This is a genomic window from Mycobacterium sp. NPDC050551 (genome assembly GCF_040674075.1).
Lineage (GTDB): Bacteria > Actinomycetota > Actinomycetes > Mycobacteriales > Mycobacteriaceae > Mycobacterium.
Map to the genome: position 1 here is coordinate 1 of NZ_JBFARC010000008.1, position 113,838 is coordinate 113,838.

General features: G+C 69.3%; 108 protein-coding genes, 1 tRNA gene and 1 rRNA gene (1 of these 110 only partly in view). 70 read left to right on the forward strand and 40 right to left on the reverse strand.

Going from position 1 to position 113,838, the window contains the following annotated elements; translation table 11 throughout:
• Positions 1–93: ribosomal RNA gene (gene rrf / locus AB0K11_RS26145) — 5S ribosomal RNA — on the forward strand; the annotation flags it as partial.
• Positions 94–197: 104 nt separating this feature from the next.
• On the opposite strand, the gene AB0K11_RS26150 is transcribed toward rrf, so the two are convergent.
• The 9 genes from AB0K11_RS26150 to AB0K11_RS26190 all read right to left on the reverse strand — a co-directional run bounded on the left by AB0K11_RS26150 (position 198) and on the right by AB0K11_RS26190 (position 11,515).
• Complete coding sequence (locus tag AB0K11_RS26150; RefSeq protein WP_364984233.1) at positions 198–692, reverse strand: methylated-DNA--[protein]-cysteine S-methyltransferase; 495 nt, start codon at positions 690–692, stop codon at positions 198–200.
• Positions 689–2,179: a DNA-3-methyladenine glycosylase 2 family protein gene (locus tag AB0K11_RS26155; protein WP_364984236.1), complete on the reverse strand. Its 1,491-nt coding sequence runs from the start codon at positions 2,177–2,179 to the stop codon at positions 689–691. Before AB0K11_RS26155 ends, AB0K11_RS26150 begins: the two co-directional genes overlap by 4 nt.
• Positions 2,180–2,326: 147 nt before the next feature.
• On the reverse strand, positions 2,327–4,336 hold the full coding sequence (locus AB0K11_RS26160) for a fatty acid desaturase (RefSeq protein ID WP_364984239.1): 2,010 nt from the start codon (positions 4,334–4,336) through the stop codon (positions 2,327–2,329).
• Positions 4,337–4,458: 122 nt separating this feature from the next.
• Positions 4,459–5,709: a helix-turn-helix domain-containing protein gene (locus AB0K11_RS26165; protein ID WP_364984242.1), complete on the reverse strand. Its 1,251-nt coding sequence runs from the start codon at positions 5,707–5,709 to the stop codon at positions 4,459–4,461.
• 61 nt (positions 5,710–5,770) lie between these two features.
• Complete coding sequence (locus AB0K11_RS26170) at positions 5,771–6,079, reverse strand: hypothetical protein (RefSeq protein ID WP_364984245.1); 309 nt, start codon at positions 6,077–6,079, stop codon at positions 5,771–5,773.
• Between the two features lie 2 nt (positions 6,080–6,081).
• Entirely contained in the window at positions 6,082–6,738 is a 657-nt protein-coding gene (locus AB0K11_RS26175) for a DJ-1/PfpI family protein (protein ID WP_364984248.1), read from the reverse strand.
• Between the two features lie 136 nt (positions 6,739–6,874).
• On the reverse strand, positions 6,875–7,936 hold the full coding sequence (locus AB0K11_RS26180; RefSeq protein WP_364984251.1) for a M48 family metallopeptidase: 1,062 nt from the start codon (positions 7,934–7,936) through the stop codon (positions 6,875–6,877).
• 90 nt (positions 7,937–8,026) lie between these two features.
• On the reverse strand, positions 8,027–9,850 hold the full coding sequence (locus AB0K11_RS26185) for a fatty acyl-AMP ligase (protein WP_364984254.1): 1,824 nt from the start codon (positions 9,848–9,850) through the stop codon (positions 8,027–8,029).
• A 60-nt stretch (positions 9,851–9,910) separates the two neighbouring features.
• Complete coding sequence (locus tag AB0K11_RS26190; protein ID WP_364984257.1) at positions 9,911–11,515, reverse strand: adenylate/guanylate cyclase domain-containing protein; 1,605 nt, start codon at positions 11,513–11,515, stop codon at positions 9,911–9,913.
• 49 nt (positions 11,516–11,564) lie between these two features.
• Here AB0K11_RS26190 and nucS point away from each other — a divergent pair, with 49 nt between their 5' ends.
• Both nucS and AB0K11_RS26200 read left to right on the forward strand, forming a co-directional pair.
• Positions 11,565–12,236 carry an endonuclease NucS gene (nucS, locus tag AB0K11_RS26195; RefSeq protein ID WP_364984259.1) on the forward strand — a complete coding sequence of 224 codons (672 nt, stop codon included), beginning with the start codon at positions 11,565–11,567 and terminating at the stop codon, positions 12,234–12,236.
• Positions 12,237–12,254: 18 nt separating this feature from the next.
• Entirely contained in the window at positions 12,255–12,551 is a 297-nt protein-coding gene (locus AB0K11_RS26200; RefSeq protein WP_364984261.1) for a hypothetical protein, read from the forward strand.
• Between the two features lie 6 nt (positions 12,552–12,557).
• Here the strand turns inward: AB0K11_RS26200 and mce are convergent, their stop codons facing one another.
• Positions 12,558–13,034, reverse strand: a complete 477-nt coding sequence (gene mce, locus AB0K11_RS26205; protein ID WP_364984264.1) for a methylmalonyl-CoA epimerase — start codon at positions 13,032–13,034, stop codon at positions 12,558–12,560.
• A gap of 92 nt (positions 13,035–13,126) precedes the next feature.
• On the opposite strand from mce, the gene AB0K11_RS26210 reads away from it, so the two are divergent.
• From AB0K11_RS26210 to AB0K11_RS26220, 3 genes are all read left to right on the forward strand, one after another.
• Positions 13,127–14,305, forward strand: a complete 1,179-nt coding sequence (locus AB0K11_RS26210; RefSeq protein WP_364984267.1) for an acetyl-CoA C-acetyltransferase — start codon at positions 13,127–13,129, stop codon at positions 14,303–14,305.
• Between the two features lie 68 nt (positions 14,306–14,373).
• Positions 14,374–14,769, forward strand: a complete 396-nt coding sequence (locus tag AB0K11_RS26215; protein ID WP_364984270.1) for a DUF3817 domain-containing protein — start codon at positions 14,374–14,376, stop codon at positions 14,767–14,769.
• Between the two features lie 13 nt (positions 14,770–14,782).
• Positions 14,783–15,688: a tetratricopeptide repeat protein gene (locus AB0K11_RS26220; RefSeq protein ID WP_364984272.1), complete on the forward strand. Its 906-nt coding sequence runs from the start codon at positions 14,783–14,785 to the stop codon at positions 15,686–15,688.
• Here the strand turns inward: AB0K11_RS26220 and glgB are convergent.
• Together glgB and AB0K11_RS26230 are read right to left on the reverse strand one after the other, a co-directional pair.
• On the reverse strand, positions 15,682–17,931 hold the full coding sequence (gene glgB, locus AB0K11_RS26225; RefSeq protein ID WP_364984274.1) for a 1,4-alpha-glucan branching protein GlgB: 2,250 nt from the start codon (positions 17,929–17,931) through the stop codon (positions 15,682–15,684). The genes AB0K11_RS26220 and glgB overlap by 7 nt on opposite strands.
• An 8-nt stretch (positions 17,932–17,939) precedes the next feature.
• On the reverse strand, positions 17,940–20,027 hold the full coding sequence (locus tag AB0K11_RS26230; RefSeq protein ID WP_364984276.1) for an alpha-1,4-glucan--maltose-1-phosphate maltosyltransferase: 2,088 nt from the start codon (positions 20,025–20,027) through the stop codon (positions 17,940–17,942).
• Between the two features lie 215 nt (positions 20,028–20,242).
• Here AB0K11_RS26230 and AB0K11_RS26235 point away from each other — a divergent pair, with 215 nt between their 5' ends.
• The 4 genes from AB0K11_RS26235 (at position 20,243) to AB0K11_RS26250 (ending at position 25,286) form a co-directional block, all read left to right on the forward strand.
• Positions 20,243–22,852 carry a glycosyltransferase family 1 protein gene (locus AB0K11_RS26235; protein ID WP_364984278.1) on the forward strand — a complete coding sequence of 870 codons (2,610 nt, stop codon included), beginning with the start codon at positions 20,243–20,245 and terminating at the stop codon, positions 22,850–22,852.
• A complete protein-coding gene (locus AB0K11_RS26240; RefSeq protein WP_364984279.1) occupies positions 22,849–23,709 on the forward strand; it encodes a virginiamycin B lyase in 861 nt (286 codons plus the stop codon). Before AB0K11_RS26235 ends, AB0K11_RS26240 begins: the two co-directional genes overlap by 4 nt.
• A gap of 132 nt (positions 23,710–23,841) precedes the next feature.
• Entirely contained in the window at positions 23,842–24,537 is a 696-nt protein-coding gene (locus AB0K11_RS26245; protein ID WP_364984804.1) for an MspA family porin, read from the forward strand.
• Between the two features lie 62 nt (positions 24,538–24,599).
• Complete coding sequence (locus AB0K11_RS26250; RefSeq protein WP_364984281.1) at positions 24,600–25,286, forward strand: class I SAM-dependent methyltransferase; 687 nt, start codon at positions 24,600–24,602, stop codon at positions 25,284–25,286.
• On the opposite strand, the gene AB0K11_RS26255 is transcribed toward AB0K11_RS26250, so the two are convergent.
• Positions 25,277–27,274, reverse strand: coding sequence for an ATP-dependent DNA helicase (locus AB0K11_RS26255; protein ID WP_364984806.1), 1,998 nt, complete (start codon positions 27,272–27,274; stop codon positions 25,277–25,279). The genes AB0K11_RS26250 and AB0K11_RS26255 overlap by 10 nt on opposite strands.
• A 62-nt stretch (positions 27,275–27,336) precedes the next feature.
• Positions 27,337–28,632, reverse strand: a complete 1,296-nt coding sequence (locus AB0K11_RS26260; protein ID WP_364984283.1) for a nicotinate phosphoribosyltransferase — start codon at positions 28,630–28,632, stop codon at positions 27,337–27,339.
• A 47-nt stretch (positions 28,633–28,679) separates the two neighbouring features.
• Here AB0K11_RS26260 and clpS point away from each other — a divergent pair, with 47 nt between their 5' ends.
• From clpS to AB0K11_RS26330, 14 genes are all read left to right on the forward strand, one after another.
• On the forward strand, positions 28,680–28,982 hold the full coding sequence (clpS, locus tag AB0K11_RS26265; RefSeq protein WP_364984285.1) for an ATP-dependent Clp protease adapter ClpS: 303 nt from the start codon (positions 28,680–28,682) through the stop codon (positions 28,980–28,982).
• 6 nt (positions 28,983–28,988) lie between these two features.
• A complete protein-coding gene (locus AB0K11_RS26270) occupies positions 28,989–29,573 on the forward strand; it encodes a DUF2017 domain-containing protein (protein WP_364984287.1) in 585 nt (194 codons plus the stop codon).
• On the forward strand, positions 29,570–30,592 hold the full coding sequence (locus AB0K11_RS26275; protein WP_364984289.1) for a P1 family peptidase: 1,023 nt from the start codon (positions 29,570–29,572) through the stop codon (positions 30,590–30,592). The genes AB0K11_RS26270 and AB0K11_RS26275 overlap by 4 nt, the downstream gene beginning before the upstream one ends.
• A 25-nt stretch (positions 30,593–30,617) precedes the next feature.
• The gene (locus AB0K11_RS26280; protein ID WP_364984291.1) at positions 30,618–31,031 is read left to right on the forward strand and encodes a M67 family metallopeptidase; all 414 of its coding nucleotides are present in this window, start codon (positions 30,618–30,620) and stop codon (positions 31,029–31,031) included.
• A gap of 15 nt (positions 31,032–31,046) precedes the next feature.
• Complete coding sequence (locus tag AB0K11_RS26285) at positions 31,047–31,328, forward strand: MoaD/ThiS family protein (protein ID WP_364984292.1); 282 nt, start codon at positions 31,047–31,049, stop codon at positions 31,326–31,328.
• The gene (locus AB0K11_RS26290; RefSeq protein ID WP_364984294.1) at positions 31,325–32,293 is read left to right on the forward strand and encodes a cysteine synthase; all 969 of its coding nucleotides are present in this window, start codon (positions 31,325–31,327) and stop codon (positions 32,291–32,293) included. Before AB0K11_RS26285 ends, AB0K11_RS26290 begins: the two co-directional genes overlap by 4 nt.
• A complete protein-coding gene (locus AB0K11_RS26295) occupies positions 32,284–32,982 on the forward strand; it encodes a rhomboid family intramembrane serine protease (protein ID WP_364984296.1) in 699 nt (232 codons plus the stop codon). Before AB0K11_RS26290 ends, AB0K11_RS26295 begins: the two co-directional genes overlap by 10 nt.
• Positions 32,979–33,815, forward strand: coding sequence for a glutamate racemase (gene murI / locus AB0K11_RS26300; protein WP_364984298.1), 837 nt, complete (start codon positions 32,979–32,981; stop codon positions 33,813–33,815). The genes AB0K11_RS26295 and murI overlap by 4 nt, the downstream gene beginning before the upstream one ends.
• Before the next feature lie 68 nt (positions 33,816–33,883).
• A complete protein-coding gene (locus AB0K11_RS26305) occupies positions 33,884–34,657 on the forward strand; it encodes a cyclic nucleotide-degrading phosphodiesterase (RefSeq protein ID WP_364984300.1) in 774 nt (257 codons plus the stop codon).
• A gap of 30 nt (positions 34,658–34,687) precedes the next feature.
• The gene (gene rph / locus AB0K11_RS26310; RefSeq protein ID WP_364984302.1) at positions 34,688–35,470 is read left to right on the forward strand and encodes a ribonuclease PH; all 783 of its coding nucleotides are present in this window, start codon (positions 34,688–34,690) and stop codon (positions 35,468–35,470) included.
• Positions 35,471–35,475: 5 nt separating this feature from the next.
• Positions 35,476–36,090 (forward strand): RdgB/HAM1 family non-canonical purine NTP pyrophosphatase, encoded by a 615-nt coding sequence (gene rdgB / locus AB0K11_RS26315; protein WP_364984304.1) that lies wholly within the window; start codon positions 35,476–35,478, stop codon positions 36,088–36,090.
• A gap of 70 nt (positions 36,091–36,160) precedes the next feature.
• Positions 36,161–38,209, forward strand: a complete 2,049-nt coding sequence (locus tag AB0K11_RS26320; protein ID WP_364984306.1) for a TRAP transporter fused permease subunit — start codon at positions 36,161–36,163, stop codon at positions 38,207–38,209.
• Complete coding sequence (locus tag AB0K11_RS26325; RefSeq protein WP_364984308.1) at positions 38,206–39,216, forward strand: TAXI family TRAP transporter solute-binding subunit; 1,011 nt, start codon at positions 38,206–38,208, stop codon at positions 39,214–39,216. Before AB0K11_RS26320 ends, AB0K11_RS26325 begins: the two co-directional genes overlap by 4 nt.
• A gap of 52 nt (positions 39,217–39,268) precedes the next feature.
• Positions 39,269–40,702, forward strand: a complete 1,434-nt coding sequence (locus tag AB0K11_RS26330; protein WP_364984310.1) for an MFS transporter — start codon at positions 39,269–39,271, stop codon at positions 40,700–40,702.
• Here the strand turns inward: AB0K11_RS26330 and AB0K11_RS26335 are convergent.
• Positions 40,680–41,036 carry a DUF3817 domain-containing protein gene (locus AB0K11_RS26335; RefSeq protein WP_364984312.1) on the reverse strand — a complete coding sequence of 119 codons (357 nt, stop codon included), beginning with the start codon at positions 41,034–41,036 and terminating at the stop codon, positions 40,680–40,682. The genes AB0K11_RS26330 and AB0K11_RS26335 overlap by 23 nt on opposite strands.
• Positions 41,033–41,410: a hypothetical protein gene (locus AB0K11_RS26340; RefSeq protein ID WP_364984314.1), complete on the reverse strand. Its 378-nt coding sequence runs from the start codon at positions 41,408–41,410 to the stop codon at positions 41,033–41,035. Before AB0K11_RS26340 ends, AB0K11_RS26335 begins: the two co-directional genes overlap by 4 nt.
• 63 nt (positions 41,411–41,473) lie before the next feature.
• On the opposite strand from AB0K11_RS26340, the gene AB0K11_RS26345 reads away from it, so the two are divergent.
• A tRNA-Leu gene (locus AB0K11_RS26345) sits at positions 41,474–41,557 on the forward strand.
• A gap of 112 nt (positions 41,558–41,669) precedes the next feature.
• Here AB0K11_RS26345 and AB0K11_RS26350 read toward each other — a convergent pair.
• From AB0K11_RS26350 to AB0K11_RS26360, 3 genes are all read right to left on the reverse strand, one after another.
• Entirely contained in the window at positions 41,670–43,259 is a 1,590-nt protein-coding gene (locus AB0K11_RS26350) for a sulfite reductase flavoprotein subunit alpha (RefSeq protein WP_364984316.1), read from the reverse strand.
• Between the two features lie 96 nt (positions 43,260–43,355).
• Positions 43,356–44,492: a TDT family transporter gene (locus AB0K11_RS26355; protein ID WP_364984318.1), complete on the reverse strand. Its 1,137-nt coding sequence runs from the start codon at positions 44,490–44,492 to the stop codon at positions 43,356–43,358.
• Positions 44,489–45,658 (reverse strand): zinc-binding dehydrogenase, encoded by a 1,170-nt coding sequence (locus AB0K11_RS26360; protein ID WP_364984320.1) that lies wholly within the window; start codon positions 45,656–45,658, stop codon positions 44,489–44,491. Before AB0K11_RS26360 ends, AB0K11_RS26355 begins: the two co-directional genes overlap by 4 nt.
• Before the next feature lie 194 nt (positions 45,659–45,852).
• Between AB0K11_RS26360 and AB0K11_RS26365 the strand changes: the two genes are divergently transcribed.
• From AB0K11_RS26365 to AB0K11_RS26385, 5 genes are all read left to right on the forward strand, one after another.
• Positions 45,853–45,981, forward strand: a complete 129-nt coding sequence (locus AB0K11_RS26365; RefSeq protein ID WP_364984322.1) for a hypothetical protein — start codon at positions 45,853–45,855, stop codon at positions 45,979–45,981.
• Between the two features lie 68 nt (positions 45,982–46,049).
• Entirely contained in the window at positions 46,050–47,381 is a 1,332-nt protein-coding gene (locus AB0K11_RS26370; RefSeq protein WP_364984324.1) for an MFS transporter, read from the forward strand.
• A 17-nt stretch (positions 47,382–47,398) separates the two neighbouring features.
• Positions 47,399–48,388 carry a LacI family DNA-binding transcriptional regulator gene (locus AB0K11_RS26375; RefSeq protein ID WP_364984326.1) on the forward strand — a complete coding sequence of 330 codons (990 nt, stop codon included), beginning with the start codon at positions 47,399–47,401 and terminating at the stop codon, positions 48,386–48,388.
• 88 nt (positions 48,389–48,476) lie between these two features.
• Positions 48,477–49,679 (forward strand): cytochrome P450, encoded by a 1,203-nt coding sequence (locus AB0K11_RS26380; protein ID WP_364984328.1) that lies wholly within the window; start codon positions 48,477–48,479, stop codon positions 49,677–49,679.
• Positions 49,676–50,746 carry a phosphotransferase gene (locus tag AB0K11_RS26385; protein WP_364984330.1) on the forward strand — a complete coding sequence of 357 codons (1,071 nt, stop codon included), beginning with the start codon at positions 49,676–49,678 and terminating at the stop codon, positions 50,744–50,746. The genes AB0K11_RS26380 and AB0K11_RS26385 overlap by 4 nt, the downstream gene beginning before the upstream one ends.
• A gap of 7 nt (positions 50,747–50,753) precedes the next feature.
• Here AB0K11_RS26385 and AB0K11_RS26390 read toward each other — a convergent pair whose 3' ends face one another.
• From AB0K11_RS26390 to AB0K11_RS26415, 6 genes are all read right to left on the reverse strand, one after another.
• On the reverse strand, positions 50,754–52,049 hold the full coding sequence (locus AB0K11_RS26390) for an MFS transporter (RefSeq protein ID WP_364984332.1): 1,296 nt from the start codon (positions 52,047–52,049) through the stop codon (positions 50,754–50,756).
• Positions 52,050–52,085: 36 nt separating this feature from the next.
• Complete coding sequence (locus AB0K11_RS26395; protein WP_364984334.1) at positions 52,086–53,387, reverse strand: MFS transporter; 1,302 nt, start codon at positions 53,385–53,387, stop codon at positions 52,086–52,088.
• A 51-nt stretch (positions 53,388–53,438) separates the two neighbouring features.
• Entirely contained in the window at positions 53,439–54,857 is a 1,419-nt protein-coding gene (locus tag AB0K11_RS26400) for an adenylate/guanylate cyclase domain-containing protein (RefSeq protein WP_364984808.1), read from the reverse strand.
• 83 nt (positions 54,858–54,940) lie between these two features.
• Positions 54,941–55,243, reverse strand: coding sequence for a hypothetical protein (locus AB0K11_RS26405; protein ID WP_364984336.1), 303 nt, complete (start codon positions 55,241–55,243; stop codon positions 54,941–54,943).
• Positions 55,240–56,742 carry a long-chain fatty acid--CoA ligase gene (locus AB0K11_RS26410; RefSeq protein ID WP_364984338.1) on the reverse strand — a complete coding sequence of 501 codons (1,503 nt, stop codon included), beginning with the start codon at positions 56,740–56,742 and terminating at the stop codon, positions 55,240–55,242. Before AB0K11_RS26410 ends, AB0K11_RS26405 begins: the two co-directional genes overlap by 4 nt.
• The gene (locus AB0K11_RS26415; RefSeq protein ID WP_364984340.1) at positions 56,739–57,575 is read right to left on the reverse strand and encodes an NAD(P)-dependent oxidoreductase; all 837 of its coding nucleotides are present in this window, start codon (positions 57,573–57,575) and stop codon (positions 56,739–56,741) included. Before AB0K11_RS26415 ends, AB0K11_RS26410 begins: the two co-directional genes overlap by 4 nt.
• A gap of 212 nt (positions 57,576–57,787) precedes the next feature.
• Between AB0K11_RS26415 and AB0K11_RS26420 the strand changes: the two genes are divergently transcribed.
• The 4 genes from AB0K11_RS26420 (at position 57,788) to AB0K11_RS26435 (ending at position 61,860) form a co-directional block, all read left to right on the forward strand.
• Positions 57,788–59,365 carry a methylmalonyl-CoA mutase family protein gene (locus tag AB0K11_RS26420; protein ID WP_364984342.1) on the forward strand — a complete coding sequence of 526 codons (1,578 nt, stop codon included), beginning with the start codon at positions 57,788–57,790 and terminating at the stop codon, positions 59,363–59,365.
• Positions 59,366–59,776 carry a cobalamin B12-binding domain-containing protein gene (locus AB0K11_RS26425; protein WP_364984344.1) on the forward strand — a complete coding sequence of 137 codons (411 nt, stop codon included), beginning with the start codon at positions 59,366–59,368 and terminating at the stop codon, positions 59,774–59,776.
• A 75-nt stretch (positions 59,777–59,851) separates the two neighbouring features.
• Positions 59,852–60,808: an LLM class F420-dependent oxidoreductase gene (locus AB0K11_RS26430; protein WP_364984346.1), complete on the forward strand. Its 957-nt coding sequence runs from the start codon at positions 59,852–59,854 to the stop codon at positions 60,806–60,808.
• Positions 60,805–61,860, forward strand: coding sequence for a CoA transferase (locus tag AB0K11_RS26435; protein ID WP_364984348.1), 1,056 nt, complete (start codon positions 60,805–60,807; stop codon positions 61,858–61,860). The genes AB0K11_RS26430 and AB0K11_RS26435 overlap by 4 nt, the downstream gene beginning before the upstream one ends.
• Here the strand turns inward: AB0K11_RS26435 and AB0K11_RS26440 are convergent.
• Positions 61,845–62,159 carry a 2Fe-2S iron-sulfur cluster-binding protein gene (locus tag AB0K11_RS26440; RefSeq protein ID WP_364984350.1) on the reverse strand — a complete coding sequence of 105 codons (315 nt, stop codon included), beginning with the start codon at positions 62,157–62,159 and terminating at the stop codon, positions 61,845–61,847. The two genes, AB0K11_RS26435 and AB0K11_RS26440, sit on opposite strands and share 16 nt — an antisense overlap.
• Positions 62,160–62,300: 141 nt before the next feature.
• Between AB0K11_RS26440 and AB0K11_RS26445 the strand changes: the two genes are divergently transcribed.
• From AB0K11_RS26445 to AB0K11_RS26490, 10 genes are all read left to right on the forward strand, one after another.
• A complete protein-coding gene (locus AB0K11_RS26445; protein ID WP_364984352.1) occupies positions 62,301–63,704 on the forward strand; it encodes an AMP-binding protein in 1,404 nt (467 codons plus the stop codon).
• Positions 63,682–64,497, forward strand: a complete 816-nt coding sequence (locus tag AB0K11_RS26450) for an acyl-CoA dehydrogenase family protein (RefSeq protein ID WP_364984354.1) — start codon at positions 63,682–63,684, stop codon at positions 64,495–64,497. Before AB0K11_RS26445 ends, AB0K11_RS26450 begins: the two co-directional genes overlap by 23 nt.
• Positions 64,484–65,566 (forward strand): acyl-CoA dehydrogenase family protein, encoded by a 1,083-nt coding sequence (locus AB0K11_RS26455; protein WP_364984356.1) that lies wholly within the window; start codon positions 64,484–64,486, stop codon positions 65,564–65,566. The genes AB0K11_RS26450 and AB0K11_RS26455 overlap by 14 nt, the downstream gene beginning before the upstream one ends.
• 15 nt (positions 65,567–65,581) lie before the next feature.
• A complete protein-coding gene (locus tag AB0K11_RS26460; protein ID WP_364984357.1) occupies positions 65,582–66,349 on the forward strand; it encodes an enoyl-CoA hydratase/isomerase family protein in 768 nt (255 codons plus the stop codon).
• A gap of 202 nt (positions 66,350–66,551) precedes the next feature.
• Positions 66,552–67,439 carry a DUF559 domain-containing protein gene (locus AB0K11_RS26465; protein WP_364984359.1) on the forward strand — a complete coding sequence of 296 codons (888 nt, stop codon included), beginning with the start codon at positions 66,552–66,554 and terminating at the stop codon, positions 67,437–67,439.
• A gap of 180 nt (positions 67,440–67,619) precedes the next feature.
• The gene (locus AB0K11_RS26470; RefSeq protein ID WP_364984361.1) at positions 67,620–68,558 is read left to right on the forward strand and encodes a TauD/TfdA family dioxygenase; all 939 of its coding nucleotides are present in this window, start codon (positions 67,620–67,622) and stop codon (positions 68,556–68,558) included.
• A 1-nt stretch (position 68,559) separates the two neighbouring features.
• Positions 68,560–69,417 carry an ABC transporter permease gene (locus tag AB0K11_RS26475; protein ID WP_364984810.1) on the forward strand — a complete coding sequence of 286 codons (858 nt, stop codon included), beginning with the start codon at positions 68,560–68,562 and terminating at the stop codon, positions 69,415–69,417.
• 4 nt (positions 69,418–69,421) lie between these two features.
• A complete protein-coding gene (locus tag AB0K11_RS26480) occupies positions 69,422–70,129 on the forward strand; it encodes an ABC transporter ATP-binding protein (RefSeq protein WP_364984812.1) in 708 nt (235 codons plus the stop codon).
• 28 nt (positions 70,130–70,157) lie between these two features.
• Positions 70,158–71,219 carry a PhnD/SsuA/transferrin family substrate-binding protein gene (locus AB0K11_RS26485; RefSeq protein WP_364984363.1) on the forward strand — a complete coding sequence of 354 codons (1,062 nt, stop codon included), beginning with the start codon at positions 70,158–70,160 and terminating at the stop codon, positions 71,217–71,219.
• A gap of 52 nt (positions 71,220–71,271) precedes the next feature.
• On the forward strand, positions 71,272–72,189 hold the full coding sequence (locus tag AB0K11_RS26490; RefSeq protein ID WP_364984365.1) for a TauD/TfdA family dioxygenase: 918 nt from the start codon (positions 71,272–71,274) through the stop codon (positions 72,187–72,189).
• Here AB0K11_RS26490 and AB0K11_RS26495 read toward each other — a convergent pair.
• Positions 72,099–72,932 (reverse strand): SDR family NAD(P)-dependent oxidoreductase, encoded by an 834-nt coding sequence (locus AB0K11_RS26495; protein ID WP_364984367.1) that lies wholly within the window; start codon positions 72,930–72,932, stop codon positions 72,099–72,101. The genes AB0K11_RS26490 and AB0K11_RS26495 overlap by 91 nt on opposite strands.
• Positions 72,929–73,693 (reverse strand): SDR family NAD(P)-dependent oxidoreductase, encoded by a 765-nt coding sequence (locus AB0K11_RS26500; protein ID WP_364984369.1) that lies wholly within the window; start codon positions 73,691–73,693, stop codon positions 72,929–72,931. The genes AB0K11_RS26495 and AB0K11_RS26500 overlap by 4 nt, the downstream gene beginning before the upstream one ends.
• A gap of 75 nt (positions 73,694–73,768) precedes the next feature.
• On the opposite strand from AB0K11_RS26500, the gene AB0K11_RS26505 reads away from it, so the two are divergent.
• Both AB0K11_RS26505 and meaB read left to right on the forward strand, forming a co-directional pair.
• On the forward strand, positions 73,769–74,920 hold the full coding sequence (locus AB0K11_RS26505) for a thiolase family protein (protein ID WP_364984371.1): 1,152 nt from the start codon (positions 73,769–73,771) through the stop codon (positions 74,918–74,920).
• Between the two features lie 36 nt (positions 74,921–74,956).
• Positions 74,957–75,835, forward strand: a complete 879-nt coding sequence (gene meaB / locus AB0K11_RS26510; protein WP_364984814.1) for a methylmalonyl Co-A mutase-associated GTPase MeaB — start codon at positions 74,957–74,959, stop codon at positions 75,833–75,835.
• On the opposite strand, the gene AB0K11_RS26515 is transcribed toward meaB, so the two are convergent.
• The 3 genes from AB0K11_RS26515 to AB0K11_RS26525 are packed head-to-tail and all read right to left on the reverse strand — an operon-like array spanning position 75,824 to position 78,796.
• Positions 75,824–76,411, reverse strand: a complete 588-nt coding sequence (locus AB0K11_RS26515; RefSeq protein WP_364984373.1) for a helix-turn-helix domain-containing protein — start codon at positions 76,409–76,411, stop codon at positions 75,824–75,826. The two genes, meaB and AB0K11_RS26515, sit on opposite strands and share 12 nt — an antisense overlap.
• A gap of 32 nt (positions 76,412–76,443) precedes the next feature.
• On the reverse strand, positions 76,444–78,057 hold the full coding sequence (locus tag AB0K11_RS26520; RefSeq protein WP_364984375.1) for an FAD-dependent oxidoreductase: 1,614 nt from the start codon (positions 78,055–78,057) through the stop codon (positions 76,444–76,446).
• 28 nt (positions 78,058–78,085) lie between these two features.
• On the reverse strand, positions 78,086–78,796 hold the full coding sequence (locus tag AB0K11_RS26525; RefSeq protein ID WP_364984377.1) for a helix-turn-helix domain-containing protein: 711 nt from the start codon (positions 78,794–78,796) through the stop codon (positions 78,086–78,088).
• Positions 78,797–78,915: 119 nt separating this feature from the next.
• Here AB0K11_RS26525 and AB0K11_RS26530 point away from each other — a divergent pair, with 119 nt between their 5' ends.
• From AB0K11_RS26530 to AB0K11_RS26625, 20 genes are all read left to right on the forward strand, one after another.
• Positions 78,916–79,782 carry an alpha/beta hydrolase gene (locus AB0K11_RS26530; protein ID WP_364984379.1) on the forward strand — a complete coding sequence of 289 codons (867 nt, stop codon included), beginning with the start codon at positions 78,916–78,918 and terminating at the stop codon, positions 79,780–79,782.
• Positions 79,782–81,485: a bifunctional 3-(3-hydroxy-phenyl)propionate/3-hydroxycinnamic acid hydroxylase gene (locus tag AB0K11_RS26535; RefSeq protein ID WP_364984381.1), complete on the forward strand. Its 1,704-nt coding sequence runs from the start codon at positions 79,782–79,784 to the stop codon at positions 81,483–81,485. The genes AB0K11_RS26530 and AB0K11_RS26535 overlap by 1 nt, the downstream gene beginning before the upstream one ends.
• Positions 81,433–82,353, forward strand: a complete 921-nt coding sequence (locus tag AB0K11_RS26540) for a 3-carboxyethylcatechol 2,3-dioxygenase (RefSeq protein ID WP_364984383.1) — start codon at positions 81,433–81,435, stop codon at positions 82,351–82,353. Before AB0K11_RS26535 ends, AB0K11_RS26540 begins: the two co-directional genes overlap by 53 nt.
• Positions 82,350–84,122 (forward strand): FAD-binding protein, encoded by a 1,773-nt coding sequence (locus tag AB0K11_RS26545; RefSeq protein WP_364984385.1) that lies wholly within the window; start codon positions 82,350–82,352, stop codon positions 84,120–84,122. The genes AB0K11_RS26540 and AB0K11_RS26545 overlap by 4 nt, the downstream gene beginning before the upstream one ends.
• Before the next feature lie 2 nt (positions 84,123–84,124).
• Positions 84,125–85,435, forward strand: a complete 1,311-nt coding sequence (locus AB0K11_RS26550; RefSeq protein ID WP_364984387.1) for an LLM class flavin-dependent oxidoreductase — start codon at positions 84,125–84,127, stop codon at positions 85,433–85,435.
• Between the two features lie 5 nt (positions 85,436–85,440).
• Positions 85,441–86,280 (forward strand): coniferyl-alcohol dehydrogenase, encoded by an 840-nt coding sequence (locus AB0K11_RS26555; protein ID WP_364984389.1) that lies wholly within the window; start codon positions 85,441–85,443, stop codon positions 86,278–86,280.
• Between the two features lie 4 nt (positions 86,281–86,284).
• Positions 86,285–87,274 carry a cyclase family protein gene (locus AB0K11_RS26560; protein ID WP_364984391.1) on the forward strand — a complete coding sequence of 330 codons (990 nt, stop codon included), beginning with the start codon at positions 86,285–86,287 and terminating at the stop codon, positions 87,272–87,274.
• Positions 87,275–87,284: 10 nt separating this feature from the next.
• Entirely contained in the window at positions 87,285–87,893 is a 609-nt protein-coding gene (locus tag AB0K11_RS26565) for an NAD(P)H-dependent oxidoreductase (RefSeq protein ID WP_364984393.1), read from the forward strand.
• The gene (locus AB0K11_RS26570) at positions 87,890–88,735 is read left to right on the forward strand and encodes an alpha/beta fold hydrolase (RefSeq protein WP_364984395.1); all 846 of its coding nucleotides are present in this window, start codon (positions 87,890–87,892) and stop codon (positions 88,733–88,735) included. Before AB0K11_RS26565 ends, AB0K11_RS26570 begins: the two co-directional genes overlap by 4 nt.
• A complete protein-coding gene (locus tag AB0K11_RS26575) occupies positions 88,732–89,550 on the forward strand; it encodes an SDR family oxidoreductase (RefSeq protein WP_364984397.1) in 819 nt (272 codons plus the stop codon). The genes AB0K11_RS26570 and AB0K11_RS26575 overlap by 4 nt, the downstream gene beginning before the upstream one ends.
• 54 nt (positions 89,551–89,604) lie before the next feature.
• Positions 89,605–90,264 carry a helix-turn-helix domain-containing protein gene (locus AB0K11_RS26580; protein ID WP_364984816.1) on the forward strand — a complete coding sequence of 220 codons (660 nt, stop codon included), beginning with the start codon at positions 89,605–89,607 and terminating at the stop codon, positions 90,262–90,264.
• Positions 90,264–90,458 (forward strand): ferredoxin, encoded by a 195-nt coding sequence (locus AB0K11_RS26585; RefSeq protein ID WP_269893559.1) that lies wholly within the window; start codon positions 90,264–90,266, stop codon positions 90,456–90,458. The genes AB0K11_RS26580 and AB0K11_RS26585 overlap by 1 nt, the downstream gene beginning before the upstream one ends.
• Positions 90,459–90,468: 10 nt before the next feature.
• Positions 90,469–91,710 (forward strand): cytochrome P450, encoded by a 1,242-nt coding sequence (locus AB0K11_RS26590; RefSeq protein WP_364984400.1) that lies wholly within the window; start codon positions 90,469–90,471, stop codon positions 91,708–91,710.
• A gap of 43 nt (positions 91,711–91,753) precedes the next feature.
• Positions 91,754–92,932 (forward strand): amidohydrolase family protein, encoded by a 1,179-nt coding sequence (locus AB0K11_RS26595; RefSeq protein ID WP_364984402.1) that lies wholly within the window; start codon positions 91,754–91,756, stop codon positions 92,930–92,932.
• The gene (locus tag AB0K11_RS26600; protein WP_364984404.1) at positions 92,932–94,179 is read left to right on the forward strand and encodes a Xaa-Pro peptidase family protein; all 1,248 of its coding nucleotides are present in this window, start codon (positions 92,932–92,934) and stop codon (positions 94,177–94,179) included. Before AB0K11_RS26595 ends, AB0K11_RS26600 begins: the two co-directional genes overlap by 1 nt.
• The gene (locus tag AB0K11_RS26605; RefSeq protein ID WP_364984406.1) at positions 94,179–95,321 is read left to right on the forward strand and encodes a M24 family metallopeptidase; all 1,143 of its coding nucleotides are present in this window, start codon (positions 94,179–94,181) and stop codon (positions 95,319–95,321) included. Before AB0K11_RS26600 ends, AB0K11_RS26605 begins: the two co-directional genes overlap by 1 nt.
• Entirely contained in the window at positions 95,314–96,273 is a 960-nt protein-coding gene (locus AB0K11_RS26610; RefSeq protein WP_364984408.1) for an enoyl-CoA hydratase/isomerase family protein, read from the forward strand. Before AB0K11_RS26605 ends, AB0K11_RS26610 begins: the two co-directional genes overlap by 8 nt.
• A 2-nt stretch (positions 96,274–96,275) precedes the next feature.
• Positions 96,276–98,690 carry a CoA transferase gene (locus tag AB0K11_RS26615; RefSeq protein ID WP_364984410.1) on the forward strand — a complete coding sequence of 805 codons (2,415 nt, stop codon included), beginning with the start codon at positions 96,276–96,278 and terminating at the stop codon, positions 98,688–98,690.
• A gap of 22 nt (positions 98,691–98,712) precedes the next feature.
• Positions 98,713–99,519, forward strand: a complete 807-nt coding sequence (locus tag AB0K11_RS26620; RefSeq protein WP_364984412.1) for an SDR family oxidoreductase — start codon at positions 98,713–98,715, stop codon at positions 99,517–99,519.
• A 117-nt stretch (positions 99,520–99,636) separates the two neighbouring features.
• Positions 99,637–100,911: an HNH endonuclease signature motif containing protein gene (locus AB0K11_RS26625; protein WP_364984413.1), complete on the forward strand. Its 1,275-nt coding sequence runs from the start codon at positions 99,637–99,639 to the stop codon at positions 100,909–100,911.
• Positions 100,912–100,963: 52 nt separating this feature from the next.
• Here AB0K11_RS26625 and AB0K11_RS26630 read toward each other — a convergent pair whose 3' ends face one another.
• Positions 100,964–102,028 (reverse strand): NAD(P)-dependent oxidoreductase, encoded by a 1,065-nt coding sequence (locus AB0K11_RS26630; protein WP_364984415.1) that lies wholly within the window; start codon positions 102,026–102,028, stop codon positions 100,964–100,966.
• A 108-nt stretch (positions 102,029–102,136) separates the two neighbouring features.
• Between AB0K11_RS26630 and AB0K11_RS26635 the strand changes: the two genes are divergently transcribed.
• Positions 102,137–102,952: a lysophospholipid acyltransferase family protein gene (locus tag AB0K11_RS26635; protein WP_364984417.1), complete on the forward strand. Its 816-nt coding sequence runs from the start codon at positions 102,137–102,139 to the stop codon at positions 102,950–102,952.
• 43 nt (positions 102,953–102,995) lie between these two features.
• Entirely contained in the window at positions 102,996–104,618 is a 1,623-nt protein-coding gene (gene fadD12 / locus AB0K11_RS26640) for an acyl-CoA ligase FadD12 (RefSeq protein WP_364984419.1), read from the forward strand.
• Here the strand turns inward: fadD12 and AB0K11_RS26645 are convergent.
• The 3 genes from AB0K11_RS26645 to AB0K11_RS26655 form a co-directional block, all read right to left on the reverse strand.
• On the reverse strand, positions 104,615–106,072 hold the full coding sequence (locus tag AB0K11_RS26645; protein WP_364984421.1) for a wax ester/triacylglycerol synthase family O-acyltransferase: 1,458 nt from the start codon (positions 106,070–106,072) through the stop codon (positions 104,615–104,617). The two genes, fadD12 and AB0K11_RS26645, sit on opposite strands and share 4 nt — an antisense overlap.
• 167 nt (positions 106,073–106,239) lie before the next feature.
• Positions 106,240–107,076, reverse strand: coding sequence for a mycofactocin-coupled SDR family oxidoreductase (locus tag AB0K11_RS26650; RefSeq protein WP_264013272.1), 837 nt, complete (start codon positions 107,074–107,076; stop codon positions 106,240–106,242).
• A gap of 270 nt (positions 107,077–107,346) precedes the next feature.
• Entirely contained in the window at positions 107,347–108,000 is a 654-nt protein-coding gene (locus AB0K11_RS26655) for a TetR/AcrR family transcriptional regulator (RefSeq protein WP_364984423.1), read from the reverse strand.
• A gap of 189 nt (positions 108,001–108,189) precedes the next feature.
• Between AB0K11_RS26655 and AB0K11_RS26660 the strand changes: the two genes are divergently transcribed.
• Positions 108,190–109,377 (forward strand): acyl-CoA dehydrogenase family protein, encoded by a 1,188-nt coding sequence (locus AB0K11_RS26660; protein WP_364984425.1) that lies wholly within the window; start codon positions 108,190–108,192, stop codon positions 109,375–109,377.
• A gap of 27 nt (positions 109,378–109,404) precedes the next feature.
• Positions 109,405–110,187 carry an enoyl-CoA hydratase gene (locus AB0K11_RS26665; protein ID WP_364984427.1) on the forward strand — a complete coding sequence of 261 codons (783 nt, stop codon included), beginning with the start codon at positions 109,405–109,407 and terminating at the stop codon, positions 110,185–110,187.
• 9 nt (positions 110,188–110,196) lie between these two features.
• Here the strand turns inward: AB0K11_RS26665 and AB0K11_RS26670 are convergent, their stop codons facing one another.
• The 5 genes in view from AB0K11_RS26670 to AB0K11_RS26690 are tightly spaced (at most 2 nt apart) and all read right to left on the reverse strand, a layout consistent with a single transcriptional unit that may run on beyond the window.
• Positions 110,197–111,009 (reverse strand): acyl-CoA dehydrogenase family protein, encoded by an 813-nt coding sequence (locus tag AB0K11_RS26670; protein ID WP_364984429.1) that lies wholly within the window; start codon positions 111,007–111,009, stop codon positions 110,197–110,199.
• A 2-nt stretch (positions 111,010–111,011) separates the two neighbouring features.
• Positions 111,012–112,148 carry an acyl-CoA dehydrogenase family protein gene (locus AB0K11_RS26675; protein ID WP_364984431.1) on the reverse strand — a complete coding sequence of 379 codons (1,137 nt, stop codon included), beginning with the start codon at positions 112,146–112,148 and terminating at the stop codon, positions 111,012–111,014.
• Positions 112,145–112,585 (reverse strand): nuclear transport factor 2 family protein, encoded by a 441-nt coding sequence (locus AB0K11_RS26680; RefSeq protein WP_364984433.1) that lies wholly within the window; start codon positions 112,583–112,585, stop codon positions 112,145–112,147. The genes AB0K11_RS26675 and AB0K11_RS26680 overlap by 4 nt, the downstream gene beginning before the upstream one ends.
• Entirely contained in the window at positions 112,569–113,789 is a 1,221-nt protein-coding gene (locus AB0K11_RS26685; RefSeq protein WP_364984435.1) for an amidohydrolase family protein, read from the reverse strand. Before AB0K11_RS26685 ends, AB0K11_RS26680 begins: the two co-directional genes overlap by 17 nt.
• Positions 113,790–113,791: 2 nt before the next feature.
• A protein-coding gene (locus AB0K11_RS26690) for a hypothetical protein (RefSeq protein WP_364984437.1) crosses the window boundary here: on the reverse strand, positions 113,792–113,838 show its final stretch. Its footprint extends 283 nt past the window's final position; only the last 47 of its 330 coding nucleotides appear in the window; its start codon lies beyond the right edge, outside the window; the stop codon is at positions 113,792–113,794.

Sequence of the window (113,838 nt, forward strand, 5' to 3'; positions counted from 1 at the left end):
GGAAACGCCCGGACCCATCCCGAACCCGGAAGCTAAGCCAGCCAGCGCCGATGATACTACCCATACGGGTGGAAAAGTAGGACACCGCCGAACACACATTAAGTCCCCGGCCCTCCGATTTCGATCGGAGGGCCGGGGCATTTGTATTTGTCGACGTTGAGAGCTGATCGGCAATTGCTTTCGCAATTGCCGCCGCGTTATTCGAACAATGCCGGCACGGCGCGACGCTTCTCCAAATCGAGTAGTGCCCTCTTCTTGGCCAGCCCGCCGCCATATCCGGTGAGGTTTCCATTTGATCCGATGACTCGGTGACAGGGCACGATGATGCCGATCGGATTGTGCCCGTTGGCCAGGCCTACCGCCCTGAATGCACCGGGCGAGCCGATCTCGCGTGCGATCTCTCCGTAGGTCCTGGTCTCGCCATACGGAATGGTCAGCAGCGCTTCCCAGACCCGCCTCTGAAAGGCGGTTCCGAGCAGATCGAGTTCGAGGTCGAAATCGATGCGGTCGCCGGCGAAGTACGCCTCCAGTTGGCCGACCGCATCGGGAAAGGCACCGTCGTCGGGTTCCCAGCCGTTGCGGTCGGGTTCGTAGGTCTGATCGACCATGCGCAAGTGCTGGAGTCGTCCGTTCACGCCGGCCAGGGTGAGCAGGCCGACGGGACTGTCCACGGTGCGGAACAGGACGGTCATGATGCCTTCTCCTTCGGTGGCCATTGATTGACGGCGTGGTCGAGTGACGTCCACAGATGCTGGGTGGCGTACGCCCGCCACGGTCGCCAGCGGCTGCTGTACTCGGTGAGGCGCTTCGGGTCCCCGGGCAGAGCGAGCTTCTCGGCAGCCAGCCGGACACCGAGGTCGCTGGCGGGGAAGGCATCGGGGTCCCCGAGGCCGCGCATGGCGATCACCTCGGCGGTCCACGGGCCGATCCCCGGGAGGGCGAGCAGTTCCTTACGGGCCCGGATCCAGTCACAGCCTGCGTCGAGTGTGACGGCGCCATCGGCGAGGGCGTTGACCATTCCGACCAGCGACCGGCGGCGTGCGGTCGGGAACGCCATGTGCGCCGGGTCGAGGTCGGCCAGTTGATCGACACCGGGGAAGACGTGGGTCAGGCCGCCGCCCGGGTCGTCCACCGTCGCCCCGTGTCTGACGACGATGCGGGCGGCGTGCGTGCGCGCGGCCTTCACCGACACCTGCTGACCGAGCACCACCCGGATCGCCAGCTCCACCTCGTCCACGGTGCGGGGTATGCGCTGTCCGGGCGCCTTCGCGACGAGGGCGCGGAGCCGATCGTCGGCGCTCAACGCGTCGATCACCGCTTCAGGATCGGCGTCGAGGTCGAGCAGTCGCCTGCAGCGGGCGATCGCCGTGGCCAGGTCGCGCAGGTCGTCGAGCACGAGGTCGCAACGGACGTGGTCGGGATGTGGTGTGAGCGCGACGATTCCGCAGCCCGATGGCAACCGCAGGGTGCGACGATAGACGCCGTTGCGCACCTCCTCGACACCCGGGATCGCGCTGGCCGCCAGATGCCCGAACAGGCCCTCGAAGGCGAACGGCGTGCGCACCGGCAGCCGCAGGGACATCGCGCCGGGCGCCGCGGGCGATTGACCGAATCGTGCGCCTGCCCGTGAGCGCAGCGCCGTGGGTGTGAGGTCACAGACGGCGCGGACGGTGTCGTTGAACTGCCGGATGCTGGAGAAGCCGGCGGCGAAGGCCACGTCGCTGAACGGCAGGTCCGTGGTCTCGATCAGGATTCGGGCGGTCTGGGCCCGCTGCGCTCGGGCAAGGGCCAGCGGGTTGGCCCCGACCTCGGCCTGCAGGATGCGTTGCAACTGACGGGTGGTGTAACCGAGCCGTGCGGCAAGCCCGGTGACACCGTCACGGTCGACGGTGCCGTCGGCGATCAGCCGCATCGCCCGTGCCACCACGTCGCCGCGGATGTTCCACTCCGGTGACCCCGGTGAGGCGTCCGGGCGGCACCGCTTGCAGGCGCGGAAGCCGGCGGCCTGCGCGGCGGCCGCGGTGGGGTAGAACCGCATGTTGCGGGCGAACGGCGGACGCACAGGACAGCTCGGCCGGCAGTAGATCCCGGTGGTCAGCACGGCGGTCACGAACCAGCCGTCGAAGCGGGCATCCTTGGACTGCACCGCCCTCAGACACCGCTCGAAATCCTCGTGCACACCTCGACTCTTACACGTCGCCTCCGACATCACTGGCGGAAAACCGACATGGTCGTGGTGAGCCGCTGAGCCGCCAGGAGTCGTCGAACACTGCCCTGCTCATGGTCAGCCACCGTATGGCAGCTGCGGCGTATCGGCGGAACTCGCTCAGCCGTCGTAGTCGACCGCGACCGTCGGGGTGGTGGGACGGGACTGACATGTCAGGACGAAGCCGGCCTCGACCTCGGTGGTGTTGAGTGCGAAGTTCTGCTCCATCGACACTTCCCCGGCCGTCACCCTCGCCTTGCACGTGCCGCACGCGCCGCCAAGACAGGCATACGGCGCTTCGATGTCGTTCTTCAGTGCGGACTCGAGCACGGTCTCACCCGGGGCCAATTCGACGGTGTGATCCGCGCCGGACAACGTGATGGTCACCTCGGATCGGGCATAGTCATCGATGCGGGTGGGCCGCCCTGTGCCGCGGAACAATTCGAGGTGCATCCGCTCGGCCGGCACACCCTCTGCGGCGAGACGATCGCGCAGTGTCGTGACCAGATCACCAGGGCCGCACAGGAACCACCGGTCGATCGACGTGACCTCACCGGCGAGCAGCCGTCGCACCATCGCCAGGTCGATGCGGCCGCGAAGTGCGGCGGAGTGGTGCGCATCGGCCGAGCGGACGTGGAAGACGCGCAACCGGTCGGCGTATCGGGCCTCCAGCTCATCGAGTTCGGCGGCGAACATGGTCGATTCGGCGGTTCGGTTGCCGTAGAAGAGGGTGAAGCGACTCTCGGTCTCGATCTCCATCGTGGTGCGCACGATCGACAGGATCGGTGTGATGCCGCTGCCCGCCGCGATTGCGACATTCTCACGCCGAGCAAGCGGATCGAGGGGTGCGCCGAAGCTACCCGTGGGCGTCATCAGCTCCACGACGTCACCAGGGCGCAGTGATTCGTTCGCGAACGTCGAGAACATCCCGCCGTCGATCTGGCGGACACCGATCGCCAGTTCGCCTGAGGTAGCCGAGGTGCAGATCGAGTAATTTCGCCGGACCTCTTCTCCGGCGATGCGGTGTTTGATCGTCAGGTGTTGGCCCGCCTGAAACCGGAATTGGTCGCGGAGGTGGTCGGGGACGTCGAAGGTGACTTCGACGCTGTCCGGCGTCAACGGCTCGACGCTTCTGACTGCGATCGGGTGCGTGCCGGCATGGCGTGCCGCGGAGGGCCGCGGCATCCGGACCGGCAGCAGCGCGGCCAGTTTGCCGTTGAGGCGTTTCCACTCCTGGTATTGCGCGGCGTCGAGCTGCTGTCCGAATGCGGTGCTGATCGCCGAGTCGCGCTCGAGGTACGCCGCCTCGTTGCGGCGCCAGGCCGCGACGTAGCGGTAGAAGGGGATGGAGGGGTGCAGGTGGTGGACCAGGTGATAGTTCTGCGACAGGAGCAGGGGAGTCAGGATCCACTCCGAGCCGACGCGGTTGCGCGTCGCGCGATAGCGGTTCTCGCGTTGGGTGTCTTCCAGGTCGTGGTGGGGTAGCCAGTCGAACCACCACGCCAGCACGAACATCGCCACCCGCTCGGGGATCAGGTAGATCACCGCGAGCGTCCAGAGCTCCCCGGCGAAGGCGGCCGCCACAATCACCGCCACCGAGAAGGCCATCAGGGCAACGGTTTCGACGATCTCAGCGCGTGGCCGCCTGCGCAGGTTGCGTATCAGGAAGCCGATGTAGGGCAGGTCCATCGCCGGGAAGCGGATGGGCAGCTGCCACCAGGGCGCGGCGCTGACGAAGTGATCGGGGTCGGACGCGCCGTCGTTGGTGTTGCGGTGGTGCTCGATGTGGATGAACGCGAACGACCTGAAGGAGATCAGCGGCGAGACGAAGAACATCGCCACCCGGCCGAACACGACGTTGACCCATCGGTGCGAGCTGATCGAGTAGTGCGAGGCGTCGTGCAGCACGGTGAACAGGACGAAGATCGCCACGGCGCTCGCTGCGATGGTGGCGACCGCGGGCAGGGCGTCGGTGACGGCAGCCCAGGTCGACGCACCGAAGAGTGCAATCGCGAAGGTGAAGATGCCGACGATCGGCCAGGACAGCGTCGGAACCTGCTCGCCTGGATTCGGCAAGGGGTGCTGCGAGGCCGCCGCCGGGGTTCGGGGGTGTTGAGCCGTGGTCATCATCGGAGTCCTTCCCCGCTTCGGGATGAGATGCCTCGAAAGCTACAAACCGCGGGCGTCGGGCAACAAGGCCCCCGCAGCCCTCTCCGGTGTGCTGCGAGCACATCCTGCGGCCTCAGATCCGGTCAGTTGGGCTGCGATTCCCGCAGTACCGAGGCCCCCAGCACGTCGCAGACCACCAGAGCCGCGTGCAGTTCGGCGATCTTCACCGTCGCGGGTCTGCCCCTGCGTTCTTCGGCGCGACGCACCCGTTGCAGGACCGTATTCCGGTGGATTCCAAGCCTGCTCGCCGCGGTCACCAGGCTTCCTTGCGCGTCGAGAACCGCCAGGAGCGCGGCCCGCTCGCCGCGCTCCTTGGCGCCGTCCCGTGCGAGATCCCCGAGCTGATCGGCGACGAAGGACCTGGCCGCGTCCAGGTCGCGCGAGATGGCATCCACCAGCGCGACCCCGCTGAACTCCGTGATCGACGGTGCCGCGCGCCCCGACAGCTCGACGACTCGGCGAGTGCGCAGGGCCTCGAGATGGGAAGCGCGAAAGCCGCCAGCGCCCGGATGGGGCGAGCCCACCGCGATGTGCACGTTCCCGCCTCCGCGGGGTAGTTCCTTCGCCACGTCTGCCGGCGACGTCCTCGCGCTGCCGGCGATCGACACCCATCCCCACACTGCGAGCGGGCCGTCCGCCACGACGAGTGAGTGGGCCGCGCCGAGTGACCGGCCGACCTGCCTGGCGAGCCCCTCGAGGTCGACGCCACGGTCGTCGACCCAGCACACGAAACCGATCTGCCGACCCGTGAGCCGGTGGCCGAGAACGCGTTCGGCTCGAGCACTGTCGACTCGTTCTCCGGCGAGCAGCGCCCGCACGACATCCGCGCGCTCGGCTCTCACCTGATTCTCGCGCCGGTCGAGCTCGGCGACGTACTCGGCGGCCACCAGACTGGAGATGCGGTCGATGTATCCGAATGCGAACCGCTCGAGATCGACGAATGTCCTCAGCGCAGCAGCGGGGTCGTCGATCGCGCCGGGAAGCGATTCGGCGAGCTTTTCGGTGAAGTACTCGTGGCCCAATCGGTAGAACCGCAACATCACATCCACGCTGTGCCCGCGTGATGCCATGGCTCGCGCGTGTTCCAGCGCGGTCACCGGCGCTTCGGCGGCGGTCACGTCGATGCCATGACGGAACATCGACAGCGCCGCTTCGAGATTCGACGAGCACGAGCCCAGGGTCAGGCCGCGGAGCTCGGCATCCCCGCCGACCTGGGGTATCCGCTCGACCAGGTACGCGAGCATGTCGTCGGCCAGGTTGGACACATTCCCCAGCAGGTACACAGCGATACCGCGTCCCGCGTTCGCGCCGCGGACCGGCTCCAGCGCGTCCATGTCTGCACACTAACGCCGACCGAACTCCGACAGCCGGCCGTTCACGATCGGCGCAGCCCCCTCAGCGGCGGCGTACGCCGGACACCGCCGAGCGAGGTAACCGGCCTGCGCGCGAATGCCCGGTGAATCGGTCGGCGTCGACCGAGACCTCGAAGGCGAGGTTGAGTCGCATCGGTCTGGTGACCGTCTGCCGCCAGCTGACCTGCCGGCCGCCGTCGCCGTCGACGACGATGTCGGTCAGCTCGACGGTCTCGTGCTTGCCTGCGGCGCTGCCGGTGAGCACGCCGTCCCGATCGGCGAAGCTGTACACGACCTGCAGCGATCCCACCGGCGTCTTGATGGTGACGTCCCAGTCGCCCACGATGCCCACGCTCAGAAGGCCTTCGGTTCGCGGCCGGTGTCGGTCCACACTGTGCCTCGGCGCTCATAGGCGAACATCTGCTCCACCGCCAGTGCGATGCGGGGTCCGTAACCGCGATCGAGCAGGTGCAGCGCCAGGTCCAGACCAGAGGTCACCCCGCCCGCGGTGACGAGGTCACCGTCGTCGACGACGCGGGCCTGCACCGGTATCGCGCCGGTGGCCTCGAGCACGTCGACACCGAGATGGTGGGTGTTGGCGTGGCGGCCGTCGATCAGGCCGGCCATGGCGAGTGCGAGCGATCCGCCGCAGACCGTCGCGACGGTGATGTCGGGATTGGCCATCGCCTGTCGCATCAACGGCACGGCTGCGGTCTCGCCGAACCGGGCGAGGAGGACGGGAATCGTCTCGGCGCCCTCGTCGGGATCGCCTTCCAGCGGTCCCGACGCGCCGGGCACGATCACATAGCCGGGCTTGGCGGGATCGAGCTGGGCGGTGGCCTGCAACGTCAGGCCGCGCGAACCGCTGACAACCGGCCGCGGCCCCTCGGCGGACACCAGTACGACGTCCAGATCCCCACCGGCATAGTCGCTTCCAGCCACCAGCACCTCGTAGGGCGCGATGGCATCGAGGGGGTCGAATCCGTCGAACAACACGATCTGTGCATGCATGCAGTCATGGTCGAGGAGTACAGAACACCCGGAAAGGGACCGCGAGGCCACGACGCGCCGGGATATTGCCAGTGGCCGGCGATGCCGTGGCGCGATCGGATTGCGCAACGACGTCATCGGTCACTGTGCGCCGCAGCTAGTTCTCGGCGGGCCCGCCGTTCGCCCGGCGCCACTCGGAGACCTTGCGGCCGAACGAATCCGCGGCGTTGGTGGCGACCCGCCCCACCCCGTCGACGACGCCGGACAGCCCGTCGCGAAGGCCACGGACGAGCGGATCGTCGGACTGGTCGAACCCGTCCCGGTAGGTGCGCGCCGCGGCCCCGAGATCGCCGCTCCACGAGGCCGACTCGTCATCGGAGCGCAGCGGGTAGTCACCGCCGAGCACTGCGCCGTAGCCGCCGGAATCCACCCACTGGGTCAACGCCGCCGCCCGCAGCACCGAGAAGGGATGGGTCTGCAACTCCAGGTTGAGCAACTTGAGCAGGCCGTCGCGCATGTCGCCGGTGCGGTCGTATTCGCGGGCCTGGGCGAGGAACGCCTGCGAATCCATCCGGTCCAGCCGGCCGCCGCCGGCCAGCTTCAACTGGACCCGGATGGCGGCATCGAAATCCTGGCTGCACAGCAGGCCTGCCCGGTCGCCCGACAACTCCGACTTGCGCTGCCACTCCAGGAGTGCCGCCACGATCGCCCGCAATGCCCAGCCGCCGATCGGGATGAACCCGAACGACGACGCCAGCCGCATCAGGTGCATCAGCATGGTGCGGTAGACGGCGTGCCCGCTCAGTGCGTGGCCGAGCTCATGGCCGATGACGAAGCGCATCTCCTCGGCGCTCATCAGCTCGTACATCCCCGAGGTGATCACGATGAACGGCTGATCCATGCCGATCGTGTAGGCGTTCACCGTCGGGGACTGCAGCACGAAGAGTTCCGGTTCGACCGGTGCGTCCAGCACGGCGACGCAGTCCTCGAGCAGCGCGTCGAGGTCGGCGAACTGACGGGGACCCACCCGGGCGGCGCTGGCCAGGTACAGCAGCCGGTGCTGGCGCTCACGAAGCATGCCCGACAACAACTTCAGGACCTGGTCGAAACCCTTGAGCCGGCGCAGCGCGGTGAGTGCGATCCGGTCTGCGGGGTGTTCCCAGGCGCGCGAGCTGATGCCCGGGAAGGGGCGCCGCGTCAGCGCAGGTGTCTCGGTCATCAGCCGCCTTCCTCGTCCGTCAGTTCACGCTAGGACATCCGGCGAAGGGTTCGGCGCACCAAATTCCGCGCACGATAGGCGCACTCGCGCTCAGCCGGTGGACCTGGTGGTGAAGCCACCCGAGAGGTACTCGCCGCGGCAGGCGCGGCGGGCCAGCTTTCCGCTCGTGGTGCGGGGGATGACGCCGGCCTGCACGAATCGCACGTCGGCGACAGGCAGTCCGTGGCGGCGCGCGACCGCGTCGCCGATCGCGGCGATCTCCGGCGCCGGGTCGGCACGCCGGGTGCCCGACGCGCGTTCGGCGACGATCACCAGCCGGTCACCAGGCGCGCGGAATGCCGCGGCGTAACCCCGTCGCACCATGGAAGATGCCTCTGCGGCGGTGTGTTCGAGGTCCTGCGGGTAGTGCTGCCTGCCGTCGATGACGATCAGGTCGGCCAGCCGACCGGTGACGTACAACTCCCCGTCGAGGTGCACCCCGAGATCCCCGGTGCGCAGCCATCCGGCCTCGGCCGGGACACCGTCGGCATGGCTGCCGGATCCGAGCCGTGACGCCAGCGTCGCGCCGAAGGCGTGGCTGGACTCCTCCGGGCGTTTCCAGTAGCGCCGGGCGATGTTGTGGCCGTGCAGCCATATCTCGCCGACGTGCCCGTCGGCCAGTTCGGCACCCGTGCGGGGATCGGCGATCACCGCCCATTGGCTGCGCGCCACCTGGCCGCAGGACACCTGCGGGACAGTGGCATCGGCGTCGGTGTCGGCGTCCACCGCCGTGCGCACCGCCCTGCCCTCGGCCAGCAGCTTGCGGTCGAAGTGCACGACCTCGGCGCGCGCCGACGGTGCGATGGTCGACACGAACAGCGTCGCCTCGGCGATGCCGTACGACGGCTTGATCGCCTGCGGCGGTAACCCGTACGGCGCGAAGGCCGCCTCGAAGGCACGGATCGCCTCGATGCTCACCGGCTCGGAGCCGATGATCATCACGACGTTGCTCAGGTCGACGTCCTCGCCGGCGTCGGGCAGGCCGCGCTGCGCGGTGTACTCGTAGGCGATGTTGTGCGCGGCGGTGACGACCCGGCCGCGCCGCGATCCGTCCGAAAGTGCCCGGATCCACCGCTGCGGCCTGCGGATGAAGGCGGTGGGTGACAGCAGTGTCGAGTGGCCGCCGTACACGGCCGGGAAGCCGATCATCGACAGACCCATGTCGTGGTACAGCGGCAGCCAGCTGACCCCGTGGGTGTTGCGGTCCAGCAGGTCGATGGACAGGATCATCTGCAGCAGGTTGGTGCCGACATTGCGGTGGGTGATCTCGATGCCGACGGGGGACCGCGTCGATCCGGAGCTGTACTGCAGGTGAGACACGTCGTCGACGTCGAGCGTGACCGGGGTGAAGGCGGTGCCCGCGGAATCGGGTACCTCGTCGACGACCACGATTTCCACCGGCCGGCCGAAGTCCCGTTGCGCGAGATAGTCGCGAACACCTGCGGCGGCGCGGGCTGTGGTGAGCGCCACCGAGGGGCGGGCGTCGCGCATGGCGACGTCGAGACGCTCGGCGTGACCCTGCAACTCCGGGGCGAACAGCGGCACCGCGATCATCCCGGCCTTGACCGCGGCGAAGAAGCCGGCGATGTAGTCGAGGCCCTGCGGGGCGAGCACCGCCACCCGGTCGCCGCGCGCGGCGATGCGCTGCAGGGTGGCGCCGATCGCCCGCAGCCTGTTGCCGAGTTGCGACCACGTCAGCTCCACGGCGTGCCCGTCGGCCGCGCCGGTGTGGTCGAGGTAGCGGTACGCGACGTCGTCGCCCACGTTGGCGATGTTGCGGTCGATCAGCGAGATCAGATTCACCCCGGGTGGCAGCGCGATGCGGCCTTCAGCGTCCAGGCAGTCCTCGATCTGCAGCAGCCCCTCGGTCGTCATGCCACCGAGTCTAGTAAGCGTTACGCGCAGTATCACTAACCTGCGGGACGGTGTGACGGATCAGACGGGCATGGCCAGCCGGGTGGGCTCGTCGTGGCCGCGCAGGGTCACCGTGTCGCCCAGCGACCAGTGCTCCCGTTCGTCGTCGGTGGCGTTGGACACCGCGTCCGAGGACGCCACCAGGCGGGCGTCGGTGTCCTTCGCGAGCTCACACAAGCGTGCGGCCTCATTCACCGGTTCGCCGATCACGGTGTACTCGAAGCGCTCCTTGGCTCCGACATTGCCTGCCACCACCTCGCCCGCCGCCACGCCGATCCCTGCTTGGCATTCCGGCACCTCGTCACACAGCCGCCGCGCGATCGCGCGCGCGGCGGCCAGCGCCTCGTCCTCCGCGTTCTCGAGGGCGACCGGGACGCCGAACACCGCGAGCGCCGCGTCGCCCTCGAACTTGTTGACGAAGCCGTGGTGGCGGTCCACCTCTTCGACGATCACCGCGAAGAACCGGTTGAGCAGTTCGACGACCTCGACGGCCGGCCGGGCGGTGACCAGTTGCGTCGAGCCGATGATGTCGACGAACACGACTGCGGCATGGCGTTCTTCACCGCCCAGCTTGATCTTCTGTTGCTCGGCGGCCAGCGCCACCTCACGGCCGACGTGCCTGCCGAACAGGTCGCGCACCCGTTCGCGCTCGCGCAACCCGTGCACCATCGAGTTGAAACCGCGCTGCAGTTCGCCGAGCTCGGTGCCGTCGAACACCACCAGCTCACAGTCGTAGTCGCCTTCTTCGACGTGTTTGAGCGCCGAGCGCACCACCCGCACCGGCGTCGCCGTCAGCCATGCCAGCAGCCACATCAGGATCCAGCCGAACACCAACGCGAAGACGGCGAGGATCATCACCGCGACCGCGAACTGCGTCGGCGTGAGGTTCTGCATCGACAGCGTGATCATCGCCGAAAGCAGAATGCCGAGCACCGGTACGCCGGAACCGACGGCCCAGACCATCATGGTGCGGCCCACGAGGCCGTGTGCCAGCCGCCGCGGTGGCCGGCCCGCTGCCAGCGCCTGGGCCGCCACGGGGCGCAACGCGAACTCGGTGAACAGATAACAGCTCGCCGACACCACAGCACCCGGAAAGCTGATGCCGAGGACGACCTTCGGTATGTAGCTGGTGTCCACGAGGCCGTACAGCGTGGTGAGCAACACGGTGCCCCCGCCCCACAGCACCAACAGCACGCGCGTCAGGCGCCACGGAGCGAAGAACGTGTTGCGCTGATCATCCCGGGTGGGCGGCCGTTCCTCGATGGCCCACCGCACGTTGTTGATCACCCGCCACGTCGCCCAGAAGACGCCTACGACCAGCGCCGCGGCGATGTAGGCCGGGGCGACGATCGCGGTGATCCAGAGGACCTTCGAGTCGAAGACGCTCGGCGCCGGGAACGTGACGGTCTGCACGAGGACGGCGATCCCGATGCCGATCAGGTTCGCCACCACCACGAACGCGGTGAGAATGGTCTGGATGCGCAGACGCCTGCGGTGCTGACTGTCCGACACCTTGCCCAGGAGCCAGGACCCGTAATCGGGGGTGTTGGTGATCCGCCCGCTCTGCCGGGTGACCGCTTCCAGCACCCTGCCCATCCGCTGTGGCACGCTCATCTTGGTGCTCATCGTCAGGTCAGACTAATTCGCGCCCGCCCGAGACCCTAAGGTTGTCGACGTGCGACTCGTGATCGCCCAGTGCACCGTCGACTACGTCGGCCGTCTCACCGCCCACTTACCGTCGGCCCGCCGGCTGCTGCTGGTCAAAGCCGACGGTTCGGTGAGCGTGCATGCCGACGACCGGGCATACAAACCGTTGAACTGGATGAGCCCGCCCTGCCGGCTCGTCGAGGACACCGACGGACCGCTGCCGGTGTGGGTGGTGGAGAACAAGGCGGGCGAGCAACTGCGCATCACCCTCGAGGCGGTGGAGCACGACTCCAGCCACGACCTCGGCATCGACCCCGGATTGGTCAAGGACGGGGTGGAGGCGCACCTGCAGAAGCTGCTGGCCGAGCACGTCGAACTGCTCGGCGTGGGCTACACCCTGGTGCGCCGCGAGTACATGACCGCCATCGGCCCGGTCGACCTGCTGTGCCGCGACGAGACCGGCCGCTCGGTCGCCGTCGAGATCAAACGGCGCGGCGAGATCGACGGCGTCGAGCAGCTCACCCGCTACCTCGACCTGCTGAACCGCGACTCGCTGCTGGCACCGGTCAGCGGGGTGTTCGCCGCCCAGCAGATCAAGCCGCAGGCCCGGACGCTCGCCGTTGACCGCGGAATCCGCTGTGTGACATTGGATTACGACCAGATGCGCGGAATGGACAGCAACGAGTTCCGGCTGTTCTGAGCCCGTAGACTCGGCGGCATGCCCAGGCGCAGGACTCCGCCGAGGCGGCCGCGTCCGCTGCCGCCGTCGCTCGCCGCAAGGCGGATCGAGACGGGCACGGACGGCCTGGACTACGAGGTGCGGCCGATCGCGGGATCACGCGCCACCAAGGTCTACCGGTGTCCCGGCTGTGATCACGAGATCAGGGTCGGCACAGCGCACCTGGTGGTGTGGCCGGCGGACGCGGGCGAGTCGGCGGTCGATGACCGTAGGCACTGGCACACGCCATGCTGGACGAATCGGTCCCGGAGGGGCCCGACGCGACGTTGGTCGTGACCGACGTCAGTGCGTGGTGTCCGCCGCGGGCTCGACGAGCTCGATCAGCACCCCGCCGCCGTCCTTGGGGTGGATGAAGTTGATGCGGGAGTTCGACGTGCCCCGGCGCGGGGTGTCGTACAGCAACCGCACGCCCTGCTCGCTCAACCGCTCGGTCAGCGCGTCGATGTCGCTCACGCGGTAGGCGAACTGCTGCAGGCCCGGGCCGCGCTTGTCGAGGAACTTGGCGATGGTCGACGACTCGTCGAGCGGGGCCATCAACTGGATCTGGGTGCTGCCGACCGGGGCGCCGCGCACCGACAGCATCGCCTCGCGGATTCCCTGCTCCTCGTTGACCTCTTCGTGCAGCACGATCATGCCGAGATGGTCGTGGTACCACTTGATTGCGGCGTCCAGGTCCGGCACCGCGATGCCCACGTGGTCGATAGCCGTGACCAGGGCCGTGGCGAGGACGGGACGGGCGTCAACTTGATCGGCGGTCATAACGCAAAGGTAACCTAAGGGCCTCGGTTTCGATACTGACGGTCTAGTGGATAGCCTCGTCGGAGCCGCTCTAAACCGTGATGGAGGTTGGTATGACGACGTCGGTGATCGTTGCTGGAGCCCGCACACCGGTGGGCAAGCTGATGGGTTCGCTGAAGGACTTCTCGGGCAGTGATCTGGGGGCCGTCGCCATCAAGGCCGCCCTCGAGAAGGCGGGCGTCGCCCCGTCGGCCGTCGAGTACGTGATCATGGGCCAGGTGCTGACCGCAGGCGCCGGTCAGATGCCGGCCCGTCAGGCCGCGGTGGCGGCCGGTATCCCCTGGGACGTGCCTGCGCTGACGATCAACAAGATGTGCCTGTCGGGCATCGACGCGATCGCGCTGGCCGACCAGCTGATCCGCGCGGGGGAGTTCGACGTGGTGGTGGCCGGCGGCCAGGAGTCGATGAGCCAGGCGCCGCACCTCTTGGTGAACAGCCGCGCGGGATACAAGTACGGCGACGTCACCGCGGTCGACCACATGGCCTACGACGGCCTGCACGACGTGTTCACCGATCAGCCCATGGGCGCGCTCACTGAGCAGCGCAACGACGTCGACCAGTTCACCCGCGCCCAGCAGGACGAGTACGCGGCGCAGTCTCATCAGCGGGCGGCCGCGGCGTGGAAGGACGGGGTGTACGCCGACGAGGTGGTGCCGGTGTCGATCCCGCAGCGCAAGGGCGACCCGCTCGAGTTCACCGAGGACGAGGGCATCCGGGCCAACACCACCGCCGAGTCCCTGGCCGGGCTCAAGCCGGCGTTCCGCAAGGACGGCACCATCACCGCGGGGTCGGCGTCGCAGATCTCCGACGGCGCCTGCGCCGTCGTCGTGATGAACAAGGCCAAGGCCGAGGAGCTTGGCCTGACCTGGCTCGCCGAGATCGGCGCCCACGGCGTGGTCGCCGGCCCCGACTCCACATTGCAGAGCCAGCCGGCCAACGCCGTCAAGAAGGCGATCGCCAAGGAGGGCATCACCGCCGACCAACTCGACGTGATCGAACTGAACGAGGCATTCGCGGCAGTCGCGCTGGCCTCCACCCAGGAGCTCGGCGTCGACCAGGAGAAGGTGAACACCAACGGTGGCGCGATCGCGATCGGCCATCCGATCGGGATGTCCGGCGCCCGCATCACCCTGCATGCCGCGCTGGAACTGCAGCGCACCGGCGGGAAGTATGCGGTGGCCGCGCTGTGCGGTGCGGGCGGTCAGGGTGACGCCCTGATTCTGCGCCGCTGAGGTTGCGCGGTCGCTCGGCGGCACCGCGCTACGACGGGGTGTAGTAGCTGACTCCCCGATCGGGCACAATGGCGGCCATGACACGTGCTCTCGATCTGCGCTCGGTGGCCGGATGGCTGCGTCTGGTGGGTCTGCTGGAGGCGGTGAGTTGGGTCGGTCTGCTGGTCGGGATGTACTTCAAGTACGTCGGCAGCCCGAGCACCGAGATCGGCGTGAAGATCTTCGGGCCCATCCACGGCGGCATCTTCATCGGGTTCGTCGTGGCGGCGGTGGCGGCGGGCGTGACGTTCCGCTGGGGTGTCACGACGTGGTTGCTGGCGTTGCTGGCCAGCGTCGTGCCGCTGGCCACTGTGATCTTCCTCATATGGGCCGATCGCACCGGCCGGATGGGGCCCGTCACCGCGTCCGCGGTGGGGTCGGCGCCGATCCCGCAACCGGGCCGGACGGCGTCGGAAACGACGTGACAGACTTGGACACGTGACTCGTCCACGACCTTCCGTCGGGCCCGCACTGGCCGGTGCGGTTGACCTTTCGGCGCTCAAGCAGCGCGCCGCCGCACCCACCGAAGCCGCCTCGTCCGGCGGCCCCGGTGGCGCACACGTCTCCGAGGTCACCGAGGCCAACCTCGAAGCCGAGGTGCTGGTCCGGTCCGGCCAGGTGCCCGTGGTGGTGCTGCTGTGGACGCCGCGCAGCGACGCCAGCGTCGCGCTCGGCGAGGCCCTCGCGGCGCTCGCGGCCGACGACGGCGGCACGTGGTCGCTGGCCCTGGTGAACGTCGACACCACACCGCGGGTGGCGCAGATGTTCGGTGTGCAGGCGGTGCCCACGGTCGTCGCACTGGCAGGCGGGCAGCCGATCTCGAGCTTCCAGGGTGCTCAGCCCGCAGAGCAGTTGCGCGGCTGGATCGACTCGCTGCTCGAGGCGACCACGGGAAAACTCTCCGGCACAGGCGATCCCGATCAGCCCGAACAGGTCGACCCCGCGGTCGCGCAGGCCCGCGAGCACCTCGACGCCGGTGACTTCGACGCCGCCCTTTCGGCGTACCAGGCGATCCTGGCCGCCACCCCGAATCACCCGGAGGCCAAGGGCGCGGTGCGCCAGATCGTGTTCCTGCAGCGCGCCACCGCCCACGATCCCGACGCGGTCACAACGGCCGACGCCGCCCCCGACGACATCGACGCGGCATTCGCCGCGGCCGACGTTCAGATCATGCAGCAGCAGGTCGAGCCCGCGTTCGACCGGCTGATCGCGCTGGTCAAGCGCACCGCCGGCGACGACCGCACCAAGGTCCGCACACGGCTGATCGAACTGTTCGACCTGTTCGACGCCGCCGACCCCGAGGTCATCGCCGGCCGGCGCAAGCTGGCCAACGCGCTCTACTGAACGTCGCCGGACCCGAGTTCGGGTTGCTCGTATTCGAACCACAGCGCGGCCAGAGGCGGCAGCACCATCACCGCGGATGCCGGGCGGCCGTGCCAGGGATCGTCGGTGGCCTCCACCGCGCCGAAGTTGCCGATGCCTGAGCCGTGGTACACGTCGGCGTCGGTGTTGAGCACCTCGCGCCAGGTCCCGGTCTGCGGCAGGCCGAGGCGGTACCTCGAGTGCTCGGCGCCGGAGAAGTTGAACACGCAGGCCATCACCGAGCCGTCATCGCCGTAGCGCAGGAAGCTCAGCACGTTGTTGGCCGAGTCGTTGGCGTCGATCCAGGAGTAGCCCTCCGGCGTGGTGTCGCGCGACCACAGCGCCCGGCGGCTGCCGTAGATGCCGTTCATGTCGCGCATCATCCGCAGGATGCCGTCGGAGAAGCCCTGCTCGTCGAGCTGCCACCAGTCAACGCCGCGCTCTTCGGACCACTCGGCACGCTGGCCGAACTCCTGACCCATGAACAGCAACTGCTTACCCGGGTGCGCCCACTGGTAGGCCAGCAGGCCGCGGATCCCCGCCGCCTTGGCGTGGTCGTCGCCCGGCATCCGGCCCCACAGCGTCCCCTTGCCGTGCACCACTTCGTCGTGGCTGATCGGCAGGACGAAGTTCTCGCTGAACGCGTAGATCATCGAGAAGGTGATCTCGTGGTGGTGGTAGCTGCGGTGGATCGGGTCGCGGCTGATGAACGCCAGCGTGTCGTTCATCCAGCCCATGTTCCACTTCATCGAGAAGCCGAGGCCGCCGAGATTCGTCGGCCGCGTGACGCCGGGCCATGAGGTGGACTCCTCGGCGATCGTGACGATGCCGGGCGCGACCTTGTGCACCGTGGCGTTCATCTCCTGCAGGAACTGCACCGCCTCGAGGTTCTCCCGGCCGCCGTAGATGTTGGGCGTCCAGCCGCCTTCGGGGCGCGAGTAGTCCAGGTAGAGCATCGACGCCACGGCGTCGACCCGCAGCCCGTCGATGTGATACTCCTGCAGCCAGTACAGCGCGTTGGCCACCAGGAAGTTGCGCACCTCGGACCGGCCGAAGTCGAAAACGTAAGTGCCCCAGTCCAACTGCTCACCACGGCGCGGGTCGGCATGTTCGTAGAGCGCGGTGCCGTCGAACCGGCCGAGCGCCCACGCGTCCTTCGGGAAGTGGGCGGGCACCCAGTCCACGATCACGCCGATCCCGGCCCGGTGCAGCGAGTCGACCAGGTGCCGGAACTCGTCGGGACTGCCGAACCGCGACGACGGCGCGTAGTACGACGTGACCTGATAACCCCAGGAGCCGCCGAACGGATGCTCGGCGACCGGCAGCATCTCGACGTGGGTGAAGCCCTGCTCGACGACGTACTGCGTGAGCTGGTCGGCGAGTTCGGTGTAACTGAGGCCCGGCCGCCACGAGCCGAGGTGCACCTCGTAGGTGCTCATCGGCTCGAACACCGGATTGCGCAGCGCGCGACGCGCCATCCAGTCCTCGTCGGCCCACGTGTAATGGCTCTGCGTGACACGCGAAGCCCGCTGCGGAGGCACCTCGGTGGCGAAGGCCATCGGGTCGGCCCGCTCGGTGACCACGCCGTCGGCGCCGTGCACCCGGAACTTGTACAGCCCGTCGGCGGGAAAGTCGGGCCAGAACAGCTCCCACACGCCCGTCGAACCCAGCACCCGCAGCTGCGCCTCGGTGCCGTTCCAGTGGTTGAAATCGCCGATCAGGCTGACGCCCTTGGCATTCGGCGCCCACACCGCGAACGAGACACCCTCGACCACGCCGTCGGCCGTGGTGAAGCTGCGCGGATGCGCGCCGAGCACCTCCCACAGCCGCTCGTGGCGGCCCTCGGAGAACAGGTGCAGATCCACCTCGCCGAGGGTCGGCAGGAACCGGTAGGCGTCGGCCGTGTGGTGCACGTGCGGGGTTTCGCCGCCGTGGTCGTAGCTGACCTCGAGCCGGTAGTCGACCAGTCCGGTGAAGGGCAGCGCCACCGCGAACAGGCCGGCCTCGATGTGGGTGAACGCGTGCCGTTCGCCGCCGACGATCGCGACCACCTCGAGGGCGTGCGGCCGGAAGGCGCGCAGCACCGTGTGATCGTCGTACTCGTGCGCGCCGAGCACCGAGTGCGGGTCGTGGTGTTCGCCGGACAGCAGGCGGTTCAGGTCCGCGGTGTGGGGCCGCAGATGCGGACTGGTGACCTCGTTGGTCACGTCGGGGGCCTTAGCCATGGTGTCGATCACTCCCTACGAAGCAGGTTGAGTCGTTGTTCGGCCGGTATCTGGGGCATGTTGAACACGTGTGCCACCGCCTTGGCGGGATCGAGCCGCACGTAGTTCGACTGACCCCACTGGTACTCCTCGCCGCTGATCTCGTCGCGCACCCAGAAGCGGTCGTAAGGTTGCATTCCCAATGCGGCCATGTCCAACCACACGGTGGCCTCCTCGGGCCCGAACGGGTTGAGCGTCACCACCACCAGCACCTGGTCACCGGTGACCGGGTCGAACTTGCTGTAGGCCATGACCGCGTCGTTGTCCGGGTAGTGGAACGCGATGGTGCGCAGCTCGTGCAGCGCCGGGTGCACACGGCGGATCTCGTTGAGCCGGGTGATGAACGGCTCCAGCGACTCGCCGTCGGCGAGGGCCGCCTCGAAGTCGCGGGGCCGCAGCTCGTACTTCTCCGAGTTCAGGTACTCCTCGCTGCCCTCCCGGACCGCGCGGTGTTCGAAGAGCTCGAAGCCCGAATACACGCCCCAGGTGGAGCTCATCGTCGCCGCCAGCACAGCGCGGATGGCGAACATGCCTGGCCCGCCGTGCTGCAGGCTCTCGTGCAGGATGTCGGGTGTGTTCACCCACAGGCTCTGCCTGCAGTAGTCGGCGTGCTCGGCGATCTGCCGGCCGAACTCGGTGAGCTCCCATTTCGCGGTGCGCCAGGTGAAGTACGTGTAGGACTGCGTGAAGCCCAGCTTGGCCAGGCCGAGCAGCCGCGCCGGCCGGGTGAACGCCTCCGCGAGGAACAGCACGTCGGGATCCTCGCGCTTGACCTCGCCGATCAGCCACGCCCAGAAGTTCGGCGGCTTGGTGTGCGGGTTGTCGACGCGGAACACCTTGACGCCGTGCGACACCCAGTACCGCACCACCCGGAGCACTTCCTCGTAGAGCCCGGCCGGGTCGTTGTCGAAGTTCAGCGGATAGATGTCCTGGTACTTCTTCGGCGGGTTCTCCGCGTACGCGATGGTTCCGTCGGGCAGCACGGTGAACCACTCCGGGTGGTCGCGGGCCCAGGGGTGGTCGGGGGCGCACTGCAGGGCGAGGTCGAGTGCCACCTCGAGGCCCTCGTCGCGCGCGGCGGCGACGAACCCGTCGAAGTCCTCGATCGTGCCGAGGTCCGGATGCACGGCGTCGTGGCCGCCCTCGTCGCTGCCGATCGCCCACGGCGAGCCCACGTCATCGGGGGCCGCCGTCACGCTGTTGTTGCGGCCCTTGCGGTGCACCTTGCCGATCGGGTGGATGGGCGGCAGGTAGACGATGTCGAAGCCCATCCTGGCCACCCGGGGAAGTGCCTTGGTGGCGGTGGCGAACGTCCCGTGCACCGGATGGCCCTGGTTGTCCCAGCCGCCGGTGGACCGCGGGAACAACTCGTACCAGGAGCTGAACCGGGCCAGCGGCCGGTCCACCCACACGCCGTATTGCTCACCGCGGGTGACCAATTCGCGCAGCGGGTATTCCGCGAGCATCTCCATCAGGTCCGGGGCGAGGGCCGCGCCCGCACGGGTGAACGGATCACCCGGCTCGCGCAGCCGGGCCGCCGCCTCGGCCAGCGGGAACCGGTCCTGGCGCGGCACACCCGTGGCCGCGCGGTCCAGCAGCTTGGCGCCGATCAGCAGATCGTTGTCCAGCTCGGCTTCGCTCTGGCCGGCGTCGAGCTTGGCGGTGACCGCTTTTCGCCACGTCGCGATCGGGTCGCCCCAGCCGTCCACCCGGTATGTCCACAACCCCACCCGGTCGGGCACGAACTGTCCGTGGAAGACGTCGGGTGTGCGCCCCGGCGCCATCGGCAGGGCCTGTGGCCGCACCTTCGCCTGCGGGTTGACGACCTCCTGGATCGGCACGGGTTCGCTCGGGCTGACCCGGACCGCCGGTGCCTCGGCGAGGTCGGGGTAGTTGGTGCCGTGATAGCGCACCACCAGGGTCGCCGCCACCGCGTCGTGGCCCTCGCGCCACACCGTGGCCCGGACCGGAACCACCTCGCCGACGACCGCCTTGGCCGGATACCTGCCGTTTGACACGACGGGCGCGACGTCATCGATACCGATACGACCGGCCACCCACCTGCTCCTCACACTGGCGCGGCCACCGGGACCGCGGATGTTCGAGATCGAGGTACGAGAAAGCTCGTACGAACGCCGCGGTGGTCTGATGCCGACACCGCGAAGTCCCTGAGCGCCCTATACCCACCGTAGTGTCCGGCCCAATCAAACGAACACGATCGGATGTGGGCAGCGGACTGCGCCGCCCGGATTTGTCAGTAAGGTTGAGTCACGTGAAAGCCCTGAGAAGGTTCACTGTCCGCGCCCATCTCCCGGATCGGTTGTCGGCGCTGGAACGGCTGTCCATCAACCTGCGCTGGTCCTGGGACAAGCCCACGCAGGACCTGTTCGAGGCCATCGACCCGGACCTGTGGCGGCAGCTCGGCTGCGATCCGGTGGCGCTGCTCGGCGGGGTCAGCCCGAAACGTCTCGACGCCCTCGCCGTCGACGAATCCTTCCTGCGCCGGCTCGACGGGCTGGCCGCCGATCTGGACGACTACCTGACCCGCCCGCTGTGGTACCAGCAGCAGGTCTCCGAGGGCACCGCGCTGCCCAACGGCATCGCGTACTTCTCGATGGAGTTCGGTGTCGCCGAGGTGCTGCCGAACTACTCCGGCGGCCTGGGCATCCTCGCCGGCGATCACCTCAAGTCGGCGTCCGACCTCGGCCTGCCGCTCATCGCGGTCGGCCTGTACTACCGGTCCGGCTACTTCCGGCAGTCGCTGACCGCCGACGGGTGGCAGCGCGAGAACTATCCGTCGCTGGACCCGCAGGGCCTGCCGCTGCGGCTGCTCACCGACGCGGCGGGCAACCCGGTGCTGGTGGAGCTGGCGCTGCCCGACGACAACCCGCTGCGGGCCCGGGTGTGGATCGCGCAGGTCGGCCGGATCCCGTTGCTGCTGCTCGATTCCGACATCCCGGAGAACGACCACGACCTGCGTGGCACCACCGACCGGCTCTACGGCGGCGACCAGGAACACCGCATCAAGCAGGAGATACTGGCCGGCATCGGCGGGGTGCGGGCGATCCGGGCGTACACCGAGGTCGAAGGGCTGCCCTCGCCGGAGGTCTTCCACATGAACGAAGGCCACGCGGGATTCCTCGGCGTCGAACGCATCCGCGAGTTGATCGACGCCGGGCTGGACTTCGACACCGCGCTCACCGTGGTGCGCTCCTCCACCGTGTTCACCACCCACACGCCGGTGCCCGCGGGCATCGACCGGTTCCCCGTCGAGATGGTCAAGCGCTACTTCGGCAGCGCGCCGGGCACCCCGGCGGGCGCGAACTCCCGGCTGCTGCCAGGGGTTCCGCTGGACCGGGTGATCGCGTTCGGGGAAGAGGACGACCCGGCGAAGTTCAACATGGCCCACATGGGGTTGCGGCTTGCCCAGCGCGCCAACGGGGTGTCGCTGCTGCACGGACGGGTCAGCCGCGAGATGTTCAACGAGCTGTGGCCGGGCTTCGACCCGAACGAGGTCCCCATCGGATCGATCACCAACGGTGTGCACGCGCCGACCTGGGCGGCGCCCGAGTGGATCGAACTGGGTCGGGAGATGCTCGGCGCGGACAACCTCGACTCGCTGCGCGAGCCCGACACCTGGCAGCGGTTGCAGGAGGTCGACTCCAGCCACCTGTGGTGGATCCGGTCGAAGCTGCGACGGGCTCTGGTCGAGGACGTCCGGGCGCGGGTGCGCCGCTCGTGGCTGGAGCGCGGTGCCTCCGATGCCGAACTCGGCTGGATTGCCACGGCTTTCGATCCGGATGCGCTCACCATCGGGTTCGCTCGCCGGGTGCCGACCTACAAGCGGCTGACGTTGATGCTGCGTGACTCGGACCGGCTCGAGCGGCTGCTGCTCGACACCGAGCGGCCGATCCAGCTGATCGTGGCGGGCAAGTCGCACCCCGCCGACGACGGCGGCAAGGCGCTGATCCAGCAGATCGTCAAGTTCGCCGACCGGCCCGAGGTGCGGCACCGCATCGCGTTCCTGCCCGACTACGACATGTCGATGGCACGGCAGCTGTACTGGGGCTGCGACGTCTGGCTGAACAATCCGCTGCGGCCGCTGGAGGCGTGCGGCACGTCGGGGATGAAGAGTGCGCTCAACGGCGGACTCAACCTGTCGATCCGCGACGGGTGGTGGGACGAGTGGTATGACGGCGAGAACGGTTGGGAGATCCCGACTGCCGACGGGCTGGCCGACGAGACCCGCCGGGACGACCTCGAGGCCGCCGCCCTCTACGACCTGCTCGAGAAGTCGGTGACACGGAAGTTCTACGACCGCGACGAGCACGGGGTGCCGACCAGGTGGGTGGAGATGGTCCGGCACACCCTGCAGGCGCTGGGGCCGAAGGTGCTCGCGTCGCGGATGGTGCGCGACTACACCGAGAAGTACTACGCGCCCGCGGCCCGGTCGCTGCGCAAGACCGTCGAGCCGGTGAACGGGACGGCCTTCGGTGCGGCCGGGGAGCTGGCCGACTACCGGCGGCGTGCCGCCCAAGCATGGCCGAAGATCCAGATCACCGACGTGGACAGCTACGGCCTGCCGGACACACCGCTGCTGGGCTCCGAGCTCACGCTGACCGCCAACGTCCAGCTGGCCGGCCTGCGACCCGACGAGGTCACCGTGCAGGCGGTGCTGGGTCGCGTCGACGACAGCGATGCGCTGAAGGACCCGGCGACGGTGGCGATGGCGCACACCGGAACCGCCGACGGCGGCACCGAGGTGTTCTCCACCACCACCCCGCTGCCGGTGGCGGGGCCGGTGGGCTACACGGTGCGGGTGCTGCCGCACCACCCGCTGCTGGCCGCGGACAACGAACTCGGCCTCGTCACGCTGGCGTGAGCCGAGCACTGAAGGTCGCACTCGAGGGCGGGCCGTACGCCCTGGCAGCCGGTCCGGACCGGGCGATCTGGGTGACGCTCGTACACGGCGGCGCCGTCGCCCGGATCGGCGGGGACGGCCGGCCGGACGACGACGTGACGGTGTATCCCGTCGGGCCCGGGTCCAGACCGTCGCTGATCACCGCGGGCCCGGACGGCGCGATGTGGTTCACCCGCACCGGAGACGACCGGATCGGGCGGATCACCACCGACGGGGAGCAGACCTCCTACCCGGTGGCCGACGACAGCGGACCGTACGGCATCACCGCGGGCCCCGACGGTGCGCTGTGGTTCACCGGGACCACATCCGGGGAGATCGGCCGCATCTCCACCGACGGCCAGGTCACCCGCGAGGCCGGGCTCGGCGGCTTCCCCGCGATGATCACCGCCGGTCCGGACGGTGCGCTGTGGTTCACGCTCAACCAGGGCAACGCCGTCGGCCGGCTCGAACCGGCGGGTGACCTGACGGTGCGCGAGGTGCCGACCAGCGGCGCAGGTCCGGTCGGCATCGCCGCCACCCACGACGACGCGGTGTGGTTCACCGAGATCCTCGCCGAGAAACTGGGCCGCATCCCGATGGACGGGCCGATCGAGGAACTCGAGCTGCCCGGCAAGCCGCACGCGGTGATCGCCGACCCCTCCGACGGGGTGTGGGTGAGCCTGTGGGGATCCAGCCAGATCGCCAGGGTGAGCGGCGACGGCGAGGTGGTCACCATCGATCTGCCGCCCGGCAGCGAGCCGCACGGGCTCGCGATCGGTCCGGACGGGGCGCCGTGGATTGCGCTGGAGACCGGGTTCGTGCTGCGGCTGCCGATCTGACGTTGCGGACGATCTGGCGGCTATCCGTAAACCCGTGACGTCGGTCGCGGTAGGTTCGGCGCTGTGACGGATCGGGGACGGTGGTGGCGGGCACTCACAGCGGTGGCCGCGGCGGGATGTGTGTGCGCGACGCTGGGCGGGCTGACGCCGACGGCGGCCGCCGAACCCGAACCGCAGCCGGTCGCCGCCGACGCCCCGCCTGCGGAGGGTGCGCCGCCCCCCGAGGGTGCGCCGCCGCCCGATCCGGGTCGCATCGAGTCGACGCCGCCGGCCACCGTCACCACCCCCGACGACTGGGTGCTGACACTGTCGGCGCGCGACGAGACGCAGGCGATCATTCCGCCGCTCACCACGGCGCTGTCCTCGCGCGAGTACGTCGTGGGCGGCACCTATGACGGCGAGCTGTCCGGACCCGACGACGGTGAACCGCCGCACGGCACCCTCGAGGTGGGCTACGAGATCGGCTGCGGCATCGACATGAGCACCTCCAACGGCGTCTCGCTGACCGCGACGGCGGGCATCAACCCGTCGATCGGCGTGATCGGCACCGACTTCATCTCGCCGATCCCGGACGGCATCGTCCCCGGGCTGGGCGGCAACCTGGGCGGCGGTGTCACGGTCGGTCTCAAGCCCGGCATCATCAACATCGTGCCGGTCACCAAGAAGGAGTTCACCGGCGCCGACCCGTGGGTCATGATCAGCAACTTCCGGGTGAAGATCGACGGTTGCGTCGGTGAGTCGTTCATCCGTTCCTACGCCTTCCTGACCCGCTCGACCGATCAGTCCGACGCGGTGCTGGCCTGGTACGGCACCACCAAGAAGGTCTGACGGCGTTTGCCTGAACGGCAACTCTCGTTGCCGTGCTGACGGTTCCTGCCGAGACTGGCCGGATGAGCGACGACACGAGCGTGTTCCACCAGTTGCAGTTCGCCGACGACTACGCCGACAACCCGCCGCGATTCGTGCCGGGGTACCGGGAGATCCACCGCCTGGCGGCGATCCTCATCTCCGAACGGGCGCCCGAGCGGGCGCGGGTGCTGGTGCTCGGAGCGGGCGGCGGCCTGGAGATCAAGGCGTTGGCCGAGGCGCGGCCGGGGTGGACCTTCGACGGTGTCGACCCGGCGCGGCCGATGCTCGACCTGGCCGAGAAGACCCTGGGGCCGTTGGCGTCCCGCGCCCGGCTGCACGAGGGCTACATCGACGACGCACCGAACGGGCCCTTCGACGCCGCGACGAGCTTCCTGACGCTGCACTTCCTGGGGCCCGACGAACGCCGCCGCACCGCCGCGGAGGTGCGCCGCCGGCTGGCTCCCGGGGCGCCCTTCGTCGTGGCTCACATGAGCCTTCCGCAGCGCAACGCCGACGAACGCGCGATGTGGTTGTCCCGCTACGCCGAATATGCACACGACTCGGGCATCAGCCGGGAGATCACCGAACGCGCCCGCGCCACAGTCGAATCCGACGTTCCGATACTGACGCCGGAGCAGGACGAGGCCATTCTGCGGGACGCGGGCTTCACCGACGTCGTGCAGTTCTACTCGGCGTTCACCTTTCGCGGCTGGGTCGGCTACGCCTGATCCCGCAGCCGTTCCAGCGCACCGCGCACCCGTGCGCTGTCGGTGGTGGCCCAGAACGGCGGCAGCGACGCCCGCAGGTAGCCGCTGTAGCGTGCCGTCGCCATCCGGGAGTCCAGCACCGCCACCACGCCGCGGTCCTCGGTACCGCGCAGCAACCGGCCGGCGCCCTGGGCCAGCAGCAGGGCGGCGTGGCTGGCCGAGACCGCCATGAACCCGTTGCCGCCGTGGGCGGTGACGGCGCGCTGGCGCGCGGTCAGCAGGGGGTCGTCGGGCCGTGGGAACGGGATGCGGTCGATGAGCACCAGTGACAGCGAGGGCCCGGGCACGTCGACGCCCTGCCACAGTGACAGCGTGCCGAACAGTGACGTGGCCGCGTCCGCCGCGAAGCGCTCCACCAGCGCCGACGTGGTGTCCTCGCCCTGGCACAACACCGGTGTGTCGAGCCGGTCGCGCATGATCTCCGCCGCGGCGCGGGCGGCACGCATCGACGAGAACAGCCCGAGGGTGCGCCCGCCCGCCGCGGTGATCAGTCCCGCGATCTCGTCGAGCTGTTCGGCCGAGCCGGTGCCGTCGCGGCCCGGTGCGGGCAGATGCGCTGCGACGTAAAGGATCCCGGTCTTGGCGTGTTGGAACGGTGATCCGACGTCGATGCCGCGCCAGGCCGGTGGGCTGGAGCGTAGCGACTCGGGGGAGGCGGAGGCATCTTTTTCGCCGCCCTTGAGTCCCCATGCGCCTGCCATGGCCTCGAAGTTGCCACCGACGGTCAGCGTGGCCGACGTCAGCACGGCCGTCGAGTGCTCGAACAGCCTCAGGCGCAGCAGGCCGGCGACCGACAGCGGGGCCACCCGCAGCACCGCGCGCACGTTGCCGCGGTTGTCCTCATGGTCGAGCCACACCACGTCGGTGCGGTCGGGGATCGCCGGGCCGAAGGAGTCCAGGATGCGTGACGCGGTGTCGCCGACGTCGGTCAGTGCGGTCGCCGCCTCGGATCGCGCCGCCGCCGCCTTCGGGTCGGCGGGGGAGGTGTCGATCGCCGAGCGGGCGCGGTGTGCGGCGTCACGCAGCGCGGTGAGATGAGTGGCCAGTTCGTCGTCGAGCCGGTCCATCCGGCCCGGCGAGGTGTCGTGGATGACCGAGGCAAAGGTGGTGGCCGCGGCCTCCAGGCGTTGTGCGAGTTCGGCGTCGATCAACCGCGCGGCCCGCCGGTGGGCGATGCCCAGCGACGTCGCGGACAGCTCCGCGGTCGCCACCGACGTCACCCTGTCCACCAGGTCGTGGGCCTCGTCGACGATCAACAGCCGGTGCTCGGGCAGCACCGCCGCGTCGGAGATGGCGTCGATGGCCAGCAGCGCATGGTTGGTGACCACCACATCGGAGTGTCCGGCCTTGTCGCGGGCCCGTTCGGCGAAGCAGTCGGTGCCGAACGGGCACCGCGCGACCCCGATGCACTCGCGCGCAGAGACGCTGACCTGGCTCCACGAGCGGTCCGGTACACCGGGTTTCAGCTCGTCGCGATCACCGGTCTCGGTGTCCGACGACCATGCGGTGAGCCGCTTGACGTCACGGCCCAGTGCGGTGGCGGCGACGGCGTCGAACAGCTCGTCCTGCGGCCGGTCCTCCGGTTCGGTCGAACCCGTCGACCCGTTGTGGATCTTGTTCAGGCACAGATAGTTTCCCCGCCCCTTGAGGAGTGCGAACGTGGGCCTGCGGGGGAGTGCGCCCGCGAGTGCGTCCGCCAGCCGGGGCAGGTCGCGGTCCACCAGCTGGCGCTGCAGCGCGATCGTCGCGGTCGACACGACCACCGGCTCCTCCGCCGCGACCGCCCTGGCGATCGCCGGCACCAGGTAGGCCAGCGACTTGCCGGTACCGGTACCCGCCTGCACGGCAAGGTGCTCGCCCGTCTCGAAGGCCCGCGCCACGGCCTGCGCCATCTCGACCTGCCCGTCGCGGCGTGCGCCGCCCACGGCGGCCACCGCGGCGTCCAGCAGAGCCGTGACGTCGTCGACGGCCCGTGTGCCGGTGGCGTGTGCGTCGGCGCCCGTGATTCCTCCTAGGCCATGCGGGTCGGGATCGCGGGCTCGCCCCGGGAGAGCTTGAGACCGTCCCACGGCAGGCTGCCCAGACCGGCGGCCACCAGGCTGCGGCCGGCATCCAGCCCGGGGTCGCCGACGGGCTGCCCGGCGCGCACCAGCTCGACGGTCAGCGGGCTGGACTCCAGGCCGTCGTGATCCGCGGGCGGCCTGCCCGCCGGGTGCACCACTTCCTCGACGATGGTGCCCGACGGCTTGGCGAGCCGTAGCGCCTGCTTGCGTCCGCCGTGGGACTCCTTGTGGCTGCTGCGTTTCGCCACCGGCAGACCGTCGACCTCGACGAGCTTGTAGACCATGCCGGCCGTGGGTGCGCCCGACCCCGTCACCACCGACGTGCCGACGCCGTAGCTGTCGACCGGCTCGGCGCGCAGCGCGGCGATGGCGAATTCGTCGAGGTCGCTGGAGACCACGATCCTGGTTCCGGTGGCGCCGAGTCCGTCGAGCTGCTCGCGGACCTGGCGCACCAGCACGCCGAGCTCGCCGGAGTCGATGCGCACCCCGCCCAGCGCCGTGCCGGCCACCTCTACGGCGGTGGCCACCCCGGCGGTGATGTCGTAGGTGTCGACCAGCAGCGTGGTGTCCACGCCGAGGGCGTCGACCTGCGCCCGGAAGGCGGCCGCCTCGTCGGGCCCGTCCGCGGTGGTGTGCAGCAGGGTGAAGGCGTGTGCGCTGGTGCCGAGGGCGGGCACACCGTGGCGGCGCTGCGCCTCCAGGTTCGACGTGCCACTGAAGCCGGCGAGGTACGCGGCGCGCGCCGCGGCGACCGCCGCCTGCTCGTGGGTGCGCCGCGAACCCATCTCGATCAGCGGGCGGCCCTCGGCGGCGCTGACCATCCGGGCCGCGGCTGAGGCGATGGCGCTGTCGTGGTTGAACACGGAGAGCGCCAGCGTCTCGAGGATCACGCACTCGGCGAAGGTGCCGTGCACCGACAGCACAGGAGAACCGGGGAAGTACAACTCACCCTCGGCATAGCCCTCGACGTCGCCGCCGAAGCGGTAGGACGACAGATAGGACAGCGTGTCGGCGTCGAGGAACTCCGACACCGACTCCAACGCCGCATCGTCGAAGGTGAACTGCGCCAGCAATTCCACGAACCGCGCGGTGCCGGCCACCACCCCGTAGCGGCGGCCTTCGGGCAGCCTCCGGGCGAAGACCTCGAACGTGGTGCGCCGGTGGGCGGTGCCGTCGCGCAGCGCGGCGGCCAGCATCGTCAACTCGTACTTGTCGGTCAGCAGCGCGGCCGTCACAGCTGCCACGGTAGTGGTCGGCGAGGCGGATCCACCACATCGGTATCCTTGCGGGCATGGTGACGCCGGCGAAGGCCCGACCGGGAACTCGCGAGGAGCGTGACGTCGCGACCGGAGCGGCCACCGACACCCCGTGGGTGACCATCGTGTGGGACGACCCCGTCAACCTGATGACGTACGTGACCTACGTTCTGCAGAAGCTGTTCGGCTACGACGAGCCGCACGCCACCAAGCTGATGCTGCAGGTGCACAACGAGGGCAAGGCGGTGGTGTCGGCGGGCAGTCGCGAGTCGATGGAGGTCGACGTGTCCAAACTCCACGCCGCGGGCCTGTGGGCCACGATGCAGCAGGACCGCTGATCCGCGGTGCGCAAATGGAAGCGGATCGACGGCGCAGGCGGCCCGCGGTTCCGGTCGGCGCTCGCCGAGCACGAGGCGGCGCTGCTGCAGAACCTGGTGACGTCCCTGCTGGGGATGCTCGAGGAGCGTGAATCCTCCTCACCCGCAGATGAACTCGAGGCGATCACCGGTATGCGCACCGGCAACTCCCAGCCGCCGCAGGACGAGACGATGAAGCGGCTGCTGCCCGACTTCTTCAAGCCGCACAACGACCACCCGGCGGGCTCCGGCACGGCCGAGAGCCTCAACAGTGCGCTGCGCAGCCTGCACGAGCCGACCATCCTCGACGCGAAAAAACAAGCGGGACAACGTCTGCTGGACACGCTGCCGGGTGGTGGCGGCAAGTTCGAACTGTCCGAGGACGACGCCGAGTCCTGGGTCGCGGCCGTCAACGACGTGCGCCTCGCGTTGGGCACCATGCTCGACATCGGTGCCGGCGGGCCCGACGAACTGCCGCCGGACCACCCCATGGCCGGCCACCTCGACGTGTACCAGTGGCTCACGGTGCTGCAGGAGTACCTGGTGCTGGCGCTGATCGGCAAGGCCAGATGAGCGGTTCGATCACCGACGTCGGCGGGATCCTGGTCGGCCATCACCACCGCATCGACGACGACGCCACGTTGGGCTCCGGCTGGGCCACCGGCACCACCGTCGTGCTCACCCCGCCCGGCACCGTCGGCGCGGTCGACGGCAGGGGCGGCGCACCCGGCACGCGGGAGACCGACCTCCTGGACCCGATGAACTCGGTGCGTCACGTGGACGCGGTGGTGCTCACCGGTGGCAGCGCCTTCGGACTCGCCGCCGCCGACGGCGTGATGACGTGGCTGGAGCAGCAGGGCCGCGGGGTGGCGCTCGACGGCGGCGTGGTGCCCATCGTGCCCGGCGCGGTCATCTTCGATCTGCCGGTCGGCGGGTGGGGCTGCAGGCCGACCGCCGACTTCGGCCACGCCGCCGCGGCCGCCGCGGGCACCGAGGTGGCGCTCGGCACCGTCGGCGCGGGCGTCGGCGCCCGCGTGGGGGTGCTCAAGGGCGGCGTCGGCACCGCGTCGACGATGCTCGATTCCGGTGTCACCGTCGGGGCGCTGGTGGTGGTCAACGCCGCAGGCGACGCCGTCGACACCGCGACGGGGCTGCCGTGGACGGCGTACCTGATCGAGGAGTTCGGGCTGCGCAGACCGCCGGCCGAGCAGATCCGTGCGTACCTGGACCGGCACGCCGAGCACAGTCCGCTCAACACCACCATCGCGGTCGTGGCCACCGACGCCGCGCTGAGCCCGGCCGGCTGCCGCCGCGTCGCCCTCGCCGCCCACGACGGGCTGGCCCGCACCCTGCGCCCGTCCCACACCCCGCACGACGGCGATACCGTGTTCGCGTTGGCCACCGGCGCCATCGAGGTCGCCCCGCCGCCGGACACCCCGGCATCGATGACGCCCGAGATGGCGTTGATCACCAGTGTCGGCGCCGCGGCGGCCGACTGCCTGGCCCGGGCTGTGCTGGTCGGTGTGCTGGCCGCCGAACCGGTGGCCGGAATACCGACATACCGGAACCTGTTGCCGGGAGCGTTCGGATGAGCAGGAGTGCGACGAGGAGGGTCCCGTGCTGACGATTCGCGCCGACCTGGTCGACGCCATGGTGGCCCACGCCCGCGCCGACCATCCCGACGAGGCGTGCGGCATCATCGCGGGCGCCGAGGGCTCGGACCGTCCGGAACGATTCGTCGCGATGCTCAACGCCGAGCGCTCGCCGACCTTCTACCGGTTCGACTCCCAGGAGCAACTGCGGGTGTGGCGGGCATTAGAAGAGGCAGGCGACGCTCCGATCGTCATCTACCACTCGCACACCGCCACCGAGGCCTACCCGAGCCGCACCGACATCTCGTACGCGTCCGAGCCGGACGCGCACTACGTGCTGGTGTCCACCCGCGACCCCGACGAACACGAGCTGCGCAGTTACCGCATCGTGGACGGCGTCGTCACCGAGGAACCCGTCACCGTCGTCGAGCAGTACTGAGAGAAAGAAACCCCGATGTCTGTCACCGTCTCGATTCCCACGATCCTGCGCACGCACACCGGCGGCGAGAAGCGCGTCACCGCGTCCGGCGCCACGCTGGCCGCCGTGATCAGCGACCTGGAGTCGAACTACTCCGGGATCTCCGACCGGCTCATCGACCCCGACAAGCCGGGCAAGCTGCACCGCTTCGTCAACATCTACGTCAACGACGAGGACGTGCGGTTCTCCGGCGGACTCGACACCAGTGTCGCCGACGGCGACTCGGTCACGATCCTGCCCGCGGTGGCAGGCGGGTGAGATACGACTCCCCGCTGGAGGCGCTCGGCAACACGCCTCTGGTCGGTCTGCAACGGCTGTCGCCGCGGTGGCACGACGACGACCAGGCCCCGCACGTGCGGCTGTGGGCCAAGCTCGAGGACCGCAATCCCACCGGCTCGATCAAGGACCGCCCTGCGCTGCGGATGATCGAGCAGGCCGAACGCGACGGCCTGCTCGCCCCCGGCGCCACCATCCTGGAACCCACCAGCGGCAACACCGGCATCTCGCTGGCGATGGCGGCGCTGCTCAAGGGCTACACGATGATCTGCGTGATGCCGGAGAACACCTCGATCGAGCGCAGGCAGCTGCTCGAGCTGTACGGCGCCCGCATCATCGACTCACCGGCCGAAGGCGGCTCGAACACCGCCGTCGCGCACGCCAAGGAGCTGGCCGCCCAGAACCCGGACTGGGTGATGCTCTACCAGTACGGCAACCCGGCGAACTCGGCCGCGCACTACGAGGGCACCGGCCCGGAGCTGCTGGCCGACCTGCCCGAGATCACCCACTTCGTGGCGGGGCTCGGCACCACCGGCACGCTCATGGGCACCGGCCGCTACCTGCGCGAGCAGGTGCCCGACATCGCCATCGTGGCCGCCGAACCCCGTTACGGCGAGGGCGTGTACGCGCTGCGCAACATCGACGAGGGCTTCATCCCCGAGCTCTACGACCCTGATGTGCTCACCAGCCGGTTCTCCGTCGGGTCCTTCGACGCGATCCGGCGGACCCGCGAGCTGGTGCAGATCGAGGGCATCTTCGCCGGCATCTCGACCGGGGCGATCCTGCACGCCGCCCTGGGGGTGGCGGCCAAGGCGGTGGCCGCCGGACAGCGCGCCGACATCGCGTTCGTGGTGTGCGATGCCGGCTGGAAGTATCTGTCCACCGGCGCATACGCCGGTAGCCTGGATGACGCCGAGGACGCGCTGGAAGGGCAGCTATGGGCATGAGCGGGTACGGCGGTGGCAGGGGATACGCCGCCGGGCAACCGCCGAAGCCGAAGAAGCGGCCTGCCTGGCTCGTCGGCGGCGTCACGGTGCTCAGCTTCGTGGCGCTGCTCTACGTCATCGAGATCTGGGACAACATCACCGGGCACCGCCTGGACGACAACGGGATCCGGCCGCTCGAGTCCGACGGGCTCTGGGGCATCGTGTTCGCGCCGATGCTGCACTCGAACTGGGACCACCTGATCGCCAACACCATTCCGGCGCTCGTGCTCGGTTTCCTGATGACGCTCGCCGGGCTGTCGCGGTTCATCTACGCGACGGCGATCGTGTGGATCCTCGGCGGCTTCGGCACCTGGCTGATCGGCAACATCGGCGCGCACTGCCCGTACGTCGGCGTGCGCTGCGAGACCAATCACATCGGCGCGTCCGGCCTGATTTTCGGGTGGCTGGCGTTCCTCATCGTGTTCGGCTTCTTCACCCGCAAGGTGTGGGAGATCGTGGTCGGCGTCGTCGTGCTGTTCGTCTACGGCGGCGTGTTGCTCGGGGTGCTGCCCGGCACCCCGGGAGTCTCGTGGCAGGGCCATCTGTGCGGCGCCGTGGCAGGCGTCGTCGCGGCGTACCTGCTGTCGAAACCGGAACGCGCGGCGCGCGAGCGTCGCAAGACCCCGGCGAACCCCTACCTCACCTCGTGACGGATGTCAGCGCTCCCGTCGGCATCTTCGACTCCGGCGTCGGCGGTCTCACCGTCGCGCGGGCGATCATCGACCAGCTGCCCGACGAGAACATCGTCTACGTCGGCGACACCGGCAACGGTCCCTACGGCCCGCTGACCGTTCCCGAGATCCGGGCGCACGCGCTCGCCATCGGCGACGACCTCGTCGCCCGCGGCGTCAAGGCGCTCGTGATCGCCTGCAACACCGCGTCGTCGGCGTGCCTGGCCGACGCCCGCGAACGCTACGCACCCGTGCCCGTCGTCGAGGTGATCCGGCCCGCGGTGCGGCGTGCGGCGGCCGCGACCCGCAACGGCCACATCGGGGTGATCGGCACCGCGGCGACCGTCGCCTCCGGCGCCTACCAGGACGCGTTCGCCGCCGCCCGCGACACCGTCGTCACCGCCGTCGCCTGCCCCCGGTTCGTCGACTTCGTCGAGCGCGGGGTGACCAGTGGCCGACAGGTGCTCGGCCTGGCCGAGGGATACCTCGAGCCGCTGCAGCGCGCCGGGGTGGACACCCTGGTGCTGGGCTGCACGCACTACCCGATGCTGTCCGGGCTCATCCAGCTCGCGATGGGCGACGAGGTCACGCTGGTGTCCAGCGCCGAGGAGACCGCCAAGGATCTGCTGCGCGTGCTCACCGAACGCGATCTGCTGCGCCCGCACCCCGACGATCCCGTCGCCGAACCGCCGGTGCGCAGCTTCGAGGCGACTGGGGATCCCGACGCGTTCACCGCCCTCGCGGCCCGTTTTCTGGGGCCCGGACTCGACGGTGTGCGGCCCGTTCGTCGTCACGCCGACGTGAGGATGTGACGGATGATGATCGGCCGGAGCGAAAGCGGTGATGTTTTCGTCCTCGGCGCATCGGGCATGGCAAGCTAGTGGGCGTGCGAATCACCGTGCTCGGTTGCTCCGGTAGCGTTACCGGGCCTGATTCGCCGGCGTCCGGGTACCTGCTCACCGCGCCCGACACCCCGCCACTGGTGATCGACTTCGGCGGTGGCGTGCTGGGCGCCCTGCAGCGCTACGCCGACCCCAACGACGTTCAGGTGTTGCTGTCGCACCTGCACGCCGACCACTGTCTCGACCTGCCCGGGCTGTTCGTCTGGCGCCGGTACGGCCCGACGCCCGCCCCCGCCCGCGGGGTGATGTACGGCCCGGCCAACACCTGGGCCCGGCTCGGCGCCGCGTCGTCTCCCGAGGGCGGCGAGATCGACGACTTCTCCGACATCTTCGACGTCCGCCCCTGGGTCGACGGCCAGGCCGTGAACATCGGCTCCCTGAACGTCCTGCCCCGGCTGGTGTGCCACCCGACGGAGTCCTACGGCATGCGGTTCACCGACCCGTCCGGCGCCTCGTTCGTCTACAGCGGGGACACCGGCGTGTGTGATGCGCTCGTCGATCTGGCGCGCGGCGCGGACGTGTTCCTGTGCGAGGCGTCCTGGACACATTCGCCCGACCGGCCACCGAAACTGCACCTGTCCGGAACCGAGGCCGGTCAGATGGCGGCCGCGGCCGGAGTGTCGGAACTGCTGCTCACCCACATCCCGCCGTGGACCTCGCGCGAAGACGTGATCAGCGAAGCCAAGGCCGAGTTCGACGGCCCGGTGCACGCGGTGGTCTGCGGCGAGACGTTCGACGTCCCGCGCCGCTGAATCGCCCCGCCCACCGGTTAGGGTTGGCGCGTGTCCAGACGAGAAGACGGCCGCCTCGACGACGAACTGCGGCCCGTCGTGATCACCCGCGGTTTCACCACCCATCCGGCGGGCTCGGTACTGGTGGAGTTCGGCCAGACCCGGGTCATGTGCACCGCCAGCGTCACCGAGGGCGTGCCGCGGTGGCGCAAGGGCTCCGGCCAGGGCTGGCTCACCGCCGAGTACGCGATGCTGCCCGCCGCCACCCATGACCGCTCGGATCGCGAGTCGGTCAAGGGCCGGGTCGGCGGACGAACGCAGGAGATCAGCAGGCTCATCGGCCGGTCGCTGCGGGCCTGCATCGACCTCAACGCCCTCGGCGAGAACACCATCGCCATCGATTGCGACGTGCTGCAGGCCGACGGCGGCACCCGCACGGCGGCGATCACCGGCGCCTACGTCGCGCTCGCGGATGCGGTGACCTACCTCGCGGCCGCCGACAAACTCTCCGACCCGCGCCCGCTGTCGTGCGCGATCGCCGCGGTCAGCGTCGGCGTCGTCGACGGCCGGGTGCGCGTCGACCTGCCCTACACCGAGGACTCCCGCGCCGAGGTGGACATGAACGTCGTCGCCACCGACACCGGCACGCTGGTCGAGGTCCAGGGCACGGGGGAGGGCGCGACCTTCCCGCGCTCGACGCTGGACAAGCTCCTCGACGTCGCGCTCGCCGCCTGCGAGCAGTTGTTCGTCGTGCAGCGCGAGGCGCTCGAGCTGCCCTACCCGGGCGTGCTGCCGGAGCCGGCGTCGCCGCCGAAGAAGGCGTTCGGCAGCTGATCGCCGTGGTCGACGTCCTGGTCGCCACGCGCAACCCCAAGAAGCTGGCCGAACTCCGTCGCGTCCTCGACACCGCAGGGGTGTCGGGGCTGGAGCTGCGCTCACTCGACGACGTGGCGCCCTTCGACGAGGCGCCCGAGACTGGCGCCACGTTCGAGGAGAACGCCGTCGCCAAGGCCCGCGACGCGTGGCGGGCCAGCGGACTGCCCGCGGTCGCCGACGATTCCGGCCTGGCGGTGGACGCGCTGAACGGCATGCCCGGGGTGTTGTCGGCACGCTGGTCCGGCACCCACGGCGAGGACGACGAGAACACCGCGCTGCTGCTGGCCCAGATGCACGACGTACCCGACGAGCGGCGCGGCGCGGCATTCGTGTCGGCGTGCGCGCTGGTCGTCGGCCCGGACCGGGAGCACACCACCGTCGTGCGCGGTGAGTGGCGGGGTCACATCGTCCGGGCGCCGCGCGGTGGCGGCGGATTCGGCTACGACCCGGTGTTCCTCCCAGACGGAAACGACCGCACCGCAGCAGAACTCAGCCCCGCCGAGAAGGATGCGGCCTCGCACCGCGGCCGCGCTCTGGCGCAGCTGATCCCGGCGCTACGGGCGCTCACCGGGGGCTGACCCCGAACAATCGCGCGGACTCACCGCAATCAGCCACGAACGCAGGCGCTGCGGCATAACGTCTCTCTCGATGGAGAGGTCAACGCCGCCAGAGCCCGGCCCCTCGACGTCGGTTGCCACGGCGCCGTCGACCGCACCGCCGTCGGCGGCCCTCACCGACATCCCGCAGACCGACGACCAGGAGCGCCCGGGTCGTCAGCTCAGCGGCTGGGTGGACCGCGCGGTCACCGTGGTCGCCTTCGCGGTGGCGATCCTGACGATCTGGCAGGTGTTCCGTCCGCTGCCCCAGGGCAGCCAGTACTACCTGATCATCTTCCTGGCCGGCACCCTGCCGCTGGTGTATCTGGTCTACCGGTCGGGGCTGCCCCGCATCGATCCCGAGGACCGGCCCGGTGCCCTCGACTGGGTGCTGGCCCTGCTCACCCTGCTCGTGTGTCTCTACCCGGTGCTGCCGATGGCGCTGGGCTCGGGCGGTGGCGGATACAACGCGTTTCTGGACCGGCAGGGCCTGCTCGAACCCACCGATGTGGTGATGGGCGCGCTGCTCCTGGTGCTCATCCTCGAGGCCTGCAGGCGCACCACGGGGTGGGCGTTGCCGATCGTGTGCGCGGTGTTCCTCGCCTACGGGTACTACGGCGGACTGCTGCCGCAGGGCTGGGACATCGCGCACGCCGGACTGGATTTCGATCAGATCATCGACGCGCTGTACAACTCGGGCAGCGGATTCTTCGGCACCCCGCTGGACGTGGCCGCCACCTACATCGTGCTGTTCACCATCTACGGCGCGGTGCTCGAACGGTCCGGTGCGGCGCGGTTCTTCGTCGACCTGTCGGTGGCCGCGTTCCGCCGCTCGCGCAGCGCGGCCGGCCGCACGACCGTGGCGTCGGGCTTCCTGCTCGGCACGGTCTCCGGGTCGGGCACCGCGACGGCCGTCAGCACCGGTGCGGTCACCTGGCCCATCATGAAGCAGGCCGGTTACACCCCCGAGCGCGCGGGCGGCGTGCTCGCGGCGGCCGGCGTCGGAGCGCTGCTGTCGCCGCCGACTCTGGGCGCGGCGGCGTTCATCGTCGCCGAGTATCTCGAGGTCTCCTACCTCACGGTGCTGGGCTGGGCCACCATCCCGACGCTGCTGTACTACCTCGGCATCCTGCTGGCCGTCGAGATGGACGCCCGCCGGTTCGGCGTGCGGCCCGCCGAGTTCGAAGCGCAGTCGGCGTGGAAGTTGTTGCTGCGCTTCGGCTATCACTTCTCGTCCCTGATCGCGATCGTCGTGCTGCTGGCGTTGGGGGTGAGCGCCACCCGGGCCGTGGTGTACGCCACGCTGCTGGCCTTCGCACTGTCGTTCCTCGACCGCAGACACCGTCTGACGCCGCACCGGACGTTCGACGCGCTGGCGTCCGGCGTGCGCGGTGTGCTGCCCGTCGTCGCGGTCTGCGCGGCGGCCGGGGTCATCACCGCGATGACGACCAAGACCGGACTCGGCGCCCAGTTCTCGTCTGTGCTGGTGCGCGGTGTCGACGCGATCACCGACAACCGCACCCTGATGCTCGCGTTGACGGCGGTCTTCGCCGCGGTCGCGCTGGCCGTACTGGGCCTGGCGATCCCGGTGACGGCGTCGTTCGTGATCGGCTGGGTGATCATCGGGCCCGCGCTGCTCGAACTCGACGTGCCCGCGCCCGCGGCGGCGATGTTCGTCTTCTACTACTCGGTGCTCTCGGAGATCACCCCGCCCACGGCCCTTGCGGCGGTGGGCGCGTCGGCGGTGACGGGCGGGAAGGCCATCCCGACGATGTGGCACACGCTGCGCTACGGCCTGCCTGCGTTCCTGGTGCCGATCGCGTTCGTGGTCACCGGTCCGGGTGAACACCTGCTGGGTCGCGGTTCGGTCATCGGTGTGGTGTGGGTGACCGCGGCGGCGTGCGCCGGCATCGCGGCGCTGTCGATCGCCGTCGGCGGGTGGGTGTTCGGCGTCGGGGAGGCCAACCGCGTCTCCCGGGTGTTCGCCGCCGTATCGGCCCTGCTCTTGCTGTTCCTCGATCCCGTCACCATCGTGGCGGGACTGGCGTGCCTGCTCGTGGCGGTCGCGCTGGCCATCATCGACAAGAGGAGACGAGAATGAGACGTGCGATCGCGGTGGGCGCGGGACTGCTCATGGTCGGTGCGGCGATCACCGGATGTGGTGGTCGCCAGGACAAACCGGCCGCCGACACCGGCGGTGAGGTGACCTGCGAGGTCTCCGGCGACACCCGGATCGCGATCGCGACCGGTAACGCCACCGGCGTCTACTTCTCGCTGGGAAACGCCTATGCAGAACAGATCTCGTCGGCCACCGACGGCAAGGTCAAGGCCACCGCGGCTGAGACCGGCGCCTCGGTGCAGAACATCCAGCAGCTCGTCGGCGGCGCGTACCAGGTGGCGTTCTCTCTGGCCGACACCGCATCGGACGCCGTCGAGGGCAAGGGCGGCTTCGACGGCGAGAAGCAACCCATCCAGGCGATCTCACGGCTCTACCCGAACTACACGCAGGTGGTGGTCCGGTCCGATGCGGGCATCAAGTCGATCGCCGACATGCGCGGCAAGCGCGTCTCGACGGGCTCGCCCGGTTCGGGCACCGAGGTGATCGCCAACAGGCTGATCGAGTCGGCCGGGCTGAATCCGCAGAGTGACGTCGCCGCGCAACGACTCGACCTGACCAAGACGGTCGACGGCATGAAGGACGGTTCGATCGACGCGATGTTCTGGTCGGGCGGACTGCCGACGCCGGGCATCACCGACCTGTTCACCACGCGGCGCGACGCCGTGACGTTCCTCGACATCACCCCGCAGCTGTCCAAGATGCAGGAGATCAGCCCGGTCTACGAGGAGGGCGTCATCCCCTCGGCGACCTACGGCACCCCGGCCGATGCGAAGACCATCGTGGTGCCCAACCTGCTGCTGGTGCGCGACGACATCGACGCCAACCTCGCGTGCGTGCTGACCAAGACGCTGTTCGACCGCAAGCCGCAGCTGGAGCAGGCGGTCGGCGCGGCGAAGGGCATCAAGGTCGAGTCGGCACGTGACACGAGCCCGGTGCCGTTGAACCGCGGAGCGGAGAAGGCGCTGGGGGAGCTCGCGCCGTCGCAATGAGACGGACACCGCCGGGGTTTGCATAGACGACCTAAGGGGTAGCATCCCCGGCGTGCGTCGTCATCCCGGGATCATCGTCGCGGTGCTGGCGGCCGCGGGCATCAGCGTGTCGCTGATGCAGACACTCGTGATCCCGTTGATCCCCGAACTGCCCACGCTGCTGGACACCAGCGCGTCCAACGCGTCGTGGGCGATCACCGCCACCCTGCTGACGGCGGCGGTCGCCACCCCGGTGTTCGGCCGGCTCGGCGACATGCACGGGCCCAAGCCGATTCTCATCATCTGCACGGTGCTGCTGACCATCGGCTCGCTGATCGCCGCCCTGAGCAGTTCGCTGCTGCTGATGGTGGTGGGCCGCGCCCTGCAGGGCTTCGGCATGCCCATCATCCCGCTGGGCATCAGCGTGCTGCGGGCGTCGGTGCCCGCGCACCGCGTCGGCACCGCCATGGGATTGATGAGCGCCTCGCTGGGCGTCGGCGGCGCCCTGGGGTTGCCGCTGTCGGCCGTCATCGCCGACAGCTTCGACTGGCACGCGTTGTTCTGGTTCGCCGCGGCGCTGGGCACTCTGTCCGGGCTGCTGTTCGCGGCGCTGGTGCCGCGCATCCCGTCGGCGTCGGCCGACCGCTTCGACGGACCCGGCGCGGTGGGACTGGCGGCCGGCCTGGTGCTGCTGCTGCTCGGCATCTCCAAGGGCGGCGGCTGGGGGTGGACGAGCGTGACGACGCTGGGCATGTTCGCCGGGTCGGCGGTGGTGCTCGCGGTGTTCGGCTGGTGGCAGTTGCGCACCCCGATGCCGCTCGTGGACCTGCGGACCACGGTGCGCAGGCCGGTGCTGACCACCAATCTGGCGTCGGTCGCGGTGGGGTTCGCGCTGTTCGCCATGTCACTGATCGGGCCGCAGGTGCTCGAACTGCCCGCGTCGACCGGCTACGGCCTCGGCCAGAGCATGCTGCACACCGGATTGTGGTTGGCGCCAGGCGGTCTGGCGATGATGGTGTCGGCGCCCGTCGCCGCGCGGATCGCGGCGGTGCGCGGCCCCAGGTTCACCCTGGTGATCGGCGGAGCGGTGGTGTCGGCGTCGTACCTGTCCGGGCTCGCGCTGATCCAGAGTCCATGGCAGGTCATGGTGTTCAACGTGCTGGTCAGTATCGGGGTGGGACTGGCGTTCGCGAGCCTGCCCGCGTTGATCAACGCCGCGGTGCCGATGTCGGAGACCGCGGCGGCCAACGGCATCAACGCCTTGGCCCGCGCGCTCGGCACGTCGATCTCGAGCGCCGTGATCGGCGCGATCCTCGCCGGGATGTCGGTGACGGTCGGCGGTGCGGTCTTCCCGACGCTGAACGCGTTGCGGATCGCGCTGGTGGTGGCCGCGGGTGCGGCGGCCCTGGCGACGGTGATGGCGCTGCTGATCCCGGCGCGCGAGGACGTCGTCGCGGACGACGCCGAGACGGCGCCCGCCGGGGCTACAGCCCGAACCGCGCCTTGATGTCGCGGGTCTGGAAGTGCTCGACGACGATGCCGAGCAGGGGAATGGTGCCTGCCAGCAGCACGCCGATGGTCTTGCCGATCGGCCAGCGCACCTTGACCGCGAGGTTGGCGGCGAACAGCAGGTAGACGAAGTACACCCAGCCGTGCACGACGGCGATCCAGCTCAGCGAGTCGTTGTCGAACGCGTACTTCATCACCATCTCGTAGCAGAGCGCGATCAGCCAGATGCCGGTCGTCCAGGCCAGCACGCGGTAGCCGAGCAGCGCCTTGCGGATCGTCTCGGTGCTCACGCCGACGGGCGTGGGGGCCTGCGGTGTCTCGGGCGCGGTCATGGCTTGGTCCTGCCTTCGTTGTCGTTCTGGGCGAGTTCGGCCAGATAGGCGTTGTACTCGCGCAGCGTCGGATCGTCGTCGTCGGGGGCGGCGGCCGCCGCGGGCCGTTCGGGGAGCAGGCCGGCGGGAATCTCGGTGACGTCGTCGCTGCGGGCCGGTTCGGGTGGCGCGTCCTCGTAGCGGACGAACTTGTAGTACGCGTAGACGCAGAAGCCGGCGAACATCGGCCACTGCAGCGCATAGCCGAGGTTCTGGAACGAACCGGATGCCGACTCGTAGCGGGTCCACTGCCACCACGCCAGGGCGAGGCAGCCTGCGGCGCCGAGGATCACCAGCGCGACGAGCGCCGGTCTCCTACGCCGTGTAGTGGACATGGGTCAACGGTACCGCGCGGCCGTCGCCGAACCGAGTCGCCGTCCGACTACGATTGACGAGTCGCGGGCGTGGCGCAATTGGCTGACGCGCCGGCTTTAGGTGCCGGTGTTCGAGAGAACGTGTGGGTTCGAGTCCCACCGCCCGCACTCATATCTCTGCAGCAGTACACGGGTGGCACCACCATCCCCGCGCGTCAACATAAGTTGACGCGAGCAGGTGCTTACACGCCCGAGGCAGCGCAACCGACACCGCCCGCACTCAGTACACGTCACGTACGTAGCGGTGGCTGCGGATCAGTTCGTTGACATAGGCGTGGGCGTCGTCGGCCGACTTGCCGCCCGCGGTCGCGACGACGTCGTGCAGTGCGCGGTCGACGTCGCGGGCCATGTGGTCGGCGTCGCCGCAGACGTAGAAGTACGCGCCGTCCTCCAGCCACGCGTACAGCTCCGCGGCGCCGGCCAGCATGTGGTGCTGCACATAATCCTTGGCGCGGCCTTCGTCGCCTCCGTCCCGGGAGAACGCCAGATCCAGCCGGCTCAGCACGCCCGCATCGAGGAAGCCCTGCAACTCGTCGCCGTAGAGGAAATCGGTCGCGCGCCTGCGGTCACCGAAGAACAGCCACGACTTCCCGTCCGCCCCGGTGGCCCGGCGCTCCTGCAGGAAGGCGCGGAACGGCGCGATGCCGGTGCCCGGCCCGACCATGATGATCGGCACGTCCGGGGCGGGCAGCCGGAAGTGGTGATTGGGCCGCGGGTGCACCCGGACGGTGTGGCACCGGTCGGCCAGGTAGGTCGACGCGACGCCGCCGCGGCGACGGTCGCGTACCGCGTGCCGCACGGTGGCCACCGTGAGGTGCACCCGGTTCGGGTGCTCCAGCGGACTGGACGCGATCGAATAGTCGCGGAACTGCAACGGCCGCAACGTGTCCAGCACCTCGTCGACGTCCAGGTCCGCCATGTCGATCAGGTCGAGCACGTCGACGTCGGCCGGCGTGTCCCCGATGCGGGACGCGACGAGATCGCGCAGTGCCCGCGACGGTGTCCGGATCTCGAAGTGCTCGCCGAGCAGTTCGTCGAGTGTCAGGTCGTGGCCGTCGACCTCGTGATCCACCCCGACTCCGAGCCGGCTGAGCATCGCCTGCACCAGCGCCGGATCGTTGACGGGATGTACGGCGATCGAATCGCCTGCCGCGTAGGTGATCCCGGAGTCGCCGAGGTCGATCTCGAAGTGGCACACCTCCTTGTCCGACGCGGCGGCGTTGAGCCTGCGGTTGACGACCAGTCGGGCGGCATACGGGTTGTGGTGGGTCCACGGGCACGGTGCGGGCGCGTCGGCCTCCTGCGTCGCGACGGCGACGACGCTCGGCGCGACGTCTCCGGTCCCCGCACGGGCCGCCTCCAGCAGCTTGACCATGTCCGGGATCCACGCCTCGGACTCCGACTCGTAGTAGCCGTCGCAGTCGACACGGTCGGCGACGCGAGTCGCACCCAGTTCGGCCAGCCGCTCGTCGATAATCTTGCCTGCGTTGCAGAACAGGTCGTAACCGCTGTCGCCGAGGGCGAACACCGCGAAGTCGAGGTGGTCGAGCCGGGCGGCGTCCTGCGCGCTCAGCATCTCCCAGAACAGGGTGCCGTTGTCCGGCAACTCGCCGTCACCCCATGTCGATGCGACGACGATGAAATGAGTGGCGCCGCGCAGGTCGTCGTAGCCGATGTCGTTCAGCTCGGTCTCGGTCACGTCGATGCCGACCTCTTTGAGCGCCGTGGCGAGCTGGTAGGCGACGTACTCGGCCGACCCCATGTCACTGGCGTAGCCGATCACCAGTGAGAACTCCGACTGGTCGGACACCGGTTGTCTCCCCTCGCTTCCCCGCAGCGCACGCGGGCGATCCAAATTAGGGTCACCTTACTTGGCTTCGAGGATCTGTTGGGACGGCCCCGTCGCTCAGCGGGCGGGATCCTTGCGGGCTCGTATCGGGCCGGGGTTCAGTGGCGGGTGCAGCAGGTCGCCGCGTGCGCTGCCCAGCGCGGTCCGCACCGCCACCAGCAGCCAGGTGCACAGCAGGCCCGCATAGGCGAGCGCCGCCGCGACGCGCAGCGCCGGCAGGCCCGTGTGCAGGGCCAGCTGCGAGGTGCCGGTGACGAAGGTGCCGACCGGGAACGTCAGGCTCCACCACGTCAGGGCGAACGGCATCCCGCGCCGCAGTGTCCGCAGCGTCAGGGACGTGGCCAGGGCCACCCACAGCAGCCCGAACCCCCACATTGGCACGCCGAACAGGATCGCGAGCACGTTGAACGCCTGCGCGATCGGCGCGTCCACCGCGAGGTGGGCCTGCGCGCCGAGCGTGCCTGCCGCGGTGATGGACTGGCCGACCGGGCCGAGCACGATCCACAGCGTCGGCACCCGTGTGGTGCCCGACGTGCCGTAGTGGGTCAGCCTGCTCCAGATCATCGTGATGATGATCAGCGCGGCCACCAGCGACATGCCGAACATCGCGTAGCAGGCGTAGAGCATGCTGGCCCGTCCGGCGCCGGGCGCCATGTGCGGGATGAGCAGCGCACCGGTCGCCGCCGACACCATCGGCGGGACCACCGGCATCAGCCACCCGCCGAATGCGGCGTCCGGTTCCACCTCGTGCTGAGTGAACATCAGGAACGGGATCGTGACGGCGGTGTACAGCCCGCCCGCGGTGCCGACGGACCACAGCAGCCAGTCGATGTCGACGGCCAGGTCCGTGCCGATCAGATCGGCGCCGACGAGCAGGGTGCCTGCGCCCACGGTGAGGAAGGCCATCGGTGCGGCGCCGTAGAAGTGGATCATCTGCGGGTTGCGGGCATGACCGCGCGCGACGGTCGGGTGCCGCGCCCAGTTCAGCGTCACCGCGACCACGAGCACCAGCAGCAGCGCGGCGGCGAACACCCAGACGCCCTGGGCGAAAACGCGCAGTCCGGGGAGATGCACGGGCAGCGTCGCCGCGGCCGTCGCGACGATGCCGGTGCCCATCACCGACGCGAACCAATTCGGGCCGAGGCTGCCGACCACCTCGCCGGCGACCCCGGTGGGTGCCGGCGTGCCGGTCACGCCGTGGCCACCGGCGCCGTCGCGCTGCTGGCGGGGTCGATGAGGATCTTGGCGTGCGCCTCGGGATCACCGAGTGCGTCGAACGCGGCGGCCACGCCGTCGAGACCCACGGTGCCGGTCACCAGGGCCGACGCGTCGACCTTGCCGTCGGCGAGCAGGTGCAGGGTGTCGCGGAACTCCAGCGGGGTGTAACCGAACACGAAGCGCAGGTCGATCTCCTTGGCGATGCCCATCGACGGCCGCAGCGTGTCCTCGCCCATGCACACGCCGACGACGATGACCCGCGACTGCAGCGGCGCGCCGGCAAGAGCGCCGTCGATCATGCCGGGGACGCCGACACATTCGAAGACGACCGGCCTCTTCGGGCCCGCGGCGCCCAGCGCGTCGGCCGCTCGGTAGAGGTGCGACCAGCCCGGGAGCCGTCGCAGCTTCTCCATCGACGACATCCCGAGTTCGTACAGGGCGGGCGCCTCGGTGATCGCGCCCTTCTGCGAGGCGGCGGAGTACGGCGAATCGACCGCGGGGTCCACCACCACGTCGGCGCCACAGCGGGTGGCCAGCGCCCGGCGACCGGGGGAGAAGTCGCTGGCGACGATCTTGGATACGCCGAGTGCTTTGAGATGGCAGACGACCGCGAGCCCGACCGGCCCGCAGCCCAGCACGATGGCGGTGTCGCGCTTGCCGATCTCACTGCGTCGCACGGCGTGCAGGGCCACCGCCATCGGCTCGGTCAACGCGGCGATGTCGGGCGCGAGCCCGTTCGGCACGATGAAGCTCATCGCCGCCTCGACCACCACCTGTTCGGCGTAGCCGCCCGGCGCCTTCGGCGAAAGGCCGGTGAGGTGGACGCCGCCGTGGGTGCGGAGCAACGGGAACGACACCACGGTGGCGCCCGCCTTGAACTCCTTCGCGGTGCGGCGGCCGCGTTCGGCGACGGTGCCGCAGAACTCGTGGCCCATCACCACGGGAGTGTCGCTGCGCATGAAGTCCCGGTAGCCGACCTCGTTCATCACCCCGACCAGCTCGTCGGCGTGGTGGCGGGCATGCAGATCGGAACCGCAGATGCCGCAGCGCGTGACGTCGAGCACCAACTGGCCGTCGGCGGGCCGCGGGTCGGTCAACTCGACGACCTCCAGCGCGCCGGCCCGACAACTCACGGCTTTCATCGCACACCTGACATGTGAGCAGTATGCAACCCGGCGGGCCCGATGTGACGCGATCGTGTGGCCTGCCTCCAGATCGGTTGCCGCAGTGCGCAACGTCACCGCTGCCGTGACCGACCTCACCGCGTTCCGCGACGTCAGCGCAGGTGCGGCGACGTTGGATGGAGTGGACAAGCAACGGCAGACAGGGAGAGGCGATGAAGCGGCAACTGATGCGACTGCGGTCGTACGCGGAGATGGTGTCCGACGTGAAGGCGATCAGCGAGGCCCTGGACAAGCGCCGGATCACGGCATCCGAGGCGTCGGAGGCGATCAGCCGGCTCTGACCGGTGCGGTACGTCGGGCCTGAACCACGACTTATGCGGGTAAGTGCGGTGTAGGCTCCCGTCTCGCCATGGACAGCCAGCCCGCCCCCGTCCGCCAGGCCGACGCCGCCGCGGTGCGCAAGGCCGTCACCGGCGCGTCGATCGGCAATGCCGTCGAGTGGTTCGACTTCGCGATCTACGGCTTCCTGGCGACGTTCATCGCGGCGAACTTCTTCCCGTCCGGCGACGACACCGCCGCCCTGCTGAAGACGTTCGCGATCTTCGCGGCGGCGTTCTTCATGCGGCCGCTCGGCGGATTCGTGTTCGGGCCTCTGGGGGACCGTCTCGGCAGGCAACGCGTGCTGGCCCTGGTGATCCTGTTGATGTCGGCCGCCACACTGGGGATCGGTCTGCTGCCCACCTATTCGACGATCGGCGTGGCGGCCCCGGTGCTGCTCCTGGTTCTGCGCTGTCTGCAGGGCTTCTCCGCCGGCGGCGAATACGGCGGTGGCGCAGTCTATCTCGCCGAATACGCCCAAGATCGCCGGCGCGGGCTGACCGTGACGTTCATCGCCTGGTCCGGCGTGCTGGGCTTCCTGCTCGGCTCGATCACCGTCACCGTCCTGCAGGCGACGCTGTCCACCGCGGCGATGGAGAGCTACGGCTGGCGCATCCCGTTCCTGATCGCCGCACCACTCGGCCTGGTCGGCCTGTACATCCGGCTCAAGCTGGACGACACCCCGCAGTTCGAGGCGCTCAGCGCATCCGACGACGTCGCCGCCTCACCTCTTCGCGAGGCCGCCACCACGGCGTTGCGGCCCATCCTGCAGGTGATCGGGCTGTTCGTCGTCTTCAACATCGGCTACTACGTAGTGTTCACGGTCCTGCCGACCTACATGATCAGCACCCTGCAGCTCAGCAGGACCGTGTCGTTCGTCTCGGTCACGCTCGCCAGCCTGGTCGCGCTGGTGCTGATCCTGCCGCTGGCCGCGCTGTCGGACCGGATCGGCCGCAGGCCGCTGCTGATCGCAGGCGCGGTGGCGTTCGCGGTGGGGGCGTATCCGCTGTTCCTGCTGCTGAACTCGGGCTCGGTGGTCGCCGCCGTCGTGGCGCACTGCCTGCTCGCGGCGATCGAGTCGGTCTACGTCGCCGCGGCGGTGACCGCGGGGGTCGAACTGTTCGCGACGCGGGTCCGCTACAGCGGCTTCTCGATCGGCTACAACATCTCGGTCGCCGTGTTCGGCGGCACCACGCCCTACGTCGTCACCTGGCTGATCAGTGAGACCGGGAACAACCTCACCCCGGCGGTCTACCTGGTCGTCGCGGCCGTGGTGTCGGTGGCGACCCTGTTCACGCTGCGTGAGTCCGCCGGCCGCCCACTGGCCGGCGGCCTGCCCGAGGCCCGTCCGTCCGCGGCCTGACGTGCGACGATGACGCGGTGGCAGTGAGGGGGGCGGCGAGGCCGACCAAGGCCGACGTGGCGCGGCTCGCGAACGTCTCGACGGCCACGGTCAGCTACGTGCTCAACAACGTGGAGGGTCAGCGGATCTCGCCGCAGACCCGGGCCGCCGTCCGCGACGCGGCCGACCGGCTCGGCTACCGGCCCAATCTGGCAGCCCGCAACCTCGCCGTCGGTGGCAGCGGTGTGGTGCTCTACATCGTCCCGCGCATCGCGCTGGGCGAACTGCCCATGGAGGTCGGCAGCCGGTTGACCACCGCGTTGGCGCGGCACGGCATCGTGTTGTCACTGCAGTTCGAGACCGACGACGACCACAACGTGATCGACGCCGTCAACGATCTCAATCCTGCTGCCGTCACCAGCGTGTTCCCGCTCACCGGTGCGGCGCTGGCGACGGTCAGCGCCCGCGGCATACCCCAGATCCACCTCGGCAGCGCCCAACTGCGCGCGATGGGCGCGCTGCACCTGTCCATCGGCGAGCTGCGGATCAGCCACCTCACCGAACGCGGGCACCGCCGGATCGCCTTCGCCTACTCCGACATCGACCGCCTGCGTCCGCTGGGGGACTACTGGCTGGAGGGGTTGCGCGTCGCGGCCCGTGCCCGAGCCGTGCCCGAGCTCGAGGTCGCCACCTTCGCCACCGACGGCTCCGGCGCGGCCGAGCTGGTGCGCACGCTGGTCGACGACGGAGTGACCGCGGTCTGCGCCCAGAGCGACGAGACGGCCTTCGTGGTGCTGCACGGGCTGCGCCAGGCCGGCCTGCGCTGCCCCGAGGACCTGGCCGTGATGGGCGTCGACGCCCGCCCGCTCGGCGCGGTGAGCGGACCGCCGCTGACCTCGGTGGGTTTCGACGCCCGGGTGATCGTCGAGGTGTCCGTCGCCGCGATGATGGCCGAGCTCGGCTACCCCACCGAACACGACCCGGGCATCGAGCACGTGGCCACGCTGATCCAACGCGAATCGACCTGATCACTAAGCCGACCGCTTAACACATCGGGGGTTACGTGTAACACTTACGCGTGTAAGCTCCCTCTCGCGTAAAGAGAGGCGGATTTCCGTGACCGTGAGTGCCAGCCCCGGCGTCTACTTCGACCCCTACGACGTCGAACTGAACGCCGACCCGTATCCCATGTTCAAGCGCCTCCGTGACGAGGCGCCGCTCTACTACAACGCCCAGCACGACTTCTACGCGGTGAGCCGGTTCGAGGACGTCTGCAAGTCGCTCGTCGACCACGGCACGTTCAGCTCCGCCCGCGGCGCCATCGTCGAACTCATCAAGGCCAACATCGACATCCCGCCGGGCACGGTGATCTTCGAGGACCCGCCGATCCACGACATCCATCGCAAGCTGCTCGCGAGGATGTTCACCCCGCGCAAGGTCAACGCGCTGGAACCCAAGATCCGCGAATTCTGCGCCCAGAGTCTCGACCCGGCGATGGAGTCGGGACGGTTCGACTTCATCACCGACTTCGGCGCCATCATGCCGATGCGGGTGATCAGCGCGCTGCTCGGCATTCCCGAGGAAGACCAGGAGAAGATCCGCGACCACGGCAACGCGCAGCTTCGCACCGAGGCGGGCAAGCCGATGGCGGCCGCGCAGGACGGTCTGGTGGACGGTTCGATCTTCGAGGCCTACATCGACTGGCGCACGGAGAACCCCTCCGACGACATCATGACCGAACTGCTCAATGTCGAGTTCACCGACGAGCACGGGGTCAAGCGTCACCTCACCCGCGAGGAACTGCTGATCTACATCAACGTCGTCGCCGGCGCGGGGAACGAGACCACCACCCGGCTCATCGGCTGGGCGGCCAAGGTGCTCGCCGAACACCCCGACCAGCGCCGCGAACTCGTGGACAACCCGGCGCTCATCCCGCAGGCGATCGAGGAGCTGCTGCGTTTCGAGCCGCCTGCGCCACACGTGGCGCGCTACGTCACCCGGGACGTGGAGATCCACGGCCAGACCGTGCCGGAAGGCAGCGTGATGATGATGCTGATCGGCGCGGCGGTACGCGATCACCGGCAGTACCCGCCCGACGGCGACGTGTTCGACATCCACCGCGAACCGCGCCAGCACCTCGCATTCAGTGTCGGCACCCACTACTGCCTCGGCTCGGCACTGGCCCGACTGGAGGGCCGCATCGCGCTCGAGGAGATCCTCAAGCGCTTCCCGGAATGGGACGTCGACATGGCCAACGCCGCCCTGTCGCCGACATCGACTGTGCGCGGCTGGGATTCGATGCCCGCCATCGTCCGATGACCAGTGTCGAACTGACGGTCCCCAACGACTGGGAAGACATCACCCCGGTCTGGATGACCGCGGCGCTCGGTGATCGCCATCCCGACGCGGTGGTCGGCTCGGTCAGCGTCGACCTGCGCGACGATGGCACCAACCGGCGGGCCCGGCTGCGGCTCGGCTACACCTCGGGTTCGGGTCCGGAGACGGTGTTCGTCAAGGCGGTCGACCCCGGCCACCGGGATCTGGTGCGGCTCACCAGTGGGCTCTTCCACGAGCCCCGGTTGTTCAACTCGGGCGTCGACCTGCCGCTGGAGCATCCGACCGTGTACGCGGCCGTGATCGACGAGCCCCGCGAGGATTTCATCCTGGTCATGGAGGACCTGACCGTGCGCGGGGCCGACCCGCGCGACGCCACCCGGCCGCTGACGGTGGAGCAGGCGGCGACGGGGGTGCGGGGCCTGGCCCGGATGCACGGAAAGTACTGGGGCGCAAGGTCGCAGATACCCGAGTTGGAATGGCTGGAACCGTTCGTGCCATGGGAGGGCATGGGCGCGGCGCCGCTGCAGGCCGCGCTCGACCGATTGGGTGACGACGCGCCGGACGAGGTGATGGCACTCACCATCGGCGAACTCATCGACGACATCTGGGCGCCCTACATCCGCAGTCTCACGAAGTCGCCGCAGACACTGCTGCACGGCGATCCGCACATCGGCAACACCTACCTGCTGCCCACCGGCGAGATCGGATTCCTGGACTGGCAGGTCGCCCGGCGCGGCAACTGGTCGCTGGATCTGGGGTACTTCCTGCAGGGCGCGCTGACCACAGAGGACCGCCGCAGCAGCGAACGGGATCTCCTCGAGGAGTACCGCGGCGCCCTCGGGCTGCCCGCCGACGAGTCACCGTCGCCCGACGAAATCTGGCTGCGCTACCGGGCTTCGGTGGCACACGGTCTGACGCTGTGGCTGTGCACCGCCAGCGCGGGCGAGCTGTGGCAGCGCCCCGACATCGCTCTGGCTCTGGCGCAACGCTATTCGTTCGCTTACGCCGACCTGCGCACCGCCGAGGCGATCGCCGAGATCGACACCTGACGCGCGGTCACGTCGCCGGATTGCCCCGCCAGGGGCCGGGCATCAGACTCACCGCGACCGCCGAGACCACCGACACCCCGATCAGGTACGCCGCGATCGAATCGCTGGTCCCGGTGGCGGCGTAGAGAGCGGTGGCGATGGTCGGTGCGAACGCCGAACCGACCACCTGCGAGAGGGTGTAGCCGACCGACACCCCGCTGTAGCGCACATCGGGATCGAACACCAGGCTGAACAGCGACCCGGTCACGCCTGCCGCAGGCGCCATAGCGATGCCGAACACCAGCACGAGGGCGAGTGAGAACAACCCGGGATCGCCGGTGTCGATGAGTGCGAACACCGGCAGCACGGCCACGCCCATCGCGACGACGCCGGCCAGGAACACCGGCTTGCGCCCCACCCGGTCCGACAGCGCGCCGAACATCGGATAGAGCACCACCGCAACCAGTGCGGCGACGAATACGCCGAAAAGCGCCTGCGCCCGGGTGATCCCGGCGACCGTGGTGCCGTACGACACCAGGTACGCCACGCAGATGTAGGCGAACACCCCCTGAGACAGGTACGCGCCTGCCACCAGCAGGATCTCGCGCCAGTGCCTGCGGAACGCCGCGACGATCGGCATCCGCACCACGGCGGCACGCTCGCGCACCGCGGCGAAATCCGGACTCTCGGCGATGGACAACCGGATCACCAGCCCGATGACGATCAACAGCGCGCTGGCCAGGAACGGAATGCGCCAGCCCCAGGCCAGGAACCGGTCGTCGGGCAGCAGCGACACCGCGTAGAAGGCGAGGGTGGCCGTCGCGGTGCCCGCCGGTGCACCCATCTGTGGAAAGGCGCCGTAGAGGCCCTTTCTGGCCGAAGGCGCGTGTTCGACCGCCATCAGTGTCGCGCCACCCCACTCGCCCCCGACCGCGAAACCCTGTATCAGCCGCAGCAGTGTCAGCAGGAGCGGCGCGACCCACCCGATCTGCGCGTAGGTCGGCAGCAGCCCCATCAGCACCGTCGACAGGCCCATCAGCAGCAGCGAGTACACCAGCATCCGCTTGCGCCCGACGCGATCGCCAAAGTGCCCGAACACCATTCCGCCCAGTGGCCGGGCGAAGAACCCGACTCCGAAGGTCGCGAACGACAGCAGCAGCCCCATCGCCGGAGAGGCATCGGGGAAGAACAGCTTCGGGAACACCAGCGCGGCCGCGGTGCCGTAGATCAGGAAGTCGTAGTACTCGACGGTGGTGCCGATGAAGCTGGCCAGCGCGACCCGCGGACCCGAGGTGCGCGGCGGCACGCCCGCGGGGTTGGCCATGGGTCACACTAGCGCGTGATCGCCCGTCCGGCAGAGCTATTCGACGGTTTGGCGCAGCGGCCGGCCCGCCGACTCGCGCATCGTCATGATGGTGGCGAGCGTGATGACGGCGGCGACGATGAGATAGATCGCGGGGGCGAGTTCGTTGCCGGTCCGGTCGGTGAGCCAGGTGGCGATGTACGGGGTGGTGCCGCCGAACAGGGCGACCGACGTGTTGTAGCCGATCGAGTAGCCACTGGAGCGCACCTTGGTGGCGAAGAGCTCGGCGCCCGCGGCCAGCGAGGCCGAGACGAACACCGCCTCCAGCGCGGCCAGGCCGGCGTGGGCGGCGACGGCCGCCGCCAGCGATCCGGAGTTCAGCAGCCAGAACAGCGGATAACTGAACACCGCGAACCCGACCGCTCCGGCGATCAGCAGCGGCTTGCGGCCGATCCGGTCCGACAGCGCGCCCAACGGGAGGATCAGCACGAGCGCCACGATGCTCGCCACCGTGATCGAGACGAACGCGTCGGTCTTGGTGAACCCCAGCGTCTCGGTGAAGTAGCTCGGCAGAAAGGTGAACACCACGTAGAAGCCCACGTTGTGGATGATCACCAGTCCGACGATCTGCAGGATGGGCCGCCACGACGTCGTGACCGCCTCGCGCAGCGGCGATTCGGAGACCTCCCCGGACTCCCTGAGTCGCTCGAATTCCGGTGTGTCGCCCAGGCGGAGCCGGATGTAGAGGCCGACGGCGCCGAGCACTCCGGCGATCAGGAACGGGATCCGCCACCCGTAGCTCTCCATCGCCTGCTCGCTCAGCGCGGCCTCGAGCACGGTGACGGTGATGGACCCGAGCAGGAAGCCGATCACCACCGACCAGACGAGGAACGCCACCACGAAACCGCGATGACGGTCCGGCGCGTACTCGGCGAGGAAGCAGGCGCCGCTGCCGTATTCACCGCCGGCGGAGAAGCCCTGCAGGCACCGCAACAGGAGCAGCAGCACCGGCGCGAAGACGCCGATCGAGTCGTAGCTCGGAACGAGGCCGATGGCGAACGTCGATGCCGACATGAGCAGGATCACCAGGGCGAGCACGCGTTGACGGCCGATCCGGTCCGCCAGGGGACCGAAGAACAGTCCGCCGAGTGGTCGCATGAAGAACGCGGCGGCGAAGATCGCGAACGTGTTGAGCAGGGCGGCGGTCTCGTCGCCGGGCGGGAAGAACTTCGCGGCGATGTAGGTGGCGAGGAAGCCGTAGACGGCGAAGTCGAACCACTCGACGGTGTTGCCGATCGCCGCACCGCGTACGGCCTGGCGCACCGCCGCCGGTTCGGCGGCCCTGACATCTGAGGTCATGTCCGGGGGTTCCCGGTGATGTTCGGGATGTAACCTGCCGATCGCGCCGGGTCAGCGCGGTGCGGTCGGCGCCCACATGTCGGTGGGATCGGACCGGCCGCGCAGCACCTCACGGCTGTGCTCGGCCCACCGCACGCGTTCAGCGTCGTCTGCTTCGCGCAGTGCGCTGCCCGAGCACAGCACCCGGGCCTCGACGCCCTTGGCGCGGTCGGCCAGCCGTGCGGCCTCGTTGACGGCGTCGCCGACGACGGTGTACTCGTAGCGGTTCTCTGCGCCGATGTTGCCTGCGAACACCGGTCCTGCGGACACGCCGATGCCGAAGTCCACTGACAGACGCGACAACTGGATGCTGAGGGTTCTCGCCGTGGTCAGCGCGGCGGTCGCCGGCCGGTCGATGGGCAGCGGCGCGCCGAACACCGCGAGCGCGGCGTCGCCCTGGAACTTGTTGACCAGGCCGTGGTTGTCGTCGACGGCGGCGACCACGATGCGGAAGAACTCGTTGAGGATGTCGGCGACCTGCTGGGGTTCGCGGTGGGTGGCCAGTTCGGTGGACCCGACGAGGTCGATGAACAGCACCGCGGCGGCGCGCACGTCCCCGGCGACGGCTTCGGTGCCCTCGATCGCACGGCGGACCACCTCGGGGCCGACGTGGCGGCCGAACAGGTCGCGCAACCGGTCACGCTCACGCAGCCCGATCACCATCCGGTTGAAGCCGCTCTGCAACCGGCCGATCTCGGACCGTTCGTAGACATCGACGAGGCGGCCGATGTCGCCGCGCTCCACCTCGGCCATCGCCGCCACCACGTCGCGCACCGGATCGGAGATGGACCGCGAGACGACGATCATCGCCCGCAGGCCGAGCATGACCGCGACGATGGCGAGCACCAGCACCGGGACCTCCACCGACGCGTCCTGCGAGATCAGCCAGCCGTTGCGGCGCAGCATGGTCAGGGCGACGATGCCGGCGCCGGGCAGGGCGGTGCACACGGTCCACATCAGGATCAGCCGCGCGCGGACACCCGGGACGGCCTCGGCGTGCGCGAGGTCCCCGGCCGTCACGGTCATCACCGGCCGCAGTGTGCGCTGGGTGAACAGGAACGCGGTGGCCACCGTCGCGGTCGTCCCGAACATCACCGCGAAGGCGATCACCGCCAAGACGCCGCCGCCCTTGTCGGCGTTGAGGGTGACCATCACCGCGGCGGCGACGACCCACGGCGTCAACAGGATCGCCGACTGCCAGTGGGTCAGGTTGCGGACCGTCCGCAGGCTGCCAAGATCCCGATCGCCGCTCTCCAGCAGGCGGACGGCCGGTTCGATCAGCAGGACGCCGCCGACCGAGACGGCTGCGGTGCCGACGGCGACCAGCGCCACGGTGGCGATCAGATTCTGCCTGCTGAGCAGGGCCTGGGCGTCGGTCACGCTCTGCGCGCTCAGCGAGACGGCGATCGCGACCACCTCGGCGGCAGTCATCAGGTAGGCCAGCGCGAGTCCGGCGCCGTATCGGGCGCGCAGTCGGCCGGGCGGCGGCACGGCCCCCTCGCCCCAGACCCTCGTCAGTCGCTGGCGGGCAGCGGCTTGGCCTCCTTGAGGCTGAGCGGTGTGTCGCCGACGGCCAGGGTGCCCTGGCCGGCCTTGGTCACCAGCACCTCGGCGCCGTTGTCGTCGACATAGCGCTTGCCCATCACATTGCCGTCGGACAGCGCCGGGTCGAGGGTGGCGTCGGCAGACTTCTCACCGTCCAGCGGGACCATCGGTGCGCCGCCTGCCCGCAGGTCGTCGAGGCTGTCGGCGCTGCGCACCACGATCACCTGGGTGTCGCAGACCTGGCTCTGCAGGCGGGTGCCGTTCTTGATCATGCTGGCTCCTTCGTGGCCGTCTGGAATTCGTGGATCAGCTCGCGGCGCAGCACCTTGCCGGTGGCGTTGGTGGGTAGTTCGGCGCGGAAGATCACGCGGTCGGGGGTGCGCGAGCCGCGCAGGTGGCTGCGGACGTGTTCGCGCAGCAGGTCCGGGTCGGGGTCGGCACCCGCGGCGGGGACGACGACCGCGACGATGATCTGGCCCCACTGCGGGTCCTCGGGCCCGATCACCGCGACGTCGTGAACGTCGGGGTGTTCGACCAGCACGTCCTCGATCTCGGCGGGTGCGATGTTCTCGCCGCCGCGGATGATGGTGTCGTCGGACCGGCCGCCGATGAACAGGTAGCCCTGCTCGTCGAGCATCGCGACATCTTTGGTGGGGAACCAGCCTTCGGCGTCGAGCACTGAACCGATCTCGGCGTAGCGGCCGGACACCTGGTCGCCGCGCACGTGGAGCTCACCGGTCTCACCAGGGCCGAGCACCGTGCCGTCGTCGGCGCGGATCTGCACCTCGATGCCGGGCACCACCTGTCCGACCGAGCCGAGACGCCGCGCCGCGACCGGATCGTCGGCGCCGAAGGCCGCGCGGTGGTCGTCGGGTCCGAGCACCGCGATCGTGGAGCTGGTCTCGGTGAGGCCGTAGGCGTTGACGAAGCCGACGTCGGGCAGCAGTTCGAGCGCGGTGCGCACCAGCGGCAGCGCCACCTTCGACCCGCCGTACGCGAGGTTGCGCAGTGTCGGCAACTCGACCGGCTCGCTCTGCAGCGCCGTCACGATGCGGTCGAGCATGGTGGGCACCACGGTCGCGGTGGTGACGTGCTCGTCGCGGATCAGCCGGATCCATTCGCGGGCGTCGAAGACGGGCAGGTACACCATCTTCCGGCCGGCGTACAGGTTGGACATCGCCGCGCCGACCCCGGCGATGTGGTACGGCGGCACGCAGATCAGCGAGGCGTCTTCTTCTGCGGCGGAACCGAACTCGACGGTGCCGGTGACGTAACTCGTCAGGTTGTTGTGGGTGAGCTCGACGGCCTTCGGCCGCGACGTGGTGCCGGAGGTGAAGAGCACCACCGCGACGGCATCGGGGTCGGCGAACTCGGCGACCGGTTCGGCGGTGCGGGCGGCCGCCAGGAAGTCGTCGGAGGTGACCGTCTGCCTGCCGGCGTCACCGACGGCGTCGCGGTAGTCGGCGTCGGCGATCACCAGCGCGCCGGGGAGCCGCTCGATCAGCTCGCGCAACCCGTCGCGGCTGAGCCGGTAGTTCAGCGGGGTGAACGGCACGGCGGCGCGCGCCGACGCGAACAGCAGCAGCGGCAACATCGCCCCGCCGGTGCCCACATAGGCGACGTGCGAGGCGCCGGAGGCGGTGATGACGCCCGCGCCGCCGTCGGCCAGGGCGCTGAGCTCGCCCGCACTCAGCCGCAGATCGTTGGAGACCACGGCGGTGCGGTCTGGATCGCTGGACGAGGCCATCTCCAACAGCAGCGAGATGCTCATGGCCGGTCCGCCTCGTCGACGAAGATGTCCAGGGTGGGGTTGTCTCCGCCACCGTAGCGGGTCAGGTCGGTGATTCCCGCCGAAGCCAGCACCTCGGAGTCGATGTAGCAGTTGCCGGTGGCTTCGCGTGCCGGGCGGGACAGCACCTCGACGGCGGCGTCGGCCATGATCTCCGGGCTGCGGGCTGATTCGAGCGCCTTCTCACCGATGTGCGCGACCGCGGCGGTGGCGATGTAGGTCTGCGGCCACAGGCAGTTGAACGCGATGCCGGCGTCCGCGTACTCGGCGGCCCAGCCCTGCGACAGCAGGGTCATCCCGTACTTCGAGAGCGTGTACGACGGGTGGGCGCCCAGCCAGTGTGGGCTGAGGTTCAGCGGTGGCGCGAGCGTGAGCACGTGGGCGTTGGCCGAACGGCGCAGGTGCGGCAGCGCCGCCTTGGTCAGCAGGAACGTGCCGCGCAGGTTGATGTCCATCATCAGGTCGAACTTCTTGGCGGCCAGCGCCTCGGTCGGCTCGGTGGCGATCGCGCTGGCGTTGTTCACCACGATGTCGATCCCGCCGAAGTGCTCGACGGCGGCCTCGACCGCGCGCGCGACGTCCTCTTCCTTGCGCACGTCGCCCACCACGGGCACGGCCTTACCGCCCGCGGCCTCGATGTCGGCGACCGCGGTGTGCACGGTGCCGGGCAGCTTGGGGTGCGGTTCGGCGGTCTTCGCCAGCAGCACGACGTTGGCCCCGTGCCGGGCGGCGCCGATCGCGATCGCCAGGCCGATGCCCCGGCTGCCGCCGGAGACCACCATGGTGCGGTCGGTGAACGCTTGCTCGCTGGACATGGGCCTCCTCGGACTTGCCCTCGATGGTATTGGCATTCTCTTTTGACGCAAGTGCCGTAATCATCGATTGTCTCTCACGACCCGCCGAGGTCGGCGCGGGGGTGCCCGGTGTGGACAGGTGGTCCTCACGCACCGGTGAGGCGTGGACGCCGGCGCTCATTTCCGGCAAGTGGTATTGGCATTCTCATTTTTTGCAAGTACGTTATCCATCGATGACAGACTCCGTGCAGACCTCCTCGGGCATCCCGCTCGAGCCCGTCTACGGGCCCGCCGACCGGGATGCCGACCCGCCGCCGCCCGGCGGCTATCCCTTCACCCGGGGCAACTTCGCGTCCGGGTATCGCGGGAAGCTGTGGACGTTCCGGCAGTATTCCGGATTCGGCACCGCCGAGGAGTCGAACCGCCGCTACCGGTACCTGCTCGACCAGGGCGGCACCGGGCTGTCCGTGGCGCTGGACCTGCCCACGCAGTGCGGCTACGACTCCGACGATCCCGAGTACGGCGAGGAGGTGGGCCGCGTAGGCGTCGCGGTCGACACCCTCGCCGACGCGGAGATCCTGTTCGACTCGATCCCGCTGGACAAGATCAGCACCAGCTTCACGATCAACGGCACCGCGGCGATCCTGCTCGCCTTCTACGTGGCGGCGGCGGAGAAGGCCGGCGTGCCTCGCGAGAAGCTCACCGGCACGATCCAGAACGACATCCTCAAGGAGTACGCGTCGCGCGGGACGTGGATCTGGCCGCCCGAGCCGTCGTTGCGGCTGATCGCCGACACCATCGAGTTCTGCGCCGCCGAGGTACCGCGGTTCAACGCGATCTCGGTGGCCGGTGCGCACTTCCGCGACGCTGGCGCCAACGCCGTGCAGGAGATGGCGTTCACCCTGGCCGACGGCGTGACCTACTGCGACACCGTCGTCGAGCGCGGCCGGATGAGCATCGACAAGTTCGCGCCGCAGATCTCGTTCTTCTTCTACACCCACGGCGACTTCTTCGAGGAGATCGCCAAATACCGTGCCGGCCGGCGGCGCTGGGCCACCATCGTGCGCGAGCGCTACGGCTCGACCAGTGACAAGGCGTCGATGTTCCGGTTCGGCTGCGTGTCCGGCGGCGCGTCGCTGTACGCCCCGCAGGCGCAGAACAACGTGGTGCGCATCGCCTACGAGGCGATGGCCTCGGTGCTGGGCGGCGTGCAGTCGATGTTCACCGCCGCATGGGACGAGCCGTTCGCGCTGCCCAGCGAGGAGTCGGCGACGCTCGCGCTGCGTACCCAGCAGATACTGGCCTACGAGACCGGGGTGACCCGGGTGGCCGACCCGCTGGGCGGGTCGTACTTCGTCGAGGCGCTCACCGACGCCACCGAAGAGAAGATCGTCGAGATCATGCACGATCTCGAGGCGCACGGCGGGATGGTGCGCTGCATCGAGGACGGCTACCTGCAGGGCCTGATCGCCGACGAGGCCTACAAGATCCACAAGGAGGTCGAGTCGGGGGAGCGGCCGGTGGTGGGCGTCAACAAGTTCGTCACCGCCGAACCGCCGCCGGACATCGACACCTACGAACTCGACGCCCAGGGGCGTGACCTGCAGCTCAAGCGGCTGGCGAAGGTCAAGGCCGAGCGGGACAACGTCGCGGTCAAGGAAGCACTGGCCGCGCTCGCGCGGTCGGCCGAGGGAGACGACAACCTGATGCACAAGCTGGTCGACTGCGCCAATGCGTACTGCACGGTCGGCGAGATGGTGTCCACACTCAAGTCGGTGTGGGGCGAGTTCCAGCAGCCGGTGGTGTTCTAGATGACCGCGTCGACTCCCGCGCGCGTGCTCGTCGCCAAACCCGGTCTCGACGGACACGATCGCGGCGCCAAGATCGTCGCGCGCACCCTGCGCGACGCCGGGTTCGAGGTCATCTACACCGGCATCCGCCAGCGCATCGAGGACATCGTGTCGATCGCGCTACAGGAGGACGTCTCGCTGGTCGGACTGTCGATCCTGTCCGGGGCGCACGTGGCGCTCACCGCGCGCACCGTCGATGCGCTGAGGGCCGCCGATGCGGGGGACATCGCCGTCGTGGTCGGTGGCACGATCCCGCAGAGCGACGTGCCGAAGCTATTGGAAGCCGGTGCGGCCGCGGTCTTCCCGACCGGTACCTCGCTGGAGGACCTGGTGCGTGACGTACGGGCGCTGACCGACAAGGCGACTCAGTGACGAGTGTGAAATGTCGGCGGTTTTCGGCCCTGAATCCCGCCGAGGATTCACACTCGGCGAAGGAAGTGCGGTGACATGAGACTCGGTGTGATGATCGGGGCCGAGCGCGGCGACATGGCCCGCAAGGTCAAGAAGCTGGTGTCCGACATCGAGTGGGCTGAGGCCGCGGGCCTGGACACCGCGTGGATGCCGCAGGTCCCCGACGACTTCGACTGCCTGTCGATGGTCGCGCTGATGGCCGCGCACACCTCGCGCATCGAACTGGGCACCGCAGTGGTGCCGCTGCAGGCGCAGCATCCGATCGCCCTTGCGCGTCAGGCTCTTTCGGTGCACGCCATGGCCGGGGGGCGGCTCGCGCTGGGTGTCGGTCCGTCGCACCACTGGATCGTCCGCGACATGCTGGGCCTGCCGTACGAGAAGCCGGCCGGCTACACCCGCGACTACCTCGAGGTGCTGAGCGCAGCGGTGTCCGGTCCCGGCCCGGTGGACGTGGAGAACGGCAACTTCACCGTGCACAACCCGACCGCACTGGCCGCGGAGACACCGCTGCCGGTGCTGGTCGCCGCGCTCGGTCCGGTGATGCTGCAGCTCGCGGGTGAGCACGCCGACGGCACCGTGCTCTGGATGGCCGACGAGAAGGCCATCGGTGACCACATCGCACCGAAGATCACCAAGGCCGCCGCCGACGCGGGCAGGCCCGCGCCGCGCATCGTCGCGGGTATCCCGGTGTGCCTGTGTGCGAACTCCGAGATCGACGCCGCCAAGGAACGGGCGAATCGCATTCTCTCCGAGGCCGAGACGTCGCCGAACTACCAGAAGCTGCTCGACCGCGGCGACGCCCGCAGCGTCGGCGACCTCTGCGCGGCGGGAGACGAGGACTCGATCCTGGCGCGGTTCAAGCAGTTCGCCGACGCCGGGGTGACCGACCTGTCGGTGCGGCTGCTGCCGATCGGCGACACCCGCGACGAGCTGATCGCGTCGAAGTACCGCACGCGTGAGGTGATCGCGGAGCTCGCCAAGGTGGTGCGATGAGCGCTCCGGCTCCGGGGCCACTCGCGGGCATCCGCGTCCTCGAGGTCGGCGTGATGCTGGCCGGCCCCTACGCCACGATGATGCTGGCCGACCTCGGCGCGGAGGTCCTCAAGATCGAGCCGCCCGGCGGCGAGATCTCCCGGCAGGTCAGCGACAGCTATTTCGCGAGCCTGAACCGCAACAAGGCCAACATCTGCCTGGACCTGCAATCGCCCGACGGGCAGCGCCGGCTCGGCGAGCTGGTCGCAGAATCCCATGCCCTACTGGTCAACATGAAGCCCTCGGTGATCCGCAAGCTCGGCCTCACCTACGAGGATCTGCGGCGCTACAACGAGAAGATCGTGTGCGTCGCGATGACGGGCTTCGGCCTCGACGGCGGCGACGACCCGGCGTTCGACTACGTGATCCAGGCCGCCACCGGCGTCGCGGCGATGACCGGCGACCCGGACGGACCGCCGACGCTGCCGGGGTATTCCTCGGCGGACAACTCGACCGGGCTGACCGCGGCTCTCGGCCTGCTGGCGATGATCGTGTCGGGTCGCGGCGGTCAGGTGGACGTCTCACTGCGCGACGTGATGCTCTCTCAACTCAACTATCGCGCGGCGGCCTACCTCAACGACGGCGTCGAGCCGCGCCGCTTCCCGAACGGCGCACACTCGTACTACGTTCCCGCGCAGCTGTTTCCCACCGCAGCAGGGTTCCTCGCGTTGTTCATCACCCATGACGGGTTCTGGCGGCTGTTCGCGGCGGAGGCAGGCATCGACGGGTTCCCGACGATGGCCGAGCGTGCGGCCCGCCGCGAGGAGGTGCTGGCGGTCGTCACGGCGGCGCTGCGCACCGACACCGCCGACGGGTGGGAGGCGCGGTTGCGCCCTCTGGGCATCCCCGCCGCGGCGGTGCGCAGCCTGCCGCAGGCGCTCGACGCGACTCCGGAGGCGTTGGTGGACGCGGGACCGTACCGCCTGGTCGGCAGTCCGGTGCGGGTGTCGGGGTACACCCCCGACTACCGGCCGCCGCCGCCCCTGCCGGTGCAGGCTCAGACGTCGTCGTAGTCCACGATGACGACGGCGGTGTCGGGCACCGCCTGGCACGTGAGCACGTAGCCGTCCTCGACCTCGTCGTCGTCGAGGGCGTCGTTGACCCGCATGGTGGCGGTGCCCTCGGTCAGCTTGGCCATGCACGTTCCGCAGTTGCCCGCTTCGCAGGAGAACGGCGGCGTCATCCCGCCGCGGCGGGCGCTCTCCAGCAGCGTCTCTCCGGGGCGTCCGGCCACCGAAACCCGTGCCCGATCGAAAATGAAGGTGATCTCACCCGGTACCGCGGAAGCGTCGGTCATCGGTTCGGCCGTCATCAGACTCCTCTGGGCATCGTCATTCTGGTTATAAGAGAACTCTATTCTCTTCTAATGATAGGCTCTTCTCAAGACGGGTCAGGCACCGGCTCGGTGCGGCACGAGGAGGGCGTAAGCGGCGGTGTGCGAGGAGGCCGACACGTGACTGACCCGGTCGCTCTCGCCTTCGAAGACCGCGAGTTCACCCTGGCACAACTCGACGCGATGGCCAATGGCATGGCCACCACCCTGGAACACCGCGGCGTGCGCGCCGGCGACCGGGTGGCGCTGATGTCGTCCAACCGCCCCGAGTTCGTCGTCGCGCTGCGTGCGATCTGGCGGCTGGGCGCGGCCGTGGTCCTCATCAGCCCGGCGTGGAAGCGCCTCGAGGTCCAGAACGCCCTCGCGCTGACCGGTGTGTCGCACGCCGTCGGCGACCAGGCGCTGCTGGCCGAACTGGTGCCGATGCTGCATCTCGACGAACCGATCGCGCCGGGCATGCGGACGTTCCCCGCGCCGCCGCCGGGTTCCGACGCGCTGCTGGTCTTCAGCTCCGGCACCACCGGCATGCCCAAGGCGGTCCGTCACACCCACCGCGGGTTCGCCGCCGCCGTCCGGCAGTGGCGCGACGCGCTGGAATTGTCGGCGACGGACCGGATGCAGATCATGACGCCTCCGTCGCACATCCTCGGTCTGCTCAACATCGCGATGGCACTCGACACCGGGGCGTGGATCCGGCTGCATCGCCGGTTCGACGTCGACGCGATGCTGCGTCACATCGCCGCCGACCGGATCACCATCGAGATGTCGGTGGCGCCGATCGCCCTGGCCATTGCAGGCCATCCGGCGCTCGAGAGCTACGACCTGTCCTCGCTGCGGTACATCATGTGGTGCGCCACCCCGGTCACCGGGAGCGTCGCCGACAGTGTCACGCGGCGCGTCGGTGTGCGGTGGGTCGCCGCATACGGCACAAGCGAGGTCCCGGTGATAGCGGCCAACCCCGTCGACGGCGCCCGGCTCGACACCGTCGGCCGGCCCGTACCGGGGGTGAGCGTGCGCATCGTCGACCCCGAATCGGCCGCGGTGCTGCCACCCGGACGGACAGGCGAGATCCAGGTCCGCTCCGATGCCGTGATGGCCGGCTACCTGCCCGCCGAGGTGACCGCAGAGGCCTTCACCGACGGCTGGTACCGGACAGGCGATGTCGGCGTGCTCGACGCGGACGGCTGGCTGCGGATCACCGACCGGCTCAAGGAGATGATCAAGGTGCGCGGCTTCCAGGTCGCGCCCGCCGAGGTCGAGGCAGTACTGCACGGACACCCGGCCGTCGAAGACTGCGCCGTGTTCGGCGTGCCCGATGCCGCGGACGGCGAGGCCGTGATCGCGGCTGTCACCACTTGCGCGCCGGTGTCCTCGGAGGAACTCGTGGAACTGGTGGGCGACCGGCTCGCTCGCTACAAGCGGCCCCGCCGGGTGGTCTTCGTGCCGGAAATCCCCCGCCTACCGTCCGGAAAGGCGTTGCGCCGCGTGCTCAAGGAGGCTCATGGACGTCCGACTGACCAGTGAACAACAGCAGCTGCGCGACGCTGCGGCCAAGCTCGCCGACGATCTCGGTCCCGGGTCGGTGGCCGACCTCGACGACGACGGCCGCGCCGCCCGGCTCGAGAAGACCGTCGCGTCGACCGGGTGGCGGTCACTACGCTCGGACGAGGCGTCCGGGGTGGAGGTGGCGATCGTCGCCGAGGAGTTCGGCCGCGGTCTGGTCGACGTCCCGTTCCTCGGTCCGGTGCTTGCCGACGACCTGCAGCGCAGGCTCGGCCGCGAACTCGCGTTGGCCACCGACCCACCGGCGTCGGTGGACCTGACCGGAAGCCTTGCCGGCGTTGAGCAGTCGCCCGCCGAGCTGAGCGAGCTGTCCGATGACGACCGGGGACGCTGGTATGCGCTGGCGCTCGCGGCGACGACCGCGGACATCGTCGGCGCGGCCCGCGGCGCCCATGCGCTGGCATGCGAGTACGCCAAGGTCCGCGAGCAGTACGGCTCGACGATCGGGTCGTATCAGGCGGTGGCGCACCTGCTGGCCGAGAGCCTGGCGCTGATCGAGGGGTCGATCAGCGTGTCGCGGCACGCGGCGTGGGCCGTCGACGAACTCCCGGTCACCGAGGCGGTCGAGGCCGGCCGGGTGGCCAAGGTCTACTGTGCGCGTTCGGCATTGACGGTGTGCGAGACGTCGATCCAGGTGCACGGCGGCATCGGCAACACCTGGGAGTGCCTGGCCCACATCTATCTGCGTCGGGTGCTGGCCGCCACGGAGGCCTGGCCCGTCAAGTTGGAGGAGCTGACCATTGGACTTTCGTGACGGACCCGACGAGGCCGCGTTCCGGGATAGGTTGCGCGCGTGGCTGTCCGAGCAGAAGGGCAAGTTCCCGACCTCGGGCGACGAGTACTGGGCCAAGGCGGGCGAATGGCACCAGGCGCTCTTCGGTGCCGGATTCTTCGGCACGTCATGGCCGAAGGCCTACGGCGGCCAGGACCTGCCACCGGTTTACGACGTCATCGTCGACGAGGAGATCGCGAAGGCCGGCGCGCCGGCGCGGCCGAGTCTGGGCTACCTCGTCGTCGGCCTGAGCCATCACGGCAGCGAGGAACTGCGGCAACGCTTCCTGCCCGGCATGATCAACGGCACCGAGCGGTGGTGTCAGGGCTTCTCGGAACCGGGCGCCGGGTCGGACCTGGCTTCGTTGACCACGACGGCGGTCCGTGACGGTGACGAGTACGTCATCCACGGACACAAGATCTGGACCAGCTACTCCGACGTCGCCGACTGGTGCCTGGTGCTCGCCCGCACCGAGAAGGATGTGCCCAAGCACAAGGGCATCTCGGCGTTCATCGTGTCGATGCACCAGGACGGTATCGAGCAGCGCCCGCTCAAGATGATCAGCGGCGTCACCCGGGAGTTCGGCCAGGTCGAATTCGACGGGGCGCGGGTACCCGTCGACAACATGGTGGGCGCCCCGGGCGAGGGCTGGAAGCTCGCGATGACGGTGGTCAGCCATGAGCGCGAACCGTCGACGCTGGGCTTCTCGGCGCGTTACGGAAAAACCGTGCGCCAGTTGGCCTCCCGGGTGGACGGGCCGGCACCCGACGAGCTGTCCTGGGCCTGGGTGCAGACCGAGATGCTTCGGCTGCACGTGCGCCGGCGGCTCTCCGAACAGCTCGACGGCATCAAGCACGGGCCGGACGGGTCGCTGGACAAGCTGCTCATGACGTGGGTCGAGCAATCGGTCGGGCATGCCGCGCTCGCCACGGTCGGCACCGGCGACGAGGATCTCTTCGGCGCCTACATGTACAGCCGCGCGCAGAGCGTGATGGGTGGCACGTCGCAGATCCAGAAGAACATCATCGCGCAACGCATCCTGGGATTGTGAGCGAGAGGAACTGACATGTACGACATGCCCGATGAGATCGACGTCCGCGCCGACGGTGGCCTGCGCATCATCACGCTCAACCGGCCCGACGAGCTCAACGCGGTCAACGACCCGCTGCACGTGGGGCTGGCCCGGATCTGGGAGGCGCTCAACGAGGACGCCGACGCGCGGGCGGCGGTGATCACCGGTGCGGGACGGGCGTTCTCGGCCGGCGGCGACTTCAACTACCTCGACGAACTGCGCAACAACGAGGCGCTGCGCCAGAAGACGATCAAGCACGGCCGCGACCTGGTGATCGGCATGGTGCGATGCCGCATCCCGGTGGTCGCCGCGGTGAACGGTCCGGCCGTCGGGCTCGGCTGCAGCCTGGCCGCGCTGTCCGACATCGTCTACATGGCCGAGACGGCGTTCTTCGCCGACCCGCACGTGTCGATCGGCCTGGTCGCCGCCGACGGCGGGCCACTGGTGTGGCCGTCGCAGATCAGTCTGTTGCAGGCCAAGGAGTTCGCGTTCACCGGTGTCCGGATCAAGGCCGCCCGTGCCCTCGAACTCGGGATGGCCAACCACGTGGTGGCCGACCCGCTGGCCGAGGCGATCGCCTGCGCGCAGAAGATCATGGAGTTGCCGCAGCAGGCGCTCGAGGCCACCAAGCGGCTGATGAACATCCAACTCGAGAAGTCGGTGATGGCGTCGCTCGACTACGCCAACCTGTCCGAGTACGTGTCGTTCGGAACCGATGACTTCAACCGGATCGTCGACGGTCTGATCGCCAAGAACTCGTAGCCCCGAATGCGTTGACTCGCCATCTCCGCGAGCCGGGGGCACCTCCCGCTTGCGAGCGTGCGTGTCTGTTGCCCGACACACCGGTAACGGTCAGCATTCTGCGCACGCTCGCGCCGCCTCGGCTGTGCACAGTCGCCGATTCATCCACAACCTGCCGTCACGCACTTCCGCGACGGGTCGGCGCTGCCGAGCATCGGTTTTCATGGACACCGATCTCAGCCGGCTGCTGCACGAGCAGGGCGGCGTGGCCACAAGCGGGCAGATCCTCGATCGCGTCACCCGGCACGCCTTCGATCGTTTGGTCGGCGACGGCAGCCTGGTGCGGATGTGGCAGGGAATCTACTGCCTCGGCGAACCGACACAAGCCATGCGCCTGCTCGGACTCGACCTGTCGTCGGGTGCCACCGTCGCCGTGTGCCTCGGCACCGCGGCGGGGTGGTACACCTTCGACACCGAGGACACCACTGCGTTGCATGTCGTGAACCCGGCGTCACGTCAGCTGCGGCCGGCCGAAGGTCTCGTGGTGCACCGGCGTGACGGCGCACCGTTGCGCATCGTCGACGGTCGGCCCGCCACAACCCCGACGTGGACTGCGGTAGAGGTCGCGCGGTCGCTGCACCGCCCGCGGGCACTGGCCACTCTCGATGCCGCGCTGCGAAGCGAAACATGTACGCGCGCCGGGCTCTGGCGCGCTGCGACCGAACAGGCAGGGAGACGGGGGATCATCGCCGTGCGTGATCTGCTGTCGCTGGCCGATGCCCGGGCCGAGTCGCCGATGGAGAGCGAACTTCGGCTCGTCGTGCTCGACGGCGGCTTGCCCGCTCCGGAACTCCAGTACGAGGTGCACGATGTCGATGGTCGGCTGTGGCGACTCGATCTCGCGTGGCCGGATCAGCGCGTGGCCGTCGAGTACGACGGCATGGAATGGCATGAGGGCGCCGACGCGCTTCGTCGCGACCGCGTCCGGCAGGAGGCGCTGCGCGACATCGGGTGGACCGTGTTGCGAGTCGTGTACGACGACGTGCGGTACCGCCCGTTCGAGATCGTCGGGCGCATCGGCCGGGAACTCACGCGCGCTCGCGCCGCGTGACCGTGCGTCGTTGTCGGCCCGCGACGGCGTGTCGACCAGCAAACACGCACGCTCGCGGAAATGAGGCTCGCGGCAAATGGGCCTCGAGAAATTCAGGGCGATTCAAACCGGTAGCGCCCCGCAGTCTTGCCGTTAGCGTTCGAATCGCTGACGTCGGTATGACTTCGAGGGGACGAGACGATGACCGCTGCCACCAAGACCGCATTGAAGGTGACACCGCTGTCCGGATGGACCGGTGCCTTGATCACGGGTGTCGACCTGTCGGTACCGCTGTCCGACGAGGAGACGGCGGTCATCCGCTCGGCGCTGCACAAGTGGAAGGTGGTGTTCTTCCGCGACCAGACGCTCGACCACGCGGCGCAGATCGCGTTCGGCGCCCGCTTCGGCGACGTGACGCCGGGCCACCCGTACGAAGGCGACTCGGCGCCACCGGAATTCCCGCAGATCCACACGGTCTCACCGGCCGCCTACGACCACCGCTACGGCACCCGGTACCGCAAGAAGCAGAGCCCCAACGGACCGCACTGGCACGCCGACGTCACCCCGCTGATCAACCCCCCGTCGCACTCCATCCTGCGCGCCGAGACGGTCCCGCCGTACGGCGGTGACACCCAGTTCACCAATGTCGCAGCGGTTTACCAGGGGCTGGCGCCTTCGGTGCGGGCGTTCATCGACGGCCTGCGCGCCGAACACCGCTTCGATGCGACCTTTTCGGCCGATCGGAGCAGCGAGAAGATCGGCGACCTGGTGCGTACCAACCCGCTGGCGTCGATCCATCCGGTCGTCCGTGTGCACCCCGAGACCAGAGAGCCTGTGGTGTACGTGAACCCGTCGTTCACCCGGGAGATCGTCGACCTGTCGCCGCGGGAGAGCCGGCATGTGCTGGACCTGCTGTTCGAGCAGATCGGCCGGCCCGAGTACACCGTGCGCTTCAAGTGGGAGCCGGGCAGCGTGGCCTTCTGGGACAACCGCGCCGCACTGCATCTGGCGCCGCGCGATTTCGAGCACGTCGAGGGTGACCGGGTGCTGCATCGCATCACGCTGGTCGGCGACGTGCCCGTCGGGCCCGACGGCGCGCCGTCCGAGTCGATCTCCGGTGAGTTCTTCGGGGCCGCCTGAGATGGCGACGGTGCTGACCCCGCGGGTCTCCGGCGGCGGGGCCGCGGCCCGGCTCGTCGATCCGCGGGCGGCACACGCCGGCAGCCGTCCCAAACGCCGCGTCCCGCGCCAATTGCAGCGCCTGCTCGGGCCGGTGCTCCTCGTCGGTCTGTGGCAGCTGCTCTCCTCGAGCGGGGCCTTCGACTCCCGCACGGTGCCGCCACCGACGCGGGTGGTGCGCGCCGGATACCAGCTCATCCTGGACGGCTCACTGCAGGAGCACCTGTCGACCAGCCTGCTGCGGGTCGGCTACGGGCTGGTGTTCGGCATCGCGCTCGGGCTGGGACTGGCGCTGATCGCCGGCCTGTCGCGGATCGGCGAGAACTTCGTCGACGCGAACATGGAAGTGCTGAACGCCATCCCGAACTTCGCCCTGGTTCCGCTGCTGATCGTCTGGTTCGGCATCAGCGAGGTGCCCAAGATCACGCTCATCACCATCGCGGTGGCGGTCTCCATCTACATCAACACCTTCAGCGCCATCCGCAGCGTCGACGCCGGACTCGTCGAGGCGGCACGGTCGTTCGGCGCCGGCCGCATGGAGCTGATCTATCGTGTCGTCCTGCCCGGATCACTGCCCGGATTCCTGGTGGGCCTGCGCCTCGGCCTCACCGCTTCGTGGCTGGCGCTGATCTTCGCCGAGACCATCAACGCCAAGAAGGGTCTCGGCCGGATGATGACCGACGCGCGGGAGTACTTCCAGGTCGACGTCGTCTTCGTGCTGATCGCCGTGTACGCCGTGCTCGGGCTGTCGTCGATCCTGATCGTGCGCTTCCTCGAAAGCAGGCTGCTCACCTGGAGACGGGCCTATGACGGAGACTGACACGCTGACCGAGACGGTGGTCCTGGTCCGGAATCTGCGGAAACAGTTCGGCGACAGCACCGTTCTCGACGGCCTCGACCTGCAGATCCGCGCCGGTGAGTTCGTCGCACTGCTCGGCCGCAGCGGCTCGGGCAAGAGCACGTTCCTGCGCGCACTGGGCGCGCTCGACGGCGAGGTCGACGGCTTCGTGCGGGTGCCGCAGCGACGGGCCATCGTGTTCCAGGATCCGCGGCTGCTGCCGTGGCAACGGGTGCAGACCAACGTGACCGTCGGCCTGCCGTCGAACGGCGCGGTGCGCCGGCAGGCTCTTGCCGCACTCGCCGAGGTCAACCTGGCCGATAAGGCCAAGGCGTGGCCGCGCACGCTGTCCGGCGGCGAGGCGCAACGCGTCGCGCTGGCCCGCGCTCTGGTGCGCGAACCCGAATTGCTTTTGCTCGACGAGCCGTTCGGCGCTCTCGACGCCCTCACCCGCATCAAGATGCACGGCCTGCTGCAGGACCTGTGCCGCCGCCACACGCCCGCCGTGCTGCTGGTCACCCACGACGTGGACGAGGCCATCCTGCTGGCCGACCGCGTCGTGGTGCTGACCGACGGCACCATCTCGCTTGACACCGAGGTGATCGTGCCCAAACCGCGCAAGCGCGCGTCCGCGGAGTTCGCCGGCCTGCGGACCCGGCTGCTGACCGAGCTCGGCGTCACCGACGACCAATGATCTGCCGCACACAGAATAGGAACAACGCATGCCCAGATCCGGGTGGAAACTCACTGTCGCACTGACGGTCTCACTGCTGGCCGCCGCCTGTGGCCTCTCCGACGACGAAGCGGGCGAAGCGATCGACTCGGTTCGGATCGCCACCAAGGGGGAGGTGCCGGCAGGCACGAAACTCGTCGTCGCCGAGCAGAATGCGACACAGTCGCTGCCGTGGGACCTCGCCGGCGCGGGCAAGGACACGCCCTACTCGGTCGAGTTCGCCGACTTCAGCGGCGGCGCGGCGGTGATCGAGGCGCTGCGATCCGGCGCCGCCGACATCGGCTCCATCGGCGAGGCGCCGGTACCCATCGCCGTCGACAGCGGCGTCACCGACCTGGTGACCGTCGGGCTGCAGGCCAATCCCGGCACCTCGGGCGGCTACTACCTGGTGGCCCGGCCGAACAGCGGCGTCACCACGATCGAGGACCTGCGCGGCAAACGGGTGGCCTACCCGCCGGGTTCGGGCCGTCACATGGTCACCGCCGCCCTGCTCAAGAAACACGGACTGGATCTGCGCACCGATGTGCAGCCAGTCGAACTCGCAGGGGCCGAGGTGGTTCCGACGTTCGCGGCGGGCGCGGTTGAGGCGGCGATCGTGCTGGGGAACCAGTACTACCAACTCGGCGAACCGCCGATCCTCGGCGACGGCAAGGGCATCAACACCGGGATCCAGAGCCTGATCGTACGCAAGGACATCCTCGACGATCCCGCGAAGGTGGCGGCGATCGGCGACTACGTCGGCCGGGCGGTGGCCGCCAACAACTGGAAGGACACCCACGCCGACCAGTGGATCGACGAGTACTACGTCAAGCAGCAGGGCATCACGTTCGACCAGGGCAAGAAGCTCTACGAGGAGGACGGCATCGCGTCCTACTACCCGATCGACCCGGCGTCGACCGCGCTGTTCCAGACGGTCGCCGACGGACTCTTCGACACCGGCACCACCAAGACCCGCGTCGACGTCACGCCCTACGTCGACGGCCGCTACAACGACATCGTCACGGCGCAGAACGAACTCGACGGTGTACAGCCCCGCCCCATCGAACAGTGATCGGTCCCGAGAGTTCGCGCAACAACCAGAATTTCGAGAGAAGGAGTCACGAGTGACACAGGTAGCCCAGGCACTCGACGTGCGGCCGCAGTCCGGCTGGACCGGCGCCGAGATCCACGGCGTCGACCTCACCGCACCGCTGAGCGACGCGCACGTCGCCGACATCCGCGCGGCCCTGCTGAAGTGGAAGGTGGTGTTCTTCCGTGACCAGTTCATCGGACACGACGACCACCTGCGCTTCGCGTCGGCGTTCGGCGATCCCACGCCGGCGCACCCGCTGTTCGATGCGATCCCGGACCCCCAGTACCCCACGATCTATCCGATCTTCCGCGACCGTTTCAAGTCCCGTTACGGCGCCAGCCGCGGCTTCGACCGGGCCAACTGGCACGCCGACGTGACCGCCGCGGTCAACCCGCCTGCGGCGTCGATCCTGCGGGCGGAGGTGATCCCGCCCTACGGCGGTGACACGCAGTGGTCGAACACCGTTGCCGCGTATGAAGGATTGTCCGAGCCGGTGCGGCGGCTCGCCGACGGTCTGCGCGCGGTGCACCGGTTCTCACCGCCCGACGGCACCACCGCGACGGAGGACTACCGGCAACGGGTCAACCGGCGGCCGCTGCTCACCGAGCATCCGGTGGTGCGCGTGCATCCGGAGACGGGGGAGCGCGCGCTGTACGTGAACCCGGGATTCACCAGCCACATCGTCGGGGTGTCGCCGCACGAGAGCCGTCGTCTGCTCGGGCTGTTCTACGACGAGCTGGCGCGTCCGGAGCACACCGTCCGCTTCAAGTGGGAGCCGGGCAGTATCGCGTTCTGGGACAACCGATCGACGGTTCACCTCGCGCCGTCGGACCTCACCACCGACGACGACCGCAGGCTCTACCGCGTCACGCTGGTCGGCGATGTGCCGGTCGGGCCGGACGGCCTGCCGTCGGTCGCGCTGGACGGCGAACCGTTCGACGCGATCTGACGCGTGAGCTCTTCCGAGCGCTGGACCGTGCCGGTGATTCCGTCTGCGGTCTGCCCGGCCAGCAGCACCGCCGCGCGGGCCATCGCCTCGGGCGGCTCGACCATCTCGGGCGGGATCTCCATGCCTGCGCCGCCGGCCTGCCAGCCCTCGGTGAGCACCACGCGCGACGGGCTCAGGCAGTTGACGGCGATGCCGTCGCCCTTCAGGTCGGAGGCCAGCCCGAGGTACAGCCGCTCGACCGCCGCCTTGGACACCCAGTAGGCGTTCGACCCGGCGTCGAGCATCCCGACGCCGGTCGTGGTCACCGCGATCAGCGAACCGCCGCCGCGGGCCCGCACGTGTGGGATGACGGCCTTGGTCACGAGGAACACGCCGGTCAGATTCACGTCGAGGCACAGCTGCCAGCGTTTGAGCGGGGTGGACTCGACCGGTCCCAGCCACAGCACACCCGCGTTGGCGACCAGTACGTCGATTCCACCGAACTCCGAAACGGTAGCCGCCACAGCGGCTTCCACCGATTCCTCGTTGGTGACGTCACACGGGACGGGAAGCGCGCGCCCGCCCGCGGCGGTGATCGCGTCGGCTACGGAACCGATGGTGCCGGGCAGCTTGCCCTGCTCCTCGGAGCGGGCGGCCACCGCGACGGCCGCGCCCTCGGCGGCCAGCGCCTTGGCGACGGTCGCGCCGATGCCGCGGCTGGCGCCCGCGACGAACGCGACCTTGCCCGCCAGCGACGAAGTCACCTGGGCGGGAACCGCAGAGCTCCGTCGAGGCGGATGACCTCGCCGTTGAGGTAGTCGTTCTCGATGATGCTCTGCGCGAGCTGGGCGTACTCGGTGGAGCGGCCCATGCGCTTGGGGAACGGCACCTGCGGCGCCCAGTACTGCTCGAGCTGGTCGGCCGCCTTGCCGTAGGCAGGTGTGTTGATGGTGCCGGGCGCGATGCTGACCACGCGGATGCCCAGCGGCGAGAGGTCGCGGGCGGCGACGAGGGTCATGCCGAGCACTCCGCCCTTGGCTGCGGCGTAGGGCAGCTGGCCGACCTGGCCCTCGTATCCCGCGATCGACGCGGTGTTGATGATGACGCCGCGCGCGCCCTCGTCGAGCGGCTCGCTCGTGGCGATCGCCGCCGCCGACAGCCGCATCACGTTGAACACCGCCGTCAGGTAGAACTCGATGGTCCGCTTGAATCCGTCGAGGTCCAGCGGCGAGCCGTCCTTGCCGATCAGCCGGCCACCGCTGGCGGGGCCGCCGTGGGTGTCGACCGAGATGCGCAGCGGGCCGAGCGACTGCGCCTCGGCGATCGCGGCGTTCACCGACTCCTCGGACGTCGCATCGGTGTGCACGTACCGCACGCCGAGCTCAGATTCCAGCTCGCGTCCCTTGTCGTCGGCGACGTCGGCGACCACGACCTTGGCGCCCGCTCCGTGCAGGCGGCGGACCGTCGCCTCACCGAGCCCGCCGGTACCACCGACGACGATCGCCGCGCTTCCCGCGATCTGCATGCGATTCCCCTTCTTGCAACTGACACTCTCGGACTGTGAGAATAACATTCTCACCCGAGTCAAGAGGAGTCCGCGATGCCCGAGGCCGTGATCGTCAACGCACTGCGCATCCCCATCGGCACCGCGATGAAGGGCACGCTGCGCGACACCGATGCCTACACGATGGCCGACCACGTGGTGTCCGCCGCCGCGGCCGACATCGACCGGACGCGCGTCGACGACGTGATCCTCGGTGAAGGTCTCTACGGCGGCGGCGTCATCGCCCGCCACGCCGCCATCACCGCGGGCCTGGAGTCGGTGCCCGGCCTGTCGAACAATCGGCACTGCGCGGCCGGTCAGGCCGCGGTGCAGAGCGCCGCGGCGAGCATCCGCGCCGGCATGGACGAGCTCATCATCGCCGGCGGGGTGAACTCGGCGTCGACGTCGCCGCGCTTCAAGCGGCGGGTGAGCAGTGCAAAGGACGCGGAACTGGTCGACTGGTTCCCGCCGACGCACCCGAACCGGCCCGACGCGCCGAACATGGACATGTCGATCACCGTCGGCTGGAACGCGGCGGTGCGGGCCGGGGTGAGCCGCGAGGAGATGGACGAGTGGGCCTTCGGTTCGCATCGCAAGGCCATCGCGGCGATCGACGAGGGCCGCTTCAAAGAGGAGATCATCGCGATCGACACGCCGCACGGCGTCTTCGACACCGACGAGCACCCGCGCCGCGACACCAGCCTCGAGAAATTGGCGGGCCTCAAGCCACTCCACCCCGAGATCGACGGATTCTCGATCACCGCGGGCAACGCGTGCGGCGCCAACGACGGCGCGGCCGTGCTCACCATCGCCAGCGACCGGCTCGGCCTGCCCGCGCTGGCGACCGTCCGGTCGTGGGCCTCGGTCGGTGTCGACCCGGCATTCACCGGCCTGGCGCCCGTCGAGGCGATCCCCAAGGCGCTCAAGCGGGCCGGACTCGCCGTGTCCGACGTCGACCTCTTCGAGATCAACGAGGCCTTCGCCGCCATGTGCGTGGCCACCATCAAGCTGCTCGGCATCGATCCCGAGAAGGTCAACGTCAGCGGCAGCGGGTGCTCGCTCGGCCACCCCGTCGCCGCGACCGGGGCGCGGATGCTGGTGACGCTGGTGCACGAACTGCGCCGCCGCGGGGGTGGCGTCGGTGTCGCGGCCATGTGCGCGGGCGGCGGAATGGGCTCGGCGACCGTGATCGAGGTGGCGGCCCCCTAGGCTCCGCTGATGTCGCAAAGCCGGATACACCCCGGAATGGATGTCGACGCGCTCGTCGCCGCGGCCCGCGGCGGATCGGCCCGCGCGGCCGGCCGGCTGCTGAGCCTCGTCGAGAGCTCGCGCCGCGAGGAGGTGCTCGCTGCGGTCGGCGTGCACGACGCGCGCGTCGTCGGGTTCACCGGTCCGCCGGGTGCAGGCAAGTCGACGACGGTCGCCGCGCTGGTCGGGGTCTACCGGAGCCGCGGCCTGCGGGTGGCGGTACTGGCCGTGGACCCGTCGTCGCCGTACAGCGGTGGCGCGCTGCTCGGTGACCGGATCCGGATGGCGGCCCACATCAACGATCCCGACGTGCTGATCCGGTCGGTGGCCACCCGCGGCCACCTGGGCGGACTCGCCGCCGCGGTGCCGGCCGCGATCCGGCTGCTGGCCGCCCTGTCCTACGACCTGATCGTGCTCGAGACGGTCGGCGTCGGCCAGTCCGAGATCGAGATCGCCGCGATCGCCGACCCGACGGTGGTGGTGCTCAACCCGGGCGCCGGTGACGCCGTCCAGGCCGCCAAGGCCGGCCTGCTCGAGGTCGCCGACCTGGTGGTGGTGAACAAGGCCGACCGGGACGGCGCCGACCAGACCGCCCGCGATCTGCGCGGCGAGGTGAGCGTCCCGATCCTCAAACTGGTCGCCGCGCAGGGCGACGGCATCGCCGAACTCGCCGAGGCGATCGACGCCCATCACCGGTCGGACACCGCCGAGCGGCGCGCCGCCCGCGCCCGCACGCAGATCCTGTCGCTGGCGCAGACGCTGCTGCGCACACATCCGGCGCTGAGCGAGCTGGCCGAACGCGTCGCCGCGGGCAGTGTCGACCCGTACACCGCCGCCGAGCGGCTGTTCGCCGCACCGGGGGAGTCAGCCGGGTAGGTCGACGATCCGGCGCATCGTCTGCAGCAGTTCGGCGCGCAGGGTGTCGTCGTCGATGTCCACCACGAGCGGGTGCATCACCGCGACGCTGATCACGCCGGACAGCATCGCCGCATGCAGCCGGGCCCGGCTGCCGGTCTCGTCGCCGAGCATCGCTGTGTAGAGCCGGTCGATGAACCGTTGGAACGGGTGGTGCTCGGCCAGCAGCCGCACGATGACCGGATCGAACTGCAGCACACTGACCGCGGTGCGACGCTCGATCGCGAGGTCGACGACCCGGCGCAGCAGCAGCTCGCGCGCCTGCACGCGATCGGTCTCGGCCTCCGCGGCCTCCAGCACGTCCTCGAGCCCGCCGAGTTCGCGCTCGGTGAGCGCGATGACGATCTCGTCCTTGGTGCGGAACTGGTGGTAGACAGCGGCTTTGGTGACCCCGATGCGGTCGGCGATCATCTGCAGCGACGTCGCGCTCACCCCGCGCTCCGAGATCAACGCCAGCGCGGCGTCCAGCACGCGCAGCTGTGCCGCCGAACGCGGGATCGCGGCGAACCGGCCGTCGGTGGCGGAATCTGCGAGCACCACGCCAGGGTAGCCGGGCGGCTACGGAACGGTCAGTCCAGCGAATCGCCGGTGGCCGCGGTGTGCCCGGCGCGCAGCCCGAAGACCATGGCCGGACCGAGGGTGCCGCCCGCGCCGCCGTAGGCCTTGCCGGTGGCACCCGCCATCGCGTTGCCCGCGGCGAACAAGCCGGCGATCGGCGTGCCGCTGACATGCAGTACCCGGCCGTCGCGATCGGTGCGCGGGCCGCCCTTGGTGCCCATCGCGCCGATCGACACCGGCACCGCGTAGAACGGCGCGGTGTCGATGGGTCCCAGCGTCTGCAGGGCCGGCGAGCCCGCGCCCTGGTCGCCCCAGTAGCCGTCGTAGACACTCGAGCCGCGGCCGAAGTCGGGGTCGACCTCGTCGGCGACGTGCTGGTTCCACGCCTCGAGGGTGCGGGTCAGCCCGTCGGCGGCGATGCCGGTCTTCTCCTGCAGTTCGGCCAGGTCCGCGGACTTGTTGAACCAGTCCGGCGCAGGCCCGTCGGGCTCGACACCGAGGAAGCCGTACTTCTTCAGGTGCAGCGAGTCGAACACGATCCACGCCGGGTCGTTGACGTACCCGCCCTTGGGATCGAGGTACTGGAACGGGCCTGCCATCGAGTTGTACTCGCCCGCCTCGTTGACGAACCGCCGCCCGGCGCGGTTGACGATGATGCTGCGTGGCCGCGTGCGTTCGAGGCGCACACTGCGGCTGCGCGGATGGCCGTCGATGGTGTCGCCGGGGATCTGCACGATCGGTACCCACCACGCCTCGCCCATGTTGGCCAGGTCGGCGCCGTGCGCCATCGCCATCCGCAGGGCGTCGCCGGTGTTGTTGGGCGGTGAGACGGGGCCGCGCATCGGGCCCCGCAGGAAGGCCTCGACCAGCGCGGGATCCCACTCGAACCCACCGCTGGCCAGCACGACGCCGCGGCGGGCCCGGACCCGGATGTCGCTGTCGCCGAGCTCGATGCGCACCCCGGCGATGCGACCCTGTTCGGCGATCAGCTCGACCGCCCGCGCCTGCGTGGTCGGTGCGACGCCGGCGTCGAGCAGCCCCTTGAGCAGTCCGGCGACCAACGCGGTACCCGCCACACACGGTTCGGTCAGGGACTCGTCGGCCGTCGCGTGGATGCGGGCCCGGGTCTCGGCGTCGATGCCCACGTTGCTGAAGTCGGCGGGGAAGGCGGTGATCCGGTCGTGCCAGTCGCCCAGCTTCGCCAGGTCGAACGGCTTGGCGTTCAGCGAGCGGCCGCCCGCCGGCCGCCCGCCGGGCAGTTCGGGTTTGTAGTCGGGGAAGCCCTCCGCGACCACGAATCGAAGGTCGCTGTGCGCCTCGACGAAGTCGAGCATCGCCGGGCCGGTCCGCACGAACGTCTCGACCAGGTCGTCGTCCATGTAGCCCAGCGACTGGGCCCGCAGGTAGCTCAGCGCATCCTCGGCGGTCAACGCGCCGTCGGGCGAACGGTCGTGCGCGGGGATCCACACGATGCCGCCGGACACCGCGGTGGTGCCGCCGACGGTGGCGGCCTTCTCGTACACCTCGACCGCTGCGCCCTCGGCGGCCGCGGCCAGTGCCGCGGTCAGCCCGGCGCCGCCGCTGCCCAGCACCACCACGTCGGTCGCGTGGTTCCACTCGGTCACCGCAGTCGTCTCCTTCCGGGGCGATCCTCTAGGACAGGATCGTGGACAGTTTGGCGGCGGCCTCGATGACCGCCGTCCGGCCTTCCCGCACCACGTCTTCGCGGTGCGAGATGAGGTTGATGCAGGTGGGCGGGGACGGGGGCCGCCGGCGTACCGGCACGGCCAGGCCGAAGGTGTTGGGCTCGACCTCGCCGTGGGTGATCACCCAGCCCTGATCGCGGGTCTGCGGCACCAGGTCCCGCTCGCCCGGTCGCGGCGGCATGCTCGACAGCAGGGCGATGCCCGCGGCGCCCCGGTCGAGCGGATAGCGGCTGCCCTCATGGAAGGACAGCTGGTAGTAGACGTGGGTGGGGGCGATCACCGCGATCGCGACCTGCTGGTCTCCTTCGGCGATGAGCAGCGACACGGTGGCGCCGAGTTCGTCGGCCAGCCCGCGCAGCACCGGCACGCTGAGCTGACGCACGTTGTTGTCGAACGACGCCCCGAGCAGCGCGAGGCCCGACGCCGGCCGGTAGCGCCCGTCCTCGCCCTTGGTGATGTAGCGGAACTGCGCCAGGGTGCCGAGCAGCCGGTAGGCGATCGTGCGGTGCACGCCGACGAAGTCCGCCACCTGTTGCACGGTGAGCCCGGTCGGCGAGGTGGCGACCGCCTGCAGCGCCGAGAGCCCGCGCGCGAGGGTCTGGGACCCGGCGGCGAGCTTGTCCGGCGGATTGGGGCCGTCTCCCTTGACAGACGTCATCGCGAGAGTGATGCTCTTAACATAGTGCACATAACGGTGCGATATTAGCACACATTGTTCGCACTGAGCGAGAATGTCATTTCCGCCATCCGACGCGACAGTACGCCGGGAAGGGGACCATGTCCGAGCACGAGAGCGTGTGGAGCGACCTCCAGGGCGTCCCGTTCTCGCAGGGGTACATCGATGTGGCCGGTGTGCGGACCCGTTACCTTCACGCCGGCGACCCGGCCCTGCCGACGCTGATCCTGCTGCACGGTTCCGGCGGCCATGCCGAGGCCTACGTGCGCAATCTCGAGTCGCACGCGGAGCACTTCTCGACGTGGTCCGTCGACATGCTGGGCCACGGATACACCGACCGGCCGGGTCACCCACTCGAGGTGCGCCACTACGTCGACCACCTGCGGGCCTTCCTCGACGCGATCGGCGTGCAGCGGGCGCACATCAGCGGCGAATCGCTGGGCGGCTGGGTGGCGTCGCGGTTCGCGGTCGACCACGCCGACCGCCTCGAGCGGCTGGTGCTCAACACCGCGGGCGGCTCACAGGCCGATCCGGAGGTGATGAAGCGGATCATCACCCTGTCGATGGCCGCCGCCGAGAACCCCACGTGGGAGACCGTGCAGGCCCGCATCAAGTGGCTGATGGCCGACAAGTCGAAGGGCTATGACGACATCGTCGCGAGCCGGCAGCGGGTGTACCGGCAACCCGGCTTCGTCGACGCGATGCGCGACATCATGGCCCTGCAGGACCCCGACATCCGTGCGCGCAATCTGATGAGACCCGATGACTACGGCGCGATCACCGCGCCCACCCTGGTGCTGTGGACCAGCGACGATCCGACGGCCGATGTCAGCGAGGGCAGGCGCATCGCGGAGATGATCCCCGGCGCGCGCTTCGAGGTGATGCCCGACTGCGGACACTGGCCGCAGTACGAGGACCCGAAGACGTTCAACCGGCTGCACCTCGAGTTCCTCCTGGGGCGGCAGTGATGAGCGCCGCCCGACACGCCGACGTCGTCATCGTCGGCGGCGGTCCAGTCGGTCTCACGCTGGCCAACATCCTCGGCCTGCAGGGCGTGCGCACGCTGGTCGTCGACGAGCGCGACAGCCTGATCGACTACCCGCGTGGCGTCGGCCTCGACGACGAGGCGCTGCGCACCTTCCAGGCGATCGGCCTGGTCGACCGGGTGTTGCCGCACACCGTGCCGAACCAGATCCTGCGCTTCTTCGACCGCAACCGGCGGCTGCTGGCCGAGATGGCCCCGCCCGACGCGCGTTTCGGCTGGCCCAAGCGCAACGGATTCGTGCAGCCGATGGTCGACGCCGAACTACTGGCCGGCCTGGACCGCTTCGACCATGTGCAGGTCGCCTGGGGCAGCCGGATGGAGGACTGCGCCGAGACCGCCGACGGCGTCACGGTTCGGCTGTCGGACGACGAGAACCCCGTCACTGCAAGGTATCTCGTGGGATGCGACGGCGGTCGCAGTGCCACCCGCCGGCTGATGGGAGTGTCGTTCGAGGGCACCACCTCGGCAACCCGGTGGCTGGTCGTCGACGTGGCCAATGATCCGCTGGGTCACCCCAACAGCGAGGTCGGCGCCGACCCGGAGCGGCCGTACGCCTCGATCTCGATCGCGCACGGAATCCGCCGCTTCGAGTTCATGATCCACGCCGACGAGTCCGACGAGCAGGTCGAGGAGCCGGCGTTCATCGAGCGGATGCTCGGGCGTTTCGTCCCGGACCCGCAGCGGGTCGACGTGATCCGGCACCGGGTCTACACCCACCACTCCCGCATCGCGGGCGCCTTCCGCGCCGGCAGGATGTTCCTGGCCGGCGACGCCGCGCACCTGATGCCGGTGTGGCAGGGACAGGGATACAACAGTGGCATCCGCGACGCGGCCAACCTCGGCTGGAAGCTGGCCGCGGTGATCAAGGGCCAGGCCGGCGATGCGCTGCTCGACACCTACGACGTCGAGCGCCGCAAGCACGCCAGGGCGATGATCGACCTGTCCACGATGGTGGGCCGCGTCATCTCGCCGACCGACCGCCGCGTCGCCGCGCTGCGGGACAGGCTGATTCGCGGCGCTTCCATCGTCCCGACGCTCAAGCGCTACGTGCTCGAGATGCGGTTCAAGCCGATGCCGCGCTACGAGCAGGGCGCGGTGCACCATGACCACGCGCCGACGCCGACATCGCCGGCCGGCACGCTGTTCATCCAGCCCCGCGTCGATACCCGCGAGCAGTCGGGTGTGCTGCTCGACGACGTCCTCGGAACCGGATTCGCGGTGCTGTGCTGGAACAACAACCCGCGCGCCCTGCTCGGTGAGCAGATCTTCGGTCGCTGGAAGGCGTTGGGCGCCACGTTCGTCGCCGCGCGGCCGGTGACCCAGCTGCACTGGACCGGACACGACGACCCCGACGTCGTGATCGTCGGCGACCCGACAGGCGCGGTGAAGGCGTGGTTCGACGCGCACACCGAGTCGGTGCTGTTCCTGCGGCCCGACCGCTGCATCGCCGGTGCCTGCATCGCCCAGCGCGCACCCGAGACGAGCGAAGCGCTCTTCGCGGTGCTGCATGTGACCCAGAGAGGAGGCAACGAATCAGATGGGAACCTCCACAACGGAAGTGGCGCTGTGCTGCATGTCGCACAGTCCGCTGTTGAATCTTCCGGGACCGTCGCAGGAACTCCTTGACGACATCGGGGCGGCCATCGCGGACGCCCGCGACTTCGTCACCGCCTTCGACCCGGAACTCGTGGTGATCTTCTCGCCGGATCACTACAACGGCTTCTTCTACCGGCTGATGCCGCCGTTCTGCATCGGCACCTCCGCCCGCGGTGTCGGTGACTTCGGCACCCACGCCGGGCCGCTCGACGTGCCGGAGGCGATGGCCAACGACTGCGCGACCGCGGTGTGGGAGGCCGGTGTCGACGTCGCCATCTCGGCCAGCATGGACGTCGACCACGGCACCGTCCAACCGCTCGAGAAGCTGTTCGGCGATCCGACGTCGCGTCCGGTGCTGCCGATCTTCATCAACTCCGTCGCCACGCCGCTCGGCCCGCTCAAGCGGTCCCGGATGCTCGGCGCGGCGGTGGGCGACTTCCTCGCCGGTCTGGGCAAGCGGGTGCTGGTGATCGGCTCGGGCGGGTTGTCGCACGACCCGCCGGTGCCGACGCTGGCGACGGCGCCGCCCGCCGCGCTGGACCGCATCGTGCACGGCGCGCCGATCAGCACGGAGGCGCGGATGGCCAGGCAGGCCGCGGTGATCGACGCCGCGCAGCAGTTCGCCCATGGCGACAGCCGCCTGCAGCCGTTGAACCCGGTGTGGGACCAGACCCTGCTGGAGATCCTCGACGAAGGCTTTCTCACCGACCTGGACGGCTGGTCCAATACGTTCATCGCCCGCGAAGGCGGGAACTCCGGCCATGAGATCCGCACCTGGGTGGCGGCGTTCGCGGCACTGCAGGCCGCAACCGGGGAGTACCGCACCGAACAGCGGTTCTACCGGGCGGCACCAGACCTGATCGCCGGCTTCGCGATCCGCACGGCGGTGCAGGCATGACGTCTGCAACTGCGGGCACGGCGGGCTTCGACACCGAGGTCGACGTGCTGGTGATCGGTTCCGGCGGAGGTGGGATGACCGCCGCGCTGACCGCCGACGCGGCGGGACTCGACACGCTGGTGGTCGAGAAGGCGTCGCAGTACGGCGGGTCGACTGCGCTGTCGGGCGGCGGCATCTGGGTGCCGGGCGCACCGTCGCAGCGCCGGGCTGGTTACGTCCCCGATCCCGACGAGGTCTTCACCTACCTGCGCACCATCACCGGCGGACTGGTCAGCGACGCGCGGTTGCGCACCTACGTCGACCGCGCGCCCGAGATGATGGAGTTCCTCGAGCAGCGCAGCCCGTGGTTCGAATTCGTCTGGAAGCCCGGCTACGCCGACTACTACCCGGAACTGCCCGGCGGTTCGGCGCTCGGCAGCACCATCAACGTGCCTGCCATCGACCTGCGGGTGCTGGGCGACGAGGAGCAGCAGCTGCTTGCGCCGCTCGCCCTGGCGCCGAAGGGGATCTGGTTCGCACCGAAGGATCTTCGACTGTTCTACCAGGTCCGGCAGAACTGGCGCGGCAAAGCCGTGCTGCTGAAACTCATCTGGCGGATGGTCCGGGCCCGGGTGTTCGGCGACCGGATGGCGGCGATCGGCCAGTCGCTGGCCGCGCGGCTGCGGCTGGCGATGAAACAGCAGGACATCCCGCTGTGGCTGGACGCACCGATGAGCGAGCTCATCACCGACGACGAGGGAGCGGTGATCGGGGCCGTCGTCGGGAAGGACGGCCGCTCGGTGCGCATCCGTGCGCGCCGCGGGGTGATCATCGCCGCGGGTGGCTTCGACCACGACATGAGCTGGCGCCGCGATCATCTGCCGGAGCTGGAGAAGGACTGGAGCTTCGGCAATCCGGCCGCCACGGGAGACGGTATCCGGGCCGGACAGAAGGTCGGCGGGGCTGCCGAGCTGCTCGACGAGGCCTGGTGGTTCCCGGCGATGTGCTGGCCGGACGGACGGCTGCAGTTCATGCTGAACGAACGGATGATGCCCGCGCAGTTCGTCGTCAACGGGGCAGGGGATCGCTTCATCAACGAGGCGGCGCCCTACATGGACTTCGCCCACGCGATGATCGAGGGCCAGCGCACCGGTGTGGACCACATCCCGTGCTGGCTGGTCACCGACATCCGCTCGTTCCACCGCTACGTCGTCGGCGGGCATCTGCCGCTGCCGAAGATCCCGTTCGCCCCGGTGCCCACAGGATGGAAGGTCCCGAAAGCGTGGCTCGAGTCGGGAATCGTGAAAGCGGGCAATAGTTTCGAGGAGCTCGCCACCGAGATCGGCGTGCCGCCGGCGCAGCTGCGCCGGACGGCCGAGCGGTTCAACGAGCTGGCGCGCGGCGGCCACGACGACGACTTCAACCGCGGTGACAGTGCCTACGACAACTACTACGGCGACCCGACACTGCCCAACCCGAATCTTCATCCACTGGGCAAGCCGCCGTACTACGCGTTCCAGATCATCCTCGGGGACCTCGGCACCTCGGGCGGTCTGCGCACCGACGAGTTCGCCAGGGTGCTGCGCGAGGACGACACGGCGATCGCCGGCCTCTACGCGGTCGGCAACGCATCGGCCGCAGTGATGGGCCGCAGCTACGCCGGGGCCGGCGCGACCATCGGCCCCGCCATGACGTTCGGCTATGTCGCCGCCCGGCACATCGCCGGCGGCGACACCGCCGACATCCCTTCGATTCCACACCACTCGACCCTCGACAGTCCACGGAGGTAACCATGAAGATCTCGCTGTTCTACGAATTCCCGCTGCCGCGGCCGTGGTCTGATGACGACGAGCACCAGCTCTTCCAGCACGGTCTCGACGAGGTGGAGGCCGCCGACAAGGCCGGCTTCTCCACCGTCTGGCTCACCGAGCACCACTTCCTGGAGGAGTACTGTCACTCGACCGCTCCGGAGATGTTCCTGGCCGCGGCGAGCCAACGCACCAAGGACATCCGGCTGGGCTTCGGTGTCATGCACCTGCCGCCGCCGATCAACCATCCCGCCCGCATCGCCGAGCGTGTCGCGACGCTCGACCACCTGTCCAACGGCCGCGTGGAGTTCGGCACCGGCGAGGGCTCGTCGGTGGCCGAGCTCGGTGGCTTCAACATCGACCCGGCCGACAAGCGGGCGCAGTGGGAGGAGGCGCTGGAGGTCGCGATCCGGTGCATGACCGAGGCGCCGTTCTCCGGTTTCAAGGGTGAGCACGTGGAGATGCCCGCCCGCAACGTCATCCCCAAGCCGCTGCAGCAGCCTCACCCGCCGGTCTGGGTGGCGTGCACCCGACCGTCGTCGGTGCAGATGGCCGCCCAGAAGGCCATCGGCGCACTGAGCTTCGCCTACACCGGACCCGAGGCGCTCAAGGAGCGGGTGGACGGCTACTACCGGGAGTTCGAGGAGAAGGGCACCCCGATCACCCCGGCGATCAACCCGAACCTGCTGGCCATCGGTGGCGACCTGTCGATGATGGTCGCCAAGAGCGACGACGAGGCGCTGAAGAAGCTCGGGATCGGTGGCGGCTTCTTCTCGTTCGGGATCATGCACTACTACATGACCGGGATGCACACCCCCGGCCGCACCGGCGTGTGGGAGCTCTACGAGCAGGCGGTCAAGGAAGACCCGACGCTGGCCTACGGACCCGGCCGCGGCGCGATCGGTTCGCCCGACACGGTGCGGGAGTTCCTGCGCGGCTACGAGGCGAGCGGTGTCGACGAGATCATCCTGCTGCTCAACCCGCGCAGCCACGAGGGCACCATGGAGTCGATCGAGATCATGGGCAGGGAGATCCTGCCCGAGTTCATCGAGCGCGACCAGAAGGCAGTGGCGGACAAGGCGAAACGCCTCGCGCCCGTGATCGAGAAGGTGGAGTCGCGCCGCGAGGCGTCCGACGCGCCGCTCTTCGACGAGACCTACTCCTTCGGCGGCCTGCCGACCGGCCGCGGCGGCAAGTTCACCGCCGGTGAGATCCCCGAGGCGATGGCCGAGATCAACGAAGGCCGCGTGAAGGCGGCGCAGGCGGAGAAGGCAGCGCGCGAGCAGGCGGTCTGACGGCGGTGAGCGAGGACGGCGAACGGTGGCGCTACGACGGCAAGCGGGTGGTCGTCACCGGCGTCGCGTCGGGGATCGGCGCGCATGTGGCCCAGCAGGTCACGTCGCTCGGCGGTGAGGTGATCGGGCTCGACCTCCGGCCCCCTGCGGTGCAGATCGCGTCGTTCATCGACCTCGACCTGTCCAGCGAGCCGTCGATCGACCACGCCGCCGCATCGATCGGTGGCAGGGTCGACGCGCTGTTCAACGTCGCAGGAGTGTCGTCCGGCATCGGTGATCCGCTCCGGGTGGTCACCATCAACTTCCTCGGCACCAGGCGCTTCACCGAGGCGATCGTCCCGGCCATGCCACCCGGGTCGGCGATCGCCAACGTGTCTTCGCTCGCTGCGTCGGCGTACCGCGAGAATGCCCCTGTGACAGCGGGTCTGCTGGACACGGCGACGATCGACGAGGGCGTCGAGTGGTGCAGGGCCCACCCGGAAGCCCTCGCCGACGGCGGCGGGTACCGGTTGGCCAAGGAGGCCATCATCCTCTACGGGATGGCCCAGGTGTGCGCGTTGGGCGCCAGGGGGATCCGCATCAACTGCACCGCGCCGGGGGTCACCGACACTCCCATTCTCGACCAGCTGCGCGCCGCCTACGGCCAGGACTTTCTCGACGCCTTCCGCACGCCGCTGGGCCGGGTGTCGACGCCCGACGAACAGGCCGGCGTGCTGGTCTTCCTCAACAGCGCCGCCGCGAGCTACATCACCGGCCAGGTGATCTGGGTGGACGGTGGCATCATCGGCGAGAGCGACCTCGCCGGATCGGTGCCGCGCCGTACCGTCGACAGCGCGCAGGGGTGAAGTGATGGCGAGCCTGAACGACTTTCGCAGACTCGGCGACGACGTCCGCAACTGGGGCCGCTGGGGTGACGACGACGAGCTGGGCACGTTGAACTTCATCACCGCCGAGAAGGTGGCCCAGGCTGCCGGTTTGGTGCGACACGGCAAGGTGTTCCCGCTGGGGGTGGACTTCGGCTCGTCGGGCCCGCAGGGCGCATTCCAGTACCGTCCGAACCCGATCCATGTGATGACCGTCGACGGCGGCGACGCCGAGACGCTGGTCAAGTACGGGCCGGACTGGTTCAAGAACACCGTGGCCCAGCAGCTCTCCGGATACTTCGTCGACAACCCGTTCCGGTTCAACGACGACATGGTCATCATGCCGCTGCAGGCCGCCACCCAGTGGGATGCGTTGTCGCACGTCTACTACGACGACAAGCTGTACAACGGTTTTCCGGCGAATTCGGTGACCAGCCTCGGCGCCTTCCACTGCGGTATCGACAAGGTGGACCCGAAGGGCATCACCAGCCGCGGGGTGCTGCTCGACCTGGTCCGTCACCGCGGCGCACAGACTTTCCTCGAACACGGCAATCCGATCACGCCCGAGGAACTCGACGACGTCGCCCGCGCCCAGGGCGTCACGGTCGGACGCGGCGACGTCGTGCTGATCCACACCGGCTGGTGGGCCCGGTTCCTGGAGAACCGCGACGGCACCGAGCCGTACTCCGGTCTGGACTGGCGGTGCGCCTCGTGGCTGCACGACCACGAGATCGCCGCGATCGCCGCGGACAACCTGATGGTCGAGGACCCGGTGTCGGGCATCGAGGGCACGATCCTGCCGCTGCACATGCTGTGCCTGCGCGACATGGGCCTGATGCTCGGCGAGTACTGGGACCTGACCGCGCTGTCGGCCGACTGTGCCGCCGACGGCGTCTACGAATTCCAGCTCATCGCACCGCCACTGCGCTTCACCGGCGCGGTGGGCTCACCGGTGAATCCGATCGCCATCAAATGAGGGGGAGGACATGACCGTGACGGATTCGGCTGCGGCGCAGACTGACAGCACGCAGCGACCGCTGGTGGTGGGGCTCGGCGGGACGCTGCGTGAGAACTCGTCGACCGAACGCGCGGTGCGGCACTGCCTGGAATCCGTCGAGCGTGAAGGCGGGCGCATCCGCATGTTCGCCGGGCCGGACCTCGACCTGCCGATGTATGCCCCGCATCGACTCGAGCGCACCCCGAGAGCACTCGAACTCGTCGGGGCGTTGCGGGATGCCGACGCCGTCGTGGTGGGATCGCCGGGCTACCACGGCGCCGTGTCCGGACTGGTGAAGAACGCGCTGGACTACATCGAGGACCTGCGCGAGGACGCGCGGGTGTATCTGGACGACACGCCGTGGGGCTGCATCAGCTGCGCCTACGGCTGGCAGGCCGCCGTCGGCACCCTGGGCCAGTTGCGGTCGATCGGCCACGCGCTGCGGGCCTGGCCGACGCCGCTGGGCGTGGCGATCAACTCGGCCGACCGGATCTGGGACGAGACAGGCGTACTCGTCGACGAGTCGGTGCGCAATCAGCTCGACATGTTGGCGAGCCAGGTGCTCACCTTCGCCCGCGCGCACAGGAACACGGCGTGAGTTTCGAGCGGCGATCGACGACGGTCGACGGTCTCGTCACCGCATACCTGGAAGCCGGCGACGGAGACCCGGTGGTGCTGCTGCACGGCGGCGAGTTCGGTGTCACCGCCGAGATCGGTTGGGAGCGACTGATTCCCGCGCTCGCAGCGAAATACCGGGTGCTCGCCCCCGACATGCTGGGGTTCGGCGGCTCGGCCAAGGTGGTCGACTTCACCGACGGCCGCGGGATGCGGATCCGTCACATCGCCCGCTTCTGCGAGACCCTCGGCGTTCCGGCCGCCCACTTCGTCGGGAACTCGATGGGGGCGATCAACCTGCTGGTGGACGCCACGTCCGAAGCCCCGGTGCTGCCGGTGCGCAGCCTGACGATCATCTGCGGCGGCGGCGAGATCCAGCGCAACGAACATTCGGCGGCGCTGTACGACTACGACGCCACCCTGCCGGGCATGCGGCGCATCGTCGAGGCGCTCTTCGCCGATCCTTTCTATCCCGCGGACGACGACTACGTGCGGCGGCGCTACGAGTCGAGCATTGCGCCAGGAGCATGGGAAGCGCTCGCCGCAGCGCGCTTTCGCCGGCCGGGTCTGGAGCCGCCGCCGCTGCCGTCGAGTAGCCGCGCTTACCACCGGATCACCGTGCCGACGCTGATCGTCGAGGGCGGCGGCGACAAGCTGCTGCCCGCGGGCTGGGCAGCCGAGATCGCCGGCCAGATCGCAGGCGCCAGCTCCGCGGTGGTCGACGACGCCGGACACTGCCCACAGATCGAACAACCCGCGGCGGTCGACGCCCTGCTGTCGGACTTCCTGGCCGACGTCGCCCACAGAGAGGTGCCCGCAACATGACCACCGGTGAACTCGAGGGCAAGGTCGCCGTGATCACGGGCGGAGCGTCGGGCCTCGGCGAAGGTCTGGTCCGGCGCTTCCACGCCGAGGGCGCCACCGTGGTGTTCGGTGACATCGACAGCGGGCTGGGTAAGGCGCTGGCCGGCGAACTCGGTGCGCGCGCGACGTTCATCGAGACGGACGTCGCCGACATCGACCAGGTGGGCGCGCTGATCTCCACGGCCGTCGCGGATTTCGGCGGCCTGCACGTGATGATCAACAACGCAGGGGTCTCGGGGAAGATGTTCCCGAAGTTCCTCGACGACGACCTGGCCGACTTCCACCAGGTGATGGCGGTCAACATGCTGGCGGTGATGGCGGGCACCCGCGACGCCGCGCGGCACATGTCCGAACACGGTGGCGGCTCGATCATCAACCTGACGTCGATCGGCGGCATCCAGGCCGGCGGCGGCGTGATGACCTACCGGGCGTCGAAGGCCGCCGTCATCCAATTCACCAAGTGTGCCGCAATCGACCTGGCGCACTGGGAGGTCCGGGTCAACGCCATCGCGCCGGGGAACATCCGCACCGCGATCGTGCGGAAGTCGGCGACGGGCGAGGACGCTGCGCGACTCGAGGAGTTCGAGGCGAGGATCCGCGCGCAGATGCGCAACGACCGCCCGCTCAAGCGGGAAGGCACCGTCGACGACGTCGCGGAGGCGGCGCTGTACCTGGCGGGGGACCGGTCCCGCTACGTCACCGGGACCATCCTTCCGATCGACGGCGGCACTTCGGCGGGCAAGGTCATCGCGCGCAAGGAGAAGCCGTCCTCGTGACGGTGGCCGCCCATAAATCAGTCGCTTGACTTAAAGGCTGTGACCGGCTTCACTATGAACGTGACCACTGCGAGAATTGCCCGCGCCGACCGGGCCAGCGGTACCCAGGAGGCGATCCTCAAGGCGGCCGAGCGGCTCTACGCCGAACACGGGGTCTTCGCGGTGTCGAACCGCCAGGTCAGCGAGGCCGCCGGGCAGGGCAACAACGCCGCCGTCGGCTACCACTTCGGCACCAAGGCCGACCTGGTCCGCGCGATCGAGGAGAAGCACCGCGGACCCATCGAGCGGTTGCGCGAGAAGATGGTCGCCGACCTCGGGCCCGAGCCGGACATGCGGGACTGGGTCAGCTGCCTGGTGCGCCCGCTCACCGACCATCTCGAGGCGCTCGGCAACCCGACCTGGTACGCGCGGTTCGCCGCACAGGTGATGACCGACCCGGCCTACCACAGCATGATCGTCAGGGACGCCCTGTCGTCCGCGTCACTCGTCGAGGTCATCAACGGCATCGCCGCCTGCCTGCCGGAACTGCCCGCCGATGTGCGTGCGGAACGAAACGTCATGGGCCGCAACCTGTTGATGCACAGCTGCGCCGACCGGGAACGCGGGATGGCGCAGGGCACCGGCGTGCCGCGGTCGTCCTGGTCCGGGGCGGCATCCGGCCTGATCGACGCGATCGTCGGGCTGTGGCTGGCCCCGGTCTCCGAGGAACCCTGATGAAGATCACCGTCGACCAGGACAAGTGCGTGTCGTCCGGCCAGTGCGTGCTGAACGCCGCCGACGTCTTCGACCAGCGAGACGAGGACGGTGTCGTCGTCCTGCTCGTCGACAGCCCGCCGGCCGACCTGGCCGGACCGACCCGCGACGCGGCGGCAGCCTGCCCGGCGCTGGCCATCCACATCGAGGAGTGAAACACCCACCATGTCGGACACCCTGACCGGAACCGAGGCCGAAGTCACGGCCGAGATCCCCGATTACCCGATGGAACGCGACGCCCGCTGCCCGTTCGCGCCGCCGTCGCTGATGCGCCAGATGAACGAGTCCACCCCGCTGTCGCGGGTGCGGATCTGGAACGGCAGCACGCCGTGGCTGATCACCGGTCACGCCGTCGCGCGTGAACTGTTCGCCGATGCCCGCGTCAGCGTCGACGACCGACGTGAGGGCTTTCCGCACTGGAACGAGCACATGCTCTCCACGGTGAACAAGCGGCCGCGCTCGGTGTTCACCTCGGATGCCGAGGAGCACACCCGATTTCGGCGGATGCTGTCCAAGCCGTTCACCTTCAAGCGCGTCGAGGCGCTCCGCGCGACCATCCAGGAGGTCACCGACGAGTGCATCGACGCGATCCTGGCCGGTCCCCAGCCCGCCGACATCGTCGCGAAGCTCGCGCTCCCGGTGCCGACCAAGGTGATCAGCGACATGCTCGGCGTGCCCTACGAGGACCACGAGTTCTTCCAGGAGCACGCGAACGCCGGGCTGGCCCGCTACGCGGCCGCGGACGCCATGCAGAAGGGCGCGATGAGCCTGCATCAGTACCTCATCGACCTCGTCGAGGAGAAGCAGGCCAACCCGGCCGAGGACGCGGTGTCCGACCTCGCCGAACGGGTGACCGCAGGCGAGATCAGCGTCAAGGAGGCCGCCCAGCTGGGTACCGGCCTGCTCATCGCCGGACACGAGACCACCGCCAACATGATCGGCATCGGTGTGCTCGCGTTGCTCGAGAACCCCGAACAAGCTGCGCTGCTGCGTGATTCGGACGACCCGAAGTTCATCGCGAACGCCGCCGAGGAACTGATGCGGTACCTGTCCATCATCCAGAACGGCCAGCGCCGCGTCGCCATCGAGGACATCGAGATCGGCGGCGAGACGATCCGCGCAGGCGAGGGCATCATCATCGACCTGGCACCGGCGAACTGGGACGCGAACGCCTATCCCGAGCCGGACAGGCTGGACTTCACCCGCAGCGCCGGACAGCAGCTGGGCTTCGGCTACGGCCGCCATCAGTGCGTCGGAGGGCAGTTGGCGCGCGCCGAGCTGCAGATCGTCTTCCACACGCTGCTGCGCCGCATCCCCACGCTGAAGCTGGCCATCCCGCTCGAGGAGGTGCCGTTCAAGCACGACCGGCTCGCCTACGGCGTCTACGAACTGCCCGTCACCTGGTGACCGGCCGCTAAACCCCTCGATCACAGCCCGATTGGAGACAACGATGTCCACGCCGACAGTTCCCTCACCTGCCACCCTCTACCCGCCCGAAGGCTTCGGCGCACCCAAGAACCGGCAGGGCCACTCGACCGGCAGCATCGTCGGTCTCCCGGCCGGCACCGAGATCTTCTCCGCCGACAACCACATCTCGGTGGCCGACGACATCTTCTACGAACGCTTCCCCGAGGAACTCAAGGGCGCCGCACCGCGCATCTGGTATGAGGACGGCGCTTACATGGTGGGGATGAAGGGCAAGGCCTGGACCGGTGGCGACTTCGGCCGCGTCCTCATGCAGTACGACGACCTGGCCGGAGCCGCGTCGAACAACATCGAGGCCCGCATCCGGGAACTCAAAGAGGACGGCATCGACAAGGAACTCGCGTTCCCCAACGCGGTGCTCGCCCTGTTCCACTATCCCGACAAATCGCTGCGCGAGCGGGTCTTCCGGATCTACAACGAGCACATCGCCGACCTGCAGGAGCGCAGCAACGGCCACTTCTACGGCGTCGGCCTGATCAACTGGTGGGACCCCAAGGGCACCCGCAGCACGCTCGAAGAACTGAAGTCGTTGGGCCTCAAGACGTTCCTGCTGCCGCTGAACCCCGGCAAGGACGACGAGGGCAACATCTACGACTACGGCAGCACCGACATGGACGCCGTCTGGGACGAGATCGAGGCGGCCGGACTGCCGGTGGCCCATCACATCGGCGAGACCCCGCCGAAGACACCGTGCCAGCACAACAGCGTCGTCGTCGGCATGATGGTCAACGTCGACTCGTTCCGCGAGCAGTTCGCCAAGTACGTGTTCTCCGGCATCCTGGACCGGCACCCGTCGCTGAAGATCGGCTGGTTCGAGGGCGGGATCGCCTGGGTGCCCACCGCACTGCAGGACGCCGAGCACATGCTGGCCTCCTACCGGCACATGTTCAACCACGAACTCGAGCACGACGTGCGCCACTACTGGAACGACCACATGAGCGCGTCGTTCATGGTCGACCCGCTCGGTTTGGCGCTCATCGACCGGATCGGCGTGGAGAACGTGATGTGGTCGTCGGACTACCCGCACAACGAGAGCACGTTCGGCTATTCGGAGAAGTCATTGGCGACAGTGGTCGATGCGGTCGGGCCGGAGAACGCCGCGAAGATCATCAGCTCGAACATCAAGAACTTCCTGGGAGTCTGATGACCGCCACCTTCGCCACGTCGAGCGGGCTCGCGCAGCTCGACATCCCCGACCTGCCCGACCGCGAGCGGATGTACCGCGAATGTGGTGCGCGACTACGGGACTCCATGAAGGCCAAAGGCGTCGGCGCGCTGGTTCTGCTGGGCAACGGCAACGTCGTCTACGCGACCGGCGCCAGTTGGCCGCTACTGGATGCGGGTCTATCCCACGTCGAGCGGCCGGTGGCGATCGTGCTGGCCGACGATGAGCACCCACACCTCTTCATGCCCTTCAAGGAAGGCAGCGCGTTCGACACCGAGGTGCCGACCGACCACGTCCACGGGCCGCTGTACCTCGAATTCGACGAGGGCGTAGAGCACTTCGGCCGGGTGTTGGCCGGGCTGGCACCACCGGGGACCACCATCGCGGTCGACGAACTCACCGGTGCGATGCGCCGCGCGGGGGACCGCCTGTTTCCTGCCGGTCCGCCCTCGGACGCGGCGCAGGTGATCGGCCCGGCCAAGCTGGTCAAGACGGTGGACCAGATCGCGGCCGTCCGGAAGGCCTGCCGCATCACCGAAGAGGCCGTCGCTGACGTGCAGGGGTCACTTGCCGCCGGTGTGCGCCAGATGGACCTCTCCGCGCACTTCGTCCGCCGCGCCTTCGAGCTCGGCGCCACCACGAACATGATCGAAGCGATCTGGCAGGTGATGCCGACGACGCGGGACAGCGGCGCGGTGTGGACCACCACGGGCGATCTGGCGTTGCCGCTGTTGCCGACGCAGCAGGAACTGGCCGACGGTGACGTGCTGTGGACCGACATCAGCATCACCTACGAGGGGTACTGCTCGGACTGGGGACGCACCTGGGTCGTGGGGCGAGAACCCACGCCCCGCCAGCAGGACCAGTTCGCCAAGTGGCGCCACATCCTCGACGCCGTGCTCGCGGTGACGAAGGCCGGCGCCACCTCCGGTGACCTCGCTCGCGCGGCGATCGCGGCCAACGGCGGCACCAAACCCTGGCTGCCGCACTTCTACCTCGGCCACGGCATCGGCACAAACGCCGCCGAAATGCCGATGATCGGAACGGATCTCGGCCAGGAATTCGACGACAACTTCGTGTTCCCCGCCGGTATGTTGCTGGTGCTCGAACCCGTCATCTGGGAGGACGGCACCGGGGGCTACCGCAGTGAGGAGATCGTGGTGATCACCGAGGACGGGTGCCAATCGATCACGGACTACCCCTACGCGCCGTACGGGAGCATCTGATGGCTGAAGAGATCGTTCCCGACGACCTGGCCCTGCGGACCGGCCGACGGGAGCGGGTGCTCGCGCAGATGGCGGCTCAGGACCTCGACATCCTGGTGCTCGGCCGGCAGGCCAACGTCCGCTACGTCACCGGTGCCCCACAGCTCTGGGTCGCGGGCACCCGGCCGTTCGCGCCGATCTGCGTACTGGTCCGCGCCACCGGAGACATCCACCTCAACAGCAGCTGGGACGAGGGCATACCGGAGGAGATCGGCCACGACCACCTCTACGGCCTGGCGTGGAATCCGATGACGCTGATCGAGGTGCTCAAGACCATCGACGGAGCGGCCGACGCGCGCCGCGTGGGTACCGACGCCATGTCTCCGACGTTCGCGCAGCTGCTGCCCCTGTCGTTCCCCAACGCCGAATTCGTGGACGGGGAGATCGCGATGAAGGCAGCGCGGCGGGGCAAGACCGGCGACGAGCTCCTGGTGCTGCGCCGAGCGCTCGCGGTCGCCGAACGTGGGCTTGCCGCAGCGGTTTCCGGGCTCGCCGACGGCATCACCGAGCAGGCGCTGAACGGGGTGCTCATGGAGGCGATGGCGGCCGGTGGGTTCAGCACCTCGGCCACCCAGGACGGGGTGTGGGTGACCTCGCGCGAGCATGTGTGGCGGGTCGGGCGCCGCGACGGCCGGATCGCCGAGGGTGATCTGGTGGCGCTGGCCGCCGGTGCACTGGCCGACGGCTATGTCGGCGAGGTGGGGCGCACCTACCCCGTCGGCGAGGTCAAGGGCGCCGACACGCTGTACCGCCGCTCGAATGACCTGTGGGAGCGGCTACTCGACGCGTGCCGCCCCGGTGCACCCGCCAGTGCTCTGCTGGACGCATACGAAGCAGCCGGGGAGGCTTTGCCGCCGATCCCGGTGGCTCACGGCCTCGGGCTGGGTTTCGACCCTCCGGTGGTCTCACCCGATCTGCCGGCCACCTGTGCCGCCGAACGGCTCGACCCCGGGACGGTGCTCGCCGTCACGTCGTACGTGTGGGAGCCGGGCGTCGGCGCCGTCTTCCAGCGGGATGCCGTGCTGGTGACCGACTCCGGTCCGGAGGTGCTGACCACCAGTCCGACCCACACGGGTGCGACAGTCGGCGTCGCGCATGGCTGAACGGCCCTCGCCGGAGGAGATCATCCTCTACGAGAAGGACCCGAAGACCAAGATCGCGACGATCACCTTCAATCGGCCGGAGTTCCTCAACGCGCCGACGTCGGCGGCCCGGTTGCGTTACGCCGACCTCTGCCGTGCGGCCACCGTCGACAACGACGTCAAGGTGGTGGTGATCCGCGGCGTCGGGGACAACCTGGGCAGCGGCGCCGACCTCCCGGAGTTCATGGAGGGCAACGACAATCCGGAACTGCGGCTGGCCGAACTGCGCCTCGAGGACGACGGCGTCGGCGACGTGACGTATCCACCGAAGGGCACCTTCCGCAACGGCGCGACGATCAGCGCCTGGTATGCCAACGTGCAGGCGGGCAACCGGCCGCTGCAGGAGCTCAAGAAGATCAGCATCGTCGAGGCCAAGGGGTACTGCTACGGCTGGCACTTCTATCAGTGCGCCGACGCCGATCTGGTGATCTCCAGCGACGACGCGCTCTTCGGGCATCCGTCGTTCCGGTACTACGGCTGGGGACCCCGGATGTGGACCTGGATCCAGATGATGGGACTGCGCAAGTTCCAGGAGATGGTGTTCACCGGGCGGCCCTTCACGGCCGCGGAGATGTACGACTGCAACTTCCTCAACCGCGTCGTCGCCCGCGAGGACCTGGAGGCCGAGACCGCCAAGTACGCCCGGGCATGTGCCCGTAACCGGCCGGTGGACACGGTGTTCCAGCAGAAGTTGTTCTTCGAGGTGTTCAAGCAGCATCAGGGGGAGTACATGGGCAGCCTGCTGTCGGCGTTCTTCGAGTCGATGGGCAGCGGCGTGGCCAACGACGACGCCGACGACCTCGACATGCACGAGGCCATCGGCAGCGGCCTGGCCGGCGCGGTGAACGACAATGACAGCAAGTTCCCGCCTGACTTCCGGCTGAGCAAGTCGAACCGCGCGAAGAAGGAGTGAGCGTGCCGCCGCTGGCGGGCTACCGCGTCATCGACCTGTCCACCGGTATCGCCGGCGCCTACTGCACGAAGTTGCTGGCCGACGGCGGCGCCGAGGTCGTCAAAGTCGAACCGCCTCAGGGTGACCCGCTGCGTCGATGGTCCGCCTCGGGCGCCGACATCGCCGCCGGGGAGGACGGTGCGCTGTTCACGTTCCTCGCCAGCTCCAAGCACAGCGTGGTGGCCGAGCTCGCCGACGCGGAATTCGTCCACGAGCTGCTGGCGGGCGCGGACGCCGTGGTCTGGTCGCGCGGCTCCGAGCTGGCCGAGCACCCCGCCTTCGCGCCGGACGAGGTGCACCGGCGCCATCCCGGGCTCGCCGTCACGGCGATCACGCCGTTCGGGCTGACCGGCCCCTGGCACGACCGGGCGGCCACCGAGTTCACCCTGCAGGCCTGGTCGGGCGGGATCGTCGGGCTCGGCCGGGGAGCCGCCGACCGCGCGCCGGTGTACGTCGGCGGGCAGGTCGGCGAGTACCTCGCAGGCGCCTACGCCGCCGCCGCCACCCTGGCCGCGCGGCACCGCGGCGGCGCCCTCGTCGACCTGTCCATGCTGGAGACGCAGATCCTCGGGCTGACCTACTACCCGGTGACGTTCCACGAGATGCTCGGCCGACCGTGGCGCGACGCCCGCCGCCTCACCGTTCCGGGCATCGCGCAGGCAGCCGACGGACTCGTCGACATCGGGTGCGGCACCGCGCAGCAGTGGTTCGACCTGTGCGCGATGACCGGCCACGACGACTGGATCGACGAGGACTCGCCGCTGTCCATCACCCAGCAGGCCAACGAGAAGGCCGAGGAGCTGTACGCCTGGGTGCGCAGCCAGGCTGTCGATGACATCCGCGACCTCGCCACCGCGTTCCGCATCCCCAACGCGCCGGTGGCCAACGGCGCCAACATCACCGGGCTCGACCACTTCCGCGAGCGTGGTTCGTTCACCACCGATCCACGCGACGGGTTCGACCGCCCTGGCCCGCCGTACCGAACCTCGCCGCCGCTGGTCGGAGCGCCCCGGCCAGCCCCGCGTCTCGGCGAACACACCGAGACGTATCGCCGGAACTGCATTCCCGGCGCTCAAGAGCGTGGCCTGAGCACCGGGAATGCAGTTCCGGCGCAACTGCCGTTCGAGGGCATGCGGGTGCTGGACATGACGACGTTCTGGGCCGGGCCGTCGTGCACGCACATGCTGGCGTTGCTGGGCGCCGAGGTGATCCACGTGGAGTCCACCCGCCACCCGGACGGCACGCGCCTGATCGCCGGCATCCCGGCGACCGAACCTCAGTGGTGGGAGCGCTCGCCCATCTTCTCGGGCCTCAACACCAACAAGAAGGGCCTCACCCTCGACCTGCAGTCCGAGCGGGGCCGCGCCCTGCTCGACCGGCTGATCCCGACCTGCGATGTGATCGTGGAGAACTTCACCCCCCGGGTGCTCGACCAGATCGGCCTGGATTTCGCAAAGGTGCAGTCGCTGCGGCCGGACGCGATCATGGTGCGGATGCCGGGCTTCGGGCTGGACGGGCCGTGGCGTGACAACCCGGCGTTCGCCTACGTCATCGAGGCGGCCGCCGGAATCAGCTGGCTCACCGGCTATCCCGACCGCAACCCCAACGAGCCGTACTCGGTCGGCGACCCGAATGCCGGGATCCACGCCCTCAACGGGCTGCTGCTCGCCGTCGAGCACCGCCGCCGCACCGGCGAGGGTGCGCTGGTGGAGGCCGCCATGGTGGACGCCGCCCTCAACGTGGCCGCAGAACAGGTCATCGAGTACTCGGCCTACGGGGCGGTGTTGCAGCGGGCGGGCAACCGCGGCCCGACCGCCGCACCGCAGAACCTCTATCGCAGCAGCGGGATCGACGAGTTCGGTCGCGAGGACTGCTGGGTGGCCGTCGCCGTCGCCACCGACGAACAGTGGGCTGCGCTGGTCGACGCGCTCGGCCGCCCGGAGTGGGCGACGGCCGCGGAGTTGGCCACCGCCGCGGGCAGGCGGGCACACCACGACCTCATCGACGAACGGCTCGGTGAGTGGACGGCGCAGCGGAGCGGCGACGACATCGTCGAAACACTCTGGCCCGTCGGGGTTCCGGTGGCGAAGGTGATGCAGCCGCACCGACAGACCGAGCTGCCGCAGCTGGCTGCGCGTGGCTTCTTCGAGGACGTCGGTCACCCCGTCAACGACCCGACGCCGCACAGTGCGCTGCCGTTCCGGCTCTCACCGGGGCCGCAACGGTTCCATCGCCATCCCGCGCCGCTGCTCGGCGAGCACAACGTCGAGCTGCTCACCGAGCTCGGGCTGTCCGCGGCGGAGATCGCCGAGCTGGAGGCCGACGACGTGATCGGGCACGCACCGCCGTCGCACCGGCCCCGCAAGGTCACCCGCTGAGCTGTTTGGTTAGCTCACTGACATGACCATCGACCCGTCGCAGATCCTGCTCACCGGCCGCACGGCCGTGGTGACCGGCGGGGGAGCGGGCATAGGCCGCGGGATTGCCGCCGGCCTGGCGGCTTTCGGCGCCCGCGTCGCGATCTGGGAGCGTGATCCGGATACCTGCGCGGCAGCAGCGGACTCGATCGGCGCACTGGGCGTCGTCACCGACGTGCGCGACGCCGGACAGGTCGACGCGGCGCTCGAGCGCACCGCCGCCGAGCTCGGCCCGGTGCGCATCCTGGTCAACAACGCGGGCGGCGTGTTCCCGTCCGCGCTGCTCGAGACCACCGAAAACGGCTGGGACGCACTGTACAAGGCGAATCTGCGGCACGTGCTGCTGTGCACCCAGCGGGTGTCGCGGCACCTGGCGGCGGCGGGCCTGCCGGGCAGCGTCATCAACGTCACGTCGATCGAGGGGGTGCGTGCCGCTCCCGGGTACGCCGCCTACGCCGCGGCGAAGGCGGGCGTCATCAACTACACCCAGACGGCGTCATTCGAGCTGGCGCCGCACGGCATCCGGGTCAACGCGCTGGCGCCCGACATCACCGTCACCGAGGGTCTGCTGGCGATGTCTCCCGGCGGTCTGCCCGACAAGCTGAACCACACGGTGCCGCTCGGCCGGCCCGGCCACGTCGACGAGATGGCCTCGGCCGCGGTCTTCCTGGCGTCCGACATGTCGAGATACATCACCGGCCAGACCATCCACGTCGACGGCGGAACCCATGCCGCGGGCGGTTGGTACCGCCATCCGCAGACCGGTGCCGCGACGCTGGGCCCGGCTTAGCCGCGGAACGGTCTGCCAGGCGCGTTCTCGACGAGGCGCGATCTCGGCAATGCGATGGCGGAACAACGGGATCCGCTGCAGCAAGTACGTGTCGGACCCCTCTGTGATGATGGGTTCATGTCCTCGAGCGCAACGTCTTTCGCTCCTTCGGTGAGGCCGAAGGACCGGCTGGCGGTGTTGTTCGACGAGATCGCCGAGTTGTGCGGTCAGCGCAATGCGATCGACGGGCGGCTGGTGGAGATCGTCGCTGAAATCGATCGCGACGGGTTGTGGGGCATGACGGGCGCGCGGTCGGTGGCGGCGATGGTGGCGTGGAAGACCGGGTCGTCGCCGAGGAACGCTGAAATCGTCACTGCCGTCGCGCAGCGGTGGGAGGAATTGCCGCGCTGCACCCAACTCTTGCGCGACGGTCGGGTGTCACTGGATCAGGTCGGGGTGATCGCCGAGAAGGCCGGGCCGGGTTCGGATGCGCACTACGCCCAGTTGGTCACCGCAGCGACGGTGAACCAGTTGCGCACCGCGATCAAGCTCGAACCCCCACCCACACCCCCACCGCAACCCGACCCCAAGCCTGAACCCGCTCCGTCGTTCAGCAAGTCCACCGACGACAAGGGCACCTGCTACCGGATCTGGCTGTCGCATCTGGAGGCGGCGAAGCTCGACGCCGCGGTGGCGTCGCATCTCGACGGGATGGTCGCGGACTGGAAACGCGACCACGCCGATGGCGACGGCGAGGGCGCTGGCGCGTCGGAGCAGGTTCCGCCGATGCCCACGACGGTCGATGCGTTCCTCAGTGTGGTCGAGGCCGGCTGGGACACCGAGGTGGCGCGGCGCCCGCACGGACACCGCACCACCGTGATCGCCCACGTGGACGTCAAGGCACAGGTGGCTTCTTTGCATCTGGGTCCGGTACTCGCCGACGCCGATCGCCAATTCCTGCTGTGTGACGCCACCTTCGAGGTGTGGTTGGAACGCCACGGGCAGCCCATCGGCTCCGGACGGGACAACCGCCAGATCAGCCGCCGGCTGCGCCGGGCGCTGGAGCACCGGGACCGCTGCTGCGTGGTGCCCGGATGCGGAGCCACTAGAGGTCTGCACGCCCACCACATCCGGCACTGGGAGGACGGTGGTCTCACTGAACTGGACAACCTCGTCCTGGTCTGCCCGTACCACCACCGGATGCATCACCGGGGCGGCATCACCATCACCGGCCCGGCGCAGCACCTCGTCGTGACCGACGGAGACGGAAAGCAATTGAGTTCGGCGTCACTGGCTCGACCCCCGACGAAACCGCCACCCGATGTACCGCCATGTCCCGGGCCCACCGGCGAACGGGCCGACTGGTGGTGGTACCCACCGTTCCAACCCCAGCCGCCACCGGCAGCCGCCTGAGACGGGCACCGGCATACCGGCAACCACGGGTTCCGGCGAAAACCGGCGAGCTCTAGGGGCGGTCGAGGCCGGGCTCGCCGAGCTTCTGCCTGATCGCCGCCCACGGATCGGAGTAGCGGCCCGGCACGACGCGGGCGGCGGAGTGGCGCTTGATGTACACCCGGGCCAGCGGCGCGAGCACCGGCAGCACGTAGCGCGTCCACCCGGCCTGGCTGCGCATCTCGGCGAGCATGTCCGGCCACGAGTGGTGCTGGAAGCCCAGCGCTTCCTGCGCCCGCGTGGTGTCCATCCAGTCGGTGACGAACCACGCCTCGTCTTTGTCCGGGTCGCCGGGACGTCCGGACGGCAGCGCACCCGCCATGCCGCGGGCGCCGGCCAGCGCGCGACCCACGTCGCCGTAGCGGACCTTGTGGGAGTCGTCGCCGGCGATCAACAGGATCTCGCCCACCACGTCGGCGGTGGTGGCGGCGGCGAACGCCCACGCCACATCTCGCACATCGACACTGTGCATCCGGTTGTCGGTCGGCAGTGCGCTCTCGAAGAACAACGCGTCGGTGGTGAACGGCATGGCCTTCGGGTCGGTGCTCAGCACACCGCCGAGGCGAAGCACCACCCACGGCAGCGTCGAGGCCCGCACCAGCTCCTCGGCCTCCAGCTTGTGGCCGCCGTACAGGTCGGTCGGATGTGGCGGATCCTCCGCGCGCACCGGCTCGGTGTACCGGTGCGGGTTGCGTGCGCCGTAGACGGCATTGCTCGACGCCTGCACGAAACGGGGCGGCGAAGCCAGCTTCTCCGCGGCGCGGACCAGGCTCGCGGTGGCGTCGACATTGACCTTGCGGGCGATCTTCGGGTTGCGGTAGATCGGCGGCGGAATGACCGCGGCGAGATGGATGATCGCCGCGGGCGTCACCTCGCTCAGCAGCTTGTCGACCTCACCCGGGTCGGTCAGGTCTGCCCAGCGGGCCTCGGCGCCGTCGGGCAGGGCGGCCGCGGCCTTGCGGTTGGCGTCTGTCCCGAGGTCGGTGGCCACCACCCGCCGCCCGAGCGCCGCGAGGCGCCGGACCGTCTGCGATCCCACCAGCCCAAAACCACCGGTCACCAACACCGGATCTGACATTGTTCTCCTATGACGACGGGGAGGCGGCCGTGATCGGGTCACCTGAGTATGTCGTTCTCTTTTCAGGAGAGTAACGTAACCGCTGATCAACGGCCATCAGGGGGAGCGATGAGCGACGACCAGGAGTGGGTACCCGCGGAGCGTCCCGAAGTCGCGAAATGGGACCCGGAATTCACGGCGACCATAGCGAAGACGGCGGGCGCCGCAATCAGGCGCTATTTCCGCTCGGAGGTGCGCGGGCTGGACAGCATTCCCAGCACCGGTGGCGCGCTGGTGGTGTCGAATCACTCCGGCGGCATGCTCACGCCCGACGTGCTGATCTTCGCGCCTGCCTTCTACGACCGGTTCGGATTCGACCGGCCGGTGTACACACTGGCCCACTACGGCGTATTCGTGCCGCCCATCGGCAGCCTGCTGCGCCGCCTAGGGGTCATCGGAGCCAGCCGCGAGAACGCCGGCAAGGCACTCCGCGACGGCGCAGTGGTGTTGGTGTTCCCCGGTGGTGACTACGACTCGTACCGGCCGACGTTCGACAACAAGATCGACTTCGCCGGGCGCACCGGTTACATCAGGACCGCAATAGACGCCGGCGTGCCGATCGTGCCCGTGGTGTCCATCGGTGGACAGGAGACGCAACTGTTCTTGGCCCGCGGCGACTCGCTGGCCAGAAGGCTTGGACTCAAGAAGATCCGGATGGAGATCCTGCCGGTCACGTTCGGCTTCCCCTTCGGGCTCTCGGCGATCTTCCCACCCAATCTGCCGCTGCCGTCGAAGGTCGTCACCCGCGTGCTCGAACCGATCGACGTGGTGGCGGAGTTCGGTGAGGATGCCGACGTCAACGCGGTCGACGCGCACGTGCGGTCGGTCATGCAGGACGCGCTCGACGAACTGGCCCGCGAACGCCGCTTCCCGATACTGGGCTGAGCCGAACCCACCGATCCAGCCCAAGACCGGCTAGGAAGGAACGATGGCCGACATCCTCGGATTCGTGCAGACCCTGTACCGGGCACGGTTGATCGCGCCGATGCGACCGGACCGCTACGTGCGGATGGCGCTGGCAGGACGGCGGGTGGGCCTGACCGCGACCATGGGCGTGGCCGCCGCCGCGCAGCGCTGCCCGGATCGGGCCGGGCTCATCGACGAGGTCGGCACGCTGACCTGGCGAGAACTCGACGACCGGTGCGACGCGCTTGCGGTCGCCCTGCAGCGGCTTCCGGGCGGCACCCCGAAATCCGTTGCCATCATGTGTCGCAACCACCGGGGGTTCGTCGAGGCTCTAGTGGCCACCAACCGCGTCGGCGCTGACATCCTGCTGCTGAACACCTCCTTCGCCGGTCCCGCACTGGCCGACGTCGTCGAGCGGGAAGGCGCCGACGTGGTGATCTACGACGAGGAGTTCACCGCGGTGGTGGACACCGCACTCGGGGCCGTGCCCGATGCTGTGCGGATCCTCGGCTGGACCGACGCACCGGCCGACGACGGCATCCGCTCGGTCGAGGGCCTCGTCGAGGCGAACGCCGGGAAGCGGCCCGCGCCGGCGACGAGCAAGAGCCGGATGATCCTGTTGACGTCCGGCACTACCGGCGCCCCGAAGGGAGCACGGCGCGCCGAGGGTGGCGGCGGCGCGGGGGATCTGAAGGCGATCCTCGACCGCACGCCGTGGCGTGCCGAGGAGACCACCGTCATCGCCGCGCCGATGTTCCACGCCTGGGGGTTCTCACAGCTGCTGTTCTCCGCGCTGATGGCGTGCACCATCGTCACTCGGCGGAAGTTCGACCCCGAGACCACGCTCGCCCTCGTCGACGAGCACCGTGCCACCGGGCTGATCGTGGTGCCGGTGATGTTCGACCGGATCATGGACCTGCCCGACGAGGTGCGCAACCGGTACAGCGGCAAAACGTTACGGTTCGCGGCTGCGTCCGGATCACGCATGCACCCCGACGTGGTGATCCGGTTCATGGACCAGTTCGGTGACGTCATCTACAACAACTACAACGCCACCGAGGCAGGCATGATCGCCACCGCGACCCCGGCCGACCTCCGTGCCGCACCCGACACCGCCGGAAAACCGGCGCCCGGCACCGAGATCCGCATCCTCGACGCCGAGTTCCGCCCGCTTCCCGCCGGCGAGACCGGGGGGATCTACGTCCGCAGCGGCACCCTGTTCGACGGCTACACCTCGGGGGCCACCAAGGACTTCCACGAGGACTTCATGGCCTCGGGCGACCTCGGCTACCTCGACGACGCAGGCCGGTTGTTCGTCGTCGGGCGCGACGACGAGATGATCGTCTCCGGCGGTGAGAACGTATATCCGATCGAGGTGGAGAAGGCGCTGATGAAGCACCCCGACGTGGCCGAGGCCGCCGTGATCGGGGTGGACGACGCCCAATACGGCCAGCGCCTTGCGGCGTTCGTCGTGCTCTCGGGCGACGCCGACAGCGGCGCCACCACACCGGACACCCTCAAGCAGCACGTCCGCGACAACCTGGCGAACTACAAGGTGCCGCGCGAGATCGCCGTGCTCGACGAGCTACCGCGGGGCAGTACGGGCAAGGTGCTGCGCAACGATCTGCGCGCGCATCTGGACTAGCTGGCCGCCGGGGCCGGTTTCATCGCGGTGGCGACCTCGGTGAGGCCCGGCAGCCCTGCGGCGCGGCGGATCTCGGCCAGTTCGTGCACCATCGCGTCGGTGGCCTCGTGTACGTCGTCGAAGGTCCGGTCGTCGGACAGCACCGAGATGTCGACCTGGTCGACGTAGCTCCACACGGTCATGTTGAACGCACTGGCGGGTGACAGCACGCCGACGGAGTAGATCTCGGTCACCGGGGCGCCGCCGATGTGGCCGCGTTCCCGGGGCCCCGGCACGTTCGACACGGCGACGTTCATGATGCGGTTGTGCGCGGCGCGCTGGGACTGCCAGCGAAAGGCGCCCGGTGCGACCGCGGTCGGCAGGAATTCCATCATCCTGCCCTGCAGGCCGGGGCCGAGCAGCTCGTTGAACTCCTTGGCGCTGCGGGCGGCCTGCGAGGTGAGCCGCACCCGTTCCAGCGGATCGTCGACGTGCACCGGCAGCGACACCGCCAGCCCGCTGATCTCGTTGCCGGTGACCCGGTCGGCGGAGCGGTTGGTGCTCACCGGGACCGAGGCCAGGATCGGCCGGTCGGCGCGGCCGTCGTAGCGCAGCAACAGTTCTCGCAGACCCCCGGCGGCCATCGCCAGGACGATGTCGTTGAAGGTCACCCCCAGGTGTTTGGCGGTCTCCTTCACCTCGGCCAGCGCCACCGAGGCGGTCGCGAAGGTCCGCACCGGTGACACCACGTGGTTGAGGAAGGTCGGCGGGGTGTCGAACATCTTCGCCATGCCGGTGTCGTCGTGCTTCTCGCGCGAACGCCGCCGCACCCGCGCGACACCACGCGCTGCGTCGCGCACCAGGCCCGGGATCTCCGAGATCTGGTGCATGTGGTCACGGGCGGCCTCCCGCACGAGCTCTGCCGTCGTCGGCAGCTCGCAGGTGGTGTAGTCGTCCTGCTCCGTGCGCGGCGCGCCCGCGAGATCCATCAGGCGCGCCAGCAGATTCGCCGAGGCGACCCCGTCGGCCAGGGTGTGGTGCACCTTGCCGATCAGGGCGTACCGGTCGTCGGCCATGCCCTCGGCGAAGTAGAACTCCCACAGCGGACGGCTGCGGTCGAGCGGTGTGCCTGCGATCTCGCCGATCACCCGGTCGAGTTCGCGCCGCCCCCCGGGCGCAGGGACGCGCACCCTGCGCACGTGGTAGTCCAGGTCGACCGGGCAGTTCTCCAGCCACATGGGATGGTGCAGGCGGAACGGGATGTCGATCAGCCGGTACCGCAGTGGGTCGAGCATGTACAGCCGGCGAGCAATGGTGCTGCGGAACACGTCGAACGAGAATTCCGCATCGCCGTTGTCGGCCGGGTCGGGCACGTAGTCGGCGGCGTTGATGACCGCGATCTTCATGGTGTGGGTGTGCAGGTTCGGGGTCTCGCTGTACAGCAGCATGGCGTCCATGCCGTTGAGCCGCTTCACGCCCCACCTCGTTTCTGCCCCACACATCGCGCCGCGCTCCTGCGGTGGGGTTCCCCGCGGCCCCAGGAAACCATGCAACCATCCCGGTGCGGACGGCCGAGGGGTTTAGGCCGAAGTGCCGAATGCCCGGGTGCGGACGGCGTCCGCACCCGGGCATTCGTGAAGAACTACTTGAGGCAGCTGCCGCCGTCGACCGGCAGCGTGACGCCGGTGATGTAGCGGGCCTCGTCGGAGGCCAGGAACAGCACCGCGTTGGCGATGTCCTCGGGCTCGACCCAGCCGATGGGCAGCGTGTGCATGAACTCGCCGACCACCTTCATGTCGTCGGGGCCCGGGTTCTCCAGGTCGGGGCGGAACAGCTTCATCGTGCCCTCGTTCATGAACAGCGGCGTGTTCACGTTGGTCGGGTGCACCGAGTTGACCCGGATGTTCTTGGCGCCCAGTTCGACGGCGAAGGTGCGCATCAGGCCGACGACGCCGTGCTTGGCGGCGACGTAGTGGCCGGTGTGCGGGTAGGCCTTCAGGCCGCCGACGGAGCTGGTGAGGATGATCGAGCCGCCGCGCTCGCCCGCAAGGATGTGGGGGACACCGGCCTTGACGGTCTTCCACACGCCGCCGAGGTTGACGTCGATCATGTCCGTCCAGTCACCCTCGCTGGTCTTGTCCAGCGTCTCGCCGCCGTTGCCGATGCCGGCGTTGGCCACGATGATGTCGAGGCGGCCGAACTCCTCGACGCCGGCGTCGACGGCCGCCTTGAGGGTGTCGTAGTCGCGGGTGTCGGCCTCAGCGGTGTAGATGCGCGCGCCGGCGTTCTTGACCAGATCCGCGGTCTCGGCCAGATCCTCGGGCGTGGACAGCGGGATCCGGACACTGTCGATCTGCTTGCAGATGTCGACGGCGATGATGTCCGCGCCCTCCTGGGCGAGTCGCACCGCATGCGCGCGACCCTGTCCGCGCGCGGCGCCGGTGATGAAGGCGACCTTGCCCTCTACGCGTCCGGTCATTGATTCCTCGATTCTTCACAGTGACTTCGTGGTGTGGTGTGGCGCCGACGCTCGCGCACTCGCAGTGGCTGGTGTCGGTGGCATGTTGGGCGATTGCACAGCACTTCTCACGGGCACTCTGTCATCGGTGTCCGATTGTGTCAATGAGGCGCTCATTCGGCGCAATTTATACTCTCCGCTTACGAGAATCTGATTCTCAATAAGGGGCGGCGCGAGCCGTGGTGGCCACGATGTGAACGCCCTCTCGGCAGCCGAGAACTCGGTTCTCCGCTAGCTGGCGGCGAAGCCGTGGGAGCAGAAGTCCCACACCTCGTCCGCGCCGATCGGGTGGATGGTGGCGTCGTCGTTTCCGCCGCTGGACTGGGCGACGAACATGACGGTCTGCATCGTCATCGCCGCCATCCGCTTGGGGTTGATCCCGTCCCGCAGCCGGCCGGCCTCGCTGGCGTCTTCCATCAGCTCGGTGAGCAGGGCGAGCAACGGCGCATGAGCGATCTTCACCTCGGCCGGATGGGACACCAGCAACCGTGGTGCGAAGTCGGTGAACAGCGGCCGTTTGGCGCCGGGATCGGGCCTCGACGACTCGAACAGCAGCTGGATGGCCACTTTCAGGCGTTCGATCGGATCGGAGTGGCTGGCCGTCGCGGCGCGGATCTGCTCGGCCGACCGGCTCAGCGCGTCTTCGAAGAGCGCCAGCAGGAGCTCGTGTTTGCCGTCGAACTGCAGATAGAAACTCCGCAGCGACTGCCGTGAACGGTCGACGACCTCTTGCACGGTGAAATCGGTGCTGCCCTTTTCGATGATGATCGCCTGGGCGGCGTCCAGGAAGCGCTGGACCCGCTGTGCGGCGCGCAGCTTGGCGGTCTTGATGGACCGCTCGACGGCGCGCTGCTTCCAGGCCGGCTCTTCGCTGGGGGTGCTCACCGGCTGCTCAGACGCTTGCCGACTGGGGAGAACATGGATGAACTGTACCGGAGAACGCCTTGGCATTGTGGTCCTGGACCCCCTCGCGACCGACGTGCCTGAGATTGTAACTTTCTCACGATGAGAATAGTATTCTCATTCTGAGGAATAGAGAAGGCTTTCCACATTTGCGAGCGCCCCGGGAGTGCCGTGCAGCTGTCGTTTGACGCCGATGTCGAGGCGTTCCGGGCGGAATTCGCCGCCTTTCTCGACGAACATCTTCCCCCGCACGCGGAGGCCGTCGAGCGGCCGCGATCCACCGCGCACATCCCCGACTGGGCGCGGGCGTGGCAGCGCAAGCTGTTCGACCACGGCTGGCTGCTACCCGGACACGCCCCGGAGTTCGGCGGCCGCAACGCAACCCTGCTGCAGCAGTACGTCCATCAGCTCGAGCTGTCCCGGCGCCGGATCTACCTGAGCTTCAACCCGCAGGGCGTCGGCATCATCGCGGCGTCGCTGATCTCGTTCGGTACGCCCGAGCAACAGCAGCAGTGGGCGGTGCCGATCCTCAAGGCGGAGAAGACCGCCGCGCTCGGCATGAGCGAGCCGGGCGCGGGCTCCGACCTCGCATCGCTGCGTACCCGGGCGGTTCGGGAGGGCAGCGGCGACGACGCGGTGTTCGTCGTCAACGGACAGAAGGTGTGGACGTCGGGCGCCCACGACGCCGACATGGTGCTGACGTTCGTCCGCACCGATCCGGACGCGTCGAAGCACAGGGGGATCAGCGTGCTGATGATCCCGACCGACCTCCCAGGTGTGGTCCGCAGACCGTTCGCGTCCGTGTGCGACCGCGACGACCTCGACTTCAACGAGGTGTTCTTCAACGACGTGCGGGTGCCCGCCGCCAACCTGATCGGACCCGAGAACGACGGCTGGCGGGTGGCCAACGGTTCGCTCGGCCACGAGCGGAACATGCTGTGGCTGAGCTATGCCGACCGGTTGACCGACCTGATCGACGACTTCCGGCCGAGCACCACACTCGACCGTGACCGCTACGCGACGCTGGCGATGGACACCGAGGCGCTGCGCCTGCTCGGCTCCATCGCGCTCGCCCGCGCCGCGCGTGGCGACGAGGACCCCGCCGCGCTGTCGGTGCTCAAGCTGCTCGGATCGGAGGCCAACCAGACGGCCACCGAGCACGCGCTGGCCGCCGCGGGCGCCGACGGCCTGGCGCATCCGACGACCATCGGCCCGTACACGCCGCTGAACATCGAGGGCCACTCGTGCGGGTGGTTCGAGCGGTACACACGGAGCTTCGCCGGCACCATCGCCGGCGGCACCTCCGAGATCCAGCGCAACATCATCGCCCAGCGGGCGCTCGGCCTGCCCCGGACCTGATCGACCACCGAAACAGAGGACGCCACCGTGTACATCGACTACGACGTCGCCGACAAGATCGCCACCATCACGCTCAACCGGCCCGAGGCTGCCAACGCCCAGAACCCGGAACTGCTCGACGAACTCGACGCCGCCTGGACCAGGGCCGCCGAGGACCCCGAGGTGGTGGTGATCGTGTTGCGCGCCAACGGGAAACACTTCTCGGCCGGTCACGACCTGCGCGGTGGCGGGCCGGTGCCCGACAAGATCACGCTGGAATTCATCATCGGCCACGAGCACCGGCGCTACCTCGAGTACACCCTCAAGTGGCGCAACACGACCAAGCCGTCGATCGCGGCGGTCCAGGGCCGCTGCATCTCCGGGGGACTGATGCTGTGCTGGCCGTGCGACCTGATCGTGGCGGCCGACGACGCACTGTTCTCCGACCCGGTGGCGCTGATGGGCATCGGCGGCGTCGAATACCACGGCCACACCTGGGAACTCGGGCCGCGCAAGGCCAAGGAGATCCTGTTCACCGGTCGGCCGCTGACCGCCGAGGAGGCGGAGAAGACCGGCATGGTCAACAAGGTGGTGCCACGGGCCGACCTCGACGCGGAGACCAGGGCGCTGGCCGAGCAGATCGCCACGATGCCGCCGTTCGCGCTGCGTCAGGCCAAGCGCGCGGTCAACCAGACTCTCGACGTGCAGGGCTTCTACGCCGCCATCCAGTCGGTGTTCGACATCCACCAGACCGGCCACGGCAATGCGCTCAGCGTGAGCGGGTGGCCGGTGCTGGTGAACCTCGACGACATGAAGTCGAACGTCAAGTAGCGCAGCGGCCTAGAGCTGTGCGAGCCTCGGCGCCGAGCCGCGGGCCCGCAGCCCCGCCCCGGCCTTGCGGGTGAGTTCCTTCGAGCTGCCGAGCAGCCCGTCGAGCACCAGTGCGCGCTTCACGTGGTGGTGCAGTTCGTGCTCCTCGGTGAAGCCGATTCCGCCGAGCACCTGCTGGCAGTGCCGGGCCGCGGTCAGCGCGGCCTGTCCAGCTGCGGCCTTGGCCAGCATCGCGGTCAGGTCGGGGCTCTCGTTGCCGTGCAGGCCCAGTGTCGCCTCGGCGCCCTCGATGGCCACCAGCGTCTCGGCCAACCGGTGCCGCACGGCCTGGAAGCCCGCGATCGGCCGGCCGAACTGCACCCGGTCCAGCGCGTGCTGCCGGGCCAGCGCGAGCATCGCCCGAGCCGTGCCGCACAGCCACCAGCCGACCGCCTTGCGGGCCTCGCCCAGGCGCATCGTCTCGCCGTCGGGGATCACGCGCAGCGGCAGCCCGCCCAGCGTCTCGTTACCGCTCGCCTCGCCGCGCTCCCAGATCACCCAGGCGCCGCCGGCGTACGGCAGCGGCGGGGTTCCGCCGGGAAGGCCACCGATCGTCTCCAACAGCACATCGTTGAGAATCGATGCGTGCGTACCGGTTTCGCCCAGCAGCCGGAACACCAGCGGGATCGCCACGTCCGGCAGGTCGGCAAGCATCTCGGCCCAGCCCAGTTCGGCCAGCGCGGCGTCGAGGTCGGCGCCCGAGCGCGACAGCATCGACTTGCGCAGGCCGTCCTCGAGCAGGCCCAGGTCGACGTCAGTCTCCGTATCGGATGGCGAGGTCATCGTCATTCCTTCCCCAGGTCGAGCAGGCGGCGGGCGATGATGTTGCGCTGCACTTCGGCGGTGCCGCCGTAGATGGTGGCCGCACGCGAGTACAGGTACTCGGTGCGCCACTCGCTGTCCTCGAGTTCGATGACGCCGGGCAGCAATTCGCGCGCCGTGTCGTAGAGTCGCTGTTCGGCGCCGGACAACAACACCTTGTCGATCGAGGTCTCCGGGCCCAGCTTGTGACCGTCGGCGAGCCGGTACTGGGTGGCACGTGACCGGCACCGCAGGGTGTGCAGAGCCAGATAGGCCTCGCCGAGATCGGAGTCGGTGACCAGCCCGAGGTTCTTGACCTCGCCGATCAGTGCGTCGAACCGTGAGTACAGGTAGGCGATGCGCTGCCAGAAGCAGGTGGACCGTTCGTAGGGCAGCAGGTCCATCGCCAGCCGCCAGCCGTCACCGGGCTTGCCCAGCATCCGGCTCGCGTCGACCACGACGTCGTCGAAGTACACCTCGCAGAACTCGTCGACGTCGTGCATGGTCCGCAACGGGCGCACGGTGATGCCGGGGGTGTCGAGGTCGACGAAGAAGGCGGTGATCGCCTCGTGATTGGGAGTGTCGGCGTCACCGGTACGGGTGAGCAGCACGCACCGGTGCGAGTACTGGGCGAAGCTGGTCCACACCTTCTGCCCGTTGATGATGTAGCGGTCGCCGCCGGATTCGGGATCGAGCACCGCGCGGGTGGTCAGCGACGCCAGGTCACTGCCCGAGCCCGGCTCGGAGAACCCCTGACACCACTGCTCCTCGCCGCTGAGCAGTTTCGGCACCATCTCGGCGGCGAGTTCGGCTGGGGCGTAGTCGATCATCGTCGGCGCCAAAACCTCGAGCATGGAGTAGGGCCCGGGCTCGGCCAGCCGCCGGCCGACCACCTCTTCGCCCACGATGGCCCGCAGCATCGCCGGGCCACCGAGCCCGCCGGCGTGCTCCGGCCAGCCGTAGCGGCTCCAGCCTGCGTCGTACAGCGCCCGCTGCACCCGTGCGAACTGACGGACGTGCCCCTGCAGGGAGTGGTCGTCGGAGGGGGCCAGGTCGGGGTTGTCGCCGAGCCAGGTCCGCAGTGCCGTGCGGAACGTCGCGGGCTCGAAGAGATCGGTCACGCGCTCGGCCTGCCGATCGCATGCGGCCGGCCGTGGTCGTGGTCGCCGCTGCGTCGGATGAACGTCATGGCACGCGTCTTGATCCGCCAGCCGCCGTCGGTGCGGACGTAGGTGTCGTTGTAGTAGCCGATGCGCATGTCGTGCTTGGAGTGCTCGATGAAGCACAGCGGCTGGGTGCCGCTCGCGGTGTCCGCCCCGTCGACGAGGTCGACCAGGGCGGTGCCGGTCATGAAGAGCCCCTTGGGGGCCGCATCGACGAGGACGGGGAACCGGTCGAGTGTGTACGTCTCACCGAACGCGCTGTACGTGCCGTCCGGCGTGAACACGCTGACCAGCCCGTCGATGTCGCCCTGGGTGATGGTGACGGCGTACTTGGCCAGTACCTGTTGGATCTCGACCAGGTCGGATATCCGCTTGTCGTCAGTTGGCGCTGTCATTCTTGAAGACCTTACCGCCCTTCATTACGAAGTTGACATGTCGTGTAACGGTGATGTCGGCGATCGGGTCGCCCGGCACCGCGATGATGTCGGCGAGATAGCCCTCGGCGATCCGGCCGAGCCTGGTCGAGTTGATCAGTTCGGCGGCCACCACCGTCGCGGCCCTGAGCACCGCGGCGGGTGGCATCCCCCAGTCGACGAGCGTGACCAGTTCGTCGGCGTTCTTGCCGTGCGGGATGGCCGGTGCGTCGGTGCCGACGGCGATCTTCACACCGGCCTCGTAGGCCGCCTTGATCGAGGTGCGGGCCTTCGGGAACATCTCGGCGGCCTTGTCCTGCAACTCCTTCGGAGCGCGGGATACGTCCATCGCCTCGGCCAGTCGCCGGGTGGTGACCAGGAACCGGTCGTTGTCGACCAGCATCTGGATCGCCTCGTCGTCCATCAGGAAGCCGTGTTCGATGCAGTCGATGCCGCACGCCACCGCGTGCTTCACCGCCTCGGCGCCGTGCGTGTGGGCCGCGACCCGCAGCCCGCGCCGGTGCGCCTCGTCGACGATCGCGCGCAGCTCCTCGTCCGAATAGTGCTGTGCCCCGGCCTCTCCCGTCAGTGACATGACGCCGCCCGAGACGCAGACCTTGATCAGCTGGGCACCGTGCTTGATCTGGTAGCGGACCGCCTTGCGGATCTCGTCCACGCCGTTGGCGATGCCCTCCTCGACGGTGAGCTCGAGGGCGCCGGGCATGAACGCGGCGAACATCGTGGGGTCGAGGTGCCCACCCGTGGGGGTGATCGCGTGCCCGGCCGGGATGACTCGCGGCCCGTCGATCCACCCCGCGTCGATGGCCTTGCTCAGCGCGACATCCAGGAGATAACCACCGGTCTTGACGAACAGCCCGAGGTTGCGCACCGTGGTGAAGCCCGCGCGCAGGGTGCGGCGTGCGTTGCCCACCGAGCGCAACACGCGCGTCGCGGGATCGTCCTGCACCTGGGACAGTCCGGGGTTCTCACCCCGGCCGCCCATGAGCAGGTTGACCTCCATGTCCATCAGGCCCGGCAGCAGGATCGAGTCGCCGAGATCGAGGATCTCCCCCTCGGGTTCGCCCCCGACTCCGACGATCGTGTCGTCTTCGATCCTGACGATTCCCGGCCGGACGATCTCACCGGTGTCGACGTCGACCAGACCCGCCGCTCTGAGGGTCAGCACGACTAGACCACCGGCTCCTTGATGAGCTTGATGTAGGCCGCGCCGCTGT

What these genes read in the sequence shown, in the direction of transcription:
- AB0K11_RS26150 (WP_364984233.1), bottom strand. Translation starts at nt 692, where the DNA reads ATGACCGTCCTGTTCCGCACCGTGGACAGTCCCGTCGGCCTGCTCACC.
- AB0K11_RS26160 (WP_364984239.1), bottom strand. Translation starts at nt 4,336, where the DNA reads ATGATGACCACGGCTCAACACCCCCGAACCCCGGCGGCGGCCTCGCAG.
- AB0K11_RS26165 (WP_364984242.1), bottom strand. Translation starts at nt 5,709, where the DNA reads ATGGACGCGCTGGAGCCGGTCCGCGGCGCGAACGCGGGACGCGGTATC.
- AB0K11_RS26175 (WP_364984248.1), bottom strand. Translation starts at nt 6,738, where the DNA reads ATGCATGCACAGATCGTGTTGTTCGACGGATTCGACCCCCTCGATGCC.
- AB0K11_RS26180 (WP_364984251.1), bottom strand. Translation starts at nt 7,936, where the DNA reads ATGACCGAGACACCTGCGCTGACGCGGCGCCCCTTCCCGGGCATCAGC.
- AB0K11_RS26185 (WP_364984254.1), bottom strand. Translation starts at nt 9,850, where the DNA reads ATGACGACCGAGGGGCTGCTGCAGATCGAGGACTGCCTGGACGCTGAA.
- AB0K11_RS26190 (WP_364984257.1), bottom strand. Translation starts at nt 11,515, where the DNA reads ATGAGCACCAAGATGAGCGTGCCACAGCGGATGGGCAGGGTGCTGGAA.
- AB0K11_RS26200 (WP_364984261.1), top strand. Translation starts at nt 12,255, where the DNA reads ATGCCCAGGCGCAGGACTCCGCCGAGGCGGCCGCGTCCGCTGCCGCCG.
- mce (WP_364984264.1), bottom strand. Translation starts at nt 13,034, where the DNA reads ATGACCGCCGATCAAGTTGACGCCCGTCCCGTCCTCGCCACGGCCCTG.
- AB0K11_RS26210 (WP_364984267.1), top strand. Translation starts at nt 13,127, where the DNA reads ATGACGACGTCGGTGATCGTTGCTGGAGCCCGCACACCGGTGGGCAAG.
- AB0K11_RS26215 (WP_364984270.1), top strand. Translation starts at nt 14,374, where the DNA reads ATGGCGGCCATGACACGTGCTCTCGATCTGCGCTCGGTGGCCGGATGG.
- glgB (WP_364984274.1), bottom strand. Translation starts at nt 17,931, where the DNA reads ATGGCTAAGGCCCCCGACGTGACCAACGAGGTCACCAGTCCGCATCTG.
- AB0K11_RS26250 (WP_364984281.1), top strand. Translation starts at nt 24,600, where the DNA reads ATGAGCGACGACACGAGCGTGTTCCACCAGTTGCAGTTCGCCGACGAC.
- clpS (WP_364984285.1), top strand. Translation starts at nt 28,680, where the DNA reads ATGGTGACGCCGGCGAAGGCCCGACCGGGAACTCGCGAGGAGCGTGAC.
- AB0K11_RS26275 (WP_364984289.1), top strand. Translation starts at nt 29,570, where the DNA reads ATGAGCGGTTCGATCACCGACGTCGGCGGGATCCTGGTCGGCCATCAC.
- AB0K11_RS26285 (WP_364984292.1), top strand. Translation starts at nt 31,047, where the DNA reads ATGTCTGTCACCGTCTCGATTCCCACGATCCTGCGCACGCACACCGGC.
- AB0K11_RS26295 (WP_364984296.1), top strand. Translation starts at nt 32,284, where the DNA reads ATGGGCATGAGCGGGTACGGCGGTGGCAGGGGATACGCCGCCGGGCAA.
- AB0K11_RS26320 (WP_364984306.1), top strand. Translation starts at nt 36,161, where the DNA reads ATGGAGAGGTCAACGCCGCCAGAGCCCGGCCCCTCGACGTCGGTTGCC.
- AB0K11_RS26325 (WP_364984308.1), top strand. Translation starts at nt 38,206, where the DNA reads ATGAGACGTGCGATCGCGGTGGGCGCGGGACTGCTCATGGTCGGTGCG.
- AB0K11_RS26335 (WP_364984312.1), bottom strand. Translation starts at nt 41,036, where the DNA reads ATGACCGCGCCCGAGACACCGCAGGCCCCCACGCCCGTCGGCGTGAGC.
- AB0K11_RS26340 (WP_364984314.1), bottom strand. Translation starts at nt 41,410, where the DNA reads ATGTCCACTACACGGCGTAGGAGACCGGCGCTCGTCGCGCTGGTGATC.
- AB0K11_RS26360 (WP_364984320.1), bottom strand. Translation starts at nt 45,658, where the DNA reads ATGAAAGCCGTGAGTTGTCGGGCCGGCGCGCTGGAGGTCGTCGAGTTG.
- AB0K11_RS26365 (WP_364984322.1), top strand. Translation starts at nt 45,853, where the DNA reads ATGAAGCGGCAACTGATGCGACTGCGGTCGTACGCGGAGATGGTGTCC.
- AB0K11_RS26370 (WP_364984324.1), top strand. Translation starts at nt 46,050, where the DNA reads ATGGACAGCCAGCCCGCCCCCGTCCGCCAGGCCGACGCCGCCGCGGTG.
- AB0K11_RS26385 (WP_364984330.1), top strand. Translation starts at nt 49,676, where the DNA reads ATGACCAGTGTCGAACTGACGGTCCCCAACGACTGGGAAGACATCACC.
- AB0K11_RS26390 (WP_364984332.1), bottom strand. Translation starts at nt 52,049, where the DNA reads ATGGCCAACCCCGCGGGCGTGCCGCCGCGCACCTCGGGTCCGCGGGTC.
- AB0K11_RS26395 (WP_364984334.1), bottom strand. Translation starts at nt 53,387, where the DNA reads ATGACCTCAGATGTCAGGGCCGCCGAACCGGCGGCGGTGCGCCAGGCC.
- AB0K11_RS26400 (WP_364984808.1), bottom strand. Translation starts at nt 54,857, where the DNA reads ATGACTGCCGCCGAGGTGGTCGCGATCGCCGTCTCGCTGAGCGCGCAG.
- AB0K11_RS26405 (WP_364984336.1), bottom strand. Translation starts at nt 55,243, where the DNA reads ATGATCAAGAACGGCACCCGCCTGCAGAGCCAGGTCTGCGACACCCAG.
- AB0K11_RS26410 (WP_364984338.1), bottom strand. Translation starts at nt 56,742, where the DNA reads ATGAGCATCTCGCTGCTGTTGGAGATGGCCTCGTCCAGCGATCCAGAC.
- AB0K11_RS26415 (WP_364984340.1), bottom strand. Translation starts at nt 57,575, where the DNA reads ATGTCCAGCGAGCAAGCGTTCACCGACCGCACCATGGTGGTCTCCGGC.
- AB0K11_RS26420 (WP_364984342.1), top strand. Translation starts at nt 57,788, where the DNA reads ATGACAGACTCCGTGCAGACCTCCTCGGGCATCCCGCTCGAGCCCGTC.
- AB0K11_RS26425 (WP_364984344.1), top strand. Translation starts at nt 59,366, where the DNA reads ATGACCGCGTCGACTCCCGCGCGCGTGCTCGTCGCCAAACCCGGTCTC.
- AB0K11_RS26430 (WP_364984346.1), top strand. Translation starts at nt 59,852, where the DNA reads ATGAGACTCGGTGTGATGATCGGGGCCGAGCGCGGCGACATGGCCCGC.
- AB0K11_RS26435 (WP_364984348.1), top strand. Translation starts at nt 60,805, where the DNA reads ATGAGCGCTCCGGCTCCGGGGCCACTCGCGGGCATCCGCGTCCTCGAG.
- AB0K11_RS26440 (WP_364984350.1), bottom strand. Translation starts at nt 62,159, where the DNA reads ATGACGGCCGAACCGATGACCGACGCTTCCGCGGTACCGGGTGAGATC.
- AB0K11_RS26450 (WP_364984354.1), top strand. Translation starts at nt 63,682, where the DNA reads ATGGACGTCCGACTGACCAGTGAACAACAGCAGCTGCGCGACGCTGCG.
- AB0K11_RS26460 (WP_364984357.1), top strand. Translation starts at nt 65,582, where the DNA reads ATGTACGACATGCCCGATGAGATCGACGTCCGCGCCGACGGTGGCCTG.
- AB0K11_RS26465 (WP_364984359.1), top strand. Translation starts at nt 66,552, where the DNA reads ATGGACACCGATCTCAGCCGGCTGCTGCACGAGCAGGGCGGCGTGGCC.
- AB0K11_RS26470 (WP_364984361.1), top strand. Translation starts at nt 67,620, where the DNA reads ATGACCGCTGCCACCAAGACCGCATTGAAGGTGACACCGCTGTCCGGA.
- AB0K11_RS26475 (WP_364984810.1), top strand. Translation starts at nt 68,560, where the DNA reads ATGGCGACGGTGCTGACCCCGCGGGTCTCCGGCGGCGGGGCCGCGGCC.
- AB0K11_RS26485 (WP_364984363.1), top strand. Translation starts at nt 70,158, where the DNA reads ATGCCCAGATCCGGGTGGAAACTCACTGTCGCACTGACGGTCTCACTG.
- AB0K11_RS26500 (WP_364984369.1), bottom strand. Translation starts at nt 73,693, where the DNA reads ATGCAGATCGCGGGAAGCGCGGCGATCGTCGTCGGTGGTACCGGCGGG.
- AB0K11_RS26505 (WP_364984371.1), top strand. Translation starts at nt 73,769, where the DNA reads ATGCCCGAGGCCGTGATCGTCAACGCACTGCGCATCCCCATCGGCACC.
- meaB (WP_364984814.1), top strand. Translation starts at nt 74,957, where the DNA reads ATGGATGTCGACGCGCTCGTCGCCGCGGCCCGCGGCGGATCGGCCCGC.
- AB0K11_RS26525 (WP_364984377.1), bottom strand. Translation starts at nt 78,796, where the DNA reads ATGACGTCTGTCAAGGGAGACGGCCCCAATCCGCCGGACAAGCTCGCC.
- AB0K11_RS26530 (WP_364984379.1), top strand. Translation starts at nt 78,916, where the DNA reads ATGTCCGAGCACGAGAGCGTGTGGAGCGACCTCCAGGGCGTCCCGTTC.
- AB0K11_RS26535 (WP_364984381.1), top strand. Translation starts at nt 79,782, where the DNA reads ATGAGCGCCGCCCGACACGCCGACGTCGTCATCGTCGGCGGCGGTCCA.
- AB0K11_RS26540 (WP_364984383.1), top strand. Translation starts at nt 81,433, where the DNA reads ATGTCGCACAGTCCGCTGTTGAATCTTCCGGGACCGTCGCAGGAACTC.
- AB0K11_RS26545 (WP_364984385.1), top strand. Translation starts at nt 82,350, where the DNA reads ATGACGTCTGCAACTGCGGGCACGGCGGGCTTCGACACCGAGGTCGAC.
- AB0K11_RS26550 (WP_364984387.1), top strand. Translation starts at nt 84,125, where the DNA reads ATGAAGATCTCGCTGTTCTACGAATTCCCGCTGCCGCGGCCGTGGTCT.
- AB0K11_RS26560 (WP_364984391.1), top strand. Translation starts at nt 86,285, where the DNA reads ATGGCGAGCCTGAACGACTTTCGCAGACTCGGCGACGACGTCCGCAAC.
- AB0K11_RS26565 (WP_364984393.1), top strand. Translation starts at nt 87,285, where the DNA reads ATGACCGTGACGGATTCGGCTGCGGCGCAGACTGACAGCACGCAGCGA.
- AB0K11_RS26575 (WP_364984397.1), top strand. Translation starts at nt 88,732, where the DNA reads ATGACCACCGGTGAACTCGAGGGCAAGGTCGCCGTGATCACGGGCGGA.
- AB0K11_RS26580 (WP_364984816.1), top strand. Translation starts at nt 89,605, where the DNA reads ATGAACGTGACCACTGCGAGAATTGCCCGCGCCGACCGGGCCAGCGGT.
- AB0K11_RS26585 (WP_269893559.1), top strand. Translation starts at nt 90,264, where the DNA reads ATGAAGATCACCGTCGACCAGGACAAGTGCGTGTCGTCCGGCCAGTGC.
- AB0K11_RS26590 (WP_364984400.1), top strand. Translation starts at nt 90,469, where the DNA reads ATGTCGGACACCCTGACCGGAACCGAGGCCGAAGTCACGGCCGAGATC.
- AB0K11_RS26595 (WP_364984402.1), top strand. Translation starts at nt 91,754, where the DNA reads ATGTCCACGCCGACAGTTCCCTCACCTGCCACCCTCTACCCGCCCGAA.
- AB0K11_RS26600 (WP_364984404.1), top strand. Translation starts at nt 92,932, where the DNA reads ATGACCGCCACCTTCGCCACGTCGAGCGGGCTCGCGCAGCTCGACATC.
- AB0K11_RS26605 (WP_364984406.1), top strand. Translation starts at nt 94,179, where the DNA reads ATGGCTGAAGAGATCGTTCCCGACGACCTGGCCCTGCGGACCGGCCGA.
- AB0K11_RS26610 (WP_364984408.1), top strand. Translation starts at nt 95,314, where the DNA reads ATGGCTGAACGGCCCTCGCCGGAGGAGATCATCCTCTACGAGAAGGAC.
- AB0K11_RS26620 (WP_364984412.1), top strand. Translation starts at nt 98,713, where the DNA reads ATGACCATCGACCCGTCGCAGATCCTGCTCACCGGCCGCACGGCCGTG.
- AB0K11_RS26625 (WP_364984413.1), top strand. Translation starts at nt 99,637, where the DNA reads ATGTCCTCGAGCGCAACGTCTTTCGCTCCTTCGGTGAGGCCGAAGGAC.
- AB0K11_RS26630 (WP_364984415.1), bottom strand. Translation starts at nt 102,028, where the DNA reads ATGTCAGATCCGGTGTTGGTGACCGGTGGTTTTGGGCTGGTGGGATCG.
- AB0K11_RS26635 (WP_364984417.1), top strand. Translation starts at nt 102,137, where the DNA reads ATGAGCGACGACCAGGAGTGGGTACCCGCGGAGCGTCCCGAAGTCGCG.
- fadD12 (WP_364984419.1), top strand. Translation starts at nt 102,996, where the DNA reads ATGGCCGACATCCTCGGATTCGTGCAGACCCTGTACCGGGCACGGTTG.
- AB0K11_RS26650 (WP_264013272.1), bottom strand. Translation starts at nt 107,076, where the DNA reads ATGACCGGACGCGTAGAGGGCAAGGTCGCCTTCATCACCGGCGCCGCG.
- AB0K11_RS26670 (WP_364984429.1), bottom strand. Translation starts at nt 111,009, where the DNA reads ATGACCTCGCCATCCGATACGGAGACTGACGTCGACCTGGGCCTGCTC.
- AB0K11_RS26680 (WP_364984433.1), bottom strand. Translation starts at nt 112,585, where the DNA reads ATGACAGCGCCAACTGACGACAAGCGGATATCCGACCTGGTCGAGATC.